The 114,353-nt window shown below is 63.3% G+C and carries 109 protein-coding genes and 1 other RNA gene (2 of these 110 running past the window's edge); 56 read left to right on the top strand and 54 right to left on the bottom strand.

Translation table 11 applies throughout. The annotated features are described in order from the left end of the window. On the top strand, positions 1 to 359 hold the 3' portion of the coding sequence (locus K3165_RS10420; RefSeq protein ID WP_221548812.1) for a hypothetical protein. The gene continues 406 nt to the left of window position 1, outside the view; the window shows 359 of its 765 coding nt (coding positions 407–765); its start codon lies beyond the left edge, outside the window; the stop codon is at positions 357 to 359. A 146-nt stretch (positions 360 to 505) separates the two neighbouring features. After that, a complete protein-coding gene (locus tag K3165_RS10415) occupies positions 506 to 2,638 on the top strand; it encodes a prolyl oligopeptidase family serine peptidase (RefSeq protein ID WP_345720944.1) in 2,133 nt (710 codons plus the stop codon). A gap of 69 nt (positions 2,639 to 2,707) precedes the next feature. Here K3165_RS10415 and K3165_RS10410 read toward each other — a convergent pair whose 3' ends face one another. The 3 genes from K3165_RS10410 to glmU all read right to left on the bottom strand — a co-directional run bounded on the left by K3165_RS10410 (position 2,708) and on the right by glmU (position 5,043). Continuing rightward, a complete protein-coding gene (locus K3165_RS10410) occupies positions 2,708 to 3,337 on the bottom strand; it encodes an SOUL family heme-binding protein (protein ID WP_221548811.1) in 630 nt (209 codons plus the stop codon). Positions 3,338 to 3,406: 69 nt separating this feature from the next. Beyond that, the gene (locus tag K3165_RS10405) at positions 3,407 to 3,736 is read right to left on the bottom strand and encodes an HNH endonuclease (RefSeq protein WP_425594405.1); all 330 of its coding nucleotides are present in this window, start codon (positions 3,734 to 3,736) and stop codon (positions 3,407 to 3,409) included. Next, on the bottom strand, positions 3,676 to 5,043 hold the full coding sequence (gene glmU / locus K3165_RS10400) for a bifunctional UDP-N-acetylglucosamine diphosphorylase/glucosamine-1-phosphate N-acetyltransferase GlmU (RefSeq protein ID WP_221548810.1): 1,368 nt from the start codon (positions 5,041 to 5,043) through the stop codon (positions 3,676 to 3,678). The genes K3165_RS10405 and glmU overlap by 61 nt, the downstream gene beginning before the upstream one ends. A 61-nt stretch (positions 5,044 to 5,104) precedes the next feature. Between glmU and K3165_RS10395 the strand changes: the two genes are divergently transcribed. From K3165_RS10395 to K3165_RS10380, 4 genes are all read left to right on the top strand, one after another. Further along, on the top strand, positions 5,105 to 5,788 hold the full coding sequence (locus tag K3165_RS10395; protein WP_221548809.1) for an HAD hydrolase-like protein: 684 nt from the start codon (positions 5,105 to 5,107) through the stop codon (positions 5,786 to 5,788). A gap of 131 nt (positions 5,789 to 5,919) precedes the next feature. Next, positions 5,920 to 6,849: an SDR family NAD(P)-dependent oxidoreductase gene (locus K3165_RS10390; protein ID WP_221548808.1), complete on the top strand. Its 930-nt coding sequence runs from the start codon at positions 5,920 to 5,922 to the stop codon at positions 6,847 to 6,849. Between the two features lie 73 nt (positions 6,850 to 6,922). Further along, on the top strand, positions 6,923 to 7,750 hold the full coding sequence (locus K3165_RS10385) for a DUF4328 domain-containing protein (protein ID WP_221548807.1): 828 nt from the start codon (positions 6,923 to 6,925) through the stop codon (positions 7,748 to 7,750). Between the two features lie 71 nt (positions 7,751 to 7,821). Next, a complete protein-coding gene (locus K3165_RS10380; RefSeq protein WP_221548806.1) occupies positions 7,822 to 8,961 on the top strand; it encodes a hypothetical protein in 1,140 nt (379 codons plus the stop codon). A gap of 61 nt (positions 8,962 to 9,022) precedes the next feature. Here K3165_RS10380 and K3165_RS10375 read toward each other — a convergent pair whose 3' ends face one another. From K3165_RS10375 to K3165_RS10360, 4 genes are read right to left on the bottom strand one after another with little or no spacing between them, the layout of a single operon-like run. Then, positions 9,023 to 9,373, bottom strand: coding sequence for a DUF2794 domain-containing protein (locus K3165_RS10375; protein ID WP_221548805.1), 351 nt, complete (start codon positions 9,371 to 9,373; stop codon positions 9,023 to 9,025). Beyond that, entirely contained in the window at positions 9,373 to 10,074 is a 702-nt protein-coding gene (gene epsC, locus K3165_RS10370) for a serine O-acetyltransferase EpsC (RefSeq protein WP_221548804.1), read from the bottom strand. The genes K3165_RS10375 and epsC overlap by 1 nt, the downstream gene beginning before the upstream one ends. Positions 10,075 to 10,101: 27 nt before the next feature. Then, the gene (locus tag K3165_RS10365; protein WP_221548803.1) at positions 10,102 to 10,713 is read right to left on the bottom strand and encodes an HdaA/DnaA family protein; all 612 of its coding nucleotides are present in this window, start codon (positions 10,711 to 10,713) and stop codon (positions 10,102 to 10,104) included. Between the two features lie 19 nt (positions 10,714 to 10,732). Then, complete coding sequence (locus K3165_RS10360; RefSeq protein ID WP_221548802.1) at positions 10,733 to 12,004, bottom strand: heavy-metal-associated domain-containing protein; 1,272 nt, start codon at positions 12,002 to 12,004, stop codon at positions 10,733 to 10,735. A 91-nt stretch (positions 12,005 to 12,095) separates the two neighbouring features. Between K3165_RS10360 and purM the strand changes: the two genes are divergently transcribed. Genes purM through K3165_RS10340 form a run of 4 tightly spaced genes read left to right on the top strand, consistent with a single transcriptional unit; the run spans position 12,096 to position 15,544 of the window. Then, entirely contained in the window at positions 12,096 to 13,193 is a 1,098-nt protein-coding gene (gene purM / locus K3165_RS10355) for a phosphoribosylformylglycinamidine cyclo-ligase (protein WP_221548801.1), read from the top strand. Next, entirely contained in the window at positions 13,186 to 14,151 is a 966-nt protein-coding gene (gene purN / locus K3165_RS10350; RefSeq protein ID WP_221548800.1) for a phosphoribosylglycinamide formyltransferase, read from the top strand. The genes purM and purN overlap by 8 nt, the downstream gene beginning before the upstream one ends. Further along, complete coding sequence (locus K3165_RS10345) at positions 14,151 to 14,357, top strand: hypothetical protein (protein WP_221548799.1); 207 nt, start codon at positions 14,151 to 14,153, stop codon at positions 14,355 to 14,357. The genes purN and K3165_RS10345 overlap by 1 nt, the downstream gene beginning before the upstream one ends. After that, a complete protein-coding gene (locus K3165_RS10340) occupies positions 14,354 to 15,544 on the top strand; it encodes a sulfotransferase family protein (protein WP_221548798.1) in 1,191 nt (396 codons plus the stop codon). The genes K3165_RS10345 and K3165_RS10340 overlap by 4 nt, the downstream gene beginning before the upstream one ends. 16 nt (positions 15,545 to 15,560) lie before the next feature. Here K3165_RS10340 and K3165_RS10335 read toward each other — a convergent pair whose 3' ends face one another. The 6 genes from K3165_RS10335 to K3165_RS10310 all read right to left on the bottom strand — a co-directional run bounded on the left by K3165_RS10335 (position 15,561) and on the right by K3165_RS10310 (position 19,229). After that, a complete protein-coding gene (locus K3165_RS10335) occupies positions 15,561 to 15,974 on the bottom strand; it encodes a nuclear transport factor 2 family protein (RefSeq protein ID WP_221548797.1) in 414 nt (137 codons plus the stop codon). Positions 15,975 to 16,064: 90 nt separating this feature from the next. Further along, complete coding sequence (ndk, locus tag K3165_RS10330; protein WP_221430670.1) at positions 16,065 to 16,487, bottom strand: nucleoside-diphosphate kinase; 423 nt, start codon at positions 16,485 to 16,487, stop codon at positions 16,065 to 16,067. Positions 16,488 to 16,570: 83 nt separating this feature from the next. After that, on the bottom strand, positions 16,571 to 17,089 hold the full coding sequence (locus K3165_RS10325; RefSeq protein ID WP_221548796.1) for a hypothetical protein: 519 nt from the start codon (positions 17,087 to 17,089) through the stop codon (positions 16,571 to 16,573). A gap of 40 nt (positions 17,090 to 17,129) precedes the next feature. Then, positions 17,130 to 17,570, bottom strand: a complete 441-nt coding sequence (locus tag K3165_RS10320) for a DNA polymerase III subunit chi (protein ID WP_345721029.1) — start codon at positions 17,568 to 17,570, stop codon at positions 17,130 to 17,132. A 25-nt stretch (positions 17,571 to 17,595) separates the two neighbouring features. Then, complete coding sequence (locus K3165_RS10315) at positions 17,596 to 17,757, bottom strand: DUF2256 domain-containing protein (protein ID WP_221548794.1); 162 nt, start codon at positions 17,755 to 17,757, stop codon at positions 17,596 to 17,598. Positions 17,758 to 17,771: 14 nt separating this feature from the next. Continuing rightward, entirely contained in the window at positions 17,772 to 19,229 is a 1,458-nt protein-coding gene (locus K3165_RS10310; RefSeq protein WP_221548793.1) for a leucyl aminopeptidase, read from the bottom strand. A 100-nt stretch (positions 19,230 to 19,329) separates the two neighbouring features. Between K3165_RS10310 and K3165_RS10305 the strand changes: the two genes are divergently transcribed. The 4 genes from K3165_RS10305 (at position 19,330) to rsmA (ending at position 24,994) form a co-directional block, all read left to right on the top strand. Further along, positions 19,330 to 21,675 (top strand): LPS-assembly protein LptD, encoded by a 2,346-nt coding sequence (locus K3165_RS10305; protein ID WP_221548792.1) that lies wholly within the window; start codon positions 19,330 to 19,332, stop codon positions 21,673 to 21,675. Positions 21,676 to 21,826: 151 nt separating this feature from the next. Further along, complete coding sequence (locus K3165_RS10300; protein ID WP_345720936.1) at positions 21,827 to 23,170, top strand: peptidylprolyl isomerase; 1,344 nt, start codon at positions 21,827 to 21,829, stop codon at positions 23,168 to 23,170. After that, the gene (pdxA, locus tag K3165_RS10295; protein WP_221548791.1) at positions 23,167 to 24,180 is read left to right on the top strand and encodes a 4-hydroxythreonine-4-phosphate dehydrogenase PdxA; all 1,014 of its coding nucleotides are present in this window, start codon (positions 23,167 to 23,169) and stop codon (positions 24,178 to 24,180) included. Before K3165_RS10300 ends, pdxA begins: the two co-directional genes overlap by 4 nt. After that, positions 24,173 to 24,994: a 16S rRNA (adenine(1518)-N(6)/adenine(1519)-N(6))-dimethyltransferase RsmA gene (rsmA, locus tag K3165_RS10290; protein WP_221548790.1), complete on the top strand. Its 822-nt coding sequence runs from the start codon at positions 24,173 to 24,175 to the stop codon at positions 24,992 to 24,994. The genes pdxA and rsmA overlap by 8 nt, the downstream gene beginning before the upstream one ends. Here the strand turns inward: rsmA and K3165_RS10285 are convergent. After that, entirely contained in the window at positions 24,991 to 25,530 is a 540-nt protein-coding gene (locus K3165_RS10285; RefSeq protein ID WP_345720933.1) for a PilZ domain-containing protein, read from the bottom strand. The genes rsmA and K3165_RS10285 overlap by 4 nt on opposite strands. Positions 25,531 to 25,612: 82 nt before the next feature. Further along, positions 25,613 to 27,718 carry a malate synthase G gene (locus tag K3165_RS10280; RefSeq protein WP_221548788.1) on the bottom strand — a complete coding sequence of 702 codons (2,106 nt, stop codon included), beginning with the start codon at positions 27,716 to 27,718 and terminating at the stop codon, positions 25,613 to 25,615. A gap of 131 nt (positions 27,719 to 27,849) precedes the next feature. On the opposite strand from K3165_RS10280, the gene K3165_RS10275 reads away from it, so the two are divergent. The 4 genes from K3165_RS10275 (at position 27,850) to K3165_RS10260 (ending at position 31,727) form a co-directional block, all read left to right on the top strand. Beyond that, positions 27,850 to 29,058, top strand: a complete 1,209-nt coding sequence (locus tag K3165_RS10275) for a hydrolase (protein ID WP_221548787.1) — start codon at positions 27,850 to 27,852, stop codon at positions 29,056 to 29,058. After that, a complete protein-coding gene (locus tag K3165_RS10270) occupies positions 29,055 to 30,071 on the top strand; it encodes an arginine N-succinyltransferase (RefSeq protein WP_221548786.1) in 1,017 nt (338 codons plus the stop codon). The genes K3165_RS10275 and K3165_RS10270 overlap by 4 nt, the downstream gene beginning before the upstream one ends. Then, on the top strand, positions 30,068 to 31,318 hold the full coding sequence (locus K3165_RS10265) for an N-succinylarginine dihydrolase (protein WP_221548785.1): 1,251 nt from the start codon (positions 30,068 to 30,070) through the stop codon (positions 31,316 to 31,318). Before K3165_RS10270 ends, K3165_RS10265 begins: the two co-directional genes overlap by 4 nt. A gap of 145 nt (positions 31,319 to 31,463) precedes the next feature. After that, entirely contained in the window at positions 31,464 to 31,727 is a 264-nt protein-coding gene (locus K3165_RS10260) for a hypothetical protein (RefSeq protein ID WP_221548784.1), read from the top strand. 11 nt (positions 31,728 to 31,738) lie between these two features. Here K3165_RS10260 and K3165_RS10255 read toward each other — a convergent pair whose 3' ends face one another. The 3 genes from K3165_RS10255 to mscL all read right to left on the bottom strand — a co-directional run bounded on the left by K3165_RS10255 (position 31,739) and on the right by mscL (position 33,521). Further along, entirely contained in the window at positions 31,739 to 32,419 is a 681-nt protein-coding gene (locus tag K3165_RS10255; RefSeq protein ID WP_221548783.1) for a CPBP family intramembrane glutamic endopeptidase, read from the bottom strand. Positions 32,420 to 32,673: 254 nt separating this feature from the next. After that, positions 32,674 to 33,018, bottom strand: a transfer-messenger RNA (tmRNA) gene (gene ssrA / locus K3165_RS10250). A 32-nt stretch (positions 33,019 to 33,050) separates the two neighbouring features. Continuing rightward, entirely contained in the window at positions 33,051 to 33,521 is a 471-nt protein-coding gene (gene mscL / locus K3165_RS10245) for a large conductance mechanosensitive channel protein MscL (RefSeq protein ID WP_221548782.1), read from the bottom strand. Positions 33,522 to 33,657: 136 nt separating this feature from the next. On the opposite strand from mscL, the gene K3165_RS10240 reads away from it, so the two are divergent. The 5 genes from K3165_RS10240 to K3165_RS10220 are packed head-to-tail and all read left to right on the top strand — an operon-like array spanning position 33,658 to position 37,157. After that, a complete protein-coding gene (locus K3165_RS10240) occupies positions 33,658 to 34,272 on the top strand; it encodes a LemA family protein (protein ID WP_221548781.1) in 615 nt (204 codons plus the stop codon). Between the two features lie 20 nt (positions 34,273 to 34,292). Further along, complete coding sequence (locus K3165_RS10235) at positions 34,293 to 35,135, top strand: TPM domain-containing protein (RefSeq protein WP_221548780.1); 843 nt, start codon at positions 34,293 to 34,295, stop codon at positions 35,133 to 35,135. Further along, a complete protein-coding gene (locus tag K3165_RS10230) occupies positions 35,136 to 35,810 on the top strand; it encodes a TPM domain-containing protein (RefSeq protein WP_221548779.1) in 675 nt (224 codons plus the stop codon). A gap of 4 nt (positions 35,811 to 35,814) precedes the next feature. Next, a complete protein-coding gene (locus K3165_RS10225; protein WP_221548778.1) occupies positions 35,815 to 36,360 on the top strand; it encodes an NUDIX hydrolase in 546 nt (181 codons plus the stop codon). 2 nt (positions 36,361 to 36,362) lie between these two features. Beyond that, positions 36,363 to 37,157: an SDR family oxidoreductase gene (locus tag K3165_RS10220; protein WP_221548777.1), complete on the top strand. Its 795-nt coding sequence runs from the start codon at positions 36,363 to 36,365 to the stop codon at positions 37,155 to 37,157. 93 nt (positions 37,158 to 37,250) lie between these two features. Here the strand turns inward: K3165_RS10220 and K3165_RS10215 are convergent, their stop codons facing one another. The 3 genes from K3165_RS10215 to K3165_RS10205 are packed head-to-tail and all read right to left on the bottom strand — an operon-like array spanning position 37,251 to position 37,745. Then, positions 37,251 to 37,469, bottom strand: coding sequence for a PspC domain-containing protein (locus K3165_RS10215; protein ID WP_221548776.1), 219 nt, complete (start codon positions 37,467 to 37,469; stop codon positions 37,251 to 37,253). Continuing rightward, positions 37,466 to 37,585, bottom strand: a complete 120-nt coding sequence (locus tag K3165_RS10210; RefSeq protein WP_221548775.1) for a recombination protein F — start codon at positions 37,583 to 37,585, stop codon at positions 37,466 to 37,468. The genes K3165_RS10215 and K3165_RS10210 overlap by 4 nt, the downstream gene beginning before the upstream one ends. 40 nt (positions 37,586 to 37,625) lie before the next feature. Beyond that, the gene (locus K3165_RS10205; protein ID WP_221430649.1) at positions 37,626 to 37,745 is read right to left on the bottom strand and encodes a recombination protein F; all 120 of its coding nucleotides are present in this window, start codon (positions 37,743 to 37,745) and stop codon (positions 37,626 to 37,628) included. A 230-nt stretch (positions 37,746 to 37,975) separates the two neighbouring features. Here K3165_RS10205 and recF point away from each other — a divergent pair, with 230 nt between their 5' ends. Continuing rightward, positions 37,976 to 39,055 carry a DNA replication/repair protein RecF gene (gene recF, locus K3165_RS10200; RefSeq protein WP_221548774.1) on the top strand — a complete coding sequence of 360 codons (1,080 nt, stop codon included), beginning with the start codon at positions 37,976 to 37,978 and terminating at the stop codon, positions 39,053 to 39,055. On the opposite strand, the gene K3165_RS10195 is transcribed toward recF, so the two are convergent. After that, a complete protein-coding gene (locus K3165_RS10195) occupies positions 39,052 to 39,753 on the bottom strand; it encodes an arylesterase (RefSeq protein ID WP_221548773.1) in 702 nt (233 codons plus the stop codon). The two genes, recF and K3165_RS10195, sit on opposite strands and share 4 nt — an antisense overlap. 47 nt (positions 39,754 to 39,800) lie before the next feature. On the opposite strand from K3165_RS10195, the gene K3165_RS10190 reads away from it, so the two are divergent. Together K3165_RS10190 and K3165_RS10185 are read left to right on the top strand one after the other, a co-directional pair. Continuing rightward, the gene (locus K3165_RS10190) at positions 39,801 to 40,490 is read left to right on the top strand and encodes an ABC transporter ATP-binding protein (RefSeq protein WP_221548772.1); all 690 of its coding nucleotides are present in this window, start codon (positions 39,801 to 39,803) and stop codon (positions 40,488 to 40,490) included. After that, positions 40,487 to 42,994, top strand: coding sequence for an ABC transporter permease (locus tag K3165_RS10185; RefSeq protein WP_221548771.1), 2,508 nt, complete (start codon positions 40,487 to 40,489; stop codon positions 42,992 to 42,994). The genes K3165_RS10190 and K3165_RS10185 overlap by 4 nt, the downstream gene beginning before the upstream one ends. On the opposite strand, the gene K3165_RS10180 is transcribed toward K3165_RS10185, so the two are convergent. The 3 genes from K3165_RS10180 to K3165_RS10170 all read right to left on the bottom strand — a co-directional run bounded on the left by K3165_RS10180 (position 42,991) and on the right by K3165_RS10170 (position 46,834). Then, positions 42,991 to 43,485, bottom strand: coding sequence for a DUF805 domain-containing protein (locus K3165_RS10180; RefSeq protein ID WP_221548770.1), 495 nt, complete (start codon positions 43,483 to 43,485; stop codon positions 42,991 to 42,993). The two genes, K3165_RS10185 and K3165_RS10180, sit on opposite strands and share 4 nt — an antisense overlap. 59 nt (positions 43,486 to 43,544) lie before the next feature. Next, the gene (locus tag K3165_RS10175; RefSeq protein WP_282098683.1) at positions 43,545 to 44,018 is read right to left on the bottom strand and encodes a DUF805 domain-containing protein; all 474 of its coding nucleotides are present in this window, start codon (positions 44,016 to 44,018) and stop codon (positions 43,545 to 43,547) included. Between the two features lie 131 nt (positions 44,019 to 44,149). Beyond that, positions 44,150 to 46,834 (bottom strand): TonB-dependent receptor, encoded by a 2,685-nt coding sequence (locus K3165_RS10170; RefSeq protein WP_221548768.1) that lies wholly within the window; start codon positions 46,832 to 46,834, stop codon positions 44,150 to 44,152. A 256-nt stretch (positions 46,835 to 47,090) separates the two neighbouring features. Between K3165_RS10170 and typA the strand changes: the two genes are divergently transcribed. Further along, on the top strand, positions 47,091 to 48,911 hold the full coding sequence (gene typA / locus K3165_RS10165; protein WP_221548767.1) for a translational GTPase TypA: 1,821 nt from the start codon (positions 47,091 to 47,093) through the stop codon (positions 48,909 to 48,911). 3 nt (positions 48,912 to 48,914) lie between these two features. Here typA and K3165_RS10160 read toward each other — a convergent pair whose 3' ends face one another. Further along, positions 48,915 to 49,682, bottom strand: a complete 768-nt coding sequence (locus K3165_RS10160; RefSeq protein ID WP_221548766.1) for a hypothetical protein — start codon at positions 49,680 to 49,682, stop codon at positions 48,915 to 48,917. A 106-nt stretch (positions 49,683 to 49,788) separates the two neighbouring features. Here K3165_RS10160 and putP point away from each other — a divergent pair, with 106 nt between their 5' ends. From putP to K3165_RS10145, 3 genes are all read left to right on the top strand, one after another. Next, a complete protein-coding gene (gene putP / locus K3165_RS10155) occupies positions 49,789 to 51,267 on the top strand; it encodes a sodium/proline symporter PutP (RefSeq protein ID WP_221548765.1) in 1,479 nt (492 codons plus the stop codon). 2 nt (positions 51,268 to 51,269) lie between these two features. After that, positions 51,270 to 51,641 (top strand): VOC family protein, encoded by a 372-nt coding sequence (locus K3165_RS10150; protein WP_221548764.1) that lies wholly within the window; start codon positions 51,270 to 51,272, stop codon positions 51,639 to 51,641. Positions 51,642 to 51,708: 67 nt separating this feature from the next. After that, complete coding sequence (locus tag K3165_RS10145; protein WP_221548763.1) at positions 51,709 to 52,377, top strand: extensin family protein; 669 nt, start codon at positions 51,709 to 51,711, stop codon at positions 52,375 to 52,377. A gap of 12 nt (positions 52,378 to 52,389) precedes the next feature. Here the strand turns inward: K3165_RS10145 and K3165_RS10140 are convergent, their stop codons facing one another. The 8 genes from K3165_RS10140 to K3165_RS10105 form a co-directional block, all read right to left on the bottom strand. Next, positions 52,390 to 53,019: a response regulator transcription factor gene (locus K3165_RS10140; protein ID WP_221548762.1), complete on the bottom strand. Its 630-nt coding sequence runs from the start codon at positions 53,017 to 53,019 to the stop codon at positions 52,390 to 52,392. A 261-nt stretch (positions 53,020 to 53,280) separates the two neighbouring features. Next, complete coding sequence (locus tag K3165_RS10135) at positions 53,281 to 53,892, bottom strand: response regulator transcription factor (RefSeq protein WP_221548761.1); 612 nt, start codon at positions 53,890 to 53,892, stop codon at positions 53,281 to 53,283. A 126-nt stretch (positions 53,893 to 54,018) separates the two neighbouring features. Continuing rightward, complete coding sequence (locus K3165_RS10130) at positions 54,019 to 54,768, bottom strand: proteasome-type protease (protein WP_221548760.1); 750 nt, start codon at positions 54,766 to 54,768, stop codon at positions 54,019 to 54,021. Between the two features lie 13 nt (positions 54,769 to 54,781). Further along, positions 54,782 to 55,597: a transglutaminase family protein gene (locus K3165_RS10125; RefSeq protein WP_221548759.1), complete on the bottom strand. Its 816-nt coding sequence runs from the start codon at positions 55,595 to 55,597 to the stop codon at positions 54,782 to 54,784. Next, positions 55,597 to 56,541, bottom strand: coding sequence for an alpha-E domain-containing protein (locus tag K3165_RS10120; protein WP_221548758.1), 945 nt, complete (start codon positions 56,539 to 56,541; stop codon positions 55,597 to 55,599). The genes K3165_RS10125 and K3165_RS10120 overlap by 1 nt, the downstream gene beginning before the upstream one ends. 1 nt (position 56,542) lies before the next feature. Continuing rightward, positions 56,543 to 57,970 carry a circularly permuted type 2 ATP-grasp protein gene (locus K3165_RS10115; protein WP_221548757.1) on the bottom strand — a complete coding sequence of 476 codons (1,428 nt, stop codon included), beginning with the start codon at positions 57,968 to 57,970 and terminating at the stop codon, positions 56,543 to 56,545. Between the two features lie 74 nt (positions 57,971 to 58,044). Further along, positions 58,045 to 58,797, bottom strand: a complete 753-nt coding sequence (locus tag K3165_RS10110; RefSeq protein WP_221548756.1) for an esterase/lipase family protein — start codon at positions 58,795 to 58,797, stop codon at positions 58,045 to 58,047. 56 nt (positions 58,798 to 58,853) lie between these two features. Continuing rightward, positions 58,854 to 59,390 (bottom strand): DUF3617 domain-containing protein, encoded by a 537-nt coding sequence (locus K3165_RS10105; RefSeq protein WP_221548755.1) that lies wholly within the window; start codon positions 59,388 to 59,390, stop codon positions 58,854 to 58,856. A gap of 100 nt (positions 59,391 to 59,490) precedes the next feature. Here K3165_RS10105 and uvrB point away from each other — a divergent pair, with 100 nt between their 5' ends. The 4 genes from uvrB to K3165_RS10085 all read left to right on the top strand — a co-directional run bounded on the left by uvrB (position 59,491) and on the right by K3165_RS10085 (position 64,695). Beyond that, entirely contained in the window at positions 59,491 to 61,686 is a 2,196-nt protein-coding gene (gene uvrB, locus K3165_RS10100; protein WP_221548754.1) for an excinuclease ABC subunit UvrB, read from the top strand. Positions 61,687 to 61,794: 108 nt separating this feature from the next. Then, complete coding sequence (locus tag K3165_RS10095; RefSeq protein WP_345720919.1) at positions 61,795 to 62,583, top strand: class I SAM-dependent methyltransferase; 789 nt, start codon at positions 61,795 to 61,797, stop codon at positions 62,581 to 62,583. Between the two features lie 40 nt (positions 62,584 to 62,623). Further along, positions 62,624 to 64,120, top strand: coding sequence for a S10 family peptidase (locus tag K3165_RS10090; protein WP_425594404.1), 1,497 nt, complete (start codon positions 62,624 to 62,626; stop codon positions 64,118 to 64,120). A 32-nt stretch (positions 64,121 to 64,152) separates the two neighbouring features. Next, positions 64,153 to 64,695: a hypothetical protein gene (locus K3165_RS10085; RefSeq protein WP_221548753.1), complete on the top strand. Its 543-nt coding sequence runs from the start codon at positions 64,153 to 64,155 to the stop codon at positions 64,693 to 64,695. Here the strand turns inward: K3165_RS10085 and K3165_RS10080 are convergent. Beyond that, complete coding sequence (locus K3165_RS10080) at positions 64,637 to 66,724, bottom strand: protein-disulfide reductase DsbD family protein (protein WP_345720918.1); 2,088 nt, start codon at positions 66,722 to 66,724, stop codon at positions 64,637 to 64,639. The two genes, K3165_RS10085 and K3165_RS10080, sit on opposite strands and share 59 nt — an antisense overlap. A gap of 25 nt (positions 66,725 to 66,749) precedes the next feature. Here K3165_RS10080 and K3165_RS10075 point away from each other — a divergent pair, with 25 nt between their 5' ends. Next, complete coding sequence (locus K3165_RS10075; protein WP_221548751.1) at positions 66,750 to 67,964, top strand: FAD-dependent monooxygenase; 1,215 nt, start codon at positions 66,750 to 66,752, stop codon at positions 67,962 to 67,964. Between the two features lie 20 nt (positions 67,965 to 67,984). Here the strand turns inward: K3165_RS10075 and K3165_RS10070 are convergent, their stop codons facing one another. The 3 genes from K3165_RS10070 to hemC are packed head-to-tail and all read right to left on the bottom strand — an operon-like array spanning position 67,985 to position 70,544. Further along, positions 67,985 to 68,875: an MICOS complex subunit MIC60 gene (locus tag K3165_RS10070; RefSeq protein ID WP_221548750.1), complete on the bottom strand. Its 891-nt coding sequence runs from the start codon at positions 68,873 to 68,875 to the stop codon at positions 67,985 to 67,987. 59 nt (positions 68,876 to 68,934) lie between these two features. Then, positions 68,935 to 69,618 carry a uroporphyrinogen-III synthase gene (locus K3165_RS10065; protein ID WP_221548749.1) on the bottom strand — a complete coding sequence of 228 codons (684 nt, stop codon included), beginning with the start codon at positions 69,616 to 69,618 and terminating at the stop codon, positions 68,935 to 68,937. Then, on the bottom strand, positions 69,615 to 70,544 hold the full coding sequence (gene hemC, locus K3165_RS10060; protein ID WP_221548748.1) for a hydroxymethylbilane synthase: 930 nt from the start codon (positions 70,542 to 70,544) through the stop codon (positions 69,615 to 69,617). Before hemC ends, K3165_RS10065 begins: the two co-directional genes overlap by 4 nt. Positions 70,545 to 70,591: 47 nt before the next feature. Between hemC and tsaD the strand changes: the two genes are divergently transcribed. From tsaD to K3165_RS09990, 14 genes are all read left to right on the top strand, one after another. After that, positions 70,592 to 71,632, top strand: a complete 1,041-nt coding sequence (gene tsaD / locus K3165_RS10055; RefSeq protein WP_221548747.1) for a tRNA (adenosine(37)-N6)-threonylcarbamoyltransferase complex transferase subunit TsaD — start codon at positions 70,592 to 70,594, stop codon at positions 71,630 to 71,632. Continuing rightward, the gene (locus K3165_RS10050; protein WP_221548746.1) at positions 71,629 to 72,618 is read left to right on the top strand and encodes an NAD(P)H-dependent glycerol-3-phosphate dehydrogenase; all 990 of its coding nucleotides are present in this window, start codon (positions 71,629 to 71,631) and stop codon (positions 72,616 to 72,618) included. The genes tsaD and K3165_RS10050 overlap by 4 nt, the downstream gene beginning before the upstream one ends. 50 nt (positions 72,619 to 72,668) lie before the next feature. Next, positions 72,669 to 74,165 carry a lipopolysaccharide biosynthesis protein gene (locus K3165_RS10045; protein ID WP_221549017.1) on the top strand — a complete coding sequence of 499 codons (1,497 nt, stop codon included), beginning with the start codon at positions 72,669 to 72,671 and terminating at the stop codon, positions 74,163 to 74,165. Between the two features lie 166 nt (positions 74,166 to 74,331). Then, positions 74,332 to 76,014 (top strand): vWA domain-containing protein, encoded by a 1,683-nt coding sequence (locus K3165_RS10040; protein WP_247714060.1) that lies wholly within the window; start codon positions 74,332 to 74,334, stop codon positions 76,012 to 76,014. 67 nt (positions 76,015 to 76,081) lie between these two features. Beyond that, positions 76,082 to 76,822 (top strand): OmpA family protein, encoded by a 741-nt coding sequence (locus K3165_RS10035; protein ID WP_221548745.1) that lies wholly within the window; start codon positions 76,082 to 76,084, stop codon positions 76,820 to 76,822. 1 nt (position 76,823) lies between these two features. Beyond that, on the top strand, positions 76,824 to 76,964 hold the full coding sequence (locus tag K3165_RS10030; protein ID WP_221548744.1) for a hypothetical protein: 141 nt from the start codon (positions 76,824 to 76,826) through the stop codon (positions 76,962 to 76,964). Continuing rightward, positions 76,961 to 77,431, top strand: coding sequence for a hypothetical protein (locus tag K3165_RS10025; RefSeq protein WP_221548743.1), 471 nt, complete (start codon positions 76,961 to 76,963; stop codon positions 77,429 to 77,431). The genes K3165_RS10030 and K3165_RS10025 overlap by 4 nt, the downstream gene beginning before the upstream one ends. A gap of 64 nt (positions 77,432 to 77,495) precedes the next feature. Continuing rightward, a complete protein-coding gene (locus K3165_RS10020) occupies positions 77,496 to 77,858 on the top strand; it encodes a response regulator (RefSeq protein WP_221548742.1) in 363 nt (120 codons plus the stop codon). Between the two features lie 82 nt (positions 77,859 to 77,940). Beyond that, entirely contained in the window at positions 77,941 to 78,327 is a 387-nt protein-coding gene (locus tag K3165_RS10015; protein WP_221548741.1) for a four-helix bundle copper-binding protein, read from the top strand. Positions 78,328 to 78,364: 37 nt separating this feature from the next. Continuing rightward, positions 78,365 to 78,805, top strand: coding sequence for a lasso peptide biosynthesis B2 protein (locus K3165_RS10010; RefSeq protein ID WP_221548740.1), 441 nt, complete (start codon positions 78,365 to 78,367; stop codon positions 78,803 to 78,805). 71 nt (positions 78,806 to 78,876) lie between these two features. Beyond that, positions 78,877 to 80,052 (top strand): acyl-CoA dehydrogenase, encoded by a 1,176-nt coding sequence (locus K3165_RS10005; RefSeq protein ID WP_221549015.1) that lies wholly within the window; start codon positions 78,877 to 78,879, stop codon positions 80,050 to 80,052. Then, complete coding sequence (gene maiA, locus K3165_RS10000; RefSeq protein ID WP_221549014.1) at positions 80,052 to 80,693, top strand: maleylacetoacetate isomerase; 642 nt, start codon at positions 80,052 to 80,054, stop codon at positions 80,691 to 80,693. Before K3165_RS10005 ends, maiA begins: the two co-directional genes overlap by 1 nt. A 15-nt stretch (positions 80,694 to 80,708) precedes the next feature. Next, positions 80,709 to 81,719, top strand: a complete 1,011-nt coding sequence (locus K3165_RS09995; RefSeq protein ID WP_221548739.1) for a fumarylacetoacetate hydrolase family protein — start codon at positions 80,709 to 80,711, stop codon at positions 81,717 to 81,719. Beyond that, positions 81,716 to 82,954: a glycosyltransferase gene (locus K3165_RS09990; RefSeq protein WP_345721025.1), complete on the top strand. Its 1,239-nt coding sequence runs from the start codon at positions 81,716 to 81,718 to the stop codon at positions 82,952 to 82,954. Before K3165_RS09995 ends, K3165_RS09990 begins: the two co-directional genes overlap by 4 nt. Positions 82,955 to 83,076: 122 nt before the next feature. On the opposite strand, the gene K3165_RS09985 is transcribed toward K3165_RS09990, so the two are convergent. The 3 genes from K3165_RS09985 to K3165_RS09975 form a co-directional block, all read right to left on the bottom strand. After that, positions 83,077 to 83,337: a hypothetical protein gene (locus tag K3165_RS09985; protein WP_221548737.1), complete on the bottom strand. Its 261-nt coding sequence runs from the start codon at positions 83,335 to 83,337 to the stop codon at positions 83,077 to 83,079. Between the two features lie 65 nt (positions 83,338 to 83,402). Further along, entirely contained in the window at positions 83,403 to 84,566 is a 1,164-nt protein-coding gene (locus K3165_RS09980) for an acyl-CoA dehydrogenase family protein (protein WP_221548736.1), read from the bottom strand. A gap of 1 nt (position 84,567) precedes the next feature. Continuing rightward, a complete protein-coding gene (locus K3165_RS09975) occupies positions 84,568 to 85,329 on the bottom strand; it encodes a crotonase/enoyl-CoA hydratase family protein (RefSeq protein ID WP_221548735.1) in 762 nt (253 codons plus the stop codon). Positions 85,330 to 85,447: 118 nt separating this feature from the next. On the opposite strand from K3165_RS09975, the gene K3165_RS09970 reads away from it, so the two are divergent. After that, on the top strand, positions 85,448 to 86,716 hold the full coding sequence (locus K3165_RS09970) for an acetyl-CoA C-acetyltransferase (RefSeq protein ID WP_221548734.1): 1,269 nt from the start codon (positions 85,448 to 85,450) through the stop codon (positions 86,714 to 86,716). Between the two features lie 13 nt (positions 86,717 to 86,729). On the opposite strand, the gene K3165_RS09965 is transcribed toward K3165_RS09970, so the two are convergent. The 6 genes from K3165_RS09965 to K3165_RS09940 form a co-directional block, all read right to left on the bottom strand. Next, a complete protein-coding gene (locus K3165_RS09965; protein ID WP_221548733.1) occupies positions 86,730 to 86,978 on the bottom strand; it encodes a DUF2061 domain-containing protein in 249 nt (82 codons plus the stop codon). Positions 86,979 to 86,995: 17 nt separating this feature from the next. After that, positions 86,996 to 88,903, bottom strand: a complete 1,908-nt coding sequence (gene cysN / locus K3165_RS09960; RefSeq protein WP_221548732.1) for a sulfate adenylyltransferase subunit CysN — start codon at positions 88,901 to 88,903, stop codon at positions 86,996 to 86,998. Beyond that, positions 88,903 to 89,931: a sulfate adenylyltransferase subunit CysD gene (cysD, locus tag K3165_RS09955; protein ID WP_345720908.1), complete on the bottom strand. Its 1,029-nt coding sequence runs from the start codon at positions 89,929 to 89,931 to the stop codon at positions 88,903 to 88,905. Before cysD ends, cysN begins: the two co-directional genes overlap by 1 nt. A 58-nt stretch (positions 89,932 to 89,989) precedes the next feature. Next, positions 89,990 to 91,393, bottom strand: coding sequence for an alpha-amylase family glycosyl hydrolase (locus K3165_RS09950; protein ID WP_221548730.1), 1,404 nt, complete (start codon positions 91,391 to 91,393; stop codon positions 89,990 to 89,992). Further along, positions 91,386 to 92,918 (bottom strand): MFS transporter, encoded by a 1,533-nt coding sequence (locus K3165_RS09945; protein WP_221548729.1) that lies wholly within the window; start codon positions 92,916 to 92,918, stop codon positions 91,386 to 91,388. The genes K3165_RS09950 and K3165_RS09945 overlap by 8 nt, the downstream gene beginning before the upstream one ends. A 100-nt stretch (positions 92,919 to 93,018) precedes the next feature. Beyond that, a complete protein-coding gene (locus tag K3165_RS09940; protein ID WP_221548728.1) occupies positions 93,019 to 94,056 on the bottom strand; it encodes a LacI family DNA-binding transcriptional regulator in 1,038 nt (345 codons plus the stop codon). 338 nt (positions 94,057 to 94,394) lie between these two features. Here K3165_RS09940 and K3165_RS09935 point away from each other — a divergent pair, with 338 nt between their 5' ends. From K3165_RS09935 to K3165_RS09910, 6 genes are all read left to right on the top strand, one after another. Continuing rightward, complete coding sequence (locus K3165_RS09935; RefSeq protein WP_221548727.1) at positions 94,395 to 97,184, top strand: TonB-dependent receptor; 2,790 nt, start codon at positions 94,395 to 94,397, stop codon at positions 97,182 to 97,184. Positions 97,185 to 97,281: 97 nt separating this feature from the next. Beyond that, positions 97,282 to 98,790 (top strand): tryptophan halogenase family protein, encoded by a 1,509-nt coding sequence (locus tag K3165_RS09930; protein WP_345721023.1) that lies wholly within the window; start codon positions 97,282 to 97,284, stop codon positions 98,788 to 98,790. Next, on the top strand, positions 98,787 to 100,628 hold the full coding sequence (locus K3165_RS09925) for an alpha-amylase family glycosyl hydrolase (RefSeq protein ID WP_221548726.1): 1,842 nt from the start codon (positions 98,787 to 98,789) through the stop codon (positions 100,626 to 100,628). Before K3165_RS09930 ends, K3165_RS09925 begins: the two co-directional genes overlap by 4 nt. Next, on the top strand, positions 100,625 to 102,226 hold the full coding sequence (locus K3165_RS09920; RefSeq protein ID WP_221548725.1) for an alpha-amylase family glycosyl hydrolase: 1,602 nt from the start codon (positions 100,625 to 100,627) through the stop codon (positions 102,224 to 102,226). The genes K3165_RS09925 and K3165_RS09920 overlap by 4 nt, the downstream gene beginning before the upstream one ends. Further along, positions 102,223 to 104,256, top strand: a complete 2,034-nt coding sequence (locus K3165_RS09915) for a glycoside hydrolase family 97 protein (protein WP_221548724.1) — start codon at positions 102,223 to 102,225, stop codon at positions 104,254 to 104,256. The genes K3165_RS09920 and K3165_RS09915 overlap by 4 nt, the downstream gene beginning before the upstream one ends. Further along, positions 104,253 to 105,749 (top strand): tryptophan halogenase family protein, encoded by a 1,497-nt coding sequence (locus K3165_RS09910; RefSeq protein ID WP_221548723.1) that lies wholly within the window; start codon positions 104,253 to 104,255, stop codon positions 105,747 to 105,749. Before K3165_RS09915 ends, K3165_RS09910 begins: the two co-directional genes overlap by 4 nt. Before the next feature lie 55 nt (positions 105,750 to 105,804). On the opposite strand, the gene K3165_RS09905 is transcribed toward K3165_RS09910, so the two are convergent. From K3165_RS09905 to ftsA, 7 genes are all read right to left on the bottom strand, one after another. Further along, entirely contained in the window at positions 105,805 to 106,773 is a 969-nt protein-coding gene (locus tag K3165_RS09905; RefSeq protein ID WP_221548722.1) for a hypothetical protein, read from the bottom strand. Positions 106,774 to 106,943: 170 nt separating this feature from the next. Next, positions 106,944 to 107,726, bottom strand: coding sequence for a Bax inhibitor-1/YccA family protein (locus tag K3165_RS09900; RefSeq protein ID WP_221548721.1), 783 nt, complete (start codon positions 107,724 to 107,726; stop codon positions 106,944 to 106,946). Positions 107,727 to 107,836: 110 nt separating this feature from the next. Continuing rightward, entirely contained in the window at positions 107,837 to 108,643 is an 807-nt protein-coding gene (gene proC / locus K3165_RS09895; RefSeq protein ID WP_221548720.1) for a pyrroline-5-carboxylate reductase, read from the bottom strand. A 32-nt stretch (positions 108,644 to 108,675) separates the two neighbouring features. Next, complete coding sequence (locus tag K3165_RS09890) at positions 108,676 to 109,179, bottom strand: type III secretion system chaperone family protein (protein WP_221548719.1); 504 nt, start codon at positions 109,177 to 109,179, stop codon at positions 108,676 to 108,678. Between the two features lie 145 nt (positions 109,180 to 109,324). Further along, entirely contained in the window at positions 109,325 to 111,124 is a 1,800-nt protein-coding gene (locus K3165_RS09885; RefSeq protein WP_221548718.1) for an SPOR domain-containing protein, read from the bottom strand. Positions 111,125 to 111,168: 44 nt separating this feature from the next. Further along, positions 111,169 to 112,965 (bottom strand): cell division protein FtsZ, encoded by a 1,797-nt coding sequence (gene ftsZ, locus K3165_RS09880; RefSeq protein WP_221548717.1) that lies wholly within the window; start codon positions 112,963 to 112,965, stop codon positions 111,169 to 111,171. 137 nt (positions 112,966 to 113,102) lie between these two features. Continuing rightward, positions 113,103 to 114,353, bottom strand: the 3' portion of a protein-coding gene (gene ftsA / locus K3165_RS09875) for a cell division protein FtsA (RefSeq protein WP_221548716.1). Its footprint extends 48 nt past the window's final position; only the last 1,251 of its 1,299 coding nucleotides appear in the window; its start codon lies beyond the right edge, outside the window; it ends in the stop codon at positions 113,103 to 113,105.

Raw genomic sequence — 114,353 nt, 5'->3', positions numbered from 1 at the left:
AGATATTCGATCGCGGAACTGTCGGCGAGATATCGACGCTGGGCCAGCCCGTTACGCTCACCCAGACCAGCGCCGACGATGCGAAGATGGTGCTGGATATCGAATTCGGCTTTAGCGGACCACAAGGCGGCCTTTTCCAGACCGCGCGCCAGAGTTTCTGGCTCTGCTACGATCGCTGGGTGCCAGCTCTCATAGCGAGCGGGAAATGGGTCCCGAGTTGTATTCCGGGAATTTCCTTCACGGAGGACCAGTTCCCTCAGTCGCTCACTCTGATTGGTCGCACAGTCACGCTCAACGGTGTGGCCGACAAGATAGCGAGTGTGACGATTGAAGTGCCTGAAGGCGAGGTGGCGTATTGATCACCCGATAAGCGCCGCCCCTTGCCGCATGTAGCCATGCAGGTGCACGCTTATCCCGCCCGATAGCCCGCTCGTCGAGCAAGGCTGTCCTTTCCTTTCGGTATGAGCAGGTTAGAACCGACCCGCATCATCTGCAGGAGAGGACTGTGAAACGTGTTTCGACGCTGGCATTGGCAGCGACCATGACGATTGCCACCCCCACTTCGCTCGCCGCCGAGGACGGCGTACCGGGCCCGGACGAAGATCCCTATATCTGGCTCGAAGAAGCCCGCAGCGATGAAGCGCTGGAATGGGTCCGCAACGAAAACAACCGCACCATGGCGCATATGGCGCAGGACCCGCGGTTCGACGAACTGACCGCCGAAGCGCTTGCCATCCTCGATGCCGAGGACCGCGTGCCCTACGTCTCGATCCGCAAGGACGGGCTCTACAACTTCTGGCAGGACAAGAAGAACCCCAAGGGCGTGCTGCGCCGGACCACGCTGGAAAGCTACCGGACCGACGAACCGGAATGGGAAATCATCCTCGACGTCGATGCGCTTGCCGCGGCCGAGGGGAAGGAATGGGTCTACAAGGGCAGCAGCTGCCTGCCGCCCGACCAGCGTATGTGCATGATCGCGCTTTCGGATGGCGGTGAAGACGCAACCATCCTGCGCGAATTCGACATGACGACCAAGCAGTTCGTCGAAGGCGGCTTCGTAATCGAAGAGAAGAGCCAGGGCGGCGTCAGCTGGGTCGACGAGAACACGCTGCTCGTGGGCCGCGACTTCGGTGAAGGTACGCTCACCGAGAGCGAATATCCCTTCACCACCCGTATGTGGACACGCGGCAACGCGCTGGCCGATGCTCCGGAAATCTTCCGCGGCGATGCCAAGGACGTGTCGGCAGGCGCCTACCACTTGCGCACGCCCGACGGCGAGATCCAGGCCCGCATCGCTTATCGCGGCCTCTCCTTCCACGAACGCGCCTACTACCTCTGGAAAGACGACGAATGGGTGCAGCTCGACCTGCCGAAGAAGGCCGGCCCGTACGGCATTCTCGACGGCCACATGCTCTTCTCGACCGATGTCGACTGGGAGACGCAGGGCCAGACCTTCCCCGCCGACTCGCTGATCGCGGTAGATCTGGAAGAGTGGAAGGCCGACCCGAACGGTGCGACCAAGACCCTCGTCTGGGCACCCGAAGATCGCCAGACCAAGCGCGGCGGCAACTCGACCGCCAACAGCGCCTACATGTCCATCCTCGACAATGTCGTGGGCAAGGTGCTCAAGATCGATTTCGAGGACGGCGAGTGGGTGAAGCGCGAAGTTGCCCTGCCCGACAATGCGACGCTCGGCGTCTCGACCGCGTCTTCGGAATCCGACGAGATCATGTTCACCTCGACCGATTTCCTGACGCCCAGCACGCTCTGGTACACGGACGGAAGCGGCGATCCGGAAGTGCTCAAGACCTCGCCCAGCTATTTCGATGCGACCGGCATGGAAGTCGAGCAGTTCGAGGCGACCAGCAAGGACGGGGCGAAAATCCCTTACTTTCTCGTAAAGCCGAAGGGCATGGAGATGGACGGCACCACGCCGACGCTGCTTTATGGCTATGGCGGTTTCCAGATCTCGCAGCTGCCCAGCTATCGCTCGCTCACCGGCAAGCTCTGGCTCGAAAAGGGCGGTGCCTTCATCCTCGCCAATTTGCGCGGCGGCGGTGAGTTCGGCCCCGGCTGGCACCAGACCGCCATCCGCGAGAACAAGCAGCGCACGTGGGACGACTTCATCGCTGTCGGACAGGACGCGGTGAAGCGCGGGATCACCAATCCCGGCCAGCTCGGTATCCAGGGTGGCAGCCAGGGCGGCCTGCTGGTCGGTACGGCCTTCACGCAGGCCCCCGAAGCCTTCGACGCCGCCATCGTCGCCATCCCGCTGTTCGACATGCTCCGCTACCACCTGATCGGCCGCGGCGCTTCGTGGATCGGCGAATACGGCGATCCGCGTATCCCCGAACAGCGCGCGTGGATCGAAGGCTATTCACCCTACCAGAAGATCGTCGAGGGCGTGGACTACCCCGCCCCGTTCCTCTGGGCCTCGACCGCCGATGACCGCACGCACCCTGCCCATGCCCGCAAGGCTGCGGCCAAGCTCAAGGAACTCGGCCAGGATTACTGGTATTTCGAGGACATGACCGGCGGCCATTCGGGAGGCGTCGACAATGAACAGCGTGCCAAGTTGCAGGCCCTGCAGATGATCTACCTGATGCAGCGCCTGATGGACGATAACGAGAGCGAATAGGCTTTCGCTATAGACAAAATGAAAGGGGCGGTCCCGCGACGGGGCCGCCCCTTTTCGTTGTCTTGAGAGCTATTTGACCGGGATCATGACCTCGTTGCGGCGCATGCGGGCGGGAACGCGCGGCGCATCGTAAAAGGCATATTCGGGCGTACCGGCCGCCTCCAGCCCCTGCTCCTCCATCCAGCGGCGCAGGAAGCCTTCCATCTTCTCGAGATCCTCCTGTCGACCCCAGCCGTCGAATTTGACGCTGGCCATCTTGCGAGCCGGAATTTCGATCAGCGTGATGTCCGAAGGAGGCTCTGGCAGGGTCTCCATCGTAAAACTATCGGGCATGACGAAACGCGTGTTCCAGCTGCCCGTATCCTCGCCCTCGCCGATAGTGACCGGTGAAGTCATGGCGATCTTTTCGGCCTGCTTGCGGATGACCGGAGTGGTCATTCCGATAGGCGCACGCCCGTCTTCCTGCGCGAAGATATAGGCGGCCAGCCGGCGGAAACCGGCATTCATGGCGCGCATCCGATCACCGGTGTGCGTTACCTCGGCCACGATCATCGGTTCGTATTCGCGCACCTCAAAGGCACCCTGCTGGGTGATGAGTTCGAAAGCCGGCTCGTCGCTATATCGTCCCTGCGCATAGGCTGCGGTGCCTGCAATCAGTGCTGCGCCCAAACCTAGGGCAAGATATTTCGCTTTCACCATCTCCGACATCCTCTGCATGACTTTATCAGACAGCAGTTACGCATCCGCTTCGTTCCCGGATGCATCGGATCACTTGCGCGTCGGAGCGTGGAAATCGGGTGGCTTTCCGGCAATCCAGCGCAGGAACTTTGCAATCGCCTCGTTCTCGACCAGCGATTCTCGATCTTCGCCGATCCGGGCGAGTTCGGCATTGGTGAAGTTGGCGTGGATCGCCTGGTGGCAGATGGGATGGACGGGAACGGTGAACCGCCCCTTCTTCGATTTGGGGATCGGGTGATGGTACTGGACCCGCGTGCCGACTGGCCGCTCGCAAAGCCAGCAGGTGGTGCGGCCCTCGCTCAGCCCTTCTTCTCCGATGCCTTCTTCTTTTTCATCGTGTCGTGGAAGCGGTCGGCCCAACCCGGTTTGACCAGCTGCTCGGCGCGCACCATGCGGAGCTCGCCTGCAGCGACGTCGCGGCTGACGGCGCTACCCGCGGCTACGATCGCATCGGCACCGATTTCAACCGGAGCGATCAGCGAGCTGTTGCTGCCGATGAAAGCGCGCTCGCCGATCTTGGTCTGGTATTTGAAATAGCCGTCGTAATTGCAGGTGATCGTGCCTGCACCGATGTTCGCCCCTGCCCCGACGGTCGCATCGCCGAGATATGTCAGGTGGTTGGCCTTCGCGCCCTCGCCCAGCGTCGCCTTCTTCATCTCGACGAAATTGCCGACCTTGCTGCCCTTTTCCATCACTGCGCCCGGGCGCAGGCGTGCATAAGGACCTACTTCGCAGTTCTCTCCGACGTGTGCGCCTTCAAGATGGCTGAAAGCACGGATGCGCGTGCCGCTTTCCACCTTCACGCCGGGCGCGAAGACGACGTTCGGTTCGACCGTCACATCGGGAGCAAGATCGGTGTCGTAGCTGAAGAAGACCGTTTCGGGCGCTTTCAGCGTTACGCCGTTCTCCAGCGCTTCCTCGCGCTTCAGATCCTGCCACTGGCGCTCTGCGGCCGCGAGTTCCTTGCGCGAGTTGATCCCGACCACCTCGTGCGGGCGATCGGTGACCACGGCGGCGCAGGTCTTGCCGTCCTTCACCGCGACATTGACGATGTCGGGCAGGTAGTATTCGCCCTGCGCATTGTCGTTGTCGACACGGTCGAGCAGGTCGAACAGGACCTCGGCGCGCGCGGCCATCAGGCCCGAATTGCACAGGCGGCAGGCCCGCTCGGCTTCGTTGGCGTCCTTGAACTCGACCATCTTCTCGATGGTCATGTCTCGGTGCGTGATCACCCGGCCGTATTGCAGCGCGTCCTCCGGTTCGAAGCCCAGCACCACCACGGCAGGCGCATCGGCAGCGCGCAGGCGGGTGAGCATGTCGTTCATGGTCGAGCTCTTGATGAAGGGTGCATCACCCAGCAGCATCACCACATCGCCATCGAAGCCGGCGAGAGCTTCCTTGGCCTGCGCGACCGCATGGCCAGTGCCAAGCTGCGGTTCCTGCACCACGCATTCCGCGCGCTCGCCCAGCTGGCCGATGACCTGTTCGCGCTCGTCACCGACGATCACGATGGTCCGCGCGGGCGAAAGCTCCTCGACCGAGGCCATCAGGTGCTCGATGATGGGGCGACCCGCGATATTGTGGAGGACCTTGTGCAGCCCGCTCTTGAGGCGGGTGCCCTTGCCGGCAGCAAGGATGACGGCGGCGAAATCTCGGCTTTTGCTCATGGAAAGGGGCCATGCCACCAATCGCTTGCAGTTTGAAGAACCATACTGCACTCGGATGGCGATGACCGGCTTTCCCTTCGATATCGTCGCCTTCGACTTAGACGGCACCCTCCTCGAAACGCACCGCGACCTCGGTACGGCGGTGAACCACGCGCTTGGCATCGGCGGCTTCGAACCCGTCCCGATCGACAGCGCGACCGACCTGATAGGCGGCGGCGCGAAGATCATGCTCAAGCAGGCGATCGACATGCAGGGCGGGTTGGCGGATGATGAATTCCGCAAGCTCTATAAGGAAATGCTGGGCTATTATTCGCACAACAACGCGGTCCACACGCGCCCCTATCCGCACGCGGTCGAGACGCTCGAAGCGCTGGGCGGACGCGGGGTGCGAATGGCGGTGGTCACGAACAAGTTCGAAAGCTTCGCCACCGATATCCTCCAGACACTCGGACTGGCGAGCCGGTTCGAGATCATCGTGGGCGGCGACAGCCTCGGCAAGGGTCCCGACGGCAAGCATCGCGCAAAGCCGGCTCCGGACCCGATCTGGCACGCCCGCGAGGCCTGCGGCGGCGGGACGATCGCCTTTGTCGGTGACAGCAGCTACGATGTGAAAGCTGCGCGTGCGGCAGGCGTCCCGGTGATCGCGGCCGCCTATGGCTATTGCGATGCCCCGGCTGCGGAACTCGGTGCCGATGCGGCGATTGATTCGCTGGAAGCCCTGATCCCCGCGCTGAAGCGGCTTTAGCAGCCCTCCGCCTGCCCCTACGGCATCGCGGTTCGGCGCGCATACGGTTGCAACGGGCGGTGATAAATGCCAATCCGCGCCCTGAATTGACCTTTACGTAAACGACAAACAACCAAGCAGGAGCCCCCCCCATGACCATCGACTTCAAGGACAAGGTAGCCATCGTCACCGGCGCAGGCGGCGGTCTGGGCCGCGAATACGCGCTCGAACTCGCACGCCGCGGCGCAAAGGTCGTCGTCAACGACCTCGGCGGTGCGCGCGACGGCACCGGCCACTCCGACATGGCCCTCCAGGTCGTCGAGGAAATCGAGAAGATGGGCGGCGAAGCGATGTCGAACGGCGGCAGCGTCACCGAATACGACCAGATGGAAAAGATGGTCGCCGACGCGAAGCAGAAGTGGGGCGGCGTGCACATCCTGCTCAACAACGCAGGCGTCCTGCGCGACAAGACCTTCGCCAAGATGAGCCCGGAAGACTTCGAGTTCGTCCTCAAAGTCCACCTGACCGGTTCGGCTTTCGTCACCAAGGCATGCTGGGAAACCTTCCGCGAGCAGGCTTATGGCCGCATCATGATGACCGCGTCCTCGACCGGCCTGTTCGGTAACTTCGGCCAGGCGAACTACGGCGCGGCCAAGCTGGGTCTTGCCGGTCTTACCAAGACGCTCGCGCTCGAAGGTGCGAAGTACAACATCAAGGTCAACACGCTGAGCCCCGTCGCAGGTACGCGCATGACCGAAGACCTCTTCCCCGAAGAAGCCTTCAAGCTGTTCGATCCGGTGAACGTGGTTCCGGCCGCCCTCTTCCTCGTCAGTGAAGACGCGCCGACCAACGCCATCGTCGGCGCCGGCGCCGGTGGCTATCACTCGGCATGGACCGTCATGAACGACGCCGTCTGGCTGCCCGATGGCGAGCGTACCGTTGAAGGCTTCGCCGCGAACTGGGACAAGATCAGCGAATTCTCGAACCTCAAGGCCCCGCAGTCGGGCAGCGAGCAGTCAGGCGCGATCCTGACCGCGATGCAGAAGGTAACCGGCACGGGCCCGAGCAGCGCTCGCGGCTAAAACCGACAATCCCGATTGCTAAAAGCCCCGCCGCATTGCAGTATGCGGCGGGGTTTTTCTTTGGGGGGTTGCGATGGATCTCGACAAGAACTTGCGCACGCTGCGCAAGACGTCGCTCGTTGTTACGGTTTTATCTTTCGTCGTCATTATCGCCGGCCTAGTCCAGCTCGGTCTGGGCGGGATCGCGGTGAAGCAGGAATACGAACGGATCGCCGAAGTCGAGGCGATGATCGGCCAGCCCTCGAACTACTACGGCTACCAGCGGCAATATCGCGAGCTGCAGGCCCGGTATAACCGCTCGAGCAGCGCCTTCTTCCTCGAGGGACGCTTCCTCCCCTCCGACGAGAGCCTTGAACCCGATGCGCCCGGGGTGATCACTTTCGGTGTCCTCCTGGCTTCGACCCTCGCCTTCCTCGTCGCTGCAATGATGTGGGTATGGCGCGCGCATGCCAATCTGCGCGACGTCGGGATCAGGGCGAAATACGGGCCGGGACGCGCGGTCTCTTCCTATCTCATCCCGCTCGCCAATCTCATGCTTCCCTTCGAAGCGATGCGCGAACTCTACAATCGCAGCGAGGGCGAAGGGGACGATTTCGCCCATTCGACGGTCGAGAACGTAACCGCGTGGTGGACTTCGGTCATCGTCGGCCTTCTCATATTGAGCGCGATGATCGTGAAATTCGCGCTCGATGCGGCGACCAATCTCATCATCATGACGCCGATCTGGATGGAGTTCGTGATCCTGAGCTTCGCGATCATCCTGCTGCTCGGTTCGGCCTATCTCTTTGCCAACCTGACACGGAAGATCACGCAGGCGCAGATGGAAATCCTGCCGCAAATCGAACCGCAGGTGATCGAGGAAGAAGCACCTTCGCGCCCCACGGTGAACATCATCGGGTGAAGCTAGGCGTATTGACGTATTAATACAGTAGGCGTATCACCCGCAGCATTCTTCAATGGGGAGAGATTGGCATGTATAGCCAGGAAGACCTGAATTCAGCCGTGGCGGCAGGCGCAATCAGCGCCGAAGCTGCGGACGCCCTGCGCGCGCACACCGCCGCGCAGCGCGATGCACTACCCGCCGACGCCGAGCATTTCCGGCTCATCACCGGCTTCAACGATATTTTCGTATCGATCGGCGTGGTCATCATGCTCGTCGCAATGGGGGCAATCGGGCAAGCGCTTGCAGGCGCAGTCTATCCGGTTCCCCAGTGGACGCCCGATGTGGGTGAAAACTGGTGGATGGAGACGCGCGAACAGCGCATGATGGCACAGGGTGTCGCCCTGTCGCTCGCCGCGCTCTTCGTTGCGGGCACGGCCTGGTTCCTCGCCGAATTCTTCACCCGCAAGCGCCGTATGGCCCTGCCCAGCATCATCCTCCTGCTCGCCTTCGTGGGCGGGGTCATGGCGACGCTTACCGGCGTAATCATCGGCTGGCTTTCGCCGCAGGGTGACGAGCAGGCCGCCCTCGGCTTCTCCTTGCTCGCCGTGTCGGCACTGATCACGGCAGGCGCCGCATGGCTCCACTGGCGCCGCTTCATGGTGCCGATCACCATTGCTGCAGGCACCGGGGCGATCGCCGCAACTGCGGTGCTTCTGCTGGTAGCGATTATCGGGCCCAACGCATCGAACATCGAGACCGTGATCCTCAGCCTCGTGTTCGTCGCCGGTCTCGTGATCTTCGCCTTCGCCATGCGCTGGGACATGAGCGACCCGCGCCGCGAAACGCGTCGCAGCGACGTGGCTTTCTGGCTGCACCTGCTCGCCGCGCCGATGATCGCACACCCAATCTTCGCGCTGCTGGGCGTTACAGATGGCGACAATATCGGTGCAGGCGCTGCGGTGGCCGTGCTTGCGGTCTACATCGCATTCGGACTGATCGCGCTGGCGATCGACCGCCGTGCGCTGCTGGTTTCGGCCCTCGCCTACGTGCTGATCGCACTGGCCTACCTCTTCCGCGAATTCGGCGCGGTCGAACTGACCTTCGCGCTTACCGCACTGGTCATCGGCTCTGCCCTGCTCTCGCTGAGCGCGCTGTGGACGCCGATTCGCGCCGCAGTGGTGAAGGGGCTGCCGGGTGAGATGCAGGCAAGGCTTCCGGCCACCGCCTGACAGATCACACCATACTGATCGGAGAAGGCTCGCACTGCGGTGCGGGCCTTTTCTTTTGCGTTCAGTCCTCGACAGCCTTCATGAGGCGCCGCTCGATAGGGGCGACTACGCCCGGCAACTCGTGGCCTCGCTTCAGGATCTGGCCATGCTCTCCGAACAGGGTCCACATGCCCTGTTTCCCGCGTAGCGACGGACGTTTCTCGATCCGGGCCTGCGGACGTTCGGCATGGCGCACGAAGGCAGCGAAGGTGGCGGCATCCTTGGTGAAATCCATCGCGTAGTCGCGCCACTGTCCGGCGGCGACCATGCGACCGTACACGTCGAGAATGCGGGTAAGTTCCTCGCGGGTGAAACCGATCTGGTCGGGCTTGCGTCCGGGGAAAGATACGACCTTCGCGCTGCCGAGATTCATCAGTCGTCGGTACCGCTTCGCTTGCTGGGCTCGGCGGCAGCACGCAGTTCGGCGATTTCGCTACGCAGCGACTTCAACTCGCCTTCCAGCTTCTCGATGCAGTCGCGGCCGACTTCGCGCGCTTCCTCGCACGGATCGTCGCAGGGCGTGCCGTAGGGCATGAATTCCTTCATCCACTCTTCGGCCGGCACCAGCGTGCTGCGAGCCTTGAGGCCGATCATCGTCGCGCCTTCGGGCACTTCGTCGGTCACCACGGCATTGGCGCCGATACGCGCACGCCTGCCCACCGTAATCGGACCGATGACCTGCGCGCCCGAACCAATGATCACATCGTCTTCGATCGTGGGGTGGCGCTTGCCGCCCTTGCCATTGGTCGGGTTGGTGCCACCCAGCGTCACGCACTGATAGATGGTGACGTTGTTACCAATCTCGGCGGTCTCGCCGATGACGGTGAAGCCATGGTCGATGAAGAAATTGCGGCCGATCTTGGCGCCCGGATGGATATCGATCCCGGTCACCATACGGCTCCAGTGATTGATCAGGCGGGCGAGGAAGAACAGCTCGGCCTCGAACAGCCAGTGTGCTGCACGGTGATAGGCCAGCGCCCAGACACCCGGATAAAGCAGCACTTCCCAGCGGCTGCGCGGTGCAGGATCGCGGGCCTTGATCGAGTCCAGATAGGCGATCAGCCGTTCCAACATGGCCTCAATCCTTCCATTTTAGTGCATTCAAAGCAAGCGGGCCTGCTCAGGCCCCTGAACCGCGTCGAGCGCGTCGCGCCAGATCGACATGGTGGCAGGCACCTTTCGTTCAAGGCTGAGCCGGTCGATTTCCGCAACGATCCGCTCGATAGCGGTGTAGCTACGCTCCATCCGGGGCACGAGATAGGCAGGCGCGCCTTCGCCGAGCGCGAGCCCCCGCTGGGCAGCATGGCTCAGCATCAGCTGTGCGGCCATATCGTCGTCCGGAGGCGCGATTTCGAGCTGGAGAGCGGCTCCCATCCGGCTGCGCAGGTCGGGCAGTTCGATTTCCCAGCCCTTCGCATCGACCGTTAGCAGAAGCGGATAACCGTCCTCTCGCGCGCGGTTCCAGGCGTGGAAGATCTCGGTTTCGTCCTTGGTATCGGCATCGTCGATCGCCCCGCCCCCGGTGTGCGAGGCAAACCAGCGCGCGAAAAGCGATCTTCCCGAGCGCGGCGGTCCGGCGAGGATCGCGGTTCCAAAAGGCCAGTCCTGCGATGCCGCCAGTGCCTCGGCGACGGACCGGTTGCTTTCCCCGATGATGATGCTGTCCGGTCCCTCGGAACCGGAGTGCGTAAGCGGAAGCGCGATCTGGCTCATGCAGGCACCGTGTACGCGATCAGCGGCTGATCAAGAGCGCCGTCGCTCCCTGCTGCACGGTGAAGCCCTGCCCGCGCAAGGCCTCTGCCAGCTGGGCGATCGAGCCCGAATAGCTGACAGTCATGACCGAGGTCCCCCCGATCGCGGTGCTGCGCACGCCTGTCGAGCGGACACCGGGCGTGCCCCTGACGGCCGCAAGGACGCTACCGAAGCTGGAAGCGTCGGGAGTCTGGAACTGGACGGTATAGAGCGCGACCGAGCCTTCGGGCGGCGGTGTAGCGACAGGCGCTGCACTGATCGCACCGCCGCTGGCCTCTGTCGGCTGCGATGCGGCCTGCGCCAATGCCTCGTCCTGTGCCTTCAGGCGCCGGCCCAGTTCGACAAGGCGCGCGATCTCGGGATTGAGGTCGCCCGTTTTGACATTGAGCGTCGGATCGGGGCGGATGGTGCCGTCGGTCAGCGCGACCTGGAAGACGGCATCGAAACGGCGCACGGCCTGCTCGAGCATCGCGGGCAGTTGCTCGGGGCTTTCCGCCCGCATCGTGAAACTGTCGAGAAACTCGTTATCCGGCCCGTGACGCGCCGTGAAAGTACCCTCAATCGGTCCGCCGGGGTAGGAATAGCGCAGACTGGCGATCGGAATGAGGACGTCGGCAGCACCGAAGGAATCGAGGATGTCGCGCCACCACACGCGGCTGCGACGGTTTGTCTGGCCATAAGTCAGCAGCAGCGATTCGCCGCCCGCACCGCTCGGGCGCACGTAGTTCACGCTGCTCTGCCCAGCCTGGAATTCCGCCCATGCGCGCTGCCACGGATTGCGCTGCTCGTACATGAGATGCGTTCCGCCCGACATGGTGACCGGCAGCAGCAGCATCGGCGCGCTGTGCCGCGACATGCCGTCATCGCCGAGATAGGAATTGGCCTTCTGGCGGTCGAAGATCACACCCAGCGTCGCGATGTAGCGCTTGGGGCCAAGGCGTTCGCGCTGGACCACGATTGCCGAGACCATGCCGTAGATCTGCGAATCGGAGAGATTCGGGCCGTCCAGCTTCTCCCACGCCTTGACCTGCGCTTCCTTCCACGCCTTTTCGCGCGCCTCGACACCGGTATCGCCGCGCACGTCGACCTCGATATCGCTGACCTGTATATCGCGCGAGGCGGCCACTGCAGCGATCCCGCGCTGGCCACCGACCTGTGCCTGCGCCAGCCAGCCAGCGCCGCCTGCCAGCGCGATGCCGGAAGCGATCAGGGCGTAACGGGCGCGCCGGGAAAGGAAAAAATATGTCCGCATGGGCTATTCAGGCGGGCCTTTTGCCCAATCGGTTCGGGAAATCCAAGCGCATTTGCTGGAAATTCCGGCCGGAATGCGCAAGGGGGCAAACATGAGCAGCGACACGCCTTCCTATACCTACGAACAGGCCGGGGTTTCGATCGATGCGGGCAACCGCCTCGTCAAAGCGATCGGACCACTGGTCAAGTCCACCATGCGCCCCGGCGCCGACGGCGAAATCGGGGGCTTCGGCGGCTTCTTCGATCCCAAGGCCGCGGGCTACAAGGACCCGCTTCTCGTGGCGGGCAATGACGGCGTGGGCACAAAGCTCAAGCTTGCCATCGACACCGACCGGCACGACCATGTCGGCATCGACCTTGTCGCGATGTGCGTGAACGACCTGATCGTCCAGGGCGCGGAACCGCTTTTCTTCCTCGACTATTTCGCGACCGGCAAACTGGAAAACGGTGTTGCCGAGCGCGTGATTGCGGGCATCGCGGAAGGCTGCAAGCAGGCAGGCTGCGCGCTGATCGGCGGCGAGACGGCAGAAATGCCCGGTATGTATGCCAGCGGCGACTACGACCTTGCAGGCTTCTGCGTCGGTGCCGTCGAACGCGGCGAGCAACTGACGGGCGAGCGCGTTGCTCCGGGACACGTCCTGCTCGGCCTGGCCAGTTCGGGCGTGCATTCGAACGGCTTCTCGCTGGTACGTCGTCTTGCCGAAGACAAGGGCTGGAAACTCGACCGCCCTGCTCTGTTCGATCAAGACCGCTTGCTGGTCGAGACGCTGCTCGAACCCACCCGCATCTATGTGAAGACGCTGCTGCCGATCGTTCGCGACGGGCTGATCGACGCGATGGCGCATATTACCGGCGGCGGCTTGCTCGAGAATATCCCGCGCGTCCTCCCGCAGGGCGCGCATGCCGAAGTCGATGCCGACAGCTGGGACCAGCCCGGGCTGATGGCCTTCCTGCAGGCACAGGGAAATATCGAACCGGGCGAGATGGCGCGCACCTTCAATTGCGGTGTCGGCATGGTGCTCGCAGTCGAACCGTCCAAGGTCGAACTCGTGCGCAGCCGACTGGAAGACGCCGGCGAGCAGGTCCTCGCAGTCGGCCAGATCGTTGCGGGCGACAAGGGCTGCACGGTGCGCGGTTCGCTGGGCACATGGTCGGCGAAGGAAGACTGGGAGGCCGTGCACCTTGGCTAACAAGGCCAAAGTCGCGATTTTCATTTCCGGACGCGGCAGCAACATGGCCGCGTTGCTCTATGCCTCGCTACTGCCCGGTGCTGCCTACGAAGTCGTCCTCGTCGCGGCCAACGATCCCGATGCCGAGGGGCTGGCACTGGCGGCAGGCGAAGGCATTTCCACCTTCGCGCTTTCGCACAAGGGCATGCCACGCGAACAGCATGACGAAGCGATGGAGAAGGCCGCGCGCGACGCCGGGGCGGATTACATCGTGCTGGCCGGCTACATGCGCATCCTGACCGATGGTTTCGTGACCCGCTGGGAAGGCCGGATGCTCAACATCCACCCTTCCCTGCTGCCGAAATATCCCGGGCTCGACACCCACCAACGCGCCATAGATGCGGGCGATACGCACGGCGGCGTATCGGTCCATCTGGTGACACCCGAACTCGATGCCGGACAAGTTCTCGGGCAGATGAAGGTCTCCATCCGCGAGGGGGAAACCGCCGACACGCTGGCCGAGCGCGTAAGATTTGCGGAGCATCAGCTCTATCCGCGCGTTGTCAGCGAATATGTGGGCCGCGAAAACGATCCTGACTACCTGCTCGGCAAGGTCCGCGAGCTTGCGCTCGCCCTGCCGCAGACGCACGAGCGTGAAAGCCACGGCTCGCCCGGCTGGCGCGCGGGTAGCGAGAAATCGGGCAAGTATTTCGCCTATTTCAATGACCAGCATCACGGCAGCGAACATGTCGCCCTCCTCGTCAAGACGGGCAGCATGGACGAACTGCTCGACCTCGTCGAAGCGCAGCCGCAGGCCTATTTCAAGCCGGCCTATTACGGCGCGAGCGGGTGGATCGGCGTGATCCTCAACCGGCCCGGCCTCGACTGGAACCATGTTGCCGACTGGCTGGAGCGCAGCTGGCGCAGCGTAGCCCCGAAGAGCGCGACCAAGCTGATCGACGCGGCGGACCAGTTCTGATGCGCCGCCTCACGCCCTACATATTCTTCCTGCTGGCGATCATGGCTTTTGCGATGATCGCATTCGACAGTGATGACAGCTGGCAGACCGAGCAGGTCGGCATGCTGGACGCGGTGCTCATCACGGCCGGCGTGCTCATCGGCGCGCACCTGCTACGCAAGCTCGCCGAGATGCTGTACACGCGCTGGAAGTCGCCGCGCGAATGAACCCACCACGCCCCCATCCCTTCACCCGCTCGCGCTTCGCAGGCTGGCTGGACAGCCTGCTCGAGACGGTCTGGGGCAAAGGCTGGCAGGAAAAGCCGGAATTCGATCCCGACTACCTCTGGGACATCGGCAGTCGCGGCTATGGCGCGCAAGACGAGATCTCCATCCGTGACGAGGAAGACGTCGCCGATTTCAGGCTGAGGCTCGAGGTGCTGTGCCGGTCGCTTCGCGAAGAGGCACAGCTCAACGCGCTCGGGCACACCATGGCGTACGGCCAGATTACCTCTGCCATCCGCAAGCGCCATACGCTGGGCAAGCTGTGGCGCGAGCAGCCCGAGATCGCCCGGACCGAAATCGCACCGCCCATCGTCGTCCTCGGCCAGATGCGCAGCGGGACGACGCGGGTCCAACGCCTGCTGGCAGCCGATCCGCGCTTTTGCGGTACGCGTTTCTGCAACAGCCAGGACCCGATCCCGGCATCGCCCGATTTCAGGCCGGTGAAGGCGCGCGCCGCCCTCGCCATCGCGCATGCAATCAATCCGTGGCTAGAGGCGATGCATCCCTTCGGCGCCACCCGCGCGGACGAGGAAATCGGCTGGCTTGCCGCCGCGCTATCGCCCGCTGCTTTCGAGGCACAATGGCGCATTCCCTCGTTTGTCGCCTTTAGCGAGGCGCGCGATGCCGCCCCCGTCTATCGCGAGTTCGCCCGCATCCTGCGGACCGATGCGGCGACTATGGGGAATGCAGATCGGCCAAGGGTGCTCAAGTGCCCGCAATTCGCCGAAGACATGCCCGCGTTGATTGCCGCATTTCCCGACGCCCGTGTGATTGCTTGCGAGCGCGACAGCGAAAGCGTGCTTGCCAGCAGCGTGTCGATGGTCGCGAGCCAGATGGCTTTCCAGAGCGATCTCGCCGATATCGAAGCGCTGGAAGCGGAATGGCGCCGGAAGATGGATTTGCGGGCTCGGCGGATCACCGCTTTCTCGGCCGATCGCGATGCCGTTGCAGCGACCGTACACTTCGAGGCGCTCAACGACGATCCGATGGCGGCCTTGGCAGATGCCTATCGCGCGCTGGGTAAGGAATTCGCGCCGCAGGCCCGCTCGGCTGCCGAAACCGAGTTGCAGCGAGCGTCACGCGACAGCCACGGGCAACACAGCCGCCAGCTGGAAACCTTCGCATCCTGAAAATGGGAGTCGGCCCTCAGGCCGCAACCGTCACCGCAAATTGGGGCAGCGTAACACGCTGCTGATCCCGCGTGACATCGATGCGCGAGATGCGATTGCCATCGAATTCGACCTGCCAGAGCGCCAGTCCGGCAATTTCGTCGAACCGGCTTTCGAAACGACCGCGCACCAGGACGCAACCGTTATGATTGTTCATCTCTTCGATAATGACCTTGCGGTCGGGGTAACGCTCCGCGATTCCCGCTTCACATTTCAGCAGTTCGTCGCGGCCGCGAATTTCGCGAAAGTTTCCATCGCAAACTTTTATGTCTTCGGCGAGGTATGCCTGAGCGCCCTTGAAATCACGCGCGTTGAAGCAATCCACGCAGTTGCGAATGCAATGCTGGCGGGTCGCCTTGCGCGAGCTGAATTTGAAGACGCTCGAAAACATGATGGGCGCACCCTAACCCAGGATGCGCCCATCACCTAACCCATTAACCTGTCTGCCGAGTTTAATCGGTCAGCGGTAATTTGATTTCAATCAACCGACAATTTCGTTCTCGTCGAAGAAGAAATCGATCTCGATCTTTGCGTTCTCTTCGCTGTCCGAACCGTGGACCGAATTCGCTTCAATCGACTCGGCATAGGTCTTGCGGATGGTGCCTTCGTCGGCATCGGCCGGATTGGTCGCGCCCATCACGTCGCGGTTAGCCTTCACGGCGTCTTCGCCTTCGAGGACCTGAACGACGACCGGACCCGAGATCATGAAGTCGACCAGTTCACCGAAGAAGGGGCGTTCCTTGTGGACCGCGTAGAAGCCTTCGGCCTGTTCGCGGGTCATGTGGATGCGCTTCGAAGCGACGACACGCAGGCCGGCGTCTTCGAGCATCTTGGTGACCGCGCCGGTCAGGTTGCGGCGGGTGGCATCGGGCTTGATGATCGAAAAGGTGCGGGTAACCGCCATGATAGTGTTCCTTGCGAATATCTTTGTAGGGGGAGAATGTTCTCGCGCGCGCCCCTAGCGCCGCGCGCGCGAAGGGGCAAGAATTAGTCGAAACCGCTCGCGATGCTGACTTGTCCCTCGGTCAGCGCCGAGACGCGTGTCACCTGCAGGGCGAAACTGGAGCGCCGCTCGCGGTTCTCCCCGCCGAGCGTGGTGGTGGCTCCGGCCGAAACCTCCACCTCCGGCTCGATCCCTGCATCGCGTGACTGACGGCGATAGAATTCAACCACCTTCTCCCGCTCGTCGGGCGTGTTGAATTCGACCGTCACGAAAGCCCCGTCGCCCTGCTCGACACGGGTCGTGTTGGTCACCGAAGCGCCGGGATAGACCGTGAAGGGTTCGGGAAGGCGAGCCTCGACCGTTTCGCCTGCGCGCATGGTCGTGGTCACGCCCGCCGCGTCTGTGTGTGTTGCCCGAACCTCGCCGCTTTGCGGATCGATATCGTAGGATCCGAGCGTTTCCTGCGCATCTTCTGCAGGACCGTCGGCAGCTTCATCCGCCTGTTGCCCGCACGCCGTAAGGACGAGGATCAGGGCAAGTGAAACTGGGAAAACGCTACGCATACCCAACCGACGGGCGAAAGCGGCGCAAGTTCCTGAAAGTTCAGCGCCCCTCGCGCCAGCCGCCTTCGGGCGTCTGCTTGAAGATGCGGTTCTCGATATCCTCGCGGGCGGCGAGTTCACGCCAAAGGCCGCGGGCGGCCTCGGTGGCATCGGCATCGAACAGCAGCATGGCCCTGTCGAACCGCGTGGCTTCATCGCGCCACCGGCCATCGGCGAGGATGGCCATGCGCGCCTCGTTCGGGGCTGCGCAATCGGCGGAGATCAGGATCGGCTGGCGTGCGGCATGCGGCCCGTCGGCAGGACCATTGGCGAGGAAGCTGCCATTGCCATGCTGCCAGAGGGCCTCGGACAGATGCTCGCGCAGGCCTTCATCCGACGCAACGACCACCAGCCGCTCGCCCGCCTGCATGACCTTGCGGGCAAGCTTGACCACGGTCACGTCGACCGGATCGCGGCTGAGCTGGTAGAAATCGACGAGAATGACCTGACCCTTTCCCTACGGCCCTTCAGCCGGCTCCTTCGCCAGCCTGCTTGTTCCTGCGGCACCGCTCGGAACAATAGCGCACACTGTCCCAGTCGCGCGCCCATTTCTTGCGCCAGGCGAAGCTGAGGCCGCAAGTCGCGCAGATCTTCGTCGGAAGGTCTGCCTTGCGCCTCATCTTCGCCATGACGCCGCTTTCGGTCAGCCCTCGACCGTGTCTGCAATCAGACGGTCGATCAGGCGCACGCCATAACCCGTGGCGCCCTTGCCCCAGGTGCGTCCGGGCTTGTCGGACCATGCCATGCCGGCGATGTCGATATGGGCCCAGGGGGTGTCGTCCGCGATGAAGCGCTGGAGGAACTGCGCCGCGGTGATCGAACCTGCACCCTTGCCGCCGATGTTCTTCATGTCGGCGATGGGGCTGTCGATCAGCTTGTCGTAAGCCTTGCCCAGCGGCATGCGCCAGACCTTGTCGCCCACGGCTTCGCCAGCTTCGGACAGTTCCTTGGAAAGCTGGTCGTCGTTCGAGAAGAGACCGGCGTATTCATTGCCCAGCGAAATAATGATCGCACCCGTCAGCGTGGCAAAGTCGATCACGCGGCTCGGCTGGAATTCTTCCTGCGTCCAGTGCAGCGCATCGGCCAGCACGAGGCGGCCTTCCGCATCGGTGTTGAGGATCTCGATGGTCTGGCCGTTCATCGACTTGACCACGTCGCCCGGACGCTGGGCATTACCGTCGGGCATGTTCTCGACGAGACCCATGACGCCGACCACATTGGCCTTCGCCTTGCGCTTGACGAGAGCGAGCATGCCGCCCGCAACCGCGCCTGCGCCGCCCATGTCCCACTTCATGTCTTCCATGCCGGGTCCCGGCTTGATCGAGATGCCGCCGGTATCGAAGGTCACGCCCTTGCCGACGAAAGCGACGGGAGCCTCGCTGCCGCCGCCGTTCCAGCGGATGGCGAGGATGCGGCTCTCGCGGGTGGAACCCTGTCCGACGCCGAGAAGCGAGCCCATGCCCATTTCTTCCATCTGCGCTTCGTCGAGCACGATCAGTTCCGCACCTGTGTCCTCGAAACGCTCCTTGCAGCGCGCAACGAAGCTTTCGGGGTAGATCACATTGGCCGGTTCGGTGACCAGCTCACGCGTGAATTCCACGCCCTCTGCCAAGGCGGCCGCATGGGCCCAGGCGCCTTCAATGCCTTCTGGCCCACCTACGACGGTCACGCCTTCGAGCGTGATCTTCTGTTCGTCCTTCAGCTTGGTGCGATAGATGTCATAGCGCCAGTTGCGCAGGCGCAGGCCGAGCAGCACATGCGCAGCCTCGATCGCGGTCAGGTCGCTTTCCGACAGGTCGAGCACAAGCTGCTTGTCGCCGGTCGACTGATACTTGCCGGCAAGCGCCGCGCCTGCCTTTTCCAGGTTTGCGAGGCGCGCTTCGTCGTTCTTGTCGCCTGCGCCAGCCAGCGCCAACCGCGCCACACCGCCGTCCGTTTCGACGAAACCGTCGAAGGTCTGTCCTGCAGTGCCCTTGAATCGGGCAGCCTCGGCGCCTGCGCGCATTGCGGCATTGGTGGCAGCAGGAAGCTTGCCCTTGTCGACCACATGCGCAATGAGGCGCGCGCCTTGCGGACGGGATTGGCTAAACTGGATGTGCATGGATTCTCCCGAGATATTGTCTGGTCGTAGCGGGCCTGTTGCGGCCGGCGCCGTAGGAAACGCGATTGCGATTAGGCGTGGCCGGTGCGATAGGCAAGCCATGGTCCCGAGCCGAGCCAACCGGATTGCAAATGCAACGCACCTTCTCGGGACGGGCGTGGCCATGCTCGCGCTTGTCGCCGGAGCACCTCTGGCGGCGCAGGAAGGCGCGGCCACCGGAACCGGCACAGTCGAAGAGCCGGAAGGCGAGAGCCCGAGCGACCTGCCGGCCCCGCCCGATCCGGTCGTAGTCCCGTCGCAGGAAGACATTCCCCCGCCGCCGCCCGAATTCAACGAGGCAGGCGAGCGGCAGATATCCTTTGCCGCCGATATCCTCAGCTATGATTCCGACGCGGACATCACCACGGCTGAAGGCAATGTGGTCCTGCGCTCCGGTGACCGGTCGCTACGGGCCGACAGCGTCAGCTGGAGCCAGCGCACCGGCGTCATCGTGGCGAGCGGGAATGTCCGCTTCGTCGACGAGAACGGCAACCAGCTCTACTCCGAACGCGTCGAGCTGACCGACCAGTTCGAAGCCGGCGCGATGGACGATCTGCTGCTGGCTTTGCGCCAGGGTGGTAGGCTCGCAGCCAATCGCGGCGTGCGCGAGAACGACGGCACCATCGCACTAGAACAGGCCGCCTACAGCGCCTGCGCGGTGACCGATCCCGAAGGCTGTGGCAAGGAACCGAGCTGGCGCATCACCGCCGAGCGCGTCATATACGATCCGACCGACAGCAAGGTTCGCTTCAAGGGCGCCTATCTAGAACTATTCGGTGCCCGCATCCTGCCTCTGCCCGGCCTGTCGGTGCGGACCGATGGTGGCGCGGTATCGGGCTTCCTCGTCCCCGACCTGCGCATTTCTGAAAGCAACGGTGTGGAGGTTTCGGGCAGCTATTACGTCCGCTTTGCCGACAATCGCGACCTGACAGTATCGGCCTATGCTTTCACCAAGGCACCGCCGATGGTCTCGGCACAGTGGCGCCACCTAACCGACAAGGGCGCGTACCAGATCACCGGCTACGCAACGCATAGCCGCCGCTTCACCGACGCGACCCGCACCGACACCTTCGACAGCGAGCCGCGCGGATACCTGTTCGCCAACGGCAAGTTCCAGTTCACGCCCGAATGGAGCCTGACGAGCTCGATCCGCCTCGCCAGCGACCGCACCTTCCTGCGCCGCTACGACATCAGCCGCGACGACCGCCTGCGTTCGATGGTCGATCTCGAGCGGATCGACGAGAAGTCCTATTTCTCGATGGCAGGATGGGCGACGCAGACACTGCGGCTGGGCCAGGACCAGGACAATGTGCCGGTCGCCCTGCCCGTCATGGACTGGCGTTATCGCCTCGACGATCCGATTGCCGGCGGGAATGTCGAGTTACAGCTCAACAGCCTCGCGATCATCCGCAAGGAAGGTCAGGAAACCGAACGCGCCTTCGCCAAGGCGCAATGGGACCTGAAGCGCATTACCGGCCTCGGACAGGTCGTCACCCTCACCGGCCTTCTGCGCGGCGACATCTACCATTCGGACGGCAACGAGTTCACCGAAACCGCCTCCTATCGAGGCAATCCGGGATGGGAGACGCGCGGCGTCGCGCTCGGCGCGATCGACGTCGAATGGCCCTTCGTAGGCGAATTCTTCGGCGGCGAGCAGGTACTTACGCCCCGGGTGCAGCTCGTGGTGACCCCCGATATCAAGAACCTCGCCATCCCGAACGAGGATGCGCGCGCGATCGATCTGGAGGATTCGAACCTCTTCGCGCTCAACCGTTTCCCGGGCTACGACCGCGTGGAAGACGGTGCGCGTGTCACCTACGGTTTCGACTGGAAGCTGCGCCGGCCGGGCTGGGAACTGCTTACGACGCTGGGCCAGTCCTACAGGCTCGATTCGGACCGCGATATCTTCCCCGACGGGACGGGACTGTCCGAGAAGGTGAGCGATTTCGTCGGGCGCACCCAGATCCGATACCGCGACTTCCTCAAGCTCACCCACCGCTACCGGCTCGACAAAGACAATTTCGCCGTCCGCCGCAACGAATTCGATGCGACGATCGGCTCCAGCCGGACCTATGCCGAAGTCGGCTATCTGCGCCTCAACCGCGACATCACCTCCGTGGAAGATTTGCAGGACCGCGAGGAACTGCGCGCAGCGGTGCGCGTGGCATTCGCCGATTACTGGTCGGCTTTCGGGTCGGGCGTGTTCAACCTGACCGATCGCGAGGAAGACCCTACGCTTAGCAGTGATGGTTTCCAGCCGATCCGCACACGCCTCGGCATTGCCTACCAGGACGACTGCCTCGAAATGGGCGCGACGTGGCGGCGCGACTATGTTTCGGCAGGGGACGCACGGCGCGGCGACACCTTCCAGCTCTATTTGAGCCTGAAAAATCTCGGCTTCCGCTAAAAATTGCTTCCACAAGCGCCTTGCGCGCGTGTTGGCAGCAGGGGACAAACGCGCTATCCGCGCATCGCTTATCAGCAACGGTTAAGCCGCGGTGCGGCATGACCGAAGCATTCGGGCGCAGCACAACCGCGCCGCAAGGGAATTTTACAGCGTGAACGCACATTTGGTTTCGAAACTGGCCGGCATGGCCGCGGCAATCGGTATTCTCGCAAGCGCCCCGGGCGTTGGCGCACAATCGGCCGTCGGCTCGCAGGATACGTTGAACCTGCCGAGCGAGCTGACCATGCTCACCAATCCCGATCCCAATGTCCGCAAGGCAACGGCTGTCGTGAACGGCCATGTCATCACCGGCACCGATCTCGACCACCGCGTCGCGCTGCTCGTCGATGCCAGCCAGAGCGAAATTTCGCCCGAGGAAATGCAGCGCGTCCGCGCTCAGGTCCTGCGCAATCTCATCGACGAGACGCTGCAGATCCAGGCAGCCGAAGCCGAGGAAATCGTGATCGATCCAGCGGAGGTCAACCAGACCTATGCACGGCTTGCTGCGCAGTCCAACCGCCGTCTCGAAGAGATGGACGCCTACCTGATCTCGATCGGCTCCTCACCGGTTTCGCTGAAGCGCCAGATCCAGGGGGAACTTGCATGGCAGCGCCTGCTGCGCCGCAAGGTCTCGATGTTCGTCAACGTGTCGGCCGAAGAAGTGAACGAGCTCATGGAGCGTCTCAACGCTTCGAAGGGCACCGATGAATATTGGGTCTGGGAAATCTTCCTGTCCTCCACCCCGCAGAATGCTGCGGCGGTCGAAGCCAATGCCCAGAAGATCGTCGAACAGCTTCGCCAGGGCGGCAGCTTCGTCGCCTATGCGCGCCAGTTCTCCGAAGCCTCGACTGCGGCAGTCGGCGGCGACCTCGGCTGGATCCACCTCCCGCAGCTCAAGGACCCGCAACTGGAAACGGTTGTCGGCCAGATGCAGCCCGGCCAGCTGGTCGGTCCGATCGCCATCTCGGGTGGCTACTGGATCGTGTTCCTGCGCGAAAAGCGCCAGGTCCTGACCGCCGACCCGCGCGATGCGACGCTCAGCCTCAAGCAGATCCAGGTCACTTTCGACCCGGCTGTAGATGCGACGGTCAACCAGGCGAAGCTCGATACCTTCATTGCCGGTGTCCAGAACATGCGCGGCTGCGGTAGCGCCGATGAAATCGCGGCATCGCTCGATGCCAATGTCGTCACCAACGATCAGATCAACGCCCGCGCGCTGCCCGACCAGCTCCAGAACATGGTGCTGAACATGCAGGTCGGCGAAGTGACGCCGCCCTTCGGTTCGGTGCAGGACGGTGTGCGCGTGCTCATGCTGTGCGGCCGTGACGACCCGCAGGTCGAATCCGGTCCGAACTTCGACGAGCTCATGGCCGAGATCGAAGACGAGCGCGTCAACAAGGCGGCGCAGCGTTACCTGCGCGACCTGCGCAACGACGCATATATCGAGTACAATTGACCCCCGCCTCGCTCCCCCTCGCCGTTTCGCTGGGTGATCCGGCGGGGATAGGACCCGAAATCATCGCCGCCGCATGGTCGCGGCGCGAAAGTGACGCCATACCGCCGTTCTTCGTGACCGGCGGTGCGGGTGTCATCGGGACCGCTGCGCATTCATGCGGCATACCCCTGCGGATCGAGCGTATTTCGAAACCGGAACAGGCACCGCAGGTATTCCAGCGCGCCCTTCCCGTTCTAGGCATGGCGGACCATTCCTACGATCCGGGCACGCTGCTCGAAGCAGGTGCCAAGCTGGCCCTCCATTCGCTTGAGACCGCAACGAAGCTGGCGATATCGGGCGAAGCTGCCGGTCTCGTCACCGCCCCGATCTCCAAGGCGGAACTGGCCAATGTCGGGTTCAAGCAGCCCGGCCAGACCGAATTCCTCGCCGATGCCTGCGGGCTCGAGCGGCGCGATGCAGTGATGATGCTGGCAGGTCCCAGCCTTCGCGCCGTCCCGCTGACGATCCACCATGCGCTTGCCGATGTGCCGACCCTGCTGACCTCCGAGCTGATCTGTCACCGCGCCCGCATCGTCGAGGCTGCGCTGCGCGATGATTTCGGTATCGATAACCCGCGGCTCGCGGTTTGCGGCCTCAACCCGCACGCGGGCGAGGACGGCCGTTTCGGTGACGAGGAAGAGCGCATCATCACCCCGGCCATCGAGGAACTGCGTGCCGAAGGCATGGGGATTTCCGGTCCTTACCCCGCCGACGCCCTGTTCACCCCGCGCGCGCGCAGCGGATATGACGTGGCGCTCGCCATGTATCACGACCAGGCGCTCATCCCCTTGAAAGCGCTGGATTTTGATGAGGGCGTCAACGTGACGCTCGGCCTTCCCATCGTGCGGACCAGCCCCGATCACGGCACGGCTTTCGACATCGCCGGCAAGGGCATCGCCGATCCCGGCGCGATGATCGCCGCGCTTCGCATGGCCGGCGAGATGGCCACGAGGCGCGCTGCCCGTGACTGACCTGCCACCCTTGCGCGAAGTCATCGCCCGCCATGGCCTCAGCGCGTCCAAGGCGCTCGGCCAGAACTTCCTCTTCGACCAGCAATTGCTGGACCGGATCGCTGCCGTTCCCGGCGACCTTTCGGGCAAGAAAGTACTCGAGATCGGCCCCGGCCCGGGCGGGCTCACCCGCGCATTGCTACGCGCAGGGGCCGAGGTCACGGCGATCGAAATGGACACGCGTTGCCTGCCCGCCCTGTCGGAACTCGCAATGGCGTTCCCCGACCGGCTCCGCGTGATCGAAGGCGATGCGCTCAAGCTCGACCATGATGCTGTCATGGGGGGCGAGCCCTACGCCATCCTGTCGAACCTGCCCTATAATGTCGGCACCGCGCTCTTCACGCGCTGGATGGGCGGCGAGGAATGGCCGCCGCTGTGGACCTCGCTGACGCTCATGTTCCAGCAGGAAGTTGCTCAGCGGATCGTCGCCAAGCCCGGCAGTTCCGCATACGGACGCCTTGCCGTCCTTGCCCAGTGGCGCGCAGAGGCGAAGATGGCGATCAAGGTCCATCGCAGCGCCTTCACCCCTCCACCGAAGGTCATGAGTGCCATCGTGCATGTCGAACCCGCCGCTATGCCCGAAGGCGTATCGGCACGGCTGCTCGAACGGCTGACCGAGGCGGCCTTCGGCCAACGCCGCAAGATGCTGCGCCAGAGCCTAAAGGCTGTGCCCGGAGCTGTCGAAACTCTCGAGGAGATCGGGATCGACCCGCAGCGCAGGGCGGAAACGCTTGAAGTGGACGATTTCGTCAGGCTGGCGCGCGCCCTAGGCTAATCTTCGCGCAGGGCTAGCTTGCGCAGCAGCTGCGCCGAAATGTCCAGCGCTTGCAGTTGCGTCGCATAACGGCCGAAGAGGTCCGGCTCACCCGCCAGCGCATCGGCCAGCTCTTCCAGCGCCGCAGCGGAACGCTCCATGTCGTCGGCGGTGATCTGCGAGCGATGATGCGGCGCAACCACCGGCTCTCGCTTGTCCTGCCGGTGCATTTCGCGGGCGATGCGCTGGAAGGCCTTGTCGACCGAGTTTTGCGGCTCTGCCTCGGGGAACCAGTATTCGACTTCCGTGCGACCGGAAAACGAGATGCCCGCCTTGTTTCCGGCCCGCCAGATGATGCGGCCCTGCACTGCAGTCGCCCCCCGCTGGAGATCGACTGTGCGACCCGTCTCGGGCAAGTCGTCGCCTTCGACCAGCGCGCCCCGCGCCGAGATATTGCACAGCCTCACGACGCTGCTCGAACCGTCCGTATGCAAGGTCACACGGACGAGCAGATCCACGCGATCCTCGCGGCGCTCCCTAATAGGAATTGCAGACACTGTGGCGACCTTCTCTTCGTTACGGGAAGGCAGCCTATGGCTAAAGGCTTAGCAATTGCTTGCGGCAGGAACCCGCAGTTTGTCAGGCGGCGGCCTTCTTCTTGAGCCTCCAGGCATGCAGCAGCGGCTCAGTATATCCGCTCGGCTGTTCGACGCCTTTGAAAATCAGGTCTTTGGCTGCGCTGAATGCAGGTCCGTCCTCGTTCGCCAGCAGCGGCTCGTAGGTCGGATCATCGGCGTTCTGTTCGTCCACCTTCGCGGCCATGCGGCGCAGCGAATCGATCACTTGCCCTTCGGAAATGACCCCATGGAGCAGCCAGTTCGCGATGTGCTGGCTGGAGATTCGCAAGGTGGCGCGGTCTTCCATAAGCCCGACATCGTTGATGTCGGGCACCTTGGAACAGCCCACGCCCTGGTCGATCCAGCGAACGACATAGCCGAGCAGGCCCTGGCAATTGTTGTCGAGCTCCTCGCCGATCTCGTCCTCGGACCAGTTGGTGCCCTCTGCAAGCGGGATAGTGAGCAGGTCACCGAGGCCCGGCACATTGCCCAGACCCTTCTGGATCTCGAAGACGTCCTCCCGGTGATAGTGGATTGCGTGCAGCGTGGCGGCTGTGGGGCTCGGCACCCATGCCGTGTTGGCGCCGGCGCGCAGGTGGCCGATCTTCTCGATCATCATCTGGCCCATCAGGTCGGGCGCTGCCCACATGCCCTTGCCGATCTGCGCGCGGCCGGAAAGGCCGTGTTTGAGGCCGATGCCGACATTACGCGCCTCGTAGGCCTTCAGCCAGGCGGAGTTCTTCATCTCGCCTTTGCGCATCATGGGACCGGCCTGCATCGAGGTATGGATCTCATCGCCAGTACGGTCGAGGAAGCCGGTATTGATGAAGACGATGCGGTCTTTCACCGCGTGGATGCAGGCACCAAGGTTGGCAGAAGTGCGGCGCTCTTCGTCCATGACGCCAACCTTGATCGTGTGCCGTGGCAGGCCCAGCAGGTCCTCGACCGCATCGAACAAGTCGTTGGTGAAGGCGCACTCCTCGGGCCCGTGCATCTTGGGCTTCACGATATAGATCGAGCCGCACCGCGAGTTGCCGTACTTGCCCAGCCCCGCGACGTCCTGCGCCGAGATCGCGCTGGTCATCACCGCGTCGAGAATGCCCTCGGGAATTTCCTTGCCGTCCCAGCGCATCGCCGGATTGGTCATCAGGTGCCCGACATTGCGCACGAACATGAGGCTGCGGCCGGGCAAGGCGAACTCACCGCCGTCGGGTGCGGTATAGGAACAGTCCTTCGCCAGTTCGCGGGTGACCGTCTTGCCGCCCTTGTCGAAGCTTTCCGAAAGATCGCCGCGTATCACGCCGAGCCAGTTCCGATAGGCGAGGAGCTTGTCCTCCGCGTCCACAGCCGCGACTGAGTCCTCGCAGTCGGCAATCGTCGTGAGGGCAGCCTCGAGGTTGATGTCCGCGATATTGGCTGGGTCAGTCTTGCCGACGGGGTGCTCCGGATCGAAGACGACCTCGATGTGAAGCCCATTGTGTTTGAAGAGGCAGGCCTTGTCGTTCCAGCCGACGCATTGCGCGGGATCGGCCAGCGGAATGCCATTGTCCTTCACATCGGTGAGGTCCGCCCATTTCGTCCCGTCTGCCAGCGGCACGGCCTCGTCCATGAAACGCTTTGCCTCGGCGATGACCGCTGCACCGCGATCCTCGTCATAGCCGCCGGGCCTCGCGGGAGGCGCTTCGAGCGCGTCAGTCCCGTAGAAGGCATCGTAGAGGCTGCCCCAGCGCGCATTCGCCGCGTTCAGCAGGAAGCGCGCGTTGAGGATGGGCACGACCAGCTGCGGCCCTGCCATAGTCGCGATCTCGGGGTCGACATTCTGCGTGCCGATAGTGAAATCGCCCGGCTCGGGGACGAGATAGCCGATCTCTTCGAGAAACGCCCGATAGACTTCCGCGTCATGGGGCTGCCCCTTGCGCTCGACATGCCAGGCATCGATCTTCGCCTGCAAATCCTCACGCTTTTCGAGCAGCGCCGCGTTGCGCGGCGCGAACTCGCCCAGGAGGCTCGCGAACCCGGTCCAGAACGTTTCGCCATCGCGGCCAAGCGGCGCGAGAACTTCGGTTTCGACGAAGGTGGCCAGCGCCTGGTCGACCTCGATACCGGCGCGCGTCACGTAATTGCTCATGGAACTCCTCTGGGTAAGCGAATGGCTTGCAATGTGGACCCGGGGAGGAGTGGCTTTGCTATGCCCAGACCGGTTGACGATTGCAAGCGGCGGGGTGGACTTGATTGTCCGCGCGTCTAAGGAGGTTACCGATGAAACCGGATACCGCACCGCAAGCCTTTCTCGACGCCATCGACGCCGACACGATGCTGCGCGAGGTGCAGGATTGGGCAGCGATCAACACCGGCACGGCCAATATAGACGGGCTCAGGACCATGGCGGGTGTCCTCGCCGATGCCTTCTCCGCCCTGCCCGGCGAAGTCGAGCTGGTCGATCCGGCAACGGTGACGGCTATTTCGGCAGAGGGGCGCGAGTTCGAAAAGCCTCACGGCCAGCACATGGTCCTGCGCGTGCGCCCCGAGGCGGAGCGCCGCTTCGTCCTGACCGGCCACATGGATACGGTCTTTCCCGTCGACCATCCCTTCCAGGAGGTGAAGTGGCTCGATGACGAGGTCATCAACGGCCCCGGCACTGCGGACATGAAGGGCGGCCTCGACGTCATCCTCCATGCCCTCAAGCTGTTCGAGACTATCGAGGGCTCTGCCCGCGTGGGTTACGACGTGATGATCAACTCGGATGAGGAAACCGGCAGCCTCGCCAGCCGCAGCCTGATCGAGGAGCTGGCGCGCGGCAAATATGCCGCCCTGACCTATGAACCTTCCGCCCTGCCCGACGGAACGCTCGCACATGCGCGCGGCGGGACTGGCAATTACTCGATCACCATCACGGGGCGCAGCGCCCATGCAGGTCGCAATCCGCATGAGGGCCACAATGCCATCGTCGCAGCCAGCGATCTCGTGCTGCGGATCAAGGCGCTCGAGGCAGACGACATCACGGTCAACCCGGCCAAGATCGAAGGCGGCGCAGCCAACAATGTCGTGCCCGACCTTGCGATCCTGCGCTTCAACATCCGCCCCAAGTCGACCGATGCGATGAACCGCTTCGACGGTGAATTGGACGCGATCCTCAAGATGATCGAGAGCGAGCATGAAGTCGGCATCCACCGCCACGGCGGTGTCACCCGCCCGCCCAAGCCCGTCGACGACAAGGCGCAGCGCCTGTTCGACCTGGTGAAGGCATGCGGTGCCGAGCTCGGCCAGACCATTGGCTGGAAATCGACCGGAGGCGTGTGCGACGGCAACAATATCGCTGCCACCGGCGTACCCGTGGTCGACACCATGGGCGTACGCGGCGGCGCCATCCACTCACCCGACGAATTCATGATTGTCCCTTCGCTGCGGGAACGCGCCGCGCTGAGCGCGCTGGTCCTCACGAAGCTATCCACCGGAGACCATCTGTGACCTTCCGCCTGCGCGCTGCGCATATTTCCGATCTCGAACACCTTTACGAGATGGCCAAGCTGACCGGGGGCGGTTTCACCAACCTGCCGGCGGACAAGAATGCGCTGACAAAGAAGCTGGAGCGCGCCGAGGCAGCATTCGCGCGCACAGAAGATACGCTGGGCGACGATGTCTTCACGCTGGTGCTGGAAAATACCGAGACCGGCCAGGTTCGCGGCACCTGCCAGCTGTTCACCCAGGTCGGCCAGCAGTGGCCGTTCTACAGCTACCGCCTCAACACGCTGACGCAGCATAGCCAGGAACTCGACCGCACCGTGCGGGCCGAACTGCTCAGCCTCGTGACCGATCTCGAAGGCTCCTCCGAAGTCGGCGGCCTCTTCCTCCACCCGGGCGAACGCGCGGGCGGGCTCGGCCTGTTGTTGGCTCGCAGCCGTTACCTGTTCATCGCCATGCACCGCAGCCGCTTTGCCGACCGCATCCTCGCCGAATTGCGCGGCGTGATCGACGATCGCGGCGGTTCGCCCTTCTGGGACGGTGTCGCTGGCCGCTTCTTCGGAATGACCTTCCAGGAAGCCGACTATTTCAACGCCATCAACGGCAACCAGTTCATCGCCGACCTGATGCCCAAGCACCCGGTCTATGTCGCCATGCTCGACGATGAGGCCAAGAAGGTGATCGGCGTCCCGCACCCAACCGGCCGGGCGGCCATGCGGATGCTGGAAAACGAAGGCTTCGCCGCCGAAGGTTATGTCGATATCTTCGACGGCGGCCCGACGATGACCGCGCGCACCGACCAGGTGAAGAGCGTCGCCGAAGCGCGTCCGGCAAGGATTTCCGCCATCGACCTCGATATCGGCGAGCGCGCTCTGATCGCCACGGGTACGCTGGACACGTTCAAGTCCGCCTACGGCATGCGCGAATTCGGCGATGACGATACGGTGGCGATCGACGAGCTCAGCGCAAAGGCGCTCGAAGTGGGCGTCGGTGATACCATCTGGAGCGTGGCGCGATGAGTCTCGTCGAGATCAATTTCGACGGCATCGTCGGCCCGAGCCACAATTACGCCGGCCTCAGCCTCGGCAATATCGCCAGCGCCAGCCACAAGGGCGACACCTCCTATCCGCGCGCGGCTGCTCTTCAGGGCATCGCCAAGATGCGTTCGAACATGGCGCTTGGACTTGCGCAGGGCTTCCTGCTGCCCTTGCCCCGCCCCAATGGCGATTTGATCCGCGGGCTAGCCATCGACGAGACCGCACCGCGCCAGCTGCTCGCAGCTGCCTGGTCGGCCTCGAGCATGTGGACGGCCAATGCCGCCACGGTCAGCCCTGCCCCCGATACGGCGGACGGGCGCTGTCACCTCACGCCGGCCAATCTCGTCACCATGCCGCACCGGGCGCAGGAATGGCAGGACACGCAGGCGCAGCTCGCCATCGCTTTCGGCGACGAAGAGCATTTTACGGTCCACGATGCGGTGCTTTCCGCCTTCGGTGACGAGGGCGCTGCAAACCACATGCGGTTCTGCGAGGGCTATGGCGCACCGGGCGTCGAAGTATTCGTCTGGGGCCGCCAGGGCGGCAGATTCCCCGCGCGCCAGCACGAGCAGGCCAGCCGCGCCATCGCGCGCCTCCACGGTCTCGACCCGGCGAAGTGCGTCTTCATCGAACAGAACCCCGAAGCAATCGAAGCCGGCGCCTTCCACAATGACGTGGTCTCGGTGGCGAACGAGCGTGTGCTCTTCACCCACGAACGCGCCTTTGCCGACCAGCAGGGCGCTTACGAGGCTATCCGCGAGGCATTCCCCGCACTCGAAGTTGTCGAAGTGCCCGAAAGCGCGGTCAGTCTCGAAGAGGCGATCCGCACCTATCTTTTCAACGCCCAGCTTCTCACCCTGCCCGGCGGCGAAATGGCACTGGTGGTGCCGAGCGAATGCCAGGAAAGCGCGAGCGTCTGGGCTTATTGCGAAAGCATGCTCGCCAGCAATGGTCCGATCCGCAAGGTCTTGCCCGTAGATGTAAAACAGTCGATGGCGAATGGCGGCGGCCCTGCCTGCCTGCGCCTGCGCGTTGTGGCCGACCCGGCAACGGTCGACCAGCGCTTCATGCTGGACGAGGCAAAGGCCGACCGGATCGAATCCGTTGTGGCCCAGATGTGGCCCGAAACCATCGACCCGAAAGACCTCGGCAGCGAGGAATTGGCCACCCGTGTGATCGAAGCACGCGAGGCCTTGCTGACTGTCCTATCCTTGGACACCCTCGCTTAAAACGGGTGCTTAAAAGTTAACCAACTCGACTCTTCGTCGAGGGTTTTTACACTCGTCTCTGGATTAACCACGCGACTCGGCAGGAACGTGTCACTGGCACGCTCATTGCAGTTCAAGAGGTTAAGAAAGGAGCAAGCGCCACACCATGTGGAAGAAGGTCAAAAGGCTGTTCGTGATCAAGACGCGCTTCGAAGCGTATCTGATCATCTACGCCCTTGCCCTTGGCGCAATGACTCGCGGTGCCGACTACACCGTTCAATATCCCGGTTTCGGCGGATATCTGCTGATGGCGGCCACGGCCGGCGCGGTCTTCCTTGGCGGGGCGAAAATCCTCGACGCGATCCGCTACGAGCAGGAAGCGCGTGAAATCGCCGAATCCACCGGCAGCGAAGACAAGGCGCAGGATTAAAGCAGCCGGCGTCAGCCGCCCAGGAAGCGGATCGTCTGCGCGGTCGAATTCATCGCCCCATGCGCCAGTGCCAGCGGCAGGATGCTTCTCTTTCCGGCTTTCAGGTAAATCAGCCCGAAGACCAGCCCGATCCCTCCGGTGACGACCGCACCGTGCAGTCCCTGATAATAGTAGTGCCGGTAGCCGAAGAATACTGCCGCAAGCAGGACCGCGAGATAGCCTGAGAACCGCGTCTGGCCGAAACCCAGATCGAGTCTGGTGATAATGAACGCGCGAAACAGCAATTCCTCGAAGAAGGACCCGTGCGTCCACACCAATGCGAGCATCATCAGGTAACCCGGCAAGTTTCCTTCCACGAAGTCGAACCTACCGCTGGTGCCAATGTCTTCGAAGAAGAGGTTGGCGAGCGCCTGAAAGCTTCCGGCCGCTGCGAGCAGGGCTACGAAGACCAGCGCCGTGTGCCAGATCGTCCGCAGCCAGTTCTCCGGCATCTGGAGGCCAAGCTCGCTCCACGACGATCTGCTTCTGCGAAGCAACCATGTGGCCACGATCATCGCGCTGAAGGTCGAGGCCGGGCCAGCGAACAGCATCGTCACGGGAAGCAGGAGCTGTTTGACGCCGACCAGGACGCCGACGACGATCAGGAGATCGGCGAAGGCGCGCCAGCGACGTGTTGTAGTATTGGTGTCCAAGGTCATTCCCAGCAACTGAAGGCACATGAACCCTAGCGAAGCCGGGCCATGCTTCCACATGCCGATGGACCAAGGGCCGGATTACCTCGTCGGACATGACCGACGACATATCTTATCGATAAACGGTAAATTCTTGGCGCCAGCGCCCCACGCATCTCGTGCTGCAGGGCTGAGAACCGTTCCGCCTTGGCGAAGGTGGTCGTCTGAATGGAAGGAAGGTGGGGGTTTCTGTTGCTAGCTACCCCCGGAGCCCCGGAATCCGCTTCTGTTGCCCGGTGGGTCCAACCGCGCTTTAGCTTTGTAAGATCAGGCCGTTAGGCCGTCAGATTACGCTGCGAGAGCGAGTGCTTCGTTATCGTTGGCACTTGTGTGTTGTGAACAGTTTTACGGGTTACTCAGCCCGGGCGAAAACACTGTCTTTCAGCACACGTCGATCCTAGTTCGGCCCCGTCAAAAACCGCAGTATTACCGCGGGTTATGGTGGAGCCGCCGGGTACTGCCCCCGGGTCCGTTGTACCTATTACACAGCGCAATTTATCGCCATATCCGGTCGAAACCGGCAAGCTCCATATAGCGATGAAACGCTTAATGTGAAGTGTACCCCTCTCCCGGTCGAGAGAGGGGTAATCCGTCAGCCCATCGGGCCCTTGTCGGGCGCGTAGTCGGGGCGCGCGGCGCGAAGTTCGTCGCGGATTTCCTTGAGCAGGTCGAGCTCGGTCGGACCGGCCGGTGCCGCTTCCTCTTTCTTCTCCTCGAATTCCGCCATCACCTTCTTGGCGTAACGCACCAGCAGGAAGATGATAAAGGCCAGGATCACGAAGTTGACGATCGCGGTGATGAAAGCTCCGTAGCCGATCATCGCAGCGCCGGCCTCCTTCAGTGCGGCATAGTCCGTCAGCGAGCCTTCGTAGCCTTCGGGCGTGCTCAAGAGGACGAAATAGTTCGAGAAATCGGCGCCGCCGAAGATCGTGCCGACGATCGGCATGATGATCTCGTCGGTCAACGAGGCGACAATTACCCCGAAGGCACTGGCAATGATCACAGCGACCGCGAGGTCGATGACATTGCCCTTGGCGATGAATTCCTTGAAATCTTTCAGCATCAGCAGTCCCTCCAGCAACCCGTTTGTCGGTGATGCATTACTGACATGACAAACCTGTGCCCTCAAGCCCGCCTCGCTTGAAAGCAACAGGTAAGCGTCCTATCTCGCTAAGACAGTTTTCAAGGGGAATGCCGACATGAATCGTATCATCGCCTTTCGCACCGCCATGCTGGGCGCTTTTGCCCTCGCCCTTTCCGCCTGCGGCATCAATTCGGTGCCCAGGGCAGAGGAAACCGCCAAGGCGCGCTGGGCCGACGTGGAAGCACAATTCCAGCGCCGTGCGAACCTGATCCCGAACCTCGAACAGATCGTCATGTCCTCTGCCGAACAGGAACGACAGACGCTGAACGAAGTGATCGAGGCGCGCGCTTCGGCAACGCGCCCGGAAATCAAGCTCGAAGGCGACGACCTCACCGATGCTTCCAAGATGCAGCAGTACCAGCAGGCGCAGAACAATCTCGGCGGCGCGCTGAGCCGCCTGCTCGTCTCGGTCGAACGCTATCCCGAACTGCGCAGCCAGGAAAACTTCGGCCGTTTCATGACCCAGCTCGAGGGTACGGAAAACCGCATCGCGGTCGCCATCCGCGACTACAACGAAGCGGTTCGCGACTATAACACCCGCATTCGCACCTTCCCTGAAACGATCGGCGCAAACATCATCCACGGCGCCGAGCCGCTGGTGCCCTACGAAGCCGTATCGGAAGGCGCGGAAGTGGCTCCCGAACTCGATATGCGCAGTGAAACCAACTGATCTGCGCGGGTAGCGCGATCATGGATAATCTAAGACGCCTCCTGGTGATCGTGGCGGTAGCGCTCGGCCTCGCCGTGCCTGCCGCCGCTCAGCCGAGCTTTCCCGAGCGCGGGACCGCGCCGGTTCTCGACCAGGCGAATATCATCGACGATGCCACCGAGGCGGAACTGACCCGCAAGCTCGACGAGTTCGAGGAGCGCAGCCAGCGCCAGTTCGTGATTGCGACGGTGGAAAGCCTCCAGGGCTATGACATCGCCGAATACGGATACCAGCTGGGCCGCTACTGGCAGCTGGGCGATGCGGAAAACGATGACGGCATTATCCTGCTCGTGGCACCCAACGAACGCCAAATGCGCGTGGAGGTCGGATACGGGCTGGAGGGTATCATCCCCGACGGTCTCGCCTTCGAATATGTCGAAGGGATGAAGCCCTATTTCCGCGACGGGGACTTCTCCGGCGGGATCAGCTGGGGTGCCGACGAAATCATCAAGCAGCTGGAACTCCCTCCCGAAGAGGCTGCGCAGATCGCTCAGAATGCCGAGCGAACGACTGAAAAGCGCGAAAGTTCGGGCGGCGTACCGCTTGGTGGCCTGATCTGGTTCGCCTTCATCTTCTTTTTCTTCATCCTGCCGATATTGCGCGGCGGCGGACGCAGGCGGCGTCGCTATCGCCGCGGCCCGTGGGGCGATACGGCCCGCGACATCATCCTGTGGGAAGCTGGCAAGGCCATTGCCCGCGGCCTCGACGATCGCGGCGGGGGCTGGGGCGGCGGCGGCTTCGGGGGAGGCGGCTTCGGCGGAGGCGGAGGCTTTTCCGGAGGCGGCGGAAGTTTTGGAGGCGGCGGCGCCTCGGGGGGCTGGTAAATGGGTTATCTGGACGAAAAGCAGCACCGGATCGTGACCGAAGCAGTCGCCGCTGCCGAACAGCAGACGAGCGGCGAGATCGTCACCGTGCTGGCCGACAGGTCGGACGGGTATACCGATGTCGCCCTGTGGTGGGCGCTTGGCATCAGCTTTACCGTGATGAGCCTGCTCGCCGCCTTCCCGCAACCGGTCCTCGACTGGCTCGACAGCCTCATGGGCGGATGGTCCAGCGAATGGACGCGCGGCCAGGTCCTCACTTTCGTGCTCGGTGCAGGGCTAGGCGCCCTGCTTCTCGTGCTCGCCGTGCAGCTCTGGCAGCCGCTCAAGTTCCGCATGATCCCCTCGCCGGTAACCGCACAGCGCGTGCGCGATGCGGCTATCAAGCACTTCAAAGTCGGCGCGGAACGCCGCACCCACGGGCGTACCGGCGTGCTGCTCTACCTTTCGATGCGCGAGCACCGCGCCGAAATCGTCGCGGACGATGCCATTGCCACGCAGGTCCCTGCAGAAGTCTGGGGCGAGGCGATGGTCGACATGCTGGCAGAGGTTTCCAAGGGCTGCGTGGCGGAAGGCCTTGCTGCAGGTGTGCGCGATGTCGGCATCGTCCTTGCCGAACACTTCCCGCGCGATGCCGACGACCAGAACGAATTGCCCGACCGACTGATCGAGGTTTGACCCCATGAGTATTGCTGACCACGACGCGCCGGAGGAAATCGTCTGGCAGGGTAGGTTCGTCACAGCGAAGAAACGCGGACGCTGGGAATATGTCTCGCGCAGCCGCGGCATTCGCGCTGCCGTCATCCTCGCGGTGGATGAGGAGGATCACGTCCTGCTCGTCGAGCAATACCGGGTGCCGCTGGAGATGAACTGTCTCGAGCTGCCGGCGGGTCTGATCGGAGATGATGACGGCGCCGAGGACGAGGATCCACTTGCCGCCGCCGGCCGCGAGCTCAAGGAGGAAACGGGCTACCGCGCCGCCACTCTTGAGAATCTGGGTACCTTCTATTCCTCGCCCGGCATGGTCAGTGAAAGCTTCACCTTCGTTCGTGCACGCGGTCTGACCAAGGTCGGCGAAGGTGGCGGGGTCGAAGGTGAAAACATCACCGTGCACCGCGTCGCACGCTCGGGCCTGACCGAATTTATTGCCGCCAAGCGCCAAGAAGGTTGCGGCATCGACGTGCGTATGCTCACGCTCCTGGGACAAGGATTTATCGAGGGAGAGTGACGATGGCAGCCAAGGCAAACGGACGCTGCAAGGGTAAGCTGGCGCTGGTTACCGGTGCAGCACAGGGACTGGGCGCGGCCCATGCCCGCAGGCTCGCCGAAGAAGGTGCGAAAGTGCTGTGCACCGATATCAACGGGGACGGCGCCGAGGCGACAGCAGCCCGTATCGTCGAGGAAATGGGTGCCGGTCATGCCGTCGGCGTCCAGCACGATGTGACCGATCCCGATGCGTGGGAGCGCGTGGTCGATGTCGCCGAAAGGGAACTCGGCGGTCTCAACGTACTGGTCAACAATGCCGGTATCGGTGTCGGCGGCAATATCGAGACCTGCAAGTTCGAGGACTGGCAGCGCTGCTTCTCGGTCAATGTCGATTCCATCTTCCACGGCTGCCAGAAGGCGCTGCCTCTGATGCGCGAACATGCGCCCGGATCGATCATCAACATCTCGAGCATCGCCGGCCTGATCGCCAGCGACACCATGCCCGCCTACAATGCCAGCAAGGCCGCGGTGTGGATGCTGTCGAAATCGATCGCGCTGCATTGTGCGAAGAACCGCATGGATATCCGCTGCAACTCGGTACACCCGACATTCGTCGATACGCCGATCCTCGACGGGACGGCGATCAATCACAATATCGACAAGGATGTGCTGATGGAGAAGCTCGCCCGTCAGATCCCGCTCAAGAAAGTCGGCGAACCGGACGATATCGCCAATGCGGTGGTTTATCTCGCCAGTGACGAGAGCAAGTTCATGACCGGTGCGGAGCTGAAGCTCGACGGCGGTATCTCGGCCATGTGAGGAATTGGCGGGCTTCGTGCCTGCCAATGCGAAGTCCGACCCTTCTCGCCCGATCCCGGACCGTCTGTCCGGGATGTTGCGGAAGGATCGAACTCAGTCTGCGATCAGTCCGATCGCCAGGTAGATGAGGATGAAGCTGCCGAAGCCGAGCAGCGTACCCAGGACGAAGCCGACGCGAACCAGCGTGGTGTCGATCCCGAAGTAGCGGCCAATGCCGGCGCAAACGCCCATCAGCTTGCCGTTGGTGCGGTCGAGCCGGAAAGACTTGCTCGGGCTGACGGCATTGTCATCGCGGAATTTCAGGTCGTTCATGCCAGTACTCCATTGGGCGATGCGGGGACGATAGCAGCTGCGAAGAAGGCTGCCGAGATGGTAAGCGAGAAGGCTGCTGCGAAAAGCTTGCTGCCATATTTTTCGAGGTCGAACATAGATCCTTTTCCTAGTGAATTGAGTGTGGGCGCTAAGGGCTTAGGCGATGAGGCCGGCCGGGCTAGCGGGGACGATTGCCATTGCCATCATGATGGCCGAGGCAGCGAAAGCGAAGACCGATGCGAGGGCCTTGTTGTTGGAAGCGTCGAAAGCGAACATTTGTCTGTATCCCTGAATTATCTTGATCGTTCACCGGACCATCCGGTGGACACCCCAAGCATTGCAACCACCGTGCCAAAATTGAAAAACGGCGGAATTCAGCCATTCTTAACTGAACCGACGGGACGGCTCTTGTTAATGAAACCGAAAGGTTGGCGAAAATTCCCAACTTTTGGATTTCGCTTTCCGGTGGCGGGGAGCAGAGCCCCGCGCTAGGGCTCGCAGACCCCATGCTCGACCGCATTTCCCTCACCCGTTTCCGCAATCACGAGGTCACCGAACTGGGAGGCACCTCGCGCTTCAACCTGCTTGTCGGGGAGAATGGCGCGGGAAAGACCAATGTGCTCGAGGCGCTTTCGCTGCTGGCCCCCGGGCGCGGGCTGCGGCGGGCAGCGCTGGCCGACATGGTCCAGCATGATGCGGACACCGGCTTCACCATCGGCGCGGACCTCAGGCAGGAGGACGGAGAGGCGATCCGGCTCGGCACCTATACCGAAAGCGATCACCCGGCCCGTCGGCGCGTACGCATCAATGGCGCGGAAGGCAGCGCGACGGGTTTAGGCGAATGGCTCGCCCTGACATGGCTCACCCCGGCAATGGACGGCCTCTTCACCGGCCCTGCTGCCGATCGGCGCAGGTTCATGGACCGCATGGCGCTGGCACTCGATCCGGCGCATGCCGCCTATGCCTCGCGCTATGAAGCCGCGCTGCGCGAGCGCAACCGCCTGCTGGCAGACGACCGGGCACCCGAAAGCGCCTGGCTCGACGCGATCGAAGCGCAGATGGTCGAACACGGCGGAAGGCTGATCGCCGGTCGCGCGATGTTGGTCGATACGCTGATGAGCCGCATCGCCCATATGCCGAGCGAGCCCTTCGCCCGCCCCGCCCTGACCTATGCGCCCGGCGGCACCGACAGTGCCGAATCCTTGTCGCAGGCTCTCTTCGACGGGCGTGCAAGGGACCGCGCGGCGCAGCGCACCCTCTCAGGCCCGCACCGCGACGAGCTGGAAGTGGTTCACGCGGCCAAGCGCGTGCCTGCCGCCCAGAGCTCGACCGGTGAACAGAAGGCCATGCTGGTCGCCATCACGCTCGCACACGCGGCGCTCGCGGCACAGGGGCGCAGCGGCGTCCTGCTGCTCGACGAGGTCGCCGCACATCTCGATCCGGTGCGCCGCGCCGCGCTGTTCGACCAGCTTGCTGCGAGCGGCGCGCAGGTCTGGATGACGGGGACCGAGCTGGCCCCCTTCGACAGCATTTCCAATGAAGCCGCGGTCTGGCGCGTGACCGGCGGCAGCGTCGAACGGATTTAACCTGCGTCGGGCAAAGCCGCCTGCACGTCGTCGATAGTATCGGCCACCAGCAGGTCGATACCCTCGGCCGTCGGGTGGATGCGGTCCGACTGGAACAGTTCTGGCGACTGGTAGATGCTCTTGAGCCAGAAAGGCACCAGCTGCGCTTCATATTCGCGGGCGAGCTCGCCATAGAGCGCATCGAACTGTTGCTGGTATTCCGGCCCGTAGTTCGGCGGCGCGCGCATTCCCATCACGAGTACCGGAATGCCGCGGCTCTGCAATTCGGCGAGCATGCCTTCGAAGTTCGTGCGGGTAGCTTCGGGCTGAATGCCGCGCAGCATGTCGTTCCCGCCAAGTTCGAGGATGAACAGATCCGGCTTTACCGGCTGCTGGTCGAGCAGGAACCCGATCCGCTCCAGCCCGCCGGAGCTTGTGTCGCCCGATACGCCGGCATCGACCACCGTGGCATTGATGCCCGCCTGCCTGAGCGCACGCTGCAGCCGTTCCGGATAGCCTTCGTGTTCTGCCAGATTGTATCCTGCGAAAAGGCTGTCTCCGAATGCGACAATGCGGCGCTCTTCGCCTTCGACGACGATCTCTTCCGGAGCCTCGCTGGCTGTCGTCGCTTCGGCCTGCGGCGGAGCCTCGTCCACCTCGCTGCCGCAAGCGGCCAGTGTCAGGGCGAAAAGAGGTATCGACAAACTACTAAGGCGCATCGGCGAGCTTCCTTGTGCGGAGGTGGTCCATCTGCCATCGCAGCCGCGTGACGACTTCTCAAGATGCGATTTGCGCGCGCGATCTGCGCCTCACCCTCGGCTCCCCCGAAGCACCGGTGGAAATCCTGAAAGGGCTCGACCTCACCATCGGCAAGGGCGAGACCGTCGCCCTGCTCGGCCCGTCCGGGTCGGGCAAGAGCTCGCTCATGGCGGTACTGTCCGGACTGGAACGTGCCACATCCGGCACGCTGAGCGTAGCGGGTGCCGATTTCGCCACCATGGACGAAGATGCCCTCGCCCGCGCCCGACGGGGCCGGATCGGCATCGTGCTGCAGGCATTCCACCTCCTGCCGACCATGACCGCGCTCGAAAACGTGGCAACACCGATGGAACTGGCAGGCGAAACCGACGCGCATGAACGCGCGAAGGTCGAGCTGGAGGCCGTTGGCCTCGGCCACCGCCTCGACCACTATCCGCAGCAGCTTTCCGGCGGCGAGCAGCAGCGCGTCGCCATCGCCCGCGCCATTGCGCCCCGCCCCGACCTGATCTTCGCCGACGAACCGACCGGCAACCTCGATGCTGCGACCGGTCACGAGATCGTCGAGCTCCTGTTCAACCGCCGCGAGGAAACCGGCGCGACGCTGCTGGTCATCACGCATGACCCTGAGCTTGCCGAACATTGCGAGCGCGTGCTGACGCTGGGCGACGGCAAGATCGCGAGCGACACGGCCGCATGAGCTGGGGCACCGCCTGGCGCATTGCACGGCGCGATCTTAATGCGCGCTTCAAGGGGCTGCGCCTCCTTCTCGTATGCATTTTCCTCGGCACAGCAGCGCTGGCCGCGATCGGTTCGCTCACTGCGGCAATCGAGCGTGAGCTTGCAGCCAACGGCCAGGCCTTCCTTGGCGGCGACGTGCAGATCGAGTTGTGGCAGCGCTCGCTGAACGAGGAAGAGCGCGGCGCGCTCGAAGAACTGGGAACGGTTTCGGCCGGAACGCGAATGCAGGCGATGGCGCGCAAAGATGACGTCGCAGCGCCCATCGAACTCAAGGCCGTAGACGCCGCCTACCCGCTCTACGGCACGCTTATGCTCGAACGCAGGGGCGAGGCGCCTGCCCCGACCGGCAACGAGGCCTATATCGCCCCCGGCGCGGCCGACCGGCTTGGCGTGGGTGCTGGCGATAGCATCGCCATCGGCACGGAGACGCTGACGGTGGCGGGGATCATCGCAGACGAGCCCGATCGCCTTGGCGAGGGTTTCCAGCTCGGCCCGACGATCATCGTTGCCGAAGACCTCCCCAAGCGCGCGGGCCTGCTGGCTCCCGGCGCGATGTACCAGAGCAAGACCCGCGTCGCGCTGTCCACGCCGCGCAACCTCGAAGAGATCGAGGAAGACCTCGAGAACCGCTTCCCCGAAGCCGGTTTCGACATCGACACGGCAGAACGCGCGGCACCGGGCACCGACCGCTTCGTCGAACGAATGAGCGAATTCCTGACCCTCGTGGGTCTCGCAGCACTCGTCATCGCCGGGATAGGCATCGGCGGCGGTGTGTCGTCCTATCTCGATGCACGTCGCCAGTCGGTGGCGACACTCAAGATCCTCGGCGCGACCTCCAAGGACATTGCCCGCATCTACGCCTTGCAGATCTTCGCTGCAGCGGCGGTCGGCAGCATCGCGGGCCTTGCAGTCGGTGTCGCCGTCGTGCCGATCCTGGCGCAGGCGCTGGAAGGACTCCTGCCTGTCAATGCGGGCTTCGTGATCGATCCGGGCGCACTGCTGCTCGCGGCGGCATATGGCCTGCTGGTCGCGCTGGTCTTCGCCGCGCCACCGCTGATGAGAGCGCGCAATTTCCCCGCCATGGCCCTGATGCGCGCCCGCGTCGCGCCGCTTGTCCGCGACAAGGCCGCCATCGGCGTAGTCCTGCTCGGCCTTGCTGCAATCGTGGGACTGGCGCTCGTCACATCGAGCCGCCCGATGCTGGCTGGCGGTTTCCTCGCCGGTGCAGCCGTCGTATTCGGCCTGCTCGCACTGCTCGGCTGGGGCATCCGCAAGACCGCGGCTTCACTTCCGCGTCCCAAGAGCCCGATCGCCCGCGCGGCGATTGCCAATATCCATCGCCCCGGCTCGAGCACCGGTGCACTGGTGACCGCGCTCGGCTTCGGGCTTGCCGCCTTCGTGCTGCTCGCTGCCATCCAGAGTTCGATCGACGGCAATATCGAGAAGCGCGTCCCCGAACGCGCGCCCGATTACTTCGTGCTCGACGTGCCCCGTGAACGCGAGGCGGAATTCCGCGATCTCGTGACGGAAACTGATGCCGGTGCACAGGTGACTGCGGTCGCCGCACTGCGCGGATCGGTTCTCGCATTCGGCCCCGAAGGCGACCTGACCCGCACCGCCAGCCTCGAGGAAATCCCCGATGGTGCATGGGCGCTGCGCGGCGAACGCGGCCTGACCTATGCCGACACCCTTCCCGAGGGCGACGAGCTGGTCGACGGTGAATGGTGGGGACCGATGCATGAAGGCGAATACCTCGTCAGCGTCGAGGATGATTTCGCCTCCGCCGCAGGTCTCGAAGTGGGCGACAAGCTGGTCTTCGGCGTCTTGGGCGCAGAGATCGAGGCCCGGATCGCCAGCACGCGCACGATCGACTGGGAGAGCATGGGCTTCAACTATGTGTTCGTGCTCAGCCCCAATGCCCTGCGCGATACGCCGCACAACCTTGCCGCCACCATTGAACTGACGGAGGGCACGCCCACCGGCCCGCTCCTGCAGGCGCTCGTTCGCAATTTCCAGTCGACATCGGTCATCGAAGTTGGAGGCGTGCTCCAGCAGGCGCGCACGATCCTAGAGCAGGTCGGCTTGGCGACGCTCGCTGCCGCCAGTGTTGCGGTTCTCGCCGGGCTTGCCGTGTTGCTAGGCGCGATTGCGGCCGCACGCGCCTCGCGCACATACGACACGGTGGTGCTGCGGGTCCTCGGTGCGGATCGCGGACAGGTGCTCAAGATGCAGCTGGCGGAATACGCCTTGCTCGCAGGCGCTCTGGCCATAGTTGCGCTGGGCCTTGGCACGCTGACTGCGTGGCTGGTGGTGACACAGCTTTTCGAATTCGACTGGCTGCCCGACTGGATGGAAGTCTTCGCCGTCCTCGGCCTCGGCCTTTTCGTGGTCCTTGCCTTCGCGATCGGCGGTTCGCTGCCCCTGCTGCGCGCCAAGCCCGCACAGGCCTTGCGCGCGCTCTAGTCGCGCCGGACCGGCGCGGCAGGTAGCGGGACGTAGTCGAACTCGCGATCCGGCTTGGGCGGCACTTCGACGCGGCCCTTGGGGTCCGGTCCGAAGATCGTATCGAAAGGCTGGCTGTCCTGGAGGAACCAGACAAACAGCCAGATCGTCCCGAGCCACGGGATAAGGATCACCAGATACCACCAGCCGGAACGTCCGGTGTCATGCAGTCGCCTGATCGACAGGGCGAGGTGCACCCAGCCGAAGAAGAGCAGCAGCGGAAGTCCGAGCCACACCACCATCCTGTTCGCGCCTACGCTGATCGGCGGGACATCGTCGAGTGGCGCCTCGCCCGGCACCCCTTCCGGCAGCGGGAACAGCGCGTCGGCTGCAAGGAAGAACGCCACCCAGAACGCCAACAGCGCAAACGAGAATATCCAGAACTCGCGCCGCCGCGAACGGCCCTTGAAATCGGTCATGCGCTTGACCGGCACAGTCAGCCAATTGGTCATTTCAGAGGCTCCGGACGCAATTCACACCGCGCACTGGCAATGCGATCGCAGCGCGCGCCCTATCGGTAGCGCACACCCCCGCCGGTGCGATAGTCGTCACGCATGTTGGAATGGTAGGAATCCCCGAATCCACGCGGATTTTCGCCCCACTGATTGTCCCCTTCCTTGCTGGGCAGGACTGTAATGACGAAGATAGCGAGACTGCCGAGCAGGCCGATCAACGGGACCAACGAGAACAATGCCAGCCCCACATAGGCCCAGCCCGACATTCCGATGTCGTGAAACCTGCGGACGGTCACAGCGAGGCTCGGGATCAGGGAAAATAGCATGAAGACGAGCCAGACGAGCCCCAGCATGCCGACGTCTTCCAGGTCTGCGCCCGCATAGGGATCTTCGAGCAGGAACACATCGAACGCTCCGCTGAGGATCAGAAGAACAAGCGAAACCGAAACCAGGAACAGCGTATACATCCAGTATTCGCTACGACACGATCTCCCGCGAAAATCAAAGTAACGCGCGTACGGCCTGAACATGTATTCCATCTGCAACCCTCCAGCAGAAGGGTTTTCTAGACGGCAATAAGTAAATAACTTGTTCTACTCGCGAAAGAAAAGGGGGCCCGAAAGCCCCCTTCCCCGTTTTTGTATTCTTTTCGCCTGCGCGATTAGAACTTGAACTTGACCGCAGCGCCGTAGGTGCGCGGCTGGTTCGAGTAGCCCGAAATCGAGCCCGACTGGGCGACCGAATCGAAGATCGTCGTGATGTAGCGATCGTCGAGCAGGTTGCGGCCCCAGACCGAGACTTCGAGACCCATGTCGAAGGCATAGGTCAGGCTGGCCGAAAGCTCGTTCACTTCGCGGCGGAACGGACGGGCGGCAGCGAAGGCCGTTTCCTGGTTCACACCGTCAAAGAAGCCGGGAAGACCGTCGGCGACCTGCACCGGAGCTTCGTAGTAGAAGTTGGTGTTGAAGATCACGCGATCGCCAGCGGAATTGACTTCCTTGTTGATCTGGCCGCCGATCGACATCGAATACTGCGAGATCCCTGCAACCGGGCGGCCCGAGAGGTCGCCGATCGAGCTGTTGGGGAACTCGACATATTCGGGGTCGAGGTAGGTGAAGGCAGCGTTCAGGGTCAGCCAGTCGGTCGGGCGGACGTTACCGTCGAACTCGATACCGAAGGTTTCCTGCAGGCCTGCATTGGCCAGCGCGAAGCCGGTGCCGGTGAAGATATTCGACTGGAAGCCGTCGATCTTCTGGCGGAAGATGGTCAGGTTACCCGCAGCGTAATCCCACTGGCCCTTCAGGCCCAGTTCGATGACTTCGGTTTCTTCCGGACCGGCGAAGCGCGAACCCGTGCCGAGGTTGACCGGTGCGATACCGGCAGCCTGGATGGCGGCAAGGTCGCTCTGCAGCGGACGGCTGTCGCGCGACAGGTTGAAGCTGCTTGCCTTGAAGCCGGTCGCGTAGCTCGCGTAGATGTTGAGCGTCGGCGAGATGTCGTAGGCGAGACGTGCAGTCCAGCTCCAGTCGTCGTCGCTGGTCTTGCCATCTTCAACCACGTTGGGAACGTCGAGGAAGGGCGGCAGGAACTGCAACGCCTGCAGCGGAAGCAGCGGGTTACCGCCAACATTGAGCGGGTTCGGATCGGTCGCAGCCGCGGTCGGCGACAGCGTCGAGTTGTAGGCCGCAATCGCCTGGAATTGCGCGAACAGGGCCGGGTTGGCACCAGCGAAAGCCGCAACCTGGGCCGGATCGGCCGGGTTGACGCCAGCGCTTCCGAGCAGGGTCGAGAAGATCGCCGTCTGGCCCGAAGTCACCAGGTCGATGCCCGAGAATACGTCCGTCGAGGTGACGTCGGTCGTGATTTCCTTGCTGTCGTCGGTGTAGTTCGCGCCCAGCGTCAGGACGAGACCATCGGTGATCTCGAAGTCGAGCTGACCGAAGATCGAGAGCGCCTCGTTCTTCAGCGTGTAGCTTTCGATCAGGCCCTGGCCTGCAGCGAAGAACTGACCGGCATAGTTCTGGCCGTTAAGTGCCGAGAGCGTGCCTTCGATCGACTGCACCGCGAAATCGTTCGGCGGGCTGGTGATCGGGCCACCGATCAGGATGTTGGCATATTCGCGGAAGTCTTCGCCGAAGAGGATCTCGTTCGACTGGTCGATGCTCTCGTCGAAGTAGTAACCGCCGAGCAGCACGCTGAGACGGTCGCCGATTTCGCCCGAAATGCGGAGTTCCTGCGTGAAGGTGTCGATGCCGACGTCCGCGAAGTTGCGGCCGATCAGGTCGGCAGTCGTGAAGTCAGAATCCTGGTCGGTGATCAGGTCGCTTTCACGATAGGCGGTGATCGAGGTCAGGGTGAAGGCACCCAGTTCGTAATCGATCTGGCCCGAGATACCCTTGTTCTCGATGTCATTCGAGGAATCGAAGTTGGTGTAGACTTCGTCATCGAACGCGTTGGCCGGATCGTTGACAGCGCCACCGAGGGCGAAGACGGCACCGGTCGCAGCGCTCTGCTGCAGGTTCACGACGCCGCAGCAGTTTTCGTCAACCTTGTCGTAGTCTGCGATCAGGCGAACCTTGAGCGGGCCACCGGCATCGAACAGCAGCTGGCCACGGCCGAACCAGCGGTCACGGTCGTTGACGTCGTTGCCCGTACCCTGATCTTCAAGGTAGCCGTCGCGCTTGTTGATACCGCCGGCGAGGCTGAATGCGATCGAATCGCTGATCGGACCGGTGACGAGGCCCTTGCCGACGATCGAGTTGAAATTGCCGTAGGAAACTTCGGCGAGGCCGCCGAATTCGAATTCCGGCTCCTTGGTGACGATCGAGATGACGCCGGCGCTGGCGTTCTTGCCGAACAGGGTCGACTGCGGGCCACGCAGGACCTCGATGCGCTGGACGTCGGGAAGGTCGGTGATCTGCGATGCGGTACGGCTGCGATAGACGCCGTCCACGAACACGCCGACCGACGGTTCGATACCGGCATTGTTGGCGCCGTTGCCGAAGCCGCGGATCAGGAAGTTGGTGTTGGCCGAGCTCTGCAGCTGGTTCACGCGAAGCGAGGGAACCTGCGTCTGGAGATCCTTGAGGTCGCGGATCTGTGCGCGCTCGATGGTTTCGGCGGTGGTCACGCTGACGGCGACAGGCACTTCCTGGAGGGTCTGTGCACGCTTCGTCGCGGTGACGATGATGACGTTGGGATCGGGGCTCTCGGCCTGCTCTTCAGCCGTATCGGCGACAGAGGCCTGCTCCTGGTCTTCGTCCTGCGCATAGGCGGCGGTGGGCAGCGCGAAGGCGGCGGCACCGGTCAGCAGGGCAGCACGAAGGCTCGTATTCTTGAAATTCATGTATTGGCTTCCTCTCACAGAAACTTGCGTTGGGGTTGCTGCGCATTCCCCAAAATCACGCAGTGACGGTGAGTTATTCGCCAGCGGGCCGTCCAACAAGGGCGAAGCGGCATACCTATGCAAGACACCATGCAGTGTGCCTTTCGAGTCACACTTGCTGATGCTTGCCGCATTGCACCATTTCGGCTAGGGGCGCGCACGAATTGGCTGCGCCGGAATCACGCGCCGCTACGGCATCCTTACGAAAGCACATATTATGTCCCGCGACCTTCGCAACGTGGCGATCATCGCCCACGTCGACCATGGCAAGACCACCCTCGTCGACCAGCTCTTTCGCCAGTCCGGCACCTTCCGCGAAAACCAGCGCGTCGAAGAACGCGCGATGGATAGCAACGACCTCGAAAAAGAGCGCGGCATCACCATTCTCGCCAAGTGCACCAGCGTCGAGAAGGACGGCGTGCGCATCAACATCGTCGACACTCCGGGCCACGCCGACTTCGGCGCCGAGGTGGAGCGTATCCTGAGCATGGTCGACGGCGTCATCCTGCTGGTCGATTCCGCAGAAGGCCCGATGCCGCAGACCAAGTTCGTCACCGGCAAGGCGCTGGGCTTGGGCCTTCGCCCCATCGTGGTCGTGAACAAGATCGACCGCAGCGATGCGCGTCCGCAGGAAGTGCTCGACGAAGTGTTCGACCTTTTCGCGTCGCTCGATGCCACCGACGAACAGCTCGACTTCCCGTCGCTCTGGGCCTCGGGCCGCGATGGCTATGCCAGCGAAGACGAGAATGCTCGTTCGGGCGACCTCGAACCGCTTTTCAAGCTGATCACCGAGCATGTCCCGGCCCCCGGCCTCGACACCGAAGCGCCGTTCAGCTTCCTCGCCACCCTGCTAGACCGCGACAACTTCATGGGCCGCGTGCTCACCGGCCGCGTTCAGTCGGGCAAGATCAATCTCAACGATCCGATCCACGCTCTCGACGCCGATGGCAAGGTCATCGAAGTCGGCCGCGCCACCAAGCTCATGTCGTTCGACGGTCTCGACCGCGTACCGGTTGAAAGCGCTGTAGCGGGCGACATCATCGCGCTTGCGGGCCTCGAAAAGGCGACCGTTTCGAACACCCTCGCCGACCCCAGCGTGAAGACGCCGATCGAAGCGCAGCCGATCGATCCGCCGACGCTCGCCATGCAGTTCTCGGTCAACGACAGCCCGCTGGCCGGCCGCGAAGGCAGCAAGGTGACGAGCCGCATGATCCGCGACCGTCTCTACCGCGAAGCCGAAACCAACGTCGCTATCCGCATCACCGAAAGCGCCGACAAGGACAGCTTCGAAGTGGCCGGCCGCGGCGAACTCCAGCTGGGCGTGCTCATCGAAACGATGCGCCGCGAAGGTTTTGAACTCGGCATCAGCCGTCCGCGCGTGCTGTTCCGTGAAGAGAACGGCCAGCGCATGGAGCCGTTCGAGACGGTCGTCATCGACGTCGACGACGAGCACTCGGGAACGGTCGTCGAGAAGATGCAGCGCCGCAAGGCCGAGCTGACCGAAATGCGTCCCTCGGGCCAGGGCAAGACCCGCATCACCTTCTCCGCCCCCTCGCGCGGCCTCATCGGCTACCACGGCGAATTCCTGTCCGACACGCGCGGCACGGGCATCATGAACCGCCTGTTCGAGAAGTACGACACCTATCGCGGCCCCATCGAAGGTCGCCAGAACGGCGTCCTTATCTCGATGGTCCCGGGTGAAGCTGTCCCCTATGCGCTCAACGCTCTCGAAGATCGCGGCGAACTCTTCATCGGTGGCGGCGCGAAGATCTACGAAGGCATGATTATCGGCGAGAACGCCAAGCCCGACGATCTCGAAGTGAACCCGATGAAGTCGAAGCAGCTGACGAACTTCCGTTCGACCGGCAAGGACGATGCCATCCGCCTGACGCCGCCGCGTGTGATGACGCTGGAACAGGCCATCGCCTACATCGACGACGATGAAATGGTCGAAGTGACGCCGGAGAACATCCGTCTTCGCAAGGCTATCCTCGACCCGCACGAGCGCAAGCGCGCCAAGCGCGCCGCGCAGGGCTAAAAGCTATCCCGCCATATGTGCTGCGGCGAGCCAGGTCTCGCCCAGCACGAGCGCGGCATAAAGCCCTGCCCCCGCAAGGAACGGCAGGAAAAAGCTCTTGCGATCCTCCGGTAGCTCTTCCTTGAGCACCAGGAGTACGATGCCGCCTCCGACGAATGCGAAGAGGCAGCCGATGACCAGCTCGGGCAGTTCGACAAGGATGCCGAGCAGCCAGCCGCCCAGCGTCGCTGCGGCCAGCACCCAGCGCCCGCGCGCATCGTAAATCTCCGGATGATCGGCCCGCGTGCCGAAGTCGGCGGTTACGAAGTGCAGCATCATGGCCGCGAAATAGAGCGCCAGTCCCGCCGGAGTCGGGTCCTCGCGGTGGTTGAGCAGGTAAGCGATGAGCAGCACCAGCAGCGCGCTCGCTCCGATATGGAGCCAGAAGACCGGGTGATGCGGGCGGTCCCGTCCCTCGGTCGCCATCCGCCGGTCCCGTGAAATCGCGAGCGAACGCTCCAGTCCGTAGAACAGCGCCAGCCCTGCAAGCGATAGCGCGTAGACCAGCTCTTCCGCCAATGTCGCATCGAAGCCGGTCGCCTTCTCGAAGGTCTCCGAATGCGCTGCGAGTTCGGGAAGGATGTGCAGGAACACATAACCCACCGCGACACCGCCGGCGAAGGACAGCCACCGGCTTCGCGGATTCCGATCGAGGAAGCGAAGCTGGCCGACGAAAAGATGCACCGCGCAAAACGCGAAGGCCATCAGCAGGGTGATAAGCGTAAGAGGCATTACGCCACCAATGCATGAGAGCAGCAAAAGGGCCGCTACCCCCTCGCCAGACACCGCTCCGGCCTGAAGCTAGCCAGCACCGGTTGCATTTGTTACCAGCCCGTCCATGCAGACTGGAACACTTATTTCGCTCGGCCTCTATTTCGTGGCCATGATCGCCATCGGCCTGTGGGCCTGGAAACGTTCGACCGACACAAGCGAGGGTTATCTCCTTGCCGGCCGGAACCTGCCACCGGCAGTGGCCGCGCTGTCCGCAGGTGCATCGGACATGAGCGGCTGGCTGCTGCTTGGCCTACCCGGAGCCCTTTATGCGGCCGGCCTCGTCGAGGCATGGATCGGCATCGGCTTGTTCGTGGGCGCTTTCGTCAATTGGATCGTCGTCGCACCGCGCCTCCGGAAGCAGACCGAAGAGCGCGGCAACGCGCTGACCATCCCCGAATTCCTCGCCAATCGCTTTCCCGACAAGGCGGTGGCGCTGCGCGTCGTCTCCGCGCTCATCGTGGTGGTTTTCTTCGCAGTCTACACCGCAGCCGGTCTCGTTGGTGGCGGATTGCTGTTCGAAACCAGCTTTGCCGGCATCCTGCCTGATTGGGGCATGAGCGATTACATGATGGGTATCTGGATCACTGCGCTCGTGGTTCTCGCATATACCATGGTCGGAGGCTTCCTTGCCGTCAGCCTCACGGATTTCGTCCAGGGCTGCATCATGGTCGTGGCGCTCGTGCTGATGCCGCTGGTGGTGATGTTCGGTGCCGGCGGTGAAAGCGGCGGTTCGCTCAGCGATGTACCGGTCGACGGCTTCCTGAGCCTGACGCAGGGCCTGACGCTGCTCGGCTTCATCAGCGCCGTTACATGGGGCCTGGGCTATTTCGGCCAGCCGCACATCATCGTGCGCTTCATGGCCATCGATACGGTCGAGAAGGTGAAGACCGCGCGCAATATCGGCATGACTTGGATGGGTGTCGCGCTGATCGGTTCGATCGGTATCGGCATTGCCGGGCGCGCCTATGTCGAGCGCAACGGCCTCGTGGTCGACAATCCCGAGACGATCTTCATCGTCCTTGCCAACCTGCTGTTCCACCCGGTCATCACCGGCTTCCTGCTGGCCGCGCTGCTGGCCGCGATCATGTCGACCATCAGCTCGCAGCTGCTGGTCGCATCGAGCTCGCTGACCGAGGATTTCTACAAGCTGTTCTTCCGCAAGGAAGCGAGCGAGCGCGAAAGCGTGAACGTGGGCCGCATCTGCGTGGCGCTGGTCGCGCTGGCCGCCATCGCGATTGCCAGCGATCCGGAAAGCCAGGTGCTCGGCCTCGTGTCCAACGCGTGGGCAGGCTTCGGTGCCGCCTTCGGCCCGCTGATCATCCTTTCGCTGATCTGGGACAAGATGACGGGTGCCGGTGCAGTCGCGGGCCTCGTGACCGGCGCAGGGACCGTCGCCGCATGGATTGCCCTTGGCTGGAACAGCCAGCTTCCCGGAATGGACGCGGGCCTATATGAGATCGTCCCCGGCTTCATCGCGGCATGGGTCGCGATCTGGCTGGTCAGCAAGGCGACGGCACCGGCAGGCAAGCCGCAGGAGGCATAGGCATGGCGAAGATTACCGGGCTCGGCGGCGTTTTCTATGTGGCGGAAGATCCCGCCGCCACGCGGGCCTGGTATCGCGACACGCTGGGCATCGACGGCGAATACGGCCCGCAACTGGACTGGTCGGAGGAAGCCGGCGAGAAACCCTATTCGCTGATCAGCCACTTCAAGGACGACGAGTATATCAAGCCCGGCAAGGGTGGCTTCATGATCAACCTACGGGTCGATGACCTCGATGGATTCGTCGCCCAGCTCAAAGAGAAGGGCGTCGATGTGCTCGACAGCGTCGACGAGGGGTATGGCAAGTTCGCCTGGCTGCTCGACCCCAACGGCGTGAAGATCGAATTGTGGCAACAGGTCGCCGCGCCCGAATAGGCTTTCCCACAGCTTTGCCTGTCGCAGGTAGCGCCATGTTCAGCAATTCGCTGGTAAAGTCCCGACCATGCGCGGTTCGATCGCCCTCTGCTCCGTCCTTGCATTAGCGCTCGCCGGCTGCGTCGCCAGCCCGGAAGAACGCTCTTCGGCCTCAACGCGTCCGGTCGAACAGGTTGCCGACCCTTCGTGGGAAAAACCCGAAGCGCGCACATGCCTCGCGGAACTGGGATCGAGCGGAGCCGCCTTCGCTCCCCTGCCCGACAGGTTTTACGGCGCGGGATGCAGCACGGTGAACTCGGTCCAGCTCGACCGTGTCGGCGGGGACTTGGGCGAATTGCAGGTGACCAACCTCGGCGCAGTCGCCTGCCCGCTCGCCAATTCCTTTGCCGACTGGGCACGATATGGCGTGGACCGCGCCGCGCGGCAGATATTCGGCAGTCCGCTCGCGCGGATCGAGACCATGGGCAGCTATTCCTGTCGCAATGTTGCCGGGACCGGCCGCCTTTCTGCCCATTCGCGCGCGGAGGCGATCGATGTCGGCGCCTTCGTGCTGGAAGACGGACGCAGGATCAGCGTGAAGTCCGGCTGGAACGCATCGAGAGAGGAGCGCGAGTTCCTGCGCGTGATCCATCGCAGTGCCTGCAAACGCTTCGGCACGGTGCTCGGGCCGGATTACAACACTGCGCATCACGACCACCTGCACCTCGAACTCGGGAGCGGCAGTTTCTGCAGATAGGCGGAAACGGTATTAACTGGCCTTCAGCAACTCTGTTGGCCCGAGCCGAGCTTCAAGCCTCAAACGAACGACTTCGGCAGCTCGATGTGCTCCGAGCTTACCCATCATGCTCGACCGGTGAACCTCGACCGTGCGCGGACTGATTTGCAGCTCTTGAGCGATCTCCTTGTTGCTTTCACCGGCAACCACGAGTTCGAGAATTTCTCGTTCGCGTGGGGAGAGACGTGCAAGGCAAACCCTTGCCTGAGCCATCCTACGCATGGATTCGCCATAGGCCGCGGCTTCTTGCTGGATTTCTTTGACCATGCTGGTGAGGCGAGACGATTTCAGGGGTAGACGCAGGAAATCGAGCGCGCCTTGCTTAATTGCCGCCACAACTTGACTGGGATTTGGATCAGTCCCTGTAGCAACGACAGGCAGCCAGTATCCATTCGCGTTCAGCTTTTCGATCACTCCTGCGACTGAACCAAAGTCACATCCATCCCTGGCCAGAACTATGCCCTTGGAAGGAGCGGCTTGAACCAACTCATCCGCGTCCGCGTAGACTTCACAGTGATAGCCCAGATCAAAACCAAACCTAGCTTGTTCGGCTCGAGAACGACTGGAACCATCTACGATGTGTAGCTTTTCCTTGTGCTCCATACGTAATTTACTACACGATCACCTCTGAATGTTCCAAGTAAAAATACTACGTATAAATACCTAGATTTTTAAATATGTGTCTATTTTTTACAATTATGGAATTTACCGGATAAACCAGTTCAGAATGGTTTCTTATGACAATTTGCTCAATTATGCATATTAGGGAATCATCATATGCCCATGGCTAAATATAGGATTTAGCCCGCCAGTTACGTCAGCTCCATGCTTGGGATTATGGAGCTGGATCGAATGCAGCATTAACTACAACGTAGTTGTATCGGCCTCTATTCGAAGACGAACCGCCTCAGCCGCATGCGTGGCCGACAGCTTCTGCATCATGTTTGCGCGGTGGATTTCGACGGTCCGCGGGCTGATGCACAGCTCGCGCGCGATCATCTTGTTGCTGCGTCCCTCGGCCAGCCAGTCGAGAACCTCGCGCTCTCTGGGGGAGAGCGTGGCGATACGATTACGGGCTTCGACGACCTTGCGCCGTGCGGCGGCATAGGCGTCGGCCTCGTCGCTGATACGCGCCACCATGGCCAGCAGCCGCTCTTCGCGCAGCGGCAGGCGAAGGTAGTCGAGCGCGCCGGCCTTGATCGCCTCGACGACCTTGCCCGGACGCGGATCGACCGAGGTTGCGACCACCGGGACCCAGGCGGATCTTTCCGAGAGCAGCGAAAGCACTTCGCTCGCGCTGCTCTCGGCGTCGTCATCCCTTGCCAGCACGACGCCTCGCTGCGGGGGCGACGCCATCAGTTCGGCTGCATCGGCATAGACTTCGCAATGGAGGCCGAGGTCGAAGCCTTTGCGGGCCTGTTCGGCCCTCGAGCGGCAGGAATTGTCGACGATATGAAGGACTTGTGTCTGTTCCATGGCCGGAACACTGGCACAATCAGCACGAATACCAATTCCGTACAAATACCGATCCGGCGCTAGTTGAGAACATTACCGGGAAACGTCTGAAATATCGGGATTTTTTAGCATCCGAAACGGATTCGATCAGTCCTTCGGATGATAGAACGAGTAGTCCGGCAGCGAATGAAAGGCGTTTTTCAGCGCATCGCCCCAGCTGGACGAGATTGCCTGGAAATAGGGATCCTCATGCGTGATGCGGTGCTCATGGCTCGCCTCGAAGGTATCGCGCTTGATTACCTGGAGGTCGAGCGGGAGGCCGACCGAAAGGTTGGCCTTCAGCGTGGAATCGAAGCTGACCATTGTCAGCTTGGCAGCATCTTCCAGGCTCATCGTGCTGTCGTAGCCGCGGATGATGATCGGGCGGCCGTACTTGGTCTCGCCGATCTGGAAGAACGGGGTATCGTGGCTCGCCTCGATGAAATTGCCCTCGGGGTAGACCATGAACAGGCGCGGCTCCATGCCCCTGATCTGGCCTGCCACGATGATCGAGGCGGTGAAACGCCCCCTGCCCTTGGCGCCATTGGCGTCCTGCCGCCCGGAAATGATGTCCCGCATCAGATTGCCGATTTCGGTGGCGACCTGGAACATCGTCGGCGTCTTGAGGAGGATGTTGTCGCGCTCGTCGGGGGCCTTCGTACGCTCTTCCAGCTGGCTGATGACGGCTTGCGTGGTGGCGAGGTTACCCGCAGTCATCAGCGTGATGATGCGCTCTCCCGGAACCTGCCAGGTGAACATCTTGCGAAACACCGAGATATTGTCGACGCCCGAATTGGTGCGGGTATCGCTCATCAGGACCAGCCCGTCATCGAGCTTCATTCCCACGCAATAAGTCATAGTTTTCTTTCGTTTACTGCTGCACTTGCTGCTGCTCGACCGCGACATCCACTTCGAGCACCTGCGAGGTGTTGCCGAAGCTGATTCCGGTTACCGGCGAGGCATCGCGGTAATCGCGTCCCGTTGCAACGCGGACATAGCGTTCGTCGGGGCTTATTCCGTTGGAAATGTCGAAGCCGACCCAGCCGAGCCCGTCGACGAAAGCTTCCGCCCATGCATGGGTCGCTTCCTGGTCGATGCGGTCGTTCATCATCAGGTAGCCGGAAACGTAGCGTGCCGGCACATCGAGTGCCCGCGCCGCGCCGATGAAAATGTGGCTATGGTCCTGGCACACGCCGCTCTTGGCCGCATAGCTTTCCTCGGCCGTGGTCTGGGGCCCGGTAGTCCCGGTTTCGTATGCGACCCGGTCGAGCGTCGCGCGCGACAGTTCATGCAGCATGTCGAGCCGCCCGCCCTCGAAGCCTTTAAGGTCCTTCACCAGCGACTTCATGCCGGGACCGGGCCTCGTCAGCTTCGTCTGCGAAAGGAAGCTCCATAGGGGCAGGTGCCCCGCATGGCGCCCGATCACCCCTGCATGATCATGCGTATCGACCTTGCCGCGGCAGGTGATGGTGACCTCGGTCGCTTCCGGCTCCACCGCAACCAGGGTGGTCGTATTGTGATGCTGGTCCTCGTAGGTGAGCTCTTCGGCAGCATTCTCGTAGTCCATCGACCACTCGAGAATTTCCTGACCCTGCGTTTCCTTGGGCGTCAGGCGCAGCCGCTGCAGGGCATGCACCACCGGCGCATCGAAGCTGTAACGGGTCGTATGGCGGATCGAGAGGCGCATCAGCTTAGGAACCTGTAATCGCTGGCGATGGCATTGCCGATCGCCGCATTGGAAGACATGAATTCGGTGAGGAATTCGTGCAGGCCCTGCTCGAAGATTTCCTCGATTGTGAGGTCAGTGATCTTCGTATCCGCTTCGCGCATCAATGCGTTGCTTTCACCTTCGGAGCCGTGAAGCCGGGCCAGCGCCGCAAGGTTGCTGCGCAGTTCCGAATGGCAGAACGCCAAGCTGCGCGGGAAACGGTCGTCGAGGATCAGGAACTCGCAAATACCGCGCGCATCGATGCGTCCCGCATTGAGCCAGCGATAGGCGCGGTCACCCGAGACCGAGCGCAGCACCGTGTCCCATTGCCCCGTGTCGAGGCTCGACCCCACATAGGAAAGCGACGGAAGCAGCAGGTAATACTTGATGTCGAGAATGCGGGCGATGGAATCCGCCCGCTCGATGAACATACCGGCTTGCGCGAAGTGATAGCCCTCCTCGCGCAGCATCGATCCGGTCAGCGCGCCGCGGGCCATGGTGCCTGCACGACGGATCGTCTTGACCGCATCGAGGACCTTGTTCTCGCCAACGGGCTTGGCCAGCTGCTCGTCGATGACGAGCCAGTTTTCGTTGATCGCTTCCCACAGTTCGCCGCTGATCGCATTGCGCGCCAGCCGGGCATTCTGGCGGACCGCGCTGAACATGCAGATAATACTGGCGGGGTTTTCCTTTTCACGCAGCATGAAGTTCCACGCCTGCATGCCGGTATAGCTCGAGTGCTTTTTCTCGTAGCTCTGGCGCTGGCCGGAGGTCTCTATGACCGAGCGCCACTCCTCCTCCGCCGTGACGAGGTCGCGAGTAAGCGCCATGCGCAGGCCCGCATCGAGCAGGCGCGCAGTATTCTCCGCCCGCTCGAGGTAGCGGAACATCCAGAACAGTCCGTTTGCAGTGCGTCCGAGCATATCAGTCCTTCAGCACCCATGTATCCTTGGTCCCGCCACCCTGGCTCGAATTCACGACCAGCGATCCCTTTTCCAAGGCGACACGCGTCAGCCCGCCGGGGGTGATGTCGATCTTGTCGGGCGAAACCAGCACGAAGGGCCTGAGGTCCACGTGACGCGGAGCAAGGCCCTTCTTGGTGAAGACCGGGCAGGTCGACAGCGATAGCGTCGGCTGCGCGATGTAGTTTTCGGGGTTCTCGACGATCTTGTGGCGGAATTCCTCGATCTGCTTCTTGGTCGAAGCGGGACCCACGAGCATTCCGTAACCGCCCGATCCGTGCACTTCCTTCACGACCAGTTCGGCAAGGTTGTCGAGCACGTATTTGAGGCTGTCTTCCTCTGCACAGCGCCAAGTCTCGACATTGGGCAGGAGCGGCTTCTCGCCGGTGTAGAACTCCACGATCTCGGGCATGAAGGAATAGATCGCCTTATCGTCGCACACACCGGTACCCGGGGCATTGGCGATCGTCACGCCGCCTGAGCGGTAGACGTCCATGATACCGGGCACACCCAGCACGCTGTCCGAGTTGAACGTGAGCGGATCGAGGAATTCGTCATCGACCCGGCGATAGATCACGTCGACCGCCTTGTATCCGCAGGTGGTGCGCATCGCGACGCGGCCATCCACGACGCGCAGGTCGCTGCCCTCGACGAGTTCGGCACCCATCTGGTCGGCGAGGAAAGCGTGTTCGAAATAGGCGGAATTGTAGATGCCCGGCGTCAGAACCGCGACCACCGGCTTGTCTTCGGCACAGTCGGGCGCGCAGGCAGCGAGGCTCTTGGCAAGGCGGCGCGGATAATCCGATACCTGTTCCACCTGGCAGCGCAGGAACAGTTCGGGGAACATCGCCATCATCGTCTCGCGATTTTCGAGCATGTAGCTGACGCCCGATGGCGTGCGGGCATTGTCTTCCAGCACGTAGAATTCGTCGGGCCCGGTACGGACAAGGTCGATGCCGACGATGTGGGTATAGACCCCGCCCGGCGGCGTGAAGCCCACCATGTTCGGCAACCACGCCTCGTTATTGCGCAGCAGGCGTTCGGGAAGCCTGCCGGCACGTACGATTTCCTGCCGGTGATAGAGGTCGTGCATGAAGGCGTTGAGAGCCGACACGCGCTGTTCGATCCCGCGCGTCAGCCGGCGCCACTCTCGCGCATCGATGACGCGCGGCACCATGTCGAAGGGGATGAGGCGCTCTTCCGCCTCGTCCTCGCCATAGACATTGAAGGTGATGCCCGTCTTGCGGAAGTTGGTCTCCGCCTCGGAGTGCTTGCGACGCAGGAGCTTTGGGTCCTGTTCGTCATACCATTCGCAATAGTTCGAATAGGCAGAACGCACCGAGCCGTCCGGCTGGCGCATTTCGTCGAAAAATTCGGCGTTGCCGCTCATGTTCCCCCGAGATGGACTGATCGCGCATGATACGCATCGGGCAGCAGGACGCCACCCGTCAGGGAACTAAAGGTTCAGGAGCGGTCCAGTTCCGAAAGAAGCGCGGTCATCGCTTCGTTGGAGAGCACGAAGCCCATGTGCGAGCAGCGCAATGCTATCGCACGATCGCGCTCGTTCGCGCGGCCACAGGCGGAACGCGGATGGACGATGCCGTCACGCGGGCTCCACATGGCGACGGTTTCCACCGGCGGCTTTTCGGCCACGACCGTATCGATTTCCGGCTCGTCGACGCGGTGGCCTGCAATCGCCTGATAGGCGCGCCAGCCATTGTTCGCACGCGGGCTGCCCGAGAAGGGCGAACCCATGGTGACAACCTTCTCGATCCTGTCGGGATGACGCTTGGCGAGTTCGCGGGCCATCACGCCGCCGAGGCTCCAGCCGACAAGCACGATCTTCTGCCCGCGCCGTTCGAACAGGTCCTCCAGCCGTTCCTCGACTTTCGCGAAGCGATCGGCAGTAGCGCCGAGATTGACGCCCATGCCCCAGCTTTTCGCGGTGTGGCCGGCCTTTTCAAGCTGGCGGGCAAGCCACCGCATGCGGACCGGATGCGCCCCGAAACCGGGAAGCAGCATCACGCGGCGCGGGTTGGCGGCAGGCGTAACCTCAACCCGTGAAAAACGCCGCTTCACCGGCTCAAGCGGCCAGAGGAATTCGCGCAGCAGCAGGAGCGCCCGCGGGCCGCGCGCATCGTCGGGACACGGCTCTGCGGCCAGCGCAAGGCGCCGGCTCCATTCCTGACGCGTTTCTAAGAACGGTAGTGTTGCCATCGTCCGGCAATAATGCGCCGGGCCGATTGCGGGTTCCTGAATGTGGGGCGGTGCCCCTAGCTGGCACAGTCCCCGATGCGCTCGTGCGATGTGCGCATGGTCATCGTGCCCTGGCCCTGACCAGCCATGTTGCCTTCCATGGTCATGGTCATTTCCGACGCGGTTTCACTGCCGCTGCCGTCCATGGTCACGCGCATTTCGCCCATGCCACCACCGGTGCACAACATCACTGCATCGATATCGTTGCCGTCCGCATCGAACTTTTCGAACGAGCAGTCACCGCTTTGTGAACTGCGCGCCATTTCCTCGAAGCCCTTCTCGGCCTCTTCGGGTGTCAGGCAGTATTCGAAGGTGCGCTGCATCATGCCGCTGAGCATCTGCTTGGCCTCGGGCGGAGCGCCGGGCGCTTCGAAATCGAGCAGCTCGACCGAGGCCCGATACTGGCCCGGCTGCGGCTTGACCGCGCCGCTTGCTTCCATGCTCGCCTGCGCTTCCTCCATGCTGATCTTGCCGTCCCCGTCGGTGTCGGGATCGGGGCTGCCGCAGGCTGCAAGGGCGAGGGATGCAACAAGAGCGGTAACGGGCGCACGCATAGGAAATCTCCGGTTTTCTTCTCCGCCAAGGCTAGGCAAGCGGTTGGCCCGGCACAAGCCGTCATTGCACCCTCTTGTGGCGTACCCCATATGTGCGCGCATGGCTGAACTCGTAATTCGCAGAGGGCTGGAAGAGCCGGACACAACCGGTGAATTCGTCCCTCACAAACCCGCGCGTCCCGAAAAGTCGATGGGCGGGCGGCCGTTCAAGCTCGTCAGCGATTATACGCCCTCTGGCGATCAGCCGACTGCCATTGCCGAACTCACGGCCTCGGCGCGCGATGACGAACAGACTCAGGTCCTCCTCGGTGTCACCGGTTCGGGCAAGACCTTCACCATGGCAAAGGTCATCGAGGAACTGCAGCGCCCTGCCCTCATCCTCGCGCCGAACAAGATCCTCGCCGCGCAGCTCTATGGCGAGTTCAAGAGCTTCTTCCCGGAAAACGCGGTCGAGTATTTCGTCAGCTATTACGATTACTACCAGCCGGAAGCCTATGTGCCGCGGTCTGACACCTACATCGAGAAGGAAAGCTCGGTGAACGAGGCGATCGACCGGATGCGCCACTCGGCCACGCGCGCGCTGCTGGAACGGGACGATGTCATCATCGTCGCCTCGGTTTCGTGCCTTTACGGTATCGGCTCGGTCGAAACCTATTCGGCGATGATCTTCGACATCAAGAAGGACGATGTGGTCGACCAGCGCGAGCTGATCCGCAAGCTCGTGGCCCTGCAGTACAAACGCAACGACGTGGCCTTTGCGCGCGGCAATTTCCGCGTGCGTGGCGACAATCTCGAAATCTTCCCTTCGCACTACGAGGACATGGCCTGGCGGGTCAGCTTCTTCGGCGACGAGATCGAGGAAATCAGCGAGTTCGACCCGCTCACCGGCAAGAAGGGCGCGAGCCTCGACAAGGTGCGGATCTATGCGAACTCGCACTACGTCACGCCCGGCCCGACGATGAAACAGGCTTCGGAAGCGATCAAGTTCGAGCTGGGTGAGCGGCTCAAGGAACTCCACGAGGAAGGCAAGCTGCTGGAAGCACAGCGGCTCGAACAGCGCACTAATTTCGATCTCGAAATGATTGCCGCCACCGGTTCGTGTGCAGGGATCGAGAACTACAGCCGCTTCCTCACCGGCCGCCTTCCCGGCGAACCGCCGCCGACGCTGTTCGAATACCTGCCGGAAAACGCGCTGCTGTTCGTCGACGAAAGCCACCAGACCGTGCCGCAGATCGGCGCGATGGCAAAGGGCGACCACCGCCGCAAGATCACGCTGGCCGAATACGGCTTCCGCCTGCCCAGCTGCATCGACAACCGCCCGCTTCGCTTCAACGAATGGGACGCGATGCGCCCGCAGACCTTCTGCGTTTCGGCCACGCCGGGCACGTGGGAGATGGAGCAGACCGGAGGCGTCTTCGCCGAACAGGTCATCCGACCCACCGGCCTCGTCGACCCGCCGGTCGAGATCAAACCGGTCGAGGACCAGGTCCAGGACTGCATCGAAGAATGCAAGAAGACCGCCAAGATGGGCTATCGCACGCTCGTCACCACGCTGACCAAGCGCATGGCGGAAGACCTCACCGAGTTCATGCACGAAGCCGGCGTGAAGGTACGCTACATGCACTCCGATGTGGAAACACTCGAACGTATCGAACTAATCCGCGACCTGCGCCTCGGGGTCTACGACGTGCTGGTGGGCATCAACCTGCTGCGCGAAGGTCTCGACATCCCCGAATGCGGTCTCGTCTGCATTCTCGATGCGGACAAGGAAGGCTTCCTGCGTTCGGAGACCAGCCTCGTCCAGACCATCGGCCGCGCCGCGCGAAACGTCGAAGGTCGCGTCATTCTCTATGCCGACCGGGTCACCGGTTCGATGGAGCGCGCGATGGCCGAAACCGACCGCCGCCGCGAGAAGCAGAAGGCCTACAACGAAGAACACGGCATCACGCCCAAGACGATCAAGCGCAACATCGCCGACATCGTCGCGCACACGGCCGCACAGGACGGCGTCACCGTCGACACGGGCGACGACGAGCGCAACAACCTCGTCGGCCACAATCTGCGCGCCTATATCGAGGACCTCGAAAAGCGCATGCGCGCTGCCGCCGCCGATCTCGAATTCGAGGAAGCCGGACGCTTGCGCGACGAAATTCGCCGCCTGGAAAACGACGAACTCGGCCTCGGCGACGAAGAGAAAAAGGCACCACGCGTCGGCAGGAGCGATGCCGGCCGTCCCGGCACGCGCAAGACCCGCTACGGCAAGACTCGCTACAAGCGGATGGGCGGCAAGCCGTAGAACTTCGACCAGTGCACTCGTCCCCTCGACCGGCGTAGCTCGCGGGGGTTCTCATGGGCCCGCGCCGGGTCCACGCTTTCCCACGCAATTTTGCAAGGGGAGAGAACCGTGAAGCCGCACCTGATCCTGACTACCGCGCTTGCCCTGTCGCTGGCCGCCTGTTCGCAACCGGCCGAAGATACGACCAAGCAAGTCGACACCGCGCAATCCGTTTCAGCCGACGCTCTCGCCGCGGCTGTCGCCAACGAGGCCCGTCCCGAAGAGGCACGCGCGCTCGACGAAAACCGCAAGCCCGCCGAAGTCCTGGCGTTTCTTGGCCTTCAGGAAGGCGATGCGGCTGCCGACCTCATGTCAGGCGGCGGATACTGGGCGGAAATCCTCGCCAAGGCCGTCGGCGACAATGGAAGCGTGACTGCGCTGGAACCCGAACAGTTCTTCAACGAGGAAGCCTGGACCGCGCTGTCGCAGCGCGACCCGGGCATCATTCTGGAACGCTATCCCTTCGAAGAATTCGCAACGGAAGCCGAACGCTTCGATTTCGCGATCATGAACCTGAATTACCACGACCTTTACTGGGAATCGGAACAGTACAAGATGTCCCGCACCGATCCCGATGCATACCTCGCAAGCCTGTATAGTGCGATGAAGCCCGGCGGCGTCGTCGGCGTGATCGACCATTCCGGCAATCCGGGCGATACGCGCAAGACGGTCGACGATTTCCACCGGATCGACCCCGCTGTGGTCCGCGCCGATTTCGAACGGGCCGGCTTTGTCCTCGAAGCGGAAAGCGACATGCTCGCAAATCCCGAAGACGATTACGAAACCAGCGTGTTTGCCCCGGATATTCGCGGCAAGACGGATCGCTTCGTGATGAAGTTCGTGAAGCCTAGCCAGTAATCGGGGAATTTACGCGAGGCCGCGGCTTTGCCATACCGACATGATGATCACGCGCCTGCTCGCCGCCGCTGCGGCTCTCGCCATTTCGACCCCTCTTGCTGCGCAGGAGAAGCCTGCCACGCCTCCAGCCGAGCAGATCGAACCGCAGGTAAAGTCCAGGAACCTCACCGGCACCTTCGGTGGGCAGCGCATCTCCTATACCGCCACGGTCAGCGAGACGATCCTCGAAGGCGACGACGGCAAGCAGGAAGCGGTCATAGTCACGACCAGCTATGTGAAGAACCCACGCGATACCTCGCGGCCCGTTTTCTTCATCTACAACGGCGGGCCCGGCTCGGGTTCGGTCTGGCTGCAGATGGGCGCATGGGGGCCGAAGCGCGTTGGCATCCCATCCGATGCGCGCGATGACGGGGCGCCGCCCTACCCTATCCTCGATAATCCCGAGAGCCTGCTCGACGTGGCGGACCTCGTTTTCATCGACCCGCCGGGTACGGGTTTCAGTTATCTGACCAAGGGCACCGATCCGGAGAAATACTACGGCCTCCGGCAGGACGCGCGCGCCGTGGCGCAGGTCATCCGGCGCTGGATCAACGACAACGGCCGCTGGAACAGCCCCAAATATCTCGGCGGCGAGAGCTACGGCACCACGCGCACGGCAATGGTGGTCGACGAGCTTGAAGGGGGGACCTTCAACGATGTCGGATTGAACGGCCTGATCCTTGTGTCGACCATCCTCGATTTTGCCGGGCGCGAGCCGACGCCGGGCAACGAAATGGCCTATATCGTGACCCTGCCCAACATGGCTGCGGCGGCCTATTATCACGGCAAGGTGCAGGCGCCGTCGGTCGAGGCCATTGCCGAGGAAGCGCGGCAGTTCGCCATCGGGCCCTTCGCCACTGCACTGCTCAAGGGGCAGGACCTGCCCGATGCGGAACGCGCAGCTGTGCGTGCAGAACTCTCGCGCCTGACGGGCCTGTCGGAAGAATATCTCGACCAGGCGAACCTGCGTGTCACGAGCCAGCGTTTTTACAAGGAATTGCTGCGCGACCGGGGCCTCACCATCGGCCGCCTCGATGCGCGCTATACGGGCCGCGACTACGACAATGCGGGCGAGACGCCCGACAACGACCCAAGCTTCTACGGTATCGATGCAGGCTATACGGCGGCGGTGAACAGCTGGCTGCGCGATGGCCTCGGCTTCGAGACCGACCGTGAGTACCAGTCCATCGGGCGCGAACCGGGCCGTTACTGGGACTGGTCGATGGGCAATGGCTGGGGCCGCAACGCATATCTCAATGTCGGCCCGCTGATCGGCAAGGCGATGCGCGAGAATTCGCAGCTGCGCCTGTTCAACGCGCAGGGCTGGTACGATTTCGCGACCCCCTTCTTCGGCGCGGAATATTCGCTCAATCGCTTCGGCATCCCGCAGGACCGCCTGACGTTCAAATATTACGACGCCGGCCACATGATGTACGTGCGTGACGAGGACCGGGTAAAACTCAGCGCCGACCTGCGCGAATTCATTCGCGCGCGTTGACCCGCAAGCCTGCGCTGGCATAGCTCGGCATCATGCTTCGCCTGACCGCGCTGTGTGCGCTTACCCTGCTGTCCGCCTGCAAGCCGCCCGCTTCGGACGACTATGTCTCGCGTGCGCAGATCACCGAGGAAAGGCGCACACCTTCGACCCCCGTCGCCTCGCCCGATACAGACGGCGCGGCATGGGCGCGCAGCGAACAGAGCGGGCGCCTGCTCTACGGCAAGCCCGGTGAAATGCCGCTCTTCTCGCTGGCATGCGAAGGAGAGGAACTAGTCTACCGCCGCTATGTCGCGGCAGACGAGGATGCCAAGGCAATGCTCGCGTTGATCGGCAACGGCCACGTCGAACGCCTGTTTATCGACGCGCATGAGGAAGGCGATGCCTGGCTGTGGCGCGGATCGGTCCGGGCCGATGATCCCAGGCTCGAAGTGCTGACTGGCCCGAGAAGCGTAGAAGCGACCATTCCAGGGGCAGGATCGATGATCCTCAACGCCAGCCGCCAGCCGGCCGAGTTCATCACTCGCTGCGCGGGGACGATGCCTGCTCTGCCAGATCCCGAAGCATCGCCGGAGTAAGCACCTGCGGCAATTGCTGCGCGTCGCCGCCCGGCGCGTACCACAGGTAAAGCGGCACACCCGCCACACCCTGTTGCGCAAGGAAACTGGCAATCTCTTCATCGCGGCGCGTCCAGTCGCCGCGTATGGTGATCACCTCTGCCCGGGAAAACGCCTCATGCGTTTCCCAATCCTCGATGGCGACCTGTTCGTTGACCTTGCAGGTGATGCACCAGTCGGCGGTGAACCAGACGAAGACGGGCTTGCCGCTGGTGCGCGCCTCGGCAAGGGCGCTTTCGGAGAATTCAATCGGCTCGTGGATGCTCTGGGAGGAGGACACCTCGGGAGCTTCCGGTTCCGGCACGAAGGACAGCGCGAAGATGGCCAGCGCCACGATCCCGGCAAAGAAGATGCGTTCGGCACCCAGCCCTTTCGCCTGCCGCTGGCCCATCGAGGCCAGCAGTGCGAGCACCAACACGCTCACGATCCCGATCATGGTCAGCCAGAAGCCGTCCGCAATGCGCCACAGCAGCCACGCCAGCGCCAGTACGGTGAGCCCCATCGGGATCGCCATCCAGCGCCGGAAACGCTCCATCCACGGACCCGGCTTCGGCAGTTTGCGCCGCCATGCGGGGATGAACCCGATGAGCAGGAATGGCAGCGCGAGACCAATACCTAGCGCGGTGAATATCGCGAAGCCCTCAATGGGCCGCAGAACCAGCGCCGCGCCCAGCGCCAGCGCCATGAAAGGGCCGGTGCATGGCGTGGCCACGAATGCGGCCAGCAGGCCGGTTGCGAAGGAGCCCTTGGCCGATGGCTTGCCTCCCGCGATGGCCATCCCGGGCAACTGGAAAAGCCCGAGGAAGTTGGCGGTGATCGCAATCGCCAGCACGAATAGCGCCGCCACGATGCGGGGCTCCTGCAGTTGGAAGGCCCATCCCACCTGCTCGCCTGCAGAACGCAGCAGCAGGATCACAGCGCCGAGCGCGGCACAGGCCAGCACCACACCAGCGGTATAGGCCAGCGCGTCGCGCCTTGCGGAAGCCTCGTCACCGCCCGCCTTGGCGAGCGCGAGCGCCTTGAGGCTCAGGATCGGGAAGACGCAGGGCATGATATTTAGCAACAGCCCGCCGACCAGCGATGCGGCGAGCAGTATCCAGAGAGGCGGAATATCCACCGGGCCGCGGATCGGCTTTACGCCCTCAAGCGGCACATCGCGCTGTTCGGCCTCGAAACGAAGCCCCTGCCCGTCACCGAGCGAGAGGATGCCGCCAATCCGTTCGGGCAATGCTGTGCCTTCCTGTCCGGCGAGGCTCCGGAGCGGGATTTCGGCGACCAGCAAATTTCCTTCGCGGACATAGGTCTGAACTGCGGCATATTGCGGCGCGAACCCGCCGATCTGTGGGTCCGCCAAGAAGAGGTGCAGATCACCCAGTTCAAGCTCGGCAGGAAGAGGGATGCCCACCCGCAGCCGGTCGCGCTGGATTTCATATCCCGCAACACTGTCGAGCGGCGGGGCGATCGCCGCCCGCCACGCCCTGAAATTTCCGCCTTCGCTCAACGAAAGTCGCGCATCCTGCGGCACGCAAATCCTGTCCGTGCAGGCGAGGTAGGAAACGAAACCGGTTATCGGCGCGATGTTCGCCACTGCAGCGTCGGCTGGCACCTCGACAGGCACGAGGACGGCATGCTCGCCCTCGTAAATGTGATTCATCAGCCCCGAGATCACGAGGGTTTGCGGCACCGGATATAGCGGCTCGCCCGCCACCCATCCCCCGGGCAGGTCGAGAGAAAGCGCCATGCCTTGGCCAGCATCGCCCGGGTTCGACCAGTATCCGTGCCATTCGCTGCTGCTGGGCGTGAACTTCAGCGCCAACATCCACGTTTCACCGGGTACCGGCGGGCCATCGCTGCGCAATTCGACCGCGATATTCTCGTCACCGAAACGCGCTTCCTGCGCGGTGGCGACGGCGGGGAAGAGCAGCACCAGCGCCGCAACAAATGCAAGCCAGATGCCGCGCGCTGCGTCCAATGTCCTTGCCTCGGTCACACTGAGCGCATTAGGGACTGCCCCCATGACAGACAAGCGCGACTTGCTCATCCTCGGCGGCGGCCTCGTGGGAACCACCCTTGCCCTCGCGGCGGCGAAAAAAAGGCTTTCGAGCCACCTCGTCGACCGGGCCGATCCGGCCGACCTGACGGCGGAAGGTTTCGATGGCCGCGCGTCGGCCATCTCGACTGCAAGCTGGCGGTTGTTCCGCAACATCGGCCTTGCCGACGCGCTGGAGCCGCATGGCTGCCCGATCGAATCCATCGCCGTACTCGACCAGATGAAACCGGGCCGGATCGACTTCACGCCCGAGGCGCATGAAGGCTCGCTGGGACGCATGTTCGCCAACCGCCAGCTGCGCATCGCCCTGTTCGACGCGGCGAAGAACGAACCGCTGATCACAATGCACGCCCCGGTGGATGTCGTCAGCCGCCATCGCGATGCTTTCTCGGTCAGCGCCACGCTGGGTGACGGAACCGTGCTCGAGGCCGACCTGCTGGTAGGCGCCGAGGGTCGCGGCTCGCCCACCCGCGAGGAAGCCGAGCTCAAGATGGCCAGCTGGGACTATTCGCACCGCGCGATCATCACCGGCCTCGACCATTCGAAGCCGCATGAAGGAGTGGCCTGGGAGATCTTCTACGAAGACGGCCCCTTCGCGCTCCTGCCGCTGCTCGACGGCCCCGAAGGCCAGCACCGCAGCGCCCTTGTCTGGACTGTGGACGAGAAAGACGCTGCCGGCGTGCTCAAGCTCGGCAACCGCGCCTTCCTCGCCGAAGTCGAGAAACGCATGGGCGATATTCTCGGCACGCTGTCGTTCAACAGTGGCCGCACCTCCTACCCGCTCAGCTTCCAGCACACAGCGCGGATCGTGGGCGAGCGCATGGCGCTGATCGGTGACAGCGCACACGGCATGCACCCGATTGCCGGACAGGGCCTCAACCTCGGCTTGCGCGATGTAGGCGCACTGGTCGAAGTGCTGGAAGAAGCGCGCCGCCTCGGCCTCGATCTTGCCGATGCACAGGTCCTCGAACGCTACGAGAAATGGCGCGCGCTCGATTCCATCATGGTCATGGGCGCGACCGACACGCTGACCCGCATCTTCGGCGTGCCCGGCAAGACCGCCAGCGCAGTGCGGCGCTTCGGCATGGCAGGCGTCCAGCGTTCGGGCTGGCTGAAGAAGTTCTTCATGGATGAAGCACGCGGCGTATCGGGCGACGTGCCCGAACTGATGAAGGCCTGAGGCCTACTCTCCGACGGACCCTATTCCTCGACGGGGCTGGGCTGCGAAATCCGGTTACCTGCGCCATCGCGCAGGCGACGCGGTTCGAGCACGGCCGCGGTTTCGATCAGGTCCAGCGCGCGCTGCGTCGAGGCATAGCGTTCGGCATCGCGCAGCCACTGTTCGGCCTGCGAGGCACCCGGCAGGTTGCGCACCTCGGCCACAGCATCGTCGGGTCGTCCGCTCAGCAGGAACAGGCGGGCACGCTCGATCCGCTTTTCCGGCTGCGGCGAAGGCGCACTTTCGCGTCGCACCGTGAACAGAGCGCCGAGTTCTTCGGTGAAGCGCTCGAACCCGCCACGATCGTCGCCCGACTGCAATTGCGGCGCGAGCCCGTCGAGACGCGCGATCAACTGGTCGAGAGTGACCGGTTCGCGCGAGAAGGTGATGATCGTGTTGACCGCATTGGGCAGCGCATCACCGAAGCGCAGCCGCAGCTGGTCCGACAGGTACCCCAGTTCCGCACCGCGATCGATGGCGCGGCGGATGGCGAAAGCAATCAGCAGGCCTTCGGACCTTGCGGCATTGCCCGCAGCAGCCTGTGCCTGCAGGTCGAGCCGGGTGAGGCGCTGTTCGGCGGCGGCGAGGCGCTGGTCGATACCGCCCTGCTGTTCGGCAACGCGCTCGACGTCCTCGACCGAAACTTCGCTCGCGCTGGCGCTCGGGCTGGGTGTCGGTCCGTCGTCGGCGGCTTCCGTGGTCAGCGCTGCCTGCGGCTGTTCGGTCGGCGTGCTCTCGGCCTCGTCCGCATCGGACGAACGCCAGGTGAAATAGCCTGCGACTGCTGCCCCGAGGACAAAGGAGGCCACCGTGGCAAGCAGCACGGGCCGCATGCTGGTCGGCGAACGCCGATTGCTCGAAAAACTCTCCATTATACTCCGTTCCACGACCCCGCCGCGCCGATCTTTGCAGCGCGTTTCATCCGGCTATCCTACTGGCACAATCGCTCCGCCAAGGCCAGTAGCTCGGCGTCGAGCGCCTGTGGGGCGATGTGTACACTTTCCCAGCCGTCACCTGCAATTTCGGCGATCCGCGGGCCCAGTGCGGCAATCGTGACCTTCGTCCGCTCGATTTCCAGCCGATCGCATTCTTCGCGCAGGCGCCTTGCAGCCTCGCCCGAATGGAGCAGGACCACCCCGCCGCTTTTCCGCATGGCTCTGGCGACATCTTCCGCCAGGTCCAGATCCCGCATGCGATAGGTCACACGGGTTGCGATCGAGATACCCTCGGGCCGCTCGAGCTCGACCATTTTCTCGCCGGCCAGCCTGAGGAAGCGGATTTCGCGACCCTTCACCCTATCGAGCAGCGCCTGAAGCCCGCCCTTGCCCGTCTGCGAGACGATGAAACCCTTTTCGCGGGCGCCCTCGGCCGTGGCCTCGCCGACGGCATAGACCGGCAGGCGTTCGAGCTTTTCGAGATTGTGGCCGCCGTGGCGAAACACGTTGCTGCTGCCGACGAGCAGGGCGTCGAAACCGCTCGGGTCGGGGCAATCCCACGCGACCGCCTCGACTTCGAACAGCGGACATCCGAGAACCGTAAGCCCGTATGCCTCGGCGGTTTCCATGGTGACGCGAAGCCCGGGCTCGGGCCGCAATACGAAGAGCAGGCGGCTCAAGCCTGAACTCCGAAGAGTGCCGAAACATGCGCCGGGGCTTGATCGAGAAGCCGCGCGGCCAGTTGGCGGGCGGCATCGAGGTCACTCGCATCGAAAGTGGCCTCGTCGCTGATGCGGATGGCACCATCGCCGCTGTAAATGGCAGCCTTGAGGCGCAATTTCCCACCGTCGCGGTGCGTCAGGGCGGCGATGGGGCTATGGCAGGTCCCGCCCAGCCCTTCGAGAAGCGCGCGTTCTGCGAGCACTTCCTCACGGCTGGCCTTGTCGTCGATAGCTGCGAGCAGGTCGCGGGTGCGCTGGTCGGCGGCGCGGCATTCGATCCCGATGGCGGCCTGCGCCGGTGCTGGCAGCCATTCTTCCGGATCGAGCCTCGTGCCCACGCCGGTTTCTCCCAAACGTTCGAGACCTGCTGCGGCAAGGAATGTCGCATCGGCTTCGCCCGCCTGCAGTTTCGCCATGCGGGTGGCGACATTGCCGCGAATGCCGACCACTTCGAGATCGGGCCGCGCGTTGAGCAATTGCGCCGCGCGGCGCGGAGCGCTGGTCCCGACCCGTGCACCGAGCGGGATCGCCGCGATGGAAGCTGCACCCAGCAGCACATCGGCCTTGTCCGCACGCGGCAGGACGGCGCCAATGGCGAATTCGTCAGGACGCAGCGTCTCGACATCCTTCATCGAGTGGACCGCCGCATCGATCCGGCCCTCGCTGAGCCAGATATCGAGTTCGCGCGTCCACAGCGCCTTGCCGCCGATATCGGCAAGCGGACGGTCCTGTATCTTGTCGCCGCTGGCGATAACGGGAACCAGCTCGACTGCGCTCTCATCCCAGCCATGGGCCGCACAGAGGCGCGAGCGGGTTTCTTCCGCCTGCGCCATGGCAAGCGGCGAACGACGGGTTCCGAGGCGAATTTGGATGATGGAGGTCATGGCGCGCGCTTGCCCTAGCGAGCGATACCGTTAAGGGGAAGCGCACAATGGTTCTGGTCCTCGGCATAGAAAGTTCCTGCGACGAAACCGCCGCCGCACTGGTGGACGGCGACCGGCGCATCGTGGCGCAGCGTATCGCTTCGCAGGACGAGGAGCACGCGCCCTTCGGCGGCGTGGTGCCCGAGATTGCCGCACGCGCCCATGCAGAAAGGCTTGCCCCGATGATCGAGGGCGTACTGGCCGATGCAGGCGTAAAACTTGACGATCTCGACGCAATTGCCGCCACCGCAGGCCCGGGCCTGATCGGCGGTGTCATGGTCGGCCTCGTCAGCGCCAAGGCGCTTGCGATGGCGAGCGGGGTACCGTTGATCGCGGTCAACCACCTCGAAGGCCATGCATTGAGCCCTCGCCTTGCCGACGAGGACCTCGAATTTCCCTATGCCCTGCTGCTCGTATCGGGCGGTCATTGCCAGATCCTGCAGGTCGACGGGGTCGGACAGTACCGCCGACTAGCGACCACGATCGATGACGCGCTTGGCGAGGCATTCGACAAGACGGCGAAGATTCTCGGCCTCGGCTTTCCCGGTGGGCCCGCAGTCGAGCGGATCGCGAAGGAAGGCGACGCCAAGGCCGTGCCGCTCCCCCGCCCGATGGTCGGTAGCGGCGAGCCGCATTTCTCCTTCGCCGGCCTGAAGAGCGCGGTGCTGCGCGCCCACGAGAGCGGGAAATACGAAGCGCCCGACATCGCCGCGAGCTTCCAGCAGGCAGCCATCGACTGCGTGGTCGACCGGTTAAGCATCGCGCTTGCCAAAATGGATGCGGTGAAGACACTCGTGGTGGCAGGCGGCGTTGCAGCGAATGCTTCGGTGCGTGCCGCGCTTGAAGCCGTTGCCGAGAAACGCGGGCTGCGGTTCACCGCACCGCCACCAAAGCTGTGTACCGACAACGCCGCGATGATAGCATGGGCCGGCATCGAACGGCTCGGACTGGACGGGTTCGCCCCCGATCCGCTGGATATTTCTGCGCGGCCCCGCTGGCCGCTCGATCCCGAAGCGGAGCCGGTGCGCGGAGCAGGAGTGAAGGCATGAGCGTAGGGGTCCTTGGAGCAGGCGCATGGGGCACGGCCCTTGCGCAAATGGTCGCCAGCGATGGCCGCGACGTCCTGCTCTGGGCGCGCGAGGTCGAGCTGGTCGAAGAAATCAACACCGCCCACAAGAACACCCCCTTCCTGCCGAGCGCGACCCTGTCCGAGAATATCCGCGCGACCAGCGACCTTGCCGAAATGGCGACGCTCGACGCGATGCTCGTCGTCACGCCCGCACAGCACATGGGCGCAATGCTGGAGGCCATGCCCTCGCACCCGCGCGATCTCATCCTGTGCTCCAAGGGGATCGAGGCGGGCACGGGCCGGCTGATGAACCATGTTGCACGCGATGCGGCCCCGAAAAGCGATATCGCCGTGCTCTCAGGCCCGACCTTCGCGCATGAAGTCGCGGCCGGTCTTCCCGCAGCCGTTACGCTGGCATGCGGTGGCGGAGAGGCGCAGTGGGAGCGCATTGCCCCGCTCGTCGCCCGCACCAATTTCCGACCCTATTATTCCGATGACGTGACCGGTGCGGAAATCGGCGGTGCGGTGAAAAACGTGCTGGCCATCGCCTGCGGCGTCGTCGAAGGCCTGCGCCTCGGCCAGAACGCCCGCGCCGCGCTGATCGCACGCGGCTATGCGGAAATGCTCCGCTTCGGCGAGGCTTTGGGCGCGCGCGCGGAAACGCTGACCGGCCTGTGCGGCCTGGGCGATCTCGTGCTGACCTGTTCGTCCACCTCGAGCCGCAATTTCTCGCTCGGCAAGGCGCTGGGCGAAGGCCAGAGCGCGGCCAGCCTCATGTCCGACCGCAAGACCGTGGCCGAAGGCGCGCATACCGCGCCGGTTCTGGTCGAACTTGCCGACAAATATGGCGTGACCATGCCGATCGTCGGCGCGGTGAATGCGCTGCTTTCGGGCGCAGAGCCGAAATCCGTGGTGGGCGATATCCTTGCCCGGCCGCTTAAGGCCGAACAGGAAAGCGACGCTTGAGCCAGCCCGCTCCGCCAGCGCAGCCCGAACCAGCCAAGGGCGGTGACGACATGGCCACGCTCGCCAAGGGCGGGCGCACCAACACGCTCGGCTTCATCGTGCGCCTGCTTGGCGGGCTGCCCTTCCTGTTCGTCGGCTACCGTCTCTACGGGGTCGAGGAAATGGGGCGCTTCGCTATCGCCTTCGTGGTGGTCGAAATCCTGGCGCTGGTCTGCGCGCTAGGCGAAAAGCGCGGCCTTGCGCAACGCCTGGCCGAAGGGGCCGAAGACGACGAACCCGAAGCTGCACGCCGCAAGGTCAACCTCGTGTTCGACGGGATGCTTGCCTCGCTGGCGGTTTCGCTCGTGGTATGCGCGGTCCTGCTCGTATTCCCGGTGATCATCTTCCCCAATGGGGTGAACAGCAGCTGGGACATGTGGATGATCGCGGCAATCCCGGCATTCGCGCTGACCGAAATCCTGCTCGCGGCACAGGCCTACCGCTACGATATCGCGACGACCGTGCGTGCACGCGCCCTGGTCGAGCCGTGGACCAAATCGATCCTCGTCACCGCGTTGTTCTTCGTGCCCGGGGTGGGCGAAGGTGGAATCGCGCTTGCATTCCTTGGCGCGATCTATGCCGCTCTACTGACCGCTGCCTGGTCGTTCTTCCGGACCTACGGCAGGCCTGCCGGCTGGCGACCGCGCCCGCGTTATCTCGGCAAGATGAGCCTGCGCGCCCTGCCGCTGGTGGGCGCCGATGTCATTGAGCGCGGCACGCGGCTGCTCGACGTGTGGCTGCTCGGCCAGTCGACCTCTGCCGATACGGTCGGCATCTACTGGTTCGCAAAGGAAGTCGTCAGCCTGCCGCAGAAACTGAAATCCAGTTTCGAGCCGATCCTCTCGCCGGTCATCACCAAGAACCTGAAGATCGGAAACATGACGGCAATCGCATCGCAGGTGCGGCAGGTCGGCTTCTGGATCATCGCCCTGCAGGCCGGCATAGCGCTGGCGCTGGCCATTCCGGGCGAGGCTGTCATGGGCCTCGGCGGTCCGGCCATCGTCGGCGGTACGGGCGCACTCGCGCTGCTGCTGACGGCAGAAGTCATCGCGTCGATGGCTGTCGTGTCGGAAAGCGTGCTGGTCTACATCGCGCGCAAGCGAAACCTCGCGATCTCGGTCGGCATCATAACGCTGCAGGGTGCGCTGACGCTGGCCCTGATCGCGCTTGCCGACCATCTCGGCATGGATGAAGGCTTCAAGGCTGCGGGCGCGGCGCTCGCAATGCTGATAGCGCTCGGCACATCCAGCCTCGTCAAGGCGCTGCTCCTCAAGCGGCTGCTCAAGGCACCGGTGAGCAACTGGCGATGGGCGCTGGTCTGGGCGACCGCGCCGACAGTGGTCGTCGGCTTCGTCGCGACGCTGCTTCCTGAATGGGCGGAGCTTGCTTTCGGTATCCCCGCGATCCTTGCCACATACGGCTATGTGATCTGGAAACGCGGTTTCGGACCGGAAGATCGGGTCCTTTTCCGCAAGAATTCGCCAGAATCGGGCGATACCGCGCCCTAATCGGCATATTCGATAAGCTACTGTTTTTAAGACGTATTACCGCCCTCCGCGGGAGGATTGCGGCTGCATTCGCGTGCCCAAACTTGACTCATGCCTCATTTTGGCCACATTTTAGACATGATGTCGCCTTTATTTATGTGATAACATTACATAGGAGTAGGGAATCATGGAGAGGAAGAATATGGACAATCGCACTCGTGCAGGAGGAGCCGCATTGTCGCTCCTCGCCACAAGCTCGCTGATCATTGCCGTCGCAGGTTGTTCGCAGGACCAGTCGAGCGAAGAGGTCGAATCGATTGCGACCTACGACATTGCTTCCCCTCCCCCGCCCGTTTCTCCCGCGCCTCCGGGCGTCGCTGCGGAAATGGCCACGGTCGACATGGCCATGGCACCGCCGCCTCCCGGCCAGTGGGCAAGAGCGAGCGTGCCCGGTGATGCCTATCCGATGCCGCCTGAGGATCGCGAGCGCTATGCGGGCGAGGAAGTCTCATCGATCAAGCTGGTGTCGACCGAGCCTGTCTCGACCTTCTCCGTCGACGTCGACACCGGTGCCTATGCCAATGCCCGCAGGTTCCTGACCATGGGCCAACTCCCGCCGCGCGGCGCAGTGCGGACTGAGGAGATGATAAACTACTTCCGCTACGACTACGCCCGCCCGGAAGATCGCAGCAAGCCGTTCTCGGTCACGCTCGATGCGGCGGAAAGCCCCTGGAACCCGCAAGCAAAGCTGATCCGCGTGGGCCTGCGCGGCTATGACCTGCCGCGCGATGAGCGACCGGCGGCGAACCTCGTCTTCCTCGTCGATGTGTCGGGTTCGATGAACAGCCCCGACAAGCTGCCGCTGGTCAAACGGGCTCTCTCCGGCCTCGCCTCGGAAATGTCGGGCAAGGACAAGGTTTCGATCGTCGTCTACGCGGGCCGCACCGCGGTCGTGCTCGAACCGACGAGCAATTCCGCCAAGGTCCGCGCCGCCCTCTCGCGTCTCGAGGCGGGCGGTTCGACCGCGGGCGCTGCGGGCCTCGAACTTGCCTATGACATGGCGCGCCAGGGCTTCATCAAGGGCGGCGTCAACCGCGTGATCCTTGCCACCGACGGCGATTTCAACGTCGGCATGTCGGATACCGACCGGCTGATCGAGATGATCGAGAAGCAGCGCGACAGCGGCGTGACGCTGACCACGCTCGGCTTCGGCACGGGCAATTACAACGAAGCGATGATGGAGCAGATCGCCAATCACGGTAACGGCAATTACGCCTATATCGACAGCGCGCTGGAAGCGAAGAAGGTGCTGCGGGAGGAAATGAGCAGCACGCTCTTCACCATCGCCAAGGACGTGAAGATCCAGGTCGAGTTCAACCCTTCCGTCGTCAGCCAGTATCGCCTGATCGGCTACGAGAACCGCGCACTTCGCGAGGAAGACTTCAACAACGACGCGGTCGATGCAGGCGATATCGGTGCCGGGCACCAGGTCACTGCGATCTACGAGATAATCCCGGCCGGCAACAAGGGCTGGATCTCGGATCGCCGCTATGGCGCCGAGGCTGGAAGCCCCGCTGCCAGCCGCTCGGACGAGGCCGCCTTCGTCCAGCTGCGCTACAAACTGCCCGACGGGTCGAAATCGAAGCTGATCCAGTATCGCCTGCCCGCAGCCGCGCTCCAGACGCGCCGCCAGCCGCAGGGCGATTTCGCCTTCGCCGCAGCAGTGGCCGCCTACGGCCAGAAGTTGCGCGGAGACGATTTGCTGAAAGGCTTCAGCTGGGAGGACGTCGTCAGCCTCGCCGGTCGCCAGCGCGACTACTACCGGCAGGAATTCGTCGAGCTCGCCCGCACTGCCGAAGCGCAAATGTAGCCTGTGTCCCCCGCCCTGCGCATCCGCCCCTTGAACGCGGCGGATGCGCAGGTAGAAGGCGCTGGAGATGACACAGCGCCCTACCCTGACAATCACGCTCGGTGCCGCCCTCGTGGCGGCGCTTGGCTATGTGGGCAGCCAGGCATCGGGCGCCGCCATGGCCGACCGGCTCGCCGCTGCAGCCGGTCCCGCGCTGGCTGACGCGGGCACGCCCTCGGTCGAGGCCCGTTTCGCCAACCGCTTCGGCCACCCTTCACGCCATCCCGTCTTGAGCGGCGGTGAAACGCTGGAGGATGAAGAGCGCACGAAGGCGGCGCGCGCCGTTGCAGCCCTACCCGGCGTCGGCGGGGTCAGCTGGATCGACGGCTCCGTCAATGCGGAAAGCGGCGAGTCCGAATTCGAGCCCCTGCACTGCCAGGAGGATGTGGACGGCCTGCTACGCACGCGCACCATCCGTTTCGAGGAAGCAAGCACCGCACTTGTGCCCGCCAGCCGTATCCTGCTCGATGAGGTCGCCGCAGCGCTGCGCCCGTGCCTTGGCTCGATCATCGCGATCACCGGCCACACGGACCGGTCGGGCAACGAGCAAGCAAACCTCGCGCTCAGCATGGACCGAGCGCGCACCGTTCGCGAAGCCCTCGTCCGCCGCGGGATCCCGCGTGACGGGCTGCGCGCCCGCGGTGTCGGCTCCAGCGAGCCGGTCGAACGCCTGACGCCCGAAGATCCCGCCAACCGCCGCATCGAATTCTCGGTCATCCGCAAGGAGCCGCTGACCCCGACGTCCGTCGATACACCGGGACCCCGCTGATATGCCGATATGGTTCGAAGTCATCGCGCTGATGCTGGTCGCCTATCTGATCGGCCTGACGATCGGCTGGGCCCTGTGGAGCCGCGCACCGGCACCGCATCCCGATGAAAATCTTGTCCAAGAAGAGAGGGACGACACATGAGCGAACTGCTCGCCGAACACTGGATCCTGCTCGCCATCGCTCTCGTGATCGGGCTTATCGTTGCCTGGTTCCTGCTGCGCACCAATCGCCGCACCCGCGTGACCGGCGCGAGCAAGGATGTACTCGACGAGGGCGCGGAACGCGCACAGCGGAATTCCGCGCTGGTCGATGCACCTCCCGCCGCGACCCGCGACCCCGAGCCGGTGGTCAAGGTGAGCGACGGCAATGGCGACGAGCTCACCCGCATCAAGGGCGTAGGCCCCAAGCTTGCCGCAACGCTCGAAAGCCTCGGTGTCACGTCCTTCGCGCAGATCGCAGAATGGGACGATGCGGAGATCGACCGTATCGACGCCCAGCTCGGCCGCTTCGAAGGGCGCATCCGGCGCGACGACTGGGTCGGCCAGGCCCGCCTTTTGGCTGATGGCAATGACGCCGAATTTACGGGCAAATACGGGGCCGGAGCCTGACCGTGGAACCTTCTCGCGTTTGACCCATTTCAAATGTTGGGTCGAGCGAACGAGGAGAGGCTGCATGGGACAACAGCTACGCGTACTTGTCGCCGAAGATGAATTGATCGTTGGCTACGATCTTTGCGACACCGTTTCGGAAGCCGGCTATATCGTGGAAGGTCCTTTTGACGACCTGTCCAGCGCCATGCTTGCCTACCAGAAGACCAAACCGGATATCGCCATTCTCGATGTCCAGCTGGGTGACGGCATCGTCTACCCGCTGGCGGAGCAGATGATGGCCGAAAACGTGCCGGTGATCTTCCATTCCGGCCACCTCACACCGCAGGAAGTAGCGACCCGCTTTCCGCTGGCTCAGGCGCTGTCCAAGCCCTGTCCTCCGGCCGAGGTAATCGAGTCCGTCCAGCGGGCAGCCGCAGCCGCCTAGCGCTTTCGAATTTCTGGCTTTTTCGGGAACCGCGCACCGCACGGCCCCATTCCTTGCACGTACCCCAAGGAAAGGAACTCCCATGTCGCTCCAGAAAATGATCGATGCCCACCCGCAGGTGGAAGACAAGACCGAAGACCTCGTCCTCGCCGCCCGTCACGCAATGCTGTGCTCGCTGTTCTGCACCAGCTGCGCCGACGCCTGCGTGGCCGAAGACATGGACATGGCCCAGTGCATCCGCAACTGCCTCGACTGTGCCGATGTCTGCGCTGCGACCGCACGCCTCGCCGTCCGCCGTACCGCCCAGAACATCGATGTCCTGCGCGCCCAGATGGAAGCCTGCATCAAGGCCTGTGAAACCTGCGCCGAAGAATGCGAGAAGCATGACAACGACCATTGCAAGTGGTGCGCCAAGATGTGCCGCGAATGCGCCGACGACTGCCGCAAGGCACTGAGCCAAGTAAAGTGAGGCGATCGGGCGGGACAGTGGTATACTCTCCCGCCTGATGTCCAAGCTTCGCACCTTCTTCGCGCTCGACAGCGTCGACAAAATCGCCACCTTCGAGGCGATCGCAATGGTGCTCTACGCGAAATTCCTGGTTGCAAGCGTGCCGCCGCGCAAGTGGCGCAATCGCTTCGGCGCCATTGCCACCCACAGCACAAAGCAGGATGCCGATCTCGCTACCGTCCGCCGGGTCAGGCTGGCGATACTGCGCGCCCTCAACAACGTCCCCGGTTCACCCAATTGCCTGCCGCAAGCTCTGACCGGACGGTGGATGCTGGAGCGGCGCGGTATTGCCTCCAGCCTGTTCATTGGCACCCAGCGCGATGCGGACGGGAAGATGCAATTCCATGCCTGGCTGAAAGTGGGCGAGGAGTGGGTCACCGGCATTTGCGAGGAGGCCGATTACACGCTGCTCCTGCCGGGCGATGCGGAGACGGCCTGACTCCCCCTTGCGCCTGCATCGGCTGTCTGCCATCGGCAAATTCAAGTTACAAAGGAGACCACATGGCTGGTATGGTGCCATTCGACTGGAACGATCCCTTCAAGCTCGACGACCAGCTGAGCGAGGAAGAACGGATGATCCGCGACGCTGCGCATGCATTTGCGCAGGGCGAACTCCAGCCGCGCGTGATCGAGGGCTTCTCCAAGGAACTCGATGCTCCCGAACTCTTCCCGATGATGGGCGAAGCCGGTCTGCTCGGCGCGACTGTTCCGGAAGAATATGGCGGCGCAGGTGCCAGCTACGTCGCATACGGCCTGATCGCGCGCGAGATCGAGCGCGTCGATAGCGGCTACCGCTCGATGGCTTCGGTCCAGTCCAGCCTCGTGATGTATCCGATCCATGCCTATGGTTCGGAAGAGCAGAAGAAGAAGTACCTCCCCGGCCTCGCCAGCGGGCAGCTGATCGGCTGCTTCGGCCTTACCGAACCCGACGCAGGCTCCGACCCAGCCGGCATGAAGACCGTCGCGAAGAAGACCGACGGTGGCTACGTGATCTCCGGCTCCAAGACCTGGATTTCCAATTCGCCCTTCGCCGATGTCTTCGTCGTCTGGGCGAAGAGCGAGGCACACGGCGGCGGCATTCGCGGCTTCGTGCTCGAAAAGGGCATGAAGGGCCTCTCGGCTCCCAAGATCGAGGGCAAGATTTCGCTGCGCGCCAGCACCACCGGCATGATCGTGATGGACGAGGTCGAAGTGGGCGAAGATGCCCTCCTTCCCGAAGTCCAGGGCCTCAAGGGCCCCTTCGGCTGCCTCAACCGTGCCCGCTACGGCATCAGCTGGGGCGCGATGGGCGCGGCGGAATTCTGCCTCCACGCAGCGCGCCAGTACGGTCTCGATCGTGAGCAGTTCGGCGTACCGCTTGCATCGAAGCAGCTTTACCAACTCAAGCTTGCCGACATGATGAGCGAGATCGCGCTCGGCCTGCAGGCTTCCTTGCGCGTCGGCCGCCTGATGGACGAAGGCAAGTTTGCGCCTGACATGATCTCGATCGTGAAGCGCAACAACGTCGGCAAGGCGCTCGATATCGCCCGCAAGTCGCGCGACATGCACGGCGGCAACGGCATTTCGGAAGAGTACCAGGTGATCCGCCACATGGTGAACCTCGAGACAGTCAACACCTACGAGGGCACGCATGACGTCCATGCGCTGATCCTCGGCCGCGCCATCACGGGGATCGCCGCGTTTTGATCAGGCTTCACGGATATTATCGCAGCTCGACCTCATACCGCCTGCGCATCGCGCTGGAGCTGAAGGGGCTCGAGTACGAGTATGTCCCCGTGAACCTGCTCACCTCCGAGCAGAAGGGCGAGGCCTTCACCAGCCGCAACCCCTTTGGCTCGGTCCCGCTGCTCGAAGTGGACGGCAAGGACCGCGTGCAGTCGATGGCGCAGATCGAGTGGCTGGACGAAGCCTATCCGGATCGTCCGCTGCTGCCGACCGACATCGAGGACCGCTACGTCGCCCGCGAACTGGCCTATGCCATCGCGACCGAACTGCACGCCCCGCTCAACCTGCCGGTGCTGAAGTACCTCGCCAACGAATACGGCAAGTCGCAGGAAGAGATCGGCGTGTGGTACCGCCACTGGCTCGCCCGCACGCTCGAACCGCTGGAGGCTCGCCTCGCGCAGCTGGGCACGGCCGACTTCCTGTTCGATGCACCGGGGTTCTTCGAAGTCTGCCTGCTCCCGCAGGTCTATAACGCGCGCCGGTTCGACTTCGACTTCAGCGACAAGCCCCATATTGAGCGGATCGAGGCAGCCTGTCTCGCCCTTCCCGAATTCCAGCGCGCCCACCCGGACGCGCAACCCGACAATCCCGAAAACCAATAAGAGAGAGGACCTCCCATGAAACTCGCCACGCTGAAAGACGGAACCCGCGACGGCAAGCTGGTGGTCGTCTCCAAGGACCTCACACGTTACTGCGCCGCCGACAATATCGCACCCACGATGCAGGCCGCGCTCGACAATTGGGACGAGGTCGCGCCCAAGCTGAACGCGCTTTACACGGATGTCGAACACCAGACGGTGCCGTGCGAGCGCTTCCACGAGCGCGAGGCGCATTCGCCTCTGCCGCGCGCCTATCAGTGGGCGGACGGCTCAGCCTATATCAACCACGTCGAACTGGTGCGTAAGGCACGCGGCGCCGAAGTGCCCGAAAGCTTTTATCACGACCCGCTGATGTACCAGGGCGGCAGCGACAACTTCCTCGCCCCGCGCGACGACATTCCCCTTAAGGACACCAAGTGGGGCTGCGACATGGAAGGCGAGATCGCAGTCATCACCGACGATGTCCCGATGGGCGTGTCGAGCGAAGAGGCGGCGGACCACATCAAGCTGGTCATGCTGGTGAACGACGTGAGCCTTCGCGGCCTCATCCCCGGCGAACTTGCCAAGGGTTTCGGCTTCTTCCAGTCCAAGCCGGCCAGCGCCTTCAGCCCCGTCGCGGTGACGCCCGACGAGCTGGGCGATGCGTGGAAGGGCAGCGTCATCCACCTGCCGCTGATGGTCGATTACAACGACCAGCCTTTCGGCCGCGCCAATGCCGGTGTCAATGCGACCTTCAGCCTCGCCGACCTTGTCGCCCATGCCGCCAAGACGCGCGACCTGGGTGCAGGCACCATCATCGGCTCGGGCACGGTCTCGAACCAGGGCCCGGATGGCGATCCGGGCAAGCCGGTCTCCGAGGGCGGTCTTGGCTATAGTTGCATCGCCGAAATCCGCATGATCGAGACCATCGCAGACGGTGAGGCCAAGACCCGTTTCATGGCGCCGGGCGACACGGTCCGCGTCGAGATGAAGGACGCCGAGGGCCACTCGATCTTCGGCGCGATCGAACAGAAGGTGGTCGAGGCCTGAGCACTCCTTCGCCCATAGCGGGAAAGCGGATCGGGCTGCTTTCCTCGTGGGTCTCGCGCCGCAATGGCGGCGTTTTCGAGGCGGTCCTCGCGCGGGCCAAGATGCTTGACGCACTCGGCGCGCAGCCCGTGATCCTCGGGCTGCGCGAAGAGGATACGTCGCAGGATGCATGGCGGTTCGGCGGGATCGAGACGCAGCTCGTCGTCCCGTCGGGCCCGGCGGCCTTTGGCTTTGCACCGGACCTGCCACAAGCAATCGATGACGCGCGGCTCGACCTGCTCCACTTGCACGGCATCTGGCAGTATCCGAGCCACGCCGCGGCAGACTGGACCAATGCCACGGCCAGGCCGCTGGTGATCAGCCCGCACGGCATTCTCGATCCGTGGATCACCTCCCGCAACGCGTGGAAGAAGCATCTCGCCCGTACACTGTGGGAACGGCGTGCATGGCGCTCGGCCGCGGCCTTCCATGCGCTTACCGATGCCGAAGCGCATGACATCGCGACCGAGACGCACAGCGCAAAGATTGCCATCGTCCCCAATCCTGCGCCTGCCCTGTCGGTCCCCGACGGAGAGCATCGCGGCCCCTCGCTTCTCTATCTCGGTCGCATACACGAGAAGAAGAACCTGTCCGCGCTCATCGCTGCCTGGATCGCCGCGCGGGCGGAGCTGCCGGAAGGCGCCATGCTGACTGTGGCCGGATGGGGCGACGACGCCGGGATCGACATGCTCGAACACGCCATGCGCGATCACCGGGAGTTCGGGATCGAGTTCGTCGGAACCGCCTTCGGTTCGCAGAAAGCGGCACTTCTCGACCTCGCCCGCTTCGTGGTCCTGCCCAGCCTGAGCGAAGGGCTGCCGATGGCAATCCTCGAGGCATGGGCGGCAGGTGTCCCGACCATCATGACCGAGCACTGCCACCTGCCACAAGGCTTCGCTGCCGGGGCTGCAATCAGGTGCGGGACACAAAGCGAAGAAATCCGCGCTGCGCTGGTCGAAGCGCTCGGCAAGTCCGACAGCGAGTGGCAGGGCATGTCACGCGCGGCCTTGGGCCTGGCCGGAGGACCATTCAGCGCCGGGACAATCTCGCAGCGCTGGGAAGAGCTTTACGGTTTACTGCTGGAAGACCGAGCGCCCACTGCTCTATCTGGGGCTGGCCTTCCTCGCGTTACCCCTGCTGCAACTCATCCCGCTGCCACCGGCAATCTGGCAGGCATTGCCGGGTCGGGAGCTTGAGATCGCATCGCTGGCAGTGATCGGCGCCGAGGATAGCTGGCGGCCGCTTTCGATCAGCCCGCCGCTGACGCTGGCTGCGTTGTTGGTGCTGGTTCCTCCCGTCGGGACGATGTGGGCGGTTTCTACCCTTTCACGCACAGATCGGCGCTTCCTCCTGCTGGTGATAGCGGTGGTGGGGCTGTGCGGAGCATTGCTGGGCGCGATATGCCGGGCGCTTCGCCGCCGGCCCACCAGAGCCATGCCAGTACAGCGACCACAAACGCCAGCTGGACGAGCATTTCGGCGGCAGGACTGGGCGAACCGCCACCGCCGAGCACCATCGCGCAGGCGATGAAGCCCGCTGCGATCCGGCCATGGCGGCCGATGCCCATCCTGTCGCGCAATTGCAGCGTCCCGCTCCCCGAATGCGTGCCCTCCCGACCCTATACGGACCGGGAGGGCGCGCAAGCTACATCGAGCGGGCAATCACCATCTTCATGACTTCGTTCGAACCGCCGAAGATGCGCGTGATGCGGCTGTCGCGATACATGCGCGCAATCGGGTAGTCGTTGATGTAACCTGCACCGCCATGGAACTGGAGGCACTTGTCGACGACTTCACCCTGAAGCTCAGTGACCCAGTATTTCGCCATGCAGGCGGTATCGACGCTGAGTTCGCGCTTGAGGTGCTTGGCGATACAATCGTTGACGAATACCCGCGCCGCAGTGGCTCGCGCCTTGAGATCGGCCATCACGAATTGCGTGTTCTGGAAATCCCAGATCGTCTGTCCGAATGCCTTGCGGCTTTTCACGTATTCCATCGTGGTCTCGAGCGCCTTCTCGATCCCAGTCATCGCACCCATCGCGATGATCAGACGCTCCTGCGGAAGCTCGCCCATGAGCTGGTAGAAGCCCTTGCCTTCCTCACCGCCGAGAACATTCTCGGCGGGCACGAAGACATCGTCGAAGAACAGTTCCGACGTATCGGCAGCATCCATCCCGATCTTGTCGAGCTTCTTGCCGCGCTGGAAACCCTCAGCGCCCTCGGTCTCGAGCAGCATGAGGGAGATGCCCTTGGCACGCTCGTTGGGATCGGTCTTGGCAACCACGATGATGAAATCGGCGGTCTGGCCGTTCGAGATATAGGTCTTGGCACCGTTGATGCGGTAGCCGTTGCCGTCCTTCAAAGCGGTGGTCGTGATGCTCTGGAGATCGGAGCCGACACCCGGCTCGGTCATTGCGATCGCGCTGACCAGTTCGCCGGTGACGAGCTTGGGCAGGTACTTCTTCTTCTGCTCCTCGGTCCCGTGCCGCACCAGGTACGGAAGGATCACCGTGTTGTGCAGGCTGGCTGCGAAGCCCTCGACGCCATGCTTGGCCTGCTGGTCGATGACGACCATCTCGTGGCGGAAATCACCGCCATGGCCGCCGTATTCCTCGGGGACGGAGGTGCCGAGCAGGCCAGCTTCACCGGCCTCGCGCCAGAAATCTCGCTCGACCTGGCCCTCTTCGCGCCATTGGAGAACGCGCTTTTCAGGCGCATGCTGCTGGTAGAACTTACCCACTGCATCCGCGAAGATAGAGATCTCCTCGTCGTCCATGAATTCGGGCTGGGGTACGTCGATAACGGCCATCTTACTTCCCCTTCCAATTCGGCTTGCGCTTCTCGGCAAAGGCCGCAGCGCCTTCGCGTGCGTCCTCGGAGACGAAGACCGGTCCGATGAGCTGAGCCTGCTTGTCGTAGCGCTCGTCCATCGCCCAGCCGCGCGATTCCTTCATGATCTGCTTGGAGACCTTCACTGCAAGCGGGCCATTGGCGGCGATGCTGGCAGCAAGCGCCTTCGCACCTTCCAGCGCCGATCCGTCGGTCACGCGGTTGATGAGGCCGATTTCGTAGGCGCGGTCTGCACCGATGAAATCGCCCGTCAGCGCGAGTTCCATCGCGACCCGTTCGGGGATCTGGTCGGGCAGCATCATCACGCCGCCGGCAGCCGCCACCAAGCCGCGCTTGGCTTCGGGAATGCCGAACTTGGCGTCCTTGTGCGCCACCACGAGATCGCAGGCGATCATCAGTTCGAGGCCGCCTGCAAGCGCATAGCCTTCGACAGCTGCGATCAGCGGCTTCTTCGGCGGAGCCTGCACCACGCCGCCGAAACCGCGGCCTTCGATGCTGGGCGATTCGCCGCGCAGGAAGCCTTTCAAATCCATGCCCGAGCAGAACGTCCCGCCCGCACCGGTCAGGATGCCGACGCGCAGGTCGTCGTCCTCGTCGAGGCGATCCATCGCCGCTGCAATGCCTTCGGCAGCGGCCTTGTTCATGGCGTTCTTGGCTTCTGGACGGTTGATCGTGACGATCAGGACACCGTCGTCGACTTCGGTCAGGACGTCTTCAGACATGGGGCTCTCTCTCCAATTGCAAAACGAAACTGTTCTTGCGCCCTTGCTGCGGGAGGTTTACGCAAACGTCAACCGGCAAAAGCCGCAAGATTCGATCAAACGAGAGAGGAACACGCCCATGTCCGAAGCCTATATCATCGATGCCGTCCGTACCCCGCGCGGGATCGGCAAGCAGGGCAAGGGCGCGCTGGCAGCGATGCACCCGCAACATCTCGCGGCAACCTGCCTGAAGGCGATCAAGGACCGCAACAACTTGGACACCTCGACCGTGGACGACGTGATCTGGTCGGTCAGCACGCAGGACGGGATGCAGGCCGGCGACATGGGCCGGATGGCTTCGCTGGATGCAGGCTACGACATTACCTCGTCGGGTACGACGCTCGACCGCTTCTGCGGCGGCGGCATCACCTCGGTCGCCTTGGCCGCAGCGCAGGTCATGAGCGGCATGGAAGATTGCGTGGTTGCAGGTGGCACCGAGATGATGAGCCTCACTGCGCAAATGTCGAAGGACAAGATGCAGGCCGGGATCAGGCCGCCGATGATGGGCAGCTATAACGAGCGCCTGCAGGCGAGCCATCCGCAAAGCCACCAGGGCGTGTGCGGCGATGCCATCGCCACCATGGAAGGCTTCACCCGCGAGGAACTGGACGAGGTCGGCTACCGTAGCCAGCAGCGCGCCGCACAGGCGATCGAGGAAGGCCGCTTCGACAAGTCGGTCGTCCCCGTCGTCGACGATGACGGCAACGTCGTTCTCGACCACGAGGAATTCCCCCGTCCGCAGACCACGATGGAAGGCCTCGCCCAGCTGGAACCGGCTTTCACCAAGATTGCCCATGTCCCGCTCGACAAGAACGGCACCACCTTCGCCGGACTGGTAAACGCCAAATATCCCGATCTCGAAATCAAGCACTTCCACCACGCCGGCAACAGCTCGGGCGTGGTCGACGGAGCGGCTGCGGTCCTCGTGACAAGCAAGGACTATGCGCAGAAGCATGGCCTCAAGCCCCGCGCGCGCATTGTCGCGACTGCGAACATGGGCGATGACCCGACGCTGATGCTCAACGCCCCCGTCCCTGCTGCGAAGAAGGTTCTGGAAAAGGCCGGTCTGACCAAGGACGACATCGACCTTTACGAGATCAACGAAGCCTTCGCCGTGGTCGCCGCCAAGTTCGTGCGCGACCTCGATCTCGACTGGGACAAAGTCAACGTGAACGGCGGTTCGATCGCGCTCGGCCACCCGATCGGCGCCACCGGTTCGATCCTGATCGGCACGATGGTCGACGAGCTGGAGCGCCAGAACAAGCGCTATGGCCTCATCACCATGTGTGCCGCGGGCGGCATGGCCCCTGCCATCGTGATCGAGCGCGTCGACGATTTCGTCGACTGATCGACCTAGACTGTCAGGCGGCTTTCCCGGCCGCCTGATCGTCCTTCGCAAATCCCCAAGACACGTGTGCCCAGGCGCGTTCGTGGAAATAGTACAGCACTATCTTGGTCAGCACTTCGGTGACCGCGATGGCGCCTGCCGCCTTTGCGCTGCCGGTGAAGAACCAGCTCAGCGCGAAGGTGTCCAAGCTGCCGAGAATACGCCAGCTGACAGCCTTCGCGAAGCTGCGCGAATGGGCTTCACGCCCGCGAAACAGGATCATGTGTCTGTTCTTACGCCTTACTTGAGCGGCAGGATCTGCTTGATGATGTAGTCCGCAGCTTCCTCGGGGCTCATGGCCACGGTGTTGACGCGGATTTCCGGTTCCTCGGGCTCCTCATAGGGGCTGTCGATACCGGTGAAGTTCTTCAACTCACCGGCACGCGCCTTCTTGTAGAGGCCCTTCACGTCGCGCGCTTCCGCCACTTCGAGCGGAGTGTCGACATGGATCTCGATGAACTCGCCCTCGCCCATCATGTCGCGGACCAGCTGGCGGTCTGCGCGGAAAGGGCTGATGAAGGCCGTCAGCACGATCAGGCCGGCGTCGGTCATCAGCTTGGCGACTTCGCCGATGCGACGGATATTCTCGATCCGGTCACTTTCGGTAAAGCCGAGGTCCTTGTTGAGACCGTGACGGACATTGTCGCCATCGAGCAGGAAGGTGTGGCGGTTCATGATCGCCAGCTTCTTCTCGACCTCGTTGGCGATGGTCGACTTGCCCGAGCCCGAAAGGCCGGTGAACCATAGCACGCGCGGCTTCTGGTTTTTCATCGCGGCGTGATCGTCACGCGTGATGTCGGTGGCCTGCCAGTGCACGTTCTGCGCGCGGCGCAGGCTGAAGTTCAGCATGCCTGCACCCACCGTGTGGTTGCTGATCTTGTCGATAAGGATGAACCCGCCGAGCGCGCGGTTCTCGGTATAGGGATCGAACACGATCCGCTTGTCGGTCGTGATTTCGGCAACACCGATCTGGTTGAGGTGGAGCGTCTTGGCAGCAAGATGCTCCATCGTGTTTACGTCGACCTCGTATTTCGGTTCGGCAACGGTCACGCTGACCATCTGCGAACCGAGCTTCATCCAGTATGCACGGCCCACGACGAGCGGGTCCTCGTCCATCCAGACGATCGTGCTTTCGAACTGGTCGGCGACTTCGGGCGGACTGTCGGCCGCTGCCAGCACGTCGCCGCGCGAACAGTCGATCTCGTCATTCAGGGTGATGGTCACCGACTGGCCGGCAACGCCCTCTTCGAGGTCGCCATCCATCGTCACGACCGACTTGACCGTGCTCGTCTTGCCCGAGGGCAGAGAACGGACCGTGTCACCCGGCTTGACCGAACCGGTCGAGATGAGGCCTGAGAAGCCGCGGAAGTCGAGATTGGGACGGTTTACCCACTGCACCGGCATGCGGAACGGGTGGGCAAGGTTCTCGTCCGAGCGGACCTCGACTGCCTCGAGATGCTCCATCAGCGTCGGGCCCGTGAACCAGGGCGTGTTTTCCGAACGCGAGGTGATGTTGTCGCCGGCAAGGCCGGAGATCGGGATCGCGGTGAAATTCTCGATGCCGATGCTCTCGGCGAAATGCTCGTAACCGGCGATAATCGCGTCGTACTTTTCCTGGTCGTAATCGATCAGATCCATCTTGTTCACGGCGAGCACGAGGTTCTTGATGCCGAGCTGGTGGCACAGGAAGCTGTGGCGCTTGGTCTGGACCAGCACGCCCTTGCGCGCATCGATCAGGATGCAGGCGAGATCGGCGGTCGAAGCGCCGGTCACCATGTTGCGCGTGTACTGCTCGTGTCCCGGGCAGTCGGCGACGATGAACTTGCGGTTCTCGGTCGAGAAGAAGCGATAGGCGACGTCGATGGTGATGCCCTGCTCGCGCTCGGCGGCGAGGCCATCGACCAGCAGTGCGAAATCGATTTCCTGACCCTGCGTGCCGACCTTCTTGCTGTCGTTGCTGAGCGCTTCGAGCTGGTCCTCGAAGATCATCTTGGAATCGTAGAGCAGGCGGCCGATCAGGGTCGACTTGCCGTCATCCACGCTGCCGCAGGTAATGAAGCGCAGCATGGTCTTGTGCTGGTGCTTCTCGAGGTAGGCGTCGATATCCTCGGCGATGAGGGCGTCGGTCTTGTAGATGGGATCGGTCATCAGAAGTAACCCTCCTGCTTCTTCTTCTCCATCGAAGCGTCACCCGAATCCTTGTCGATCACGCGGCCCTGGCGTTCGGAGGTCGTGGTCAGGAGCATTTCCTGGATGATCTCGGGCAGCGTTGCCGCCTCGCTCTCGACAGCGCCGGTCAACGGGAAACAGCCCAGCGTGCGGAAACGGATCGAACGTTCGGCGATTTCGGGGCGCTTGCCCATGACCTTTTCGAGGCGCTCGATATCGTCGGCCATGAACAGACCACCCTCATATTCGAAGGTCGGGCGCTTGGCCGAATAGTACAGCGGCACGATCTCGATATTCTCGAGATGGATGTACTGCCAGATGTCGAGCTCGGTCCAGTTCGACAGCGGGAAGACGCGGATGCTCTCGCCCTTTTTCTTCTTGGCGTTGTAGAGGTTCCAGAGCTCGGGGCGCTGGCTCTTCGGGTCCCAGCCGTGGCTGGCGGTGCGGAAGGAAAAGATGCGCTCTTTCGCGCGGCTCTTTTCCTCGTCGCGGCGCGCGCCGCCGAAGGCCGCGTCGAATCCGTATTTGTCGAGCGCCTGCTTGAGCCCTTGCGTCTTCCACATGTCCGTATGGAGCGGACCGTGGTCGAACGGGTTGATCCCCATCTCCTGCGCTTCGGGGTTCTGGTGGACGAGCAGTTCCATGCCTGCTTCTTCCGCGCTGCGCTCACGCAGTTCGTACATGTCCTTGAACTTCCACGTCGTATCGACGTGGAGCAGCGGGAACGGCGGCGGCGAAGGATAGAAGGCCTTCTTCGCAAGGTGCAGCATGACGGCGCTGTCCTTGCCGATGGAGTAGAGCATCACGGGCTTTTTGGCCTCGGACACCACTTCACGCATGATGTGGATGCTTTCGGCCTCAAGCCGCTGCAAATGTGTGAGGGACATTAGGGTCTCTTTACGGGTTCTGTTCTGGCGTGCCGGAGAGACGACCTTGTGGCGCGCACTTCTATCGCCGGCAAGCAGCGAAAGGTCGCGAGCCCGATAGGAGAAGTTGGCAGGCAGCACAATGGCGCAGGCGGGGTACCCCCGCGCCTTTTGTGCGCCTGCAATCGTATGGGCAGCGCTACTGCGCGGTGCTGCTCAGGAGGCGGTAGCCCCAGGCAGGCAGTTCGACGCGGTCGCCGCTTTCGATGGTCACAGCGCTGCCGTCGGCGAAATCGGTATAATCGCCGACCGGGAGGTCGTCAGAGAATGTCGCCACGAGGGGACGGTCGCTCATGTTGAACAGGCCGAGCACCTTGTTGCCGTCCTCCTGCCTCACCCAAGCGAAGAGTTGCTCGGGGGCGGAGCTTTCGACCTTGTGCATCACCGCGCCCCACTGCCCGTTTTCGAGCGCGGGATTGGCCTTGCGGAAGGCGATCAGCCGGGCAAGCAGGTCGCCGTACCCGCAATTCTCGTCCTGTTGCCAGTCGATCGGATCGCGCTCGAAGAACTCGAGCCGCTTGGCGTTGCAAGCCTCCATCCCGTTATGGATGAGCGGCAGGCCCTCGCCGGTGAAGGACAGCGCGGTCATCGCCTCGAGCGCAGCGCCGTAATTCTCCTCCATCGTGCCTTCCCACGCATTGCTGTCGTGGTTCTCGATATAGGTCATGCGCATCGCCTCGCGCGGCCAGAGACTCTCATTCTCGGCATAGTAGCCATAGAAGTTGGTGGCGTTGCCCTTGCCCTGCGCGACGTTCTTGGTCGTGTTGTGCCAGTCCCAGGCATAGGTCGCGTCGAAGGCCGCGTGGTGGAAACCGCTCTGCTGGACTTCGCCGAGCAAGAAGACCGGCTTGATCGCATCGAGCCTTGCGCGCGCGGTTTCCCAGAAGTCGAGCGGGACGTATCCCGCCACGTCGGCGCGGTAGCCATCCACGTCGAATTCGCGGACCCAGTATTCCATCGCTCCGCCGACATGCTCGCGCACGCCGGGCTTAGACCAGTCGAGGTCGATGATGTCGGACCAGTCCCACCACGGCGTAGGGCGGAAGTCGCCCTTCCAGTCCTTTTCGTACCAGTCGGGATGTTCCTTCGCGAGCGCGTTGTCCCACGCGGTGTGGTTGGCGACGAGATCGAGGATGACCTTGAAACCCTGTGCATGCGCCGCATGGACGAAGGCACGGAAGTCTTCCTCGGTCCCGAATTCGGGGTTCACGCCGTAATAGTCCTGGACAGAATAGGGGCTGCCCAGCGTGCCCTTGCGGTTTTCAGCTCCGATCGGGTGGATCGGCATCAGCCAGAGAATGTCTACGCCCAGTTCCTTGAGGCGCGGCAGTTCTTCCTGCGCAGCCTTGAAGGTGCCTTCCTCGGTGAAGTGGCGGGTGTTGATCTGGTAGAGCACGGCATCGCGCGACCATTCGGGATGCTCGATGGTGACCTTGCTGTCCGAGGCCCATCCAGTTTCTTCCGGTTCGTCGGCAGTACCGCTCATGGCGTATGCCCCGCCTGCAAGTGCGAAGGCGGCAGTTGCTGCGATCAGCTCACGCATGGACGTTCTCCTGCGGGATGGCTGCCTTCACCCGGAGCATGGATAGCGCGGCGATCAGCCATGCGGCTGCGGCGAAGAGCATCGTCCAGATGGGCTCGCCCGGGAACAGCCACAGCATGATCTGCCCCATCACGGTCGCTACCAGTAGCTGCGGGACAACGATGAAGACGTTGAACAGCCCCATGTAGATGCCGAGCTTTGCCTGCGGCAGGTTCGAGGCGAGGATTGCGTAAGGCATGGCAAGGATACTGGCCCATGCGATGCCGATGCCGACCTCGGCCAGCAGCAGCGTGTTCGCGTCGCGCACGAAAAAGAACATAAGGAAGCCGAGCGCGCCCAGCGTCAGGCAGATCGAATGGGTCATGACTTGCCCGACCTTGCGGCTCAGCACCGGAAGCAGCGCGAGAGCAGCGATGGCGGCCACGCCATTGTAGACGGTGAAGAGCAGGTTCACCCAGTTTGCGCCCTCGTTATAGGCGGCACTCGCCGTGTCGCTGCTCCCGAAGACATATTGGGTGACCACCGGGGTGGTGTTGATCCACATGATGAAGAGCGCAGACCAGCTGAAGAACTGCACCAGCGCGAGGCGCTTCATGACGTCGGGCATACCAGCGAAATCGCCGACGATGCTGGAGAGCATGTTGGCCGCCTGCCCCTTCTTCGCCATCGAGATCGCAATGGCACTGAGCAGGCCATAGACAGCCAACAGCGCGCCGAGCAGCAGCATTTCCTTCTGAAGCTCGAGCGATTGCACGACCAGTACGACCACGAGACCGGCAGCTATCCAGACGGCACTGGAAAGATAGGTCTTCGCCGCCAGCGCGCGGATCGGCTGTGCGGTATCGGCTTCGGCTTGTTCTCCGAATGCTGCCATTTCTTCCGGCGAAAACTCCTTGGTGGTCACGATGGTCCACATGACCGCCGTGAACAGCGCGAAGGCACCAAACCAGAAGCTGTATTTGACCGTATCGGGAATACCGCCGCCTGCAGCGACATTCGCGACGCCCATCTGCTCGAGGAAATAGGGGAAGATCGATCCCACGACCGCGCCTGCACCGATGAAGGCAGTCTGCACGGCATAGCCGGCGCTATGCTGATCGGTCCTCAGCATGTCGCCGACAAAGGCGCGGAACGGCTCCATCGACACGTTGAGTGAGGCATCGAGGACCCACAGCATGGCCGCCGCGAAGAGCAGAGGCGCCCCGAATGCAGGACTGAGCGGCATGAAGAAGAGCGCCAATGCCGCAAAAATCGCTCCCGTCAGGAAGTAGGGACGGCGGCGACCGAGCCGGTTCCAGGTCTTGTCCGAAAGGTGACCGATGATCGGCTGCACGATGAGGCCGGTGAGCGGCGCTGCGACCCACAAGGCGGGCAAATCGTCCATGCTCGCGCCGAGCGTCTGGAAGACGCGGCTCATATTGGCGTTCTGCAGCGCAAAGCCGATCTGGATGCCGAAAAAGCCGAAGCTGATGTTCCACAGTCCGGCCCAGCTCTGGCGGGGCTTCTCGCGCAAAGTCGCGTCCATAGTGCTTATCCTCGTCCCGGCCGGGTCTTCATGCCCGGTCCCTCAATCTCACAACGCTGGCACGAAGGCTCGCAGGAGGCCACTACGTATACGAATACGCTTAGGAGGTTACGCTGCTTCCACGAACGATCAATTTGCCGGGCAGCTTGCGCGGCGGCAGGTCGCGACCTTCGATCTGGGCCAGCAGCGCCTCGACCAGCACCTGCCCTGCGCGCTTGATGTCCTGCATCACCGTGGTGAGCGGAGGTGTGGTCATGCTCGCTGCGGGAATATCGTCGAAGCCGACGATGGCGACATCTTCCGGCACGCTGCGCCCCGCTTCGGCAAGCGCACGCATCGCGCCGATCGCGATCAGGTCGCTGGCAGCGAAGATGGCATCGAATTCCCTCCCGCTTTCGATCAGCGAGCGGGCGGCGGAGAATCCTTCTTCCTCTGTAGTCAGCGCATCGAACTGGAGACCTTCGTCCGCCTCGATACCGGCATCGGCAAGAGCCGAGACCAGACCGCGATAGCGACCGTTGAACTCGGGATAGTGTTCGTCGGCATGACCGAGGAAGGCGATCTTGCGACGCCCTTGCTCGACAAGATGTTCGCCCGCAAGCCGCCCCGCCTGCACATTGTCCGTGCCCACGGTCACCCCGCTGCTGTCGCTCGACACCGAACCCCAGCGCGCGACATGGGTACCCTGCCGCGAAAGCTGGTCCATCCGCTCGCGATATTGCGTGTAATCGCCATAGCCGAGCAGGATCAGGCCGTCGGCGCGGTGGCTGTCCTGGTACCTCACGTGCCAGTCGTCTTCCATGCGCTGGAAGGAGATGAGCAGGTCGAGCCCCTCGTCCGCCGTGGCCTTGGTGATCGAGCCCAGCATCGCGAGGAAGAAGGGGTTGATCATGCTCTCGTCGGGGGTCGGATCCTCGAAGAACAATAGCGCGATCGTGTTCGACCGCTGAGAGCGCAGGGAGGATGCATTCTTGTCGACGGTGTAATTGAGATCACGCGCGATCTGCTTGATCTTCTCACGCGTCTTTTCGCTGACCGAACGGTCACCGCGCAGGGCACGGCTGACCGTCGGCTGTGAAACGCCCGCCGCATAGGCAATGTCGAAACTCGTGGGCCGACCGGTCGGCTTGCGTCCCATGCTTCCTCCCCAGGCAGCGCCTCTGCCGCGCTGCCGGTTCGACCCTATAAAGGGTTTGGCAACGGCGCAAATATTCAGCGCGTTATTCCGCCCAGAAACGCGCAAAACCGCGCGCTTCACATGAATTTCAAACTGTGAACGTTCACTGTTGTTTTTGTGCACCAAGCCGCTTCGCCGCGCAGCTTGCGTATACGTATGCCGTCTATGCGGAGGCCGATCTGCGGACATACTTGGAGGCGCAGAGCACCCGGCGACAAGTCCGGACTCGCAAGAGGATTTTCCGGCCCGGGACTGTCGCTACACGGCGAAATTGGGGCCTTTGGGGAGAGGATTACAGAATGGCATTCCGCAAGCATCTTACCGGCGTCAGCGCGTCGGCCGTGGCGCTGGCATTGGTCGGCGGCCTTCCGACCGTGGCTTCGGCGCAGGGCACCCAGCCCGAAACTCCGGACGTCACCGAAGAAGGCCAGCCCGTGGCCGACGAGGAAGACGAATCCTCGGTCATCGTGGTCAGCGGCTTCCGTGAATCGCTGGCGACCGCCGTCGCAGAAAAGCGCCGCAGCGACCAAATCCTTGAATCGGTGACTGCCGAAGACATCGGCAAGCTGCCCGACGATTCGATCGGTGAATCGATCGCCCGCCTGCCCGGCGTGACCTCGCAGCGCCTCAACGGCCGTGCCAATGTCATCGCCATCCGCGGCCTTGGCCCCGATTTCTCGCAGACGCTGCTCAACGGCCGCGAACAGACCTCGACCGGTGACAACCGCGCCGTCGAATTCGACCAGTATCCGTCGGAAGTCGTGAACCAAGTCGTCGTCTACAAGAGCCCGACGGCCAGCCTTGTCGGTCAGGGCCTCGTCGGTACGGTCGACGTACGCACGGTTCGTCCGCTGGAAGCGAGCGAAAGCATCCTCGCGATCGGCGCCAAGGGTAGCTACGCCGACCTCGGCGCGCTGAACGCCGGTTCGAAGGAATTCGGCTATCGCGTCAACGCGACCTTTGTGGACCAGTTCGCCGACGACACCGTCGGCCTCGCGCTTTCGGCTGCCTATACGGACGAGCCCTACCAGCTGCAGGAATTCAACGCCTGGGGCTATGCGGGCAATGGTGAACCTGGCAGCCCCTTCGTCATCGGCGGCAACAAGAGCTTTGTCACCTCGACCCAGCTCAAGCGCTTCGGTGTGAACGGTACGTTCCAGTGGGAAGCCAATCCCAATTTGATGGTCACGCTCGACGGCTTCTATTCGAACTTCGACGATGACCAGTCCAAGCGCGGCATCGAGCTTCCGCTCGGCTTCGGCGCTTTCGGTACGACTTTCGATCCGTCGACTGCGACGGTCGTAGATGGTCCCTTCGGTGGCTTCGCAGAGGCCGGCACATTCGAGAACGTCGAAGGCGTCGTGCGTAACGACGTGTTCCAGCGCCAGGCAGACCTCTATTCGGGCGGCCTCAACCTCGATTACCAGGGTGACGACGGCTGGAGCGCGTTCCTCGACTTCGGATACTCGCGTACCGATCGCGAGGAACTGAGCATCGAAAGCTATTCGGGCACCGGTTACGGCGCCGGTGTCGGCGCAACCGATACCATCGGCTTCATCTCGAACACGCAGGGCACCAGCTTCAGCCCGACGCTCGACTATTCGGACCCGAACCTGATCGTCCTGACCGACCCGCTCGGATGGGGTGGCAGCCGCGTTCAGGCAGGTTACTACAACAACCGCATCATCGACGACGAGCTGTTCCAGTACCGTCTCGGTGTCGGCAAGGAGATCGACAGCTTCATCTCCGGCGTCAATTTCGGCCTCGCCTATACCGACCGCGCCAAGAGCCTTACGCCGGACGAATTCTTCGTCTCGCCCGCTGGCGGCGCGACCGAAGTCGCGATTCCTTCGGGCGCCCTGCTTCGTTCGACCGACCTTGGCTATCTCGGCCTCGGCCCGATCGTCAGCTACGACGTGCGTGAGCTGATTGCCGACGGCACGCTGGTGCTCGATCCGAACACGTCGAACGACATCCCGGCCAAGGCGTATGGCATCACCGAAAAGCTGATGACCGCCTACCTCCAGTTCGACGTCCAGCAGGATATCGGCGGTGGCGAAATCACCGGTAACTTCGGTGTGCAGGCCATCAATACCGAACAGAATTCGACCGGCCTGGCGTTCGTCGACCTCGACAACGACCCGGGCACTCCGGATCAACGGGTCGATCTCTCGCTTGGCGATAACTTCTGGGACGTCCTGCCGAGCGCCAACCTCTCGCTCCGTCTGGACAGCGGCTGGGTCTTCCGTCTGGCTGCAAGCCGCCAGATCCAGCGCCCGCAGCTCGACGACCTGCGTGTCGCGATCAGCTACGGCATCAATAACAACCAGGCTGACAGTCCTACCGGCCTTGTACCCTTCATCAGCGGCGGCGGCGGTAACCCGCTCCTGCGTCCGTATCGTGCGAACGCGATCGACTTCAACATCGAGAAGTACTTCGCCGGAGGTGCAGGCGTTGTGGCAGCGCAGGTCTTCTACAAGGATCTCGTGAGCTACATCGACGGATCGCGCGTCGTCTTCGACTATGCCGCCTTCCCGGTCCCGGCCGGCCAGACGCCCGCCACGACCATCGGTTACCTCGACTCCGAGGTGAACACCGGCGGTGGCGACTTCTACGGCGCCGAACTTTCGGCAACGATCCCCTTCGACACTTTCACCGAAGCGCTGAACGGCTTCGGCGTTACCGGCGGTGTCGGCTACACCAAGACCAAGATCGAAGACGCCAACGGCAACATCGATCAGATCCCCGGCTATTCGAAGTGGGTTGCGAACGGCACGCTCTACTATGACCTGAACGGCTTCAGCGCCCGTGGTAGTGTCCGCTATCGCTCGGAATTCCTTGCCGACTTCACCGGCTTCGGTGGTTCGCCCACGCGTCGCCTTGCCCGTGACGAGACCATCGTCGACGCGCAGATCGGCTATGAATTCCAGCCGGGCAGCGCACTGGAAGGCCTGTCGGTCTACGTGCAGGGACAGAACCTGACGAACGCGCCGTTCGTGTCGCAGTTCAACGTCCCCGAACCGCGCGCGGTCATCGACTACCAGGAATATGGTCGTCGCTTCCTCGCGGGCTTCACCTACAAGTTCTAAGTTCCTCCCGGCCGGGCGCTCGCAAGATCGCCCGGCCACCCTTGGAACCCATGAACTTGCAGCTAAACCGGACCGCTCCTGAAGCGGTGAGGTGACCATTGTGAGCGAGCAGAAACCCTTCCGAATTGCCATTGCAGGCGGTGGAACCGCCGGATGGATGGCAGCCGCGTTGCTCGCCCGCTTTGCTCCGGCCCATTTCGATATCGAACTGGTCGAGAGCGAAACCATCGGCACCGTGGGTGTCGGTGAAGCGACAATCCCCCAGATCCGCCATTTCAACCAGGCGCTTGGCATCGACGAGGGCGAGTTCCTCCGCGAGACCAAGGGCAGCTTCAAGCTGGGCATCGCCTTCGATGGCTGGATGGGTGACGGGCACAGCTACATGCATGCCTTCGGCCAGGTTGGCCGGGCTGCTGGAGTACTGCCGTTCCACCAGCACTGGCTGAGAGCGAAGAAGCTCGGCCACGCACGGACGCTGGACCACTATTCGCTCAACGAGATCGCGGCCCGCGCCCTGCGCATGCCCGGACCAAGTGGCCCCGAACTTCCTTACGCCTATCATTTCGACGCCACTCTCTACGCGGCTTATCTGCGCCGCATGGCCGAGGCACGCGGCGTCACGCGCACCGAGGGCCTGATCGAAAGCGTCGATCGCGATGCCGAAAACGGAGACATCACCGCTCTGGCCCTCGATAGCGAGCGCCGCATCGAGGCCGATTTCTTCATCGACTGCACCGGTTTTCGCGCGCTTCTGATCGAAGGCGCGATGGAGGCCGGGTTCGACGACTGGTCCGCCCTCCTGCCCTGCGACCGCGCGGTTGCGGTGCCTTGCAGTGGCGGCGGCGATTTCACGCCCTATACCCGTTCCATCGCCCGCGATGCCGGTTGGCAGTGGCGCATCCCGCTCCAGCACCGGATCGGCAATGGCTATGTCTTTTCCAGCGCGCATATCTCGGAAGACGAGGCCGCCAGCACGCTGCTCGCCAATCTCGATGGCGAAGCGGATGGCGACACCCGCGTCCTCAAGTTCACCACCGGCAAGCGCCGCCGCCAATGGGTCGGAAACTGCATGGCCCTGGGCCTTGCCGCCGGTTTCATGGAGCCGCTGGAATCGACCAGCATCCATCTCGTCCAGAGCGCGCTCGCCCGGCTGCTGAACCTGCTGGGCGAAGGCCGCCCTGCCCCTGCGCTGGTCGACCATTTCAACGCGCAGGCAGACTTCGAGTGGACGCGTATCCGCGATTTCCTCGTGCTGCATTACTGGGCCAATGGCCGCGAGGGCCAGCCGTTCTGGGACGCGATGCGCGCGCTCGAACTGCCCGAAACCCTTTCCGCCAAGCTGGAGCAGTGGCGCGCGAACGGACACATCCACCGTGAACACGAGGAGCTGTTCACCGAAGTGGCGTGGTTCCAGGTGCTCGCAGGACAGGGTGTCGAGACCGAAGGCTACAATCCGCTCGCCGATGCCTTGCCGGAAAACGAGCTTATCGGCCTGCTCGCCAATACAGAAGAACAGATGGTTCGCGCCGCGAACGCCATGCCGCAGCACGTCGAAGTGCTCGGGAAACTGGTGTCGCAGGTGCGCGCGAAGGAGAGTGTCGCATGAAATTCCGCACAGCCCTGCCCCTGCTGGCGCTCGCAACAGCCGCCTGTGCCCATGCGCAGACACCTCCGCCCGAGGCCACTGCAGGTGAGCCCTCGTTCCGCGATCGCGCACCTTCGGAAGAGATCGTCTACTTCGTCCTTCCAGACCGCTTCGAGAATGGCGACACCTCGAACGACCTTGGAGACTTTACCGGCGGACCGCTGCAGCATGGCTTCGACCCGACCCACAAGGGCTTCTTCCACGGCGGCGACCTTGCCGGCCTGACCCAGCGGCTCGACTATCTCGAAGGCCTTGGCATCACCGCGATCTGGTTCGCGCCGATTTTCCAGAACAAGCCGGTGCAGGGCCCCAAAGGCAATGAGAGCGCGGGTTATCACGGCTATTGGGTCACCGATTTCACTCGCCCCGACGGCCACTTCGGCAGCCGCGCGGAATTCAGGGCCTTCGTGGACGCGGCCCATGCGCGCGGGATGAAGGTCTATATGGACATCATCACCAACCACACCGCCGACGTGATCCGCTATGCGGAAGGCGACGCAACCGGTTATGCCTATCGCAGCAAGGGGGACTTCCCCTATTCGCGCAAGGGCGGCGTCGATGGTCCGGCAATCAATGACGGTTTCATGGGCGACGAAGATCGCAGCGCAGAGAACTTCGCCAAGCTGACCGATCCGTCCTACGCCTATACGCCGGTGGTTCCGGCCGCCGAACGGGACGTGAAGGTCCCAGCCTGGCTCAACGACCCGATCTACTACCACAATCGCGGGGACACGACTTTCACCGGCGAAAGCAGCCGCCAAGGCGACTTCGTAGGGCTCGACGATCTGTTCACGGAGCACCCGCGCGTGGTCGAAGGCATGATCGACATCTACGCGGGCTGGATTCGCGATACCGGCATCGACGGTTTCCGCGTCGACACCGCGCGCCATGTGAACCCCGAGTTCTGGCAAGAATTCGTACCCGCGATGCTGGCCACGGCGCGCGAGGCGGGTATTCCGAACTTCCATATCTTCGGCGAAGTTTACCGTGACGATCACGACAATGGATATATCGCGCAGTACACCCGCCGCGACGGCTTCCCAGCCGTGCTCGACTTCGCCTTCCAGCAGGGCATTCGCGAAGTCGTGAGCCAGAACAAGGGCACCTACATCCTCAACGAACTGTTCGATGGCGACGTGCTCTACGAAGGCGGCGAGGAAGCCGCTCTCGGTATGCCGACTTTCCTGGGCAACCACGACATGGGCCGCTTCACGACCATGCTGCGGTGGGACAACGAGGACATGGGCGCAGACGAGATGCTGGCCCGCACCAAGCTTGCCCATGCCATGCTGCTGACGCTGCGCGGCTCGCCGGTGATCTACTACGGCGCCGAACAGGGCTTCGTGGGCGACGGCAACGATCAGGCCGCGCGAGAGGACATGTTCCCCAGCCGCACCGACAGCTACAACGACAACACGCTGATCGGCACCGAAGCGACCACTGCGGTCAGCAACTTCGACACCGCCCATCCGCTCTATCGCCTGATCGCCGAGCTTTCGCAGGTGCGCCGCGCTCACAATGCGCTGTCGAAAGGCAGGCAGGTGGTGCGCCATTACGGCCAGGAAGCAGGCATCTTCGCCGCCAGCCGCTTCGATCCCGAAGACGGGCGCGAGTATTTGCTGGCCTTCAACACCAGCGGAAAAAGCCAGAGTGCGAACATAGCGCTTGGCTATGATGCGCGCAGCTTCGAGACGCTTGCCGGCACCTGCCCCTCTGCGGTCTCGGCACCCGGCAGCGCAGCCTTCACCCTCCCCGCCTTCGGCTGGGCGGTGTGCCGCGTGTCGGAGCGCGCCGAATGAGCTCGGCGACCGAAACCTTAAGCCTCCCTTGGTGGAAGGGTGCGACGATCTACCAGATCTATCCGCGCAGCTTCCGCGATTCCAACGGCGACGGCATCGGCGACCTTCCGGGCATCACCGAAAAGCTGCCCCACGTGGCAGACCTCGGCATCGACGCCATCTGGATCAGTCCCTTCTTCAAGTCGCCGATGAAAGACTTCGGCTACGACGTATCCGACTATCGCGAAGTCGATCCGATCTTCGGCGACCTCTCGGACTTCGACGATCTCATCGCCCGGGCACACGAACTCGGCCTCAAGGTCCTGATCGACCAGGTCTATTCGCACACCTCCGACGAGCACGCCTGGTTCGAGGAAAGCCGTTCGAGCAAGGATAATCCGAAAGCGGACTGGTATGTCTGGGCCGATGCGAAGCCTGACGGTTCACCACCGTCGAACTGGCAATCGGTCTTCGGTGGCCCCGCATGGACGTGGGACGCGCGCCGCGGCCAGTATTACCTGCACAATTTCCTCAATTCGCAGCCGCAGATGAACCTCCACAATCTGCAGGTGCAGGACGCAGTGCTGGACGTTATGCGTTTCTGGCTCGAACGCGGCGTCGACGGCTTCCGCATCGATGCGCTCAACTTCGCGATGCACGATCCGGAGCTGCGCGATAATCCGCCCGCCCCGGCTACCGACAAGCAGCGTACGCGGCCCTTCGACTTCCAGATCAAGAAGTTCAACCAGGGCCATGCCGACATCCCGGCCTTCATCGAGCGTATCCGCGCGCTGACCGACGAGTATGACGACATCTTCACCGTGGCCGAGGTCGGCGGCGATGACGCCATGCGCGAAATGCGCCTGTTCACGGCCGGTGAGAACCACCTCAATTCGGCCTACAGCTTCAACTTCCTCTACGCTGAAGCGCTTACCGCGCAGCTCGTGTGTGGTTCGCTCGCCGAATGGCCCGACGACATGGACATCGGCTGGCCGAGCTGGGCGTTCGAGAACCACGATGCACCGCGCGCGCTCAGCCGCTGGTGCAAGCCCGAAGACCGTGAGGATTTTGCCCGCCTCAAGACGCTACTGCTCGTCAGCCTGCGCGGCAATGCGATCTTCTATTACGGCGAGGAACTGGGCCTGACGCAGGTCGATATTCCTTTCGACCAGCTCCACGATCCCGAAGCCATCGCCAACTGGCCGCTGACCCTAAGCCGTGACGGTGCCCGCACCCCGATGCCGTGGAACCAGACCGAATGCGCAGGTTTCGGCAGCAAGGAACCGTGGTTGCCAGTGGGCGAGGAAAATCGCTCGCGCCCGGTCGAACTGCAGCTGCGGGACAAGGACTCCCTACTGTCCTTCACGCGCACCGCAATCGCGCTCCGCAAGGACAATCCGGCGCTGCGCCACGGTGCTGTGACCAGCTGCCGACATGACGGTGATCTGCTGGTCGTGACGCGCGAGGCCGATGGCCAGCGCGTCGAGTGCCGCTTCAATCTCGGCAGGGACACTCTGGCGACAGAGCATTGCCAAGGCGAAGTTCTGATGGCTATCAATGGCGCGAGCCAAAGCGAATTGCCGGCCTTTGCCGCCATCATAACGGAGATTTCCGAATGACCCGCCTTGCTCTGCTTCTTGGTGCCGCCCTCCTCCCGCTGTCCGCTGCGCAGGCGGAAACGGTGGCCTCGCCCGACGGACGTATCAAGGTGACGCTCGATGCCGACGGCGAAGGCATTCCCTATTACGAAGTCACCCGTGACGGCGTGCCGATCATCACCAAGTCGAATATCGGCTTCAATTTCACCGATGCCGATCCGATGCGCCGCAATTTCGAAGTCGTGGCCTTCCGCGAACAGGCGCACAGCAGCACCTGGGAACAGCCCTGGGGCGAACAGCAGTGGGTGATCGACAGCCATAACGAACTGGCCCTCACGTTCCGCCAGAAGGACGAGGCCGCGCGCGAGATCACCGTCCGCCTGCGCGTCTTCGACGACGGGATCGGTTTCCGCACCGAATTCCCCGACAATCCGCAGCAGCGTTTCTACAACATTGCGGACGAACTGACCGAGTTCAACATCGCCAGCGACGGTACCGCATGGTCGATCCCGGCGGGCGACTGGAACCGCTACGAATATCTCTACGAGAAGACCCCGATCAGCGCGCTCTCGACGGTGCACACACCCGTCACCATGGTGCTGCAGAACGGCACGCATCTCTCTTTCCACGAAGCAGCGCTGGTCGATTATTCGGGCATGTGGCTGAAGCGGATCAATGGCACGCGGCTGCGCGCGCAGCTGGCCCCGAGCCCGCGCGGCGCGAAGGTGGTGCGCGAAGGCGCCTTCACCACTCCGTGGCGCACGATCCAGATCAGCTCGAACCCCAAGGGTCTGTTCGAGAGCGACCTGATCCTCAACCTTAACGAGCCCAACAAGCTGGGCGATGTCAGCTGGTTCACCCCGCACAAATACATCGGCATCTGGTGGGGCATGCATCTCGATATCGAGAGCTGGGCGAGCGGCGAGAAGCACGGCGCCACCACCGAAAACGCCAAGAAATACATCGATTTCGCCGCCGAACACGGTTTCCGCGGTGTGCTGATCGAAGGCTGGAACGTCGGCTGGGACGGCAACTGGTTCGGCAATGGCGGCGAGTTCAGCTTCACCGAAGCCTATCCCGATTTCGATATCGCCGAACTGGCCCGCTACGCCGAGGAAAAGGGCGTGAAGATCATCGGCCACCACGAAACCGGCGGCAATATCAAAGTCTACGAGGAACAGCTCGAAGACGCGATGGCCTTTTACCAGGACCTCGGCATCGATGCTGTGAAGAGCGGCTATGTCGCCGATGCGGGCGGCGTAATCGCACCTGCCGGCGAAGGCGGCTGGGGCGAGACATACGTCTGGCACGACGGGCAGGAAATGGTCCGCCACCACCTCAAGGTCGTGAAAGAAGCAGCCGAGCACCAGATCGCGATGAATCCGCACGAGCCCATCAAGGATACCGGCCTCAGGCGTACCTACCCCAACTGGGTTAGTCGCGAAGGCGCCCGCGGTGCGGAATACGATGCCTGGGCGGAACCGAAGAACGATCCCGGCCACGTGCCCGAACTGATCTTCACTCGCCTGCTGTCGGGCCCGATGGACTATACGCCGGGCGTCTTCTCGCTCGAGGGACGCGGCGCGACCGCACCCGACCTGCCGAGCACGCTCGCGCGCCAGCTGGCATTCTACGTCACGATCTATTCGCCGATCCAGATGGTCGCCGACCTGCCCGAAAACCTCGTCAAATACCCGCGCGCGCTCGACTTCGTGAAGCGGGTTCCGGCCGACTGGGCGGAAAGCATGCTGGTTGACGGGGCCGTGGGCGAGTTCGCCGTCATCGCCCGCCGCGATCGCAACACGCTCAACTGGTACGTGGGTGCCGTCACCGACGAGGCCGAGCGCAATGTCAGCGTGCCGCTGTCGTTCCTCGATCCAGGCAAGAGCTATCGCGCCACGATCTGGCGTGACGGCGCGACTGCAGACGGCCAGGGCGAAGACCGCCATGCCATGGAGGTCGAAACCCGCACCGTGACGTCCGACCAGACGCTCGACCTGCGCATTGCGCCAGCAGGCGGTTTCGCGATCGAGCTCGTGCCGCAGGGGTGACTGAGCCCGCCCTTCCCCATGTCGTCGTCCTCGGCGGCGGCAGTGCGGGCTGGATCACGGCCTGCCTGCTGCACAGGGAATGGGGTGAGCGTGGCGGCAAGGTCACCGTGGTCGAGAGCCCCGCGATCGGCATCATCGGGGTCGGTGAAGGCTCGACACCGCAGCTCAAGGCATTCTTCGATCACCTCGGTATCGAGGAGAGCGAATGGATGGGCGCCTGCGACGCCACCTACAAGCTCGGCATCCGGTTCACCGGCTGGAGCGAGGTCGAAGGCTCCGAGAGCTACTTCCATCCCTTCCCCGGCCCGATCGACCTGCATAGCGAGCCGGGTTTTGCGCATAATTGCGCGCTGCGGCGGCGCGGGATCGATGTGCCCGCCCATCCCGACGACTGGTTCCTCGCAAGCGTGCTGGCCGACGGTGGCAAGGCGCCGCAGCCGGGCGATACATTCCCCTTCGGCCCGAGCTACGGCTATCATTTCGATGCGCACAAGCTGGGCGGTTTCCTGCGCGAATGGGCGACAGCGCGCGGGGTCGAGCATCGTCCGCTCAAGGTGGATGATGTCGAACTGCGCGACGACGGGGACATCGCTGCCCTGCTGTGCGAAGGAGGCGAGCGGATCGAGGGCGATTTCTTCGTCGACTGTTCCGGCTTCGCTTCAGTGCTCGCGCAGCAGAAGCTGGGCGCGAAGTTCCTCTCCTTCGGCGAGAACCTGTTCAACGACCGCGCCGTGGTCATGCCTACACCGCATCACCAGACGCCGCGCCCGCAAACCGACGCCATCGCGATGAAAGCTGGCTGGCGCTGGTCGATCCCGCTGACGACGCGGGTCGGTAACGGCTACGTCTATTCCTCGCGCCATATCACCGACGAAGAGGCGGAGGCAGAGCTTCGCGAGGCCATCGGCACCACGGGCGAGGACACACAAGCGCGCTTTCTGAGCATGAAGGTGGGCCGCGTCGAGAACAGCTGGACGCGGAACTGCCTCGCGGCCGGGCTCTCGCAAGGCTTTATCGAACCGCTCGAGGCGACCGCGCTGCATATCGTGATCTTTACCGCGCTCGACTTCGCCAAGGCCTACGAGGTCGGCGGCTTCACCGCGCAGCACCGCGACACGTTCAACCGGCGCGTCGCCTCGCGTTACGACGGGATCCGCGACTACATCGTGGCGCATTACCGGATGAACCGGCGCTCGGACACCGAATACTGGCGCGAGAACGCGACAAACGATGTCCTGCCCGATGGCCTCAAGGCCATGGTGACGGGCTGGTTCACGCACAAGGACATGGCCGAGACCAATCGCGCCACTAATGGCGAGAACCCGGCCTATTCGTCGATGAGCTGGCTGTGCCTTTTCGCAGGCTACGGCGCCTTTCCTCCTCAGGAGAAGCTCCAGCCCCTCCCCGCCGGTATCGAGGCGGCCGATGTCGATGCGACCCGCGCCATGCTGACGGCCTGTGCTGGCAATTTTCCGGATTACACGCCCGTCTGACATGCGAAAGGCGGCCGGATCGCTCCAGCCGCCTTCACGTTCGCCTTGAGGCGGATCAGCTTTGCGGGTCGGGCGTATCGTCAGCCGTGGGCTGGCCCTGCACCACTTCGCCCGACTGGAAGATCGGACCCTCGGTCGGCAGCGTCACGACCGCGTTGCCATCGGCATCCACCTGATCGGTCGCAACCACCACGGGGGTCTGCTCGGTCGCGGGCGGGATATCGACGGGCGCTTGCGGTTCGCCAGCGGCGCTGACGGGTGCGGTGGCAGGCATCGTGCCGACCAGCGTTTCGCCCGGCTCTACTTCGACGGAAGGATCGAGCGGGTTGGTATAGCCCTGGACCGTCGTCGTGACGGTGGGCGGGCCGTACTGGGAATCCCACGCATTCAGGTCGATGCGGTATTGTTCGTAAGCGCGGAAGAAGTCCTCGAAAACGGCCTCGATACGGGGAAGCGCGGTCGCAGCGAAAACCTCGAGGTCCCCGGGTGCGACGCCGACCACTTCGGCACCGATGGCATTTGCGACATCGCAGAACTGCTTCTTCGCCGGCGGAAGCGCGAAGTAGTTGTAGACCTGCGTCATGTAGGAATCCTGCACGTCGCGATAGGTCGCGCCGTAGCGCTGGCGGAATTCGGCCTGCAGCGCGCGATTGGTCGCCGACAGCTCGCGTGCATGGATGCGCAGCTTGGCGGAATAATTATCCACCAGAGATGCATACTCGGGCGACTGGCAGTTGAGCGCAGCGACATTCAGGGCGCTGCGCAGGTTCCAGGTCGTCTGCGCCGGGGTGAGGTTGGCATTCACCGTCTGGCGCACGCCGGAAGCGGCAACCATCGGGATCGTCATGCTGGTGGTCGCGCCGCTCGGAGGCGTCGGACGCGGCGGAATGACTACGGCCGGAGGCGGCGGTGGCGGCGGCGGAGGAGGCGGCGGTGGGGGAGGCGGCGGAGCACAGGCTGCGATTGCAGCAAGAGCCGCGGCGATTGCCGCGACACGGATAGATTGGGTGGCATTTCGGCTCACGGTGCGCTGACCCTCCTAGAGCGATATCAATTCATCTTCTCCCATCACGCATTGACGGGGGATGAAGCTGGCCAAACCCTAGCGCCTTGTGGAGGCAAAGAAAATGCCCGGGGCGAAACTTCCGCCCCGGGCACGATCAAGCGACTCTTAGCTGCGTCAGGCGGTTGCGACTACTCGCGGTTGCCGAGGAACTGCAGCAGGAAGAGGAACAGGTTGATGAAGTCGAGATAGAGGCTCAGGGCGCCCATCACGACAGCCTTGCCCGCGAACTCGGTGCCGCGGAGATAGGCGTATTCTTCCTTCAGGCGCTGCGTATCGTAGGCAGTGAAGCCAGCGAAGATCAGCACGCCGAGGATGTTGATGACCAGGCCCATCGCGCCCGACTGGAACACGAAGGCGTTCAGCAGCATGGCGACGATGATGCCGATCAGGCCCATCATCAGGAAGCTGCCCCAGCCCGACAGGTTCTTCTTGGTCGTGTAACCGAACAGGCTCAGGCCTGCGAAAGCGGCGGCAGCCGAGAAGAACGCGGCGGCGACCGATTCACCGGTGTAGATCGCGAAGATCGTCGAAAGCGACAGGCCCATCAGGACTGCAAAGCCCCAGAACATCGCCTGGAGCGTGGACTTGCTGAAGCGCTGGATCCCGCCGAAAGACAGGACGAGGATGAAGGCCAGCGGTGCCAGCTTGATCACCCAGCCAAGGCCGGTCACCTGCAGCGAACGACCGTAAGGCGTCTGCACGATGGTGAAGGCCGCGTCGAACAGCGCGGTGTTCACGAAAAGCAGCGAAACGATGCCGGTAAGCAGCACGCCCGAAGCCATCATGTTGTAGATGGAAAGCATGTGCTGGCGCAGGCCAGCATCGAAGGTGGTGCCACGCGCAACGGCGTCGCCCGCACGCGGCACGGACGTAGCGTGCTGGCTGCGGTCGGTGTCGTTCCAATCGGCCATTTACAATTCTCCCTAGCGCAGGGAGCGGTTGCGACCCTGCTTCTGCTGACAATATCGTGTTTTACACCCGTAATTTCAAGCGAAACCGGAATGCTTGTGGGTAACGCGATTTAACTGTCTTTTTCGGCAGATTTGCGTGCTTCCCGGCCCATTTCAAGGCCGCGATCGCGCGCCGCAGCAAGGCATGCGGTCATCAACTGGCGCAAGGCCGCATTCTCGTCGAGCACGTCGAGCCCTCTCTGGGTCATCCCGCCCGGGCTCGCGACACGTCGCGCCAGTTCGCTGGGAGAATGTTCGGAAGCCGCGGCCAGGGCCGACGCACCCTCCACCATCTGGACCGCCAACCGCTGTGCCTGATCGCGCTGGAGGCCAAGATCACCCGCTGCTGCGGCAAGCGTGTCGATGAAGCGGTAGACGAAGCCCGGACCAGATCCTGCCAGCGCGGTCACCAGTTCGAATTGGCTTTCGTCAGGCAACCATTCCGCGCTTCCCAACTGGCGCGCGAGTTCGGTCACGGACGCACGATCCTCCTCTGTCAATCCGTGCTCGACCAGCGCATTGGGCGACTTTCCGAGGGCAACGGCAAGGTTCGGCATGAACCGCACCCAGCCCCGCGACGTCGGCAAGCGTTCCTCCAGTGTCGCCAGCTCGACGCCCGCGAGGATGGACAAGACGATCGCACCGCGCGTTACCTCCGCCATTTCCGGTGCGATATCGGCGAGCATGTGCGGCTTGAAACCAAGCACCACGGCATCGAAAGCCCTCTCTGGTATCTCCGAGACAAGGGTCACCCCCTCGGCGACCTGCTTGGGTCGCGGGTTGTATGCGGTGATGCGCGCAGGATCCATGCCGGCGCGCAGCCAGCCTTCGACCATCGCCCCGGCCATGGTGCCGTAGCCGTAAACCAGAATATTCATGGAATGCGCTTGTAGAGCGAAGGCGGTGGGCTTCAAGCCTCGCCGGCAGCGTCCACCATGGCTGCCTTCAGCGCCTCGCGCGGTTCCTTGTCGCCCCACAGCACGAACTGGAACGCCGGATAGAAGCGGTCGCATTCCTCGACCGCGATCTCGACCAGCGATTGCGCCTGGTCGAGGCTCAGCAGGCCATCATTCCCGAGCAGGGTGCCATTGCGGTAAAGTAGGACGTTGCCATTGGACCAGATGTCGAAATGGCCGAGCCACATCTGCTCGTTCGCCAGCGCCACCAACTCGCGCGCCGCCGTCTGCTTTTCGGCCGCAATGCGGATGTCGGGAAGGCAGAGAAGCTGGAGGACGCGGTCCTCTCCGCGCCAGATCGCGCGCAGCTGGTACTTGGCCCAGCTGCCCTGGATCTCGCCGCTGATTTCTTCCGCATTCGCCTCGCACGGCCAGCCGCGCGCCTCGAACAGTGCAACAAGCATTTCGAGCGGTGCCGCGTCGTCTTCGGCTTCGAATCTGGCTTCCACGGAACGCATCAGGTGAGGTTTCTCAGGCTCATGGAAACCATGTGCCGAAGCGGCGGGCCGATTGGCAATCGGCGCAGCGAAGGCTCTTGGGGAGAACGAAAGCGGCTTGTGCAAACCCTGTGCACAAGAACCGATTTACGGATAGGCGCGAAAATCAGTCGAGTTCGACGATCCGCTCGCCATCCTCGCTGGAGAAGGTGAAGGTATCGATACCGCGCTCTTTCAGCCGGTTGACCATCTCGCGCGCCTCTTCGCGGCTTTCGAAGGGGCCAGCGAGCAGGCGGTTGGCCTCGCCCCAGGGAACGGTGAACGGACCGATACCGTCGAGCGCACCTTGCGCGCTGCGTGCGATGCGGCGCCAGTCGAATCCGAGCGCATCGAGATCGCGGCCGGTCGCCACCTGTACCCAGTGGCGGGCCGGATGACGCTCGACAGCCGGCGCAGGTCGGGCGCCTTCGAGCGGGAATATTTCCTCACCGGTGGCGCTGGTGAACGGGAAACTGTCGATCCCGTTGGCCTTGAGGCGTCCGACCACCTCGCGCGCCTCCGCAGCGCTGTCATAGGGCCCGGCGAGCAGGCGATTGGCTTCACCCCAGGGGGCTGTGAAGCCGCTCTTGCCGGCAAGTTCGCCGTCGGCGTTGCGGGTGATGCGCCGCCAGTCGAAGCCGAGAGCGTCGATGTCCCGTCCAGTCGCAACCTGCACCCAGTACCGTGAAGGATGAGCAGGAGGTGGCGGCGCGGCAGGCTTCGCCTCGACTTCGCGTGGCACCTCGATGGCGGTGATATCGACTGCACCGCTGCGGGGAGCCGCAGAAACGCTGTCTCCGAGATCGAAGCTGCTGAATGCATCCTCCACGCTCTGCGCCGGCGGCGGCGGAGGGGGAGGCGGTGGAGGTGGCGGCGGCGGCGGCGGAGCGGGTGTCGGCACTGGCGCCGGTGCAGGCACAGGCGCAGGTGTGGGAGTAGTGGCCTGTTCTTCGCGCTCAACCCGCCGTGTGCGCGGCCTTGTGCGCTCGAGCGGGTCCGAGGCGGTGAGCGAGGACCTCGAACGCGGAGGGAGCTCTCCCTGCCGTTCCTGTGCTGCCCTGACGCGGCCGAGCGCAGGCCCGGCGGGCGCTAGGGACGCATCCGCAGTGCGCGCGGCTGGCGCGGAAGAGGTCGCATAAGCAGCAATCGAGGCATCGTCGCGCCCGATCGCGGCCGTGCGCGGGAATACGCCGAGCGACCCTGCAGCGGCCTGCTGGGCCGGCGTCAGGCGCGGCATGTAGCGCAGGTAGGGAGCGACCCTTGCCGCCATTTGCTGCGGCATCATGTCGTCGGCAATCGTGACAGCAGCCTCGGTGTCGCCGAGGATCGCCAGCCCGAAGGCGCGCGTCCTGAAGGCAGCGTTGTCGCCTTCCTGCAGCAAGGGCAGGAGCGTAGCCTCGAAACCTTCGCGGTTGCCCGAAATTGCCTGGCTCAGCGCAAGATAACGGCGCGTCTCGGGATTGTCCTCCTGTGCGAGCGCGACACGGTAGAGCTCCTGCGCGCTCACGGCATCGCCGACCAGGTCGAAGGCCAACGCGCGATCGGCTGCCATGGTCGCAACCGGAATGCCGCCCTGCTCTGCCATTGCGAAAAGGCGGAGCGCCTCCACCGGACGGCGCGAACGCGTGTAGGCGCGCGCAAGTCCAAAGGATACGCGGGCATTGGTCGGCGCGAGATCCTCCGCACGGCCGAAGAAGCCGATCGCCGCGGGAATATCGCCGAGCAGGAGAGCGGCATCGCCCGCATCGATCAGGGCCTCGATATCGCCCGAATTGCGCGCAAGGCGCTGGAGCGCGTCACCCAGCTCTTGCGAGCCGGGTGCCGGTAGCGCCTGAACGACTTCCTGTGTGAGGGCCGGCGAGGCACCGGCGACAAGCGCCAGCAGCGCAACACCCGTAGCCCAGCGTCTGCCTTGTTTAATTGCCATATCCTTTGACCAACGCACCAGCGGGCGCGAAGGTTCAGGCTAACCTACTGGTTGTTCTGACGTCCGAGGAAACGCGGGATGTTCAGCGCGCCGCTGCCATCCTCGTCGTCGTCATCCTCGTCTTCGTCCGAAGTGCTCGATCCGCGCGACAGGTTAGCCATACGCTCGAACAGCGTGCTGCCCTGTGCCGCGCCGCCCGGAGCGCCACCAGCCGGCGCGCCACCGGCGCCACCCGCCGCTGCACCAGCACCAGCTGCACCTGCCCCACCAGCAAAACCGCCACTAGTGTCACCGCCCGTAGCAGGACCACGTGCGGGCTTCGTCGCAAGCGGGCTTTCGCCTTCCGCAACTTGATCGGCGCCGAGCTGCAATTCATCGCCTACGCCTTCGTCGACCGGTTCAGAGAGGTCGAGCGGCGGCGGGCCGCCGTCGCTATCGTCGGTCCAGCCTTCCTGCTCGGCTGCTTCGCCGAAGCCGCTATCATCTGCAGGCGGAGGGACTGTGCCTTCGTCCTCGTAATTGTCGAAACGCTCGGTTTCCTCGTTACGCATGCCGGCCAGCGGATCGACGATGCCGTCGACATCGTCGCTGTCATCGCCGAAATCATCGGCACCGGCAGGCGAGAGGCCTTCTTCCCGGAAGGGCGGCTCGTCGTCGAAGGAATCTTCAATGGCCGCTTCGACCGGCTCGGGTGCGGGCTCGGGCTGCGGTTCGTAGGTCTGGACAGGTTCCGGCTCCGGATCCGCCGAGAGGCCTTCGCTGAGCTCGAAGGGCTCTTCCTCACCCGCATCTTCCTGAAGGTCGAGAACCGGGCGCTGCGGCGCGCGCTGCGGAGCCATGGAGAAATTGCGTGTCGGCTTGGCTGCAGCCGAGCCGTCCTGCTCGATACCGGTCGCAACTACCGAAACGCGGATCTTGCCGTCGAGCTCGGGGTTGAATGCGCTACCCCAGATGATGTTGGCATCTTCGTCGACCAGCTCGCGGATGTGGTTCGCCGCTTCGTCGACTTCGAGGAGCTTCATGTCTTCGCCGCCGATGATCGAGATGATCACGCCCTTGGCGCCGGCCATGCTGACACCGTCGAGCAGCGGGTTCGCGATGGCGCGTTCGGCTGCTTCGAGAGCGCGGTTGTCGCCCTCGCCTTCGCCGGTGCCCATCATCGCCTTGCCCATTTCGCTCATCACGCTGCGCACGTCGGCGAAGTCGAGGTTGATGAGGCCCGGCATGACCATGAGGTCGGTGATCGAACGCACGCCCTGCTGCAGGACTTCGTCGGCCAGCGCGAAGGCTTCCTTGAAGGTGGTGTCCGACTTGGCGACCAGGAACAGGTTCTGGTTCGGAATGACGATCAGCGTGTCGACGTGCTTCTGCAGCTCGTCGATACCCGATTCAGCTGCGCGCATGCGGCGCGTGCCTTCAAACAGGAACGGCTTGGTCACGACACCGACGGTCAGGACACCCTTCTTGCGCGCAGCTTCCGCGATCACGGGTGCAGCGCCGGTGCCGGTGCCGCCGCCCATGCCGGCAGCGATGAAGCACATGTTCACGCCGTCGAGCGCGTCTTCGATGTCTTCGAAGGTTTCTTCGGCAGCCGCCTTGCCCACTTCGGGGCGGGCACCCGCGCCGAGACCGCCGGTGATGTCGGGGCCGAGCTGGATGCGCTTTTCTGCCGGACTGCTTGCGAGGGCCTGCGCATCGGTGTTGGCGACGATGAAATCGACGCCTTCGATTTCGGATTCCATCATGTTGGCGATGGCGTTTCCGCCCGCACCGCCGACGCCCACAACCATGATTTTGGGGCGCATGTCGTCGCTGGAGGCGGGTCCGATGTTGATGCTCATTTACTGGTCCCTTTGGGAATAAAATTCGGCCGAAGCCTGTCACTACGCCTTTTGGCACAAAGCGATTCACCCATGCAAAGGTTAAATGCCTTTATCCACAATGCCCAAGCCTGCTTTTCGGCGGGTTCTCGCCGATCTCAGAAATACTCGCGAACCGCCTGTACGACCCTGTTAACCAGCCCAAGCCCCGAATACCGCCGCGCGGGCTGGTAACTCGGTCCGACCGAGCGGATGTCTACCGGATCCTCGACCGCATAGAGGCACAGCCCGGCCAGCGTCGCGAAACCGGGCGTTGCATGGGCTTCGGGCAGGCCGCGCAGGGCCGGCGGCTTGCCGATGCGGACCGGAAGGCCAAGCGCGCCTTGCATGAATTCGGCGATCCCGTGCAACTCGGCGCCGCCGCCGGTGAGGACGACCTGGCCACCGTTCGCGCCGGAAAAGCCCATTGCCTTCAAGCCCTTGCCGATCTCGCTGGTCATCGTGCCCAGACGGTCGGTGACGATCGAGACCAGCTCGGCGCGGGGAATGCGGTTCTGCTCGTCGGCACCCCGAGCGAGTTGTCCGCCCGGCTCGTCGCCCGGTGCGTTAACCGGAATCATCTCGCGGTGGTCGCTCGGTGTGGCGATGGCAGAGCCCGCGACGCACTTCAGGCGTTCAGCCTGCCCCCGGCGAATGCCGAGCGAGGAAGCGATCGCATCGGTGATGTCGTTCGAACCGACCGGGATCGACCGCAACCCCAAGAGCATGCCGCCTGCATGGACCGAGACATTGGTGACCTGCGCGCCGATCTCCACCAGTGCGACCCCCAGATCGCGCTCTTCGTAGGACAGGCACGCATGCGCTGCGGCCAGCGGGCTTGCGACAACGCCTTCGACGTCGAGATGCGCACTCTGGACCGCCTCGATGAGGTTCCGGACCGGCGCGCCTTCGGCCAGGGTTACATGGATGTCGACGCCGAGCGCCTCTGCATGGAGGCCGGTCGGGTCGGCAATGCCGTGCGCACCGTCGAGCGTGTAATGCGCGGGCTGCGCGTGCAGCACCATGCGGCCATCGGGCTGGATATGGTCGCGTGCGGCGAACAGCAGATGTTCTATATCGTCTTCGTCGATACGCCTGCCGCCGATGGCGATTTCGACGCTGGAAATCTTGCTGGTCAGGCCGGCGCCCGCACAGGCGATCCAGACGCCGTTGACGCTGGTGTTGGCATTGGCCTCCGCCAGCTCGATCGCGCTGCGGATCGCATGGGTCGCGGCACGCATGTCGGTGACGTAGCCGCGCTTGATCCCCTCAGCCCGACGGTGAGAGGAACCGAGGACGATCATTTCCTCGTCTTCGGCCTGGCCCATGATCATCGCGGAAATACGGAAGGAGCCGATATTCACCGCGGC

It is taken from the genome of Qipengyuania xiamenensis (assembly GCF_019711495.1).
GTDB lineage: Bacteria > Pseudomonadota > Alphaproteobacteria > Sphingomonadales > Sphingomonadaceae > Qipengyuania > Qipengyuania xiamenensis.
This window is presented reverse-complemented; position numbering and strand designations above follow the sequence as displayed.

Coding starts and splice junctions, on each gene's coding strand:
- K3165_RS10280 (WP_221548788.1), bottom strand. CDS start 27,718: ATGAGCAATTACGTGACGCGCGCCGGTATCGAGGTCGACCAGGCGCTG.
- K3165_RS10120 (WP_221548758.1), bottom strand. CDS start 56,541: ATGCTCGGACGCACTGCAAACGGACTGTTCTGGATGTTCCGCTACCTC.
- K3165_RS09885 (WP_221548718.1), bottom strand. CDS start 111,124: ATGGCAATTAAACAAGGCAGACGCTGGGCTACGGGTGTTGCGCTGCTG.
- K3165_RS10235 (WP_221548780.1), top strand. CDS start 34,293: ATGGATAATCTAAGACGCCTCCTGGTGATCGTGGCGGTAGCGCTCGGC.
- K3165_RS10005 (WP_221549015.1), top strand. CDS start 78,877: ATGGTGCCATTCGACTGGAACGATCCCTTCAAGCTCGACGACCAGCTG.
- K3165_RS09970 (WP_221548734.1), top strand. CDS start 85,448: ATGTCCGAAGCCTATATCATCGATGCCGTCCGTACCCCGCGCGGGATC.
- K3165_RS10240 (WP_221548781.1), top strand. CDS start 33,658: ATGAATCGTATCATCGCCTTTCGCACCGCCATGCTGGGCGCTTTTGCC.
- K3165_RS09920 (WP_221548725.1), top strand. CDS start 100,625: ATGAGCTCGGCGACCGAAACCTTAAGCCTCCCTTGGTGGAAGGGTGCG.
- K3165_RS10260 (WP_221548784.1), top strand. CDS start 31,464: ATGTGGAAGAAGGTCAAAAGGCTGTTCGTGATCAAGACGCGCTTCGAA.
- K3165_RS10310 (WP_221548793.1), bottom strand. CDS start 19,229: ATGCACATCCAGTTTAGCCAATCCCGTCCGCAAGGCGCGCGCCTCATT.
- K3165_RS10150 (WP_221548764.1), top strand. CDS start 51,270: ATGGCGAAGATTACCGGGCTCGGCGGCGTTTTCTATGTGGCGGAAGAT.
- K3165_RS09975 (WP_221548735.1), bottom strand. CDS start 85,329: ATGTCTGAAGACGTCCTGACCGAAGTCGACGACGGTGTCCTGATCGTC.
- K3165_RS09965 (WP_221548733.1), bottom strand. CDS start 86,978: ATGATCCTGTTTCGCGGGCGTGAAGCCCATTCGCGCAGCTTCGCGAAG.
- epsC (WP_221548804.1), bottom strand. CDS start 10,074: ATGTTGGAACGGCTGATCGCCTATCTGGACTCGATCAAGGCCCGCGAT.
- cysN (WP_221548732.1), bottom strand. CDS start 88,903: ATGACCGATCCCATCTACAAGACCGACGCCCTCATCGCCGAGGATATC.
- K3165_RS10410 (WP_221548811.1), bottom strand. CDS start 3,337: ATGGTGAAAGCGAAATATCTTGCCCTAGGTTTGGGCGCAGCACTGATT.
- K3165_RS10175 (WP_282098683.1), bottom strand. CDS start 44,018: ATGTTCAGGCCGTACGCGCGTTACTTTGATTTTCGCGGGAGATCGTGT.
- K3165_RS09995 (WP_221548739.1), top strand. CDS start 80,709: ATGAAACTCGCCACGCTGAAAGACGGAACCCGCGACGGCAAGCTGGTG.
- putP (WP_221548765.1), top strand. CDS start 49,789: ATGCAGACTGGAACACTTATTTCGCTCGGCCTCTATTTCGTGGCCATG.
- K3165_RS10145 (WP_221548763.1), top strand. CDS start 51,709: ATGCGCGGTTCGATCGCCCTCTGCTCCGTCCTTGCATTAGCGCTCGCC.
- glmU (WP_221548810.1), bottom strand. CDS start 5,043: ATGAGCAAAAGCCGAGATTTCGCCGCCGTCATCCTTGCTGCCGGCAAG.
- K3165_RS10220 (WP_221548777.1), top strand. CDS start 36,363: ATGGCAGCCAAGGCAAACGGACGCTGCAAGGGTAAGCTGGCGCTGGTT.
- K3165_RS10385 (WP_221548807.1), top strand. CDS start 6,923: ATGGATCTCGACAAGAACTTGCGCACGCTGCGCAAGACGTCGCTCGTT.
- K3165_RS10040 (WP_247714060.1), top strand. CDS start 74,332: ATGGAGAGGAAGAATATGGACAATCGCACTCGTGCAGGAGGAGCCGCA.
- K3165_RS09900 (WP_221548721.1), bottom strand. CDS start 107,726: ATGGCCGATTGGAACGACACCGACCGCAGCCAGCACGCTACGTCCGTG.
- hemC (WP_221548748.1), bottom strand. CDS start 70,544: ATGACCTCCATCATCCAAATTCGCCTCGGAACCCGTCGTTCGCCGCTT.
- K3165_RS09950 (WP_221548730.1), bottom strand. CDS start 91,393: ATGCGTGAGCTGATCGCAGCAACTGCCGCCTTCGCACTTGCAGGCGGG.
- K3165_RS10205 (WP_221430649.1), bottom strand. CDS start 37,745: ATGTTCGCTTTCGACGCTTCCAACAACAAGGCCCTCGCATCGGTCTTC.
- K3165_RS10075 (WP_221548751.1), top strand. CDS start 66,750: ATGACAGACAAGCGCGACTTGCTCATCCTCGGCGGCGGCCTCGTGGGA.
- K3165_RS10045 (WP_221549017.1), top strand. CDS start 72,669: ATGGCCACGCTCGCCAAGGGCGGGCGCACCAACACGCTCGGCTTCATC.
- K3165_RS10130 (WP_221548760.1), bottom strand. CDS start 54,768: ATGACTTATTGCGTGGGAATGAAGCTCGATGACGGGCTGGTCCTGATG.
- K3165_RS10030 (WP_221548744.1), top strand. CDS start 76,824: ATGCCGATATGGTTCGAAGTCATCGCGCTGATGCTGGTCGCCTATCTG.
- K3165_RS09980 (WP_221548736.1), bottom strand. CDS start 84,566: ATGGCCGTTATCGACGTACCCCAGCCCGAATTCATGGACGACGAGGAG.
- K3165_RS10020 (WP_221548742.1), top strand. CDS start 77,496: ATGGGACAACAGCTACGCGTACTTGTCGCCGAAGATGAATTGATCGTT.
- tsaD (WP_221548747.1), top strand. CDS start 70,592: ATGGTTCTGGTCCTCGGCATAGAAAGTTCCTGCGACGAAACCGCCGCC.
- K3165_RS09940 (WP_221548728.1), bottom strand. CDS start 94,056: ATGGGACGCAAGCCGACCGGTCGGCCCACGAGTTTCGACATTGCCTAT.
- K3165_RS09935 (WP_221548727.1), top strand. CDS start 94,395: ATGGCATTCCGCAAGCATCTTACCGGCGTCAGCGCGTCGGCCGTGGCG.
- K3165_RS10170 (WP_221548768.1), bottom strand. CDS start 46,834: ATGAATTTCAAGAATACGAGCCTTCGTGCTGCCCTGCTGACCGGTGCC.
- K3165_RS10275 (WP_221548787.1), top strand. CDS start 27,850: ATGAAACCGGATACCGCACCGCAAGCCTTTCTCGACGCCATCGACGCC.
- K3165_RS09915 (WP_221548724.1), top strand. CDS start 102,223: ATGACCCGCCTTGCTCTGCTTCTTGGTGCCGCCCTCCTCCCGCTGTCC.
- K3165_RS10025 (WP_221548743.1), top strand. CDS start 76,961: ATGAGCGAACTGCTCGCCGAACACTGGATCCTGCTCGCCATCGCTCTC.
- mscL (WP_221548782.1), bottom strand. CDS start 33,521: ATGCTGAAAGATTTCAAGGAATTCATCGCCAAGGGCAATGTCATCGAC.
- K3165_RS10195 (WP_221548773.1), bottom strand. CDS start 39,753: ATGCGCCTTAGTAGTTTGTCGATACCTCTTTTCGCCCTGACACTGGCC.
- K3165_RS10380 (WP_221548806.1), top strand. CDS start 7,822: ATGTATAGCCAGGAAGACCTGAATTCAGCCGTGGCGGCAGGCGCAATC.
- K3165_RS10115 (WP_221548757.1), bottom strand. CDS start 57,970: ATGAGCGGCAACGCCGAATTTTTCGACGAAATGCGCCAGCCGGACGGC.
- K3165_RS10140 (WP_221548762.1), bottom strand. CDS start 53,019: ATGGAGCACAAGGAAAAGCTACACATCGTAGATGGTTCCAGTCGTTCT.
- typA (WP_221548767.1), top strand. CDS start 47,091: ATGTCCCGCGACCTTCGCAACGTGGCGATCATCGCCCACGTCGACCAT.
- K3165_RS10210 (WP_221548775.1), bottom strand. CDS start 37,585: ATGTTCGACCTCGAAAAATATGGCAGCAAGCTTTTCGCAGCAGCCTTC.
- K3165_RS10050 (WP_221548746.1), top strand. CDS start 71,629: ATGAGCGTAGGGGTCCTTGGAGCAGGCGCATGGGGCACGGCCCTTGCG.
- proC (WP_221548720.1), bottom strand. CDS start 108,643: ATGAATATTCTGGTTTACGGCTACGGCACCATGGCCGGGGCGATGGTC.
- K3165_RS10375 (WP_221548805.1), bottom strand. CDS start 9,373: ATGAATCTCGGCAGCGCGAAGGTCGTATCTTTCCCCGGACGCAAGCCC.
- recF (WP_221548774.1), top strand. CDS start 37,976: ATGCTCGACCGCATTTCCCTCACCCGTTTCCGCAATCACGAGGTCACC.
- K3165_RS10185 (WP_221548771.1), top strand. CDS start 40,487: ATGAGCTGGGGCACCGCCTGGCGCATTGCACGGCGCGATCTTAATGCG.
- K3165_RS10035 (WP_221548745.1), top strand. CDS start 76,082: ATGACACAGCGCCCTACCCTGACAATCACGCTCGGTGCCGCCCTCGTG.
- K3165_RS10090 (WP_425594404.1), top strand. CDS start 62,624: ATGATGATCACGCGCCTGCTCGCCGCCGCTGCGGCTCTCGCCATTTCG.
- K3165_RS10225 (WP_221548778.1), top strand. CDS start 35,815: ATGAGTATTGCTGACCACGACGCGCCGGAGGAAATCGTCTGGCAGGGT.
- K3165_RS10085 (WP_221548753.1), top strand. CDS start 64,153: ATGCTTCGCCTGACCGCGCTGTGTGCGCTTACCCTGCTGTCCGCCTGC.
- ftsZ (WP_221548717.1), bottom strand. CDS start 112,965: ATGAGCATCAACATCGGACCCGCCTCCAGCGACGACATGCGCCCCAAA.
- K3165_RS10105 (WP_221548755.1), bottom strand. CDS start 59,390: ATGCGTGCGCCCGTTACCGCTCTTGTTGCATCCCTCGCCCTTGCAGCC.
- K3165_RS10180 (WP_221548770.1), bottom strand. CDS start 43,485: ATGACCAATTGGCTGACTGTGCCGGTCAAGCGCATGACCGATTTCAAG.
- K3165_RS10015 (WP_221548741.1), top strand. CDS start 77,941: ATGTCGCTCCAGAAAATGATCGATGCCCACCCGCAGGTGGAAGACAAG.
- K3165_RS09925 (WP_221548726.1), top strand. CDS start 98,787: ATGAAATTCCGCACAGCCCTGCCCCTGCTGGCGCTCGCAACAGCCGCC.
- K3165_RS10125 (WP_221548759.1), bottom strand. CDS start 55,597: ATGCGCCTCTCGATCCGCCATACGACCCGTTACAGCTTCGATGCGCCG.
- K3165_RS10070 (WP_221548750.1), bottom strand. CDS start 68,875: ATGGAGAGTTTTTCGAGCAATCGGCGTTCGCCGACCAGCATGCGGCCC.
- K3165_RS10305 (WP_221548792.1), top strand. CDS start 19,330: ATGGTCCCGAGCCGAGCCAACCGGATTGCAAATGCAACGCACCTTCTC.
- K3165_RS10325 (WP_221548796.1), bottom strand. CDS start 17,089: ATGCGTAGCGTTTTCCCAGTTTCACTTGCCCTGATCCTCGTCCTTACG.
- K3165_RS10215 (WP_221548776.1), bottom strand. CDS start 37,469: ATGAACGACCTGAAATTCCGCGATGACAATGCCGTCAGCCCGAGCAAG.
- K3165_RS10230 (WP_221548779.1), top strand. CDS start 35,136: ATGGGTTATCTGGACGAAAAGCAGCACCGGATCGTGACCGAAGCAGTC.
- K3165_RS10345 (WP_221548799.1), top strand. CDS start 14,151: ATGCGCCGCCTCACGCCCTACATATTCTTCCTGCTGGCGATCATGGCT.
- K3165_RS10360 (WP_221548802.1), bottom strand. CDS start 12,004: ATGCGGACATATTTTTTCCTTTCCCGGCGCGCCCGTTACGCCCTGATC.
- K3165_RS10265 (WP_221548785.1), top strand. CDS start 30,068: ATGAGTCTCGTCGAGATCAATTTCGACGGCATCGTCGGCCCGAGCCAC.
- K3165_RS10365 (WP_221548803.1), bottom strand. CDS start 10,713: ATGAGCCAGATCGCGCTTCCGCTTACGCACTCCGGTTCCGAGGGACCG.
- K3165_RS09945 (WP_221548729.1), bottom strand. CDS start 92,918: ATGGACGCGACTTTGCGCGAGAAGCCCCGCCAGAGCTGGGCCGGACTG.
- K3165_RS10010 (WP_221548740.1), top strand. CDS start 78,365: ATGTCCAAGCTTCGCACCTTCTTCGCGCTCGACAGCGTCGACAAAATC.
- K3165_RS10110 (WP_221548756.1), bottom strand. CDS start 58,797: ATGGCAACACTACCGTTCTTAGAAACGCGTCAGGAATGGAGCCGGCGC.
- K3165_RS09890 (WP_221548719.1), bottom strand. CDS start 109,179: ATGCGTTCCGTGGAAGCCAGATTCGAAGCCGAAGACGACGCGGCACCG.
- ndk (WP_221430670.1), bottom strand. CDS start 16,487: ATGGCGGTTACCCGCACCTTTTCGATCATCAAGCCCGATGCCACCCGC.
- K3165_RS10395 (WP_221548809.1), top strand. CDS start 5,105: ATGACCGGCTTTCCCTTCGATATCGTCGCCTTCGACTTAGACGGCACC.
- K3165_RS10335 (WP_221548797.1), bottom strand. CDS start 15,974: ATGTTTTCGAGCGTCTTCAAATTCAGCTCGCGCAAGGCGACCCGCCAG.
- K3165_RS10315 (WP_221548794.1), bottom strand. CDS start 17,757: ATGGCGAAGATGAGGCGCAAGGCAGACCTTCCGACGAAGATCTGCGCG.
- uvrB (WP_221548754.1), top strand. CDS start 59,491: ATGGCTGAACTCGTAATTCGCAGAGGGCTGGAAGAGCCGGACACAACC.
- K3165_RS10340 (WP_221548798.1), top strand. CDS start 14,354: ATGAACCCACCACGCCCCCATCCCTTCACCCGCTCGCGCTTCGCAGGC.
- K3165_RS10160 (WP_221548766.1), bottom strand. CDS start 49,682: ATGCCTCTTACGCTTATCACCCTGCTGATGGCCTTCGCGTTTTGCGCG.
- purM (WP_221548801.1), top strand. CDS start 12,096: ATGAGCAGCGACACGCCTTCCTATACCTACGAACAGGCCGGGGTTTCG.
- K3165_RS10390 (WP_221548808.1), top strand. CDS start 5,920: ATGACCATCGACTTCAAGGACAAGGTAGCCATCGTCACCGGCGCAGGC.
- K3165_RS10135 (WP_221548761.1), bottom strand. CDS start 53,892: ATGGAACAGACACAAGTCCTTCATATCGTCGACAATTCCTGCCGCTCG.